This window comes from Bradyrhizobium sp. CCBAU 21365 (assembly GCF_015291305.1).
GTDB classification, from domain to species: domain Bacteria; phylum Pseudomonadota; class Alphaproteobacteria; order Rhizobiales; family Xanthobacteraceae; genus Bradyrhizobium; species Bradyrhizobium elkanii.
The window spans coordinates 6117222-6227009 of record NZ_CP030036.1 but is presented as its reverse complement, the minus strand read 5'-3'; the positions used below and the strand labels follow the sequence as shown (position 1 = coordinate 6227009).

The 109788-nt window shown below is 64.4% G+C and carries 121 protein-coding genes, 1 pseudogene and 1 riboswitch (2 of these 123 running past the window's edge); of the genes and pseudogenes, 70 read left to right on the top strand and 52 right to left on the bottom strand.

Going from position 1 to position 109788, the window contains the following annotated elements; all coding sequences use genetic code 11:
• Nucleotides 1-1518, bottom strand: partial view of an adenylate/guanylate cyclase domain-containing protein gene (locus XI02_RS29415; RefSeq protein WP_026193020.1) — the 5' portion only. It extends 243 nt beyond the left edge of the window; 1518 of the gene's 1761 nt are visible here — the first part of the coding sequence; its start codon is at nucleotides 1516-1518; its stop codon lies beyond the left edge, outside the window.
• Nucleotides 1519-1781: 263 nt separating this feature from the next.
• Between XI02_RS29415 and XI02_RS29410 the strand changes: the two genes are divergently transcribed.
• The gene (locus tag XI02_RS29410; protein ID WP_038373491.1) at nucleotides 1782-2690 is read left to right on the top strand and encodes a tripartite tricarboxylate transporter substrate binding protein; all 909 of its coding nucleotides are present in this window, start codon (nucleotides 1782-1784) and stop codon (nucleotides 2688-2690) included.
• Nucleotides 2691-2876: 186 nt separating this feature from the next.
• On the opposite strand, the gene XI02_RS29405 is transcribed toward XI02_RS29410, so the two are convergent.
• From XI02_RS29405 to XI02_RS29390, 4 genes are all read right to left on the bottom strand, one after another.
• Nucleotides 2877-3062: a hypothetical protein gene (locus tag XI02_RS29405; RefSeq protein ID WP_144444789.1), complete on the bottom strand. Its 186-nt coding sequence runs from the start codon at nucleotides 3060-3062 to the stop codon at nucleotides 2877-2879.
• Between the two features lie 197 nt (nucleotides 3063-3259).
• Complete coding sequence (locus XI02_RS29400) at nucleotides 3260-6508, bottom strand: AMP-binding protein (protein WP_075968895.1); 3249 nt, start codon at nucleotides 6506-6508, stop codon at nucleotides 3260-3262.
• A gap of 327 nt (nucleotides 6509-6835) precedes the next feature.
• Nucleotides 6836-7261, bottom strand: a complete 426-nt coding sequence (locus XI02_RS29395) for a universal stress protein (protein ID WP_016840840.1) — start codon at nucleotides 7259-7261, stop codon at nucleotides 6836-6838.
• A 156-nt stretch (nucleotides 7262-7417) separates the two neighbouring features.
• Nucleotides 7418-7960 (bottom strand): histidine phosphatase family protein, encoded by a 543-nt coding sequence (locus tag XI02_RS29390; protein WP_016840839.1) that lies wholly within the window; start codon nucleotides 7958-7960, stop codon nucleotides 7418-7420.
• Between the two features lie 94 nt (nucleotides 7961-8054).
• Between XI02_RS29390 and XI02_RS29385 the strand changes: the two genes are divergently transcribed.
• The 5 genes from XI02_RS29385 (at nucleotide 8055) to XI02_RS29365 (ending at nucleotide 15959) form a co-directional block, all read left to right on the top strand.
• Nucleotides 8055-9551 carry an FAD-binding oxidoreductase gene (locus XI02_RS29385; protein WP_172647665.1) on the top strand — a complete coding sequence of 499 codons (1497 nt, stop codon included), beginning with the start codon at nucleotides 8055-8057 and terminating at the stop codon, nucleotides 9549-9551.
• 76 nt (nucleotides 9552-9627) lie between these two features.
• Nucleotides 9628-10128: a peptide-methionine (R)-S-oxide reductase MsrB gene (gene msrB / locus XI02_RS29380; protein WP_038385500.1), complete on the top strand. Its 501-nt coding sequence runs from the start codon at nucleotides 9628-9630 to the stop codon at nucleotides 10126-10128.
• A 183-nt stretch (nucleotides 10129-10311) separates the two neighbouring features.
• Nucleotides 10312-12144, top strand: a complete 1833-nt coding sequence (locus XI02_RS29375; RefSeq protein WP_018272573.1) for a flagellar hook-basal body complex protein — start codon at nucleotides 10312-10314, stop codon at nucleotides 12142-12144.
• A gap of 46 nt (nucleotides 12145-12190) precedes the next feature.
• Nucleotides 12191-14068 (top strand): flagellar hook-associated protein FlgK, encoded by a 1878-nt coding sequence (flgK, locus tag XI02_RS29370; protein ID WP_026193019.1) that lies wholly within the window; start codon nucleotides 12191-12193, stop codon nucleotides 14066-14068.
• 7 nt (nucleotides 14069-14075) lie between these two features.
• A complete protein-coding gene (locus XI02_RS29365; RefSeq protein WP_016847774.1) occupies nucleotides 14076-15959 on the top strand; it encodes a hypothetical protein in 1884 nt (627 codons plus the stop codon).
• Between the two features lie 72 nt (nucleotides 15960-16031).
• Here the strand turns inward: XI02_RS29365 and flbT are convergent, their stop codons facing one another.
• Nucleotides 16032-16463 (bottom strand): flagellar biosynthesis repressor FlbT, encoded by a 432-nt coding sequence (gene flbT / locus XI02_RS29360; RefSeq protein ID WP_016847775.1) that lies wholly within the window; start codon nucleotides 16461-16463, stop codon nucleotides 16032-16034.
• Between the two features lie 366 nt (nucleotides 16464-16829).
• Here flbT and XI02_RS29355 point away from each other — a divergent pair, with 366 nt between their 5' ends.
• The 3 genes from XI02_RS29355 to XI02_RS29345 all read left to right on the top strand — a co-directional run bounded on the left by XI02_RS29355 (nucleotide 16830) and on the right by XI02_RS29345 (nucleotide 18966).
• A complete protein-coding gene (locus tag XI02_RS29355) occupies nucleotides 16830-17999 on the top strand; it encodes a flagellin (RefSeq protein ID WP_028337699.1) in 1170 nt (389 codons plus the stop codon).
• Between the two features lie 207 nt (nucleotides 18000-18206).
• Nucleotides 18207-18572 carry a flagellar biosynthesis regulator FlaF gene (flaF, locus tag XI02_RS29350; protein ID WP_016846762.1) on the top strand — a complete coding sequence of 122 codons (366 nt, stop codon included), beginning with the start codon at nucleotides 18207-18209 and terminating at the stop codon, nucleotides 18570-18572.
• Nucleotides 18573-18600: 28 nt separating this feature from the next.
• Nucleotides 18601-18966 carry a hypothetical protein gene (locus XI02_RS29345; protein ID WP_016846761.1) on the top strand — a complete coding sequence of 122 codons (366 nt, stop codon included), beginning with the start codon at nucleotides 18601-18603 and terminating at the stop codon, nucleotides 18964-18966.
• 146 nt (nucleotides 18967-19112) lie between these two features.
• Here XI02_RS29345 and XI02_RS29340 read toward each other — a convergent pair whose 3' ends face one another.
• The 4 genes from XI02_RS29340 to XI02_RS29325 all read right to left on the bottom strand — a co-directional run bounded on the left by XI02_RS29340 (nucleotide 19113) and on the right by XI02_RS29325 (nucleotide 21664).
• Entirely contained in the window at nucleotides 19113-19499 is a 387-nt protein-coding gene (locus XI02_RS29340) for a hypothetical protein (protein WP_026193018.1), read from the bottom strand.
• A 160-nt stretch (nucleotides 19500-19659) separates the two neighbouring features.
• Entirely contained in the window at nucleotides 19660-20163 is a 504-nt protein-coding gene (locus tag XI02_RS29335; protein WP_016846759.1) for a hypothetical protein, read from the bottom strand.
• A 20-nt stretch (nucleotides 20164-20183) separates the two neighbouring features.
• A complete protein-coding gene (gene flgJ / locus XI02_RS29330) occupies nucleotides 20184-20540 on the bottom strand; it encodes a flagellar assembly peptidoglycan hydrolase FlgJ (protein WP_018272570.1) in 357 nt (118 codons plus the stop codon).
• Nucleotides 20540-21664: a flagellar basal body P-ring protein FlgI gene (locus XI02_RS29325; protein ID WP_016846757.1), complete on the bottom strand. Its 1125-nt coding sequence runs from the start codon at nucleotides 21662-21664 to the stop codon at nucleotides 20540-20542. The genes flgJ and XI02_RS29325 overlap by 1 nt, the downstream gene beginning before the upstream one ends.
• Before the next feature lie 265 nt (nucleotides 21665-21929).
• Between XI02_RS29325 and XI02_RS29320 the strand changes: the two genes are divergently transcribed.
• Nucleotides 21930-22343 carry a flagellar assembly protein FliX gene (locus XI02_RS29320; RefSeq protein ID WP_018272569.1) on the top strand — a complete coding sequence of 138 codons (414 nt, stop codon included), beginning with the start codon at nucleotides 21930-21932 and terminating at the stop codon, nucleotides 22341-22343.
• Nucleotides 22344-22401: 58 nt separating this feature from the next.
• Here XI02_RS29320 and XI02_RS29315 read toward each other — a convergent pair whose 3' ends face one another.
• Entirely contained in the window at nucleotides 22402-22788 is a 387-nt protein-coding gene (locus tag XI02_RS29315; protein WP_016846755.1) for a helix-turn-helix domain-containing protein, read from the bottom strand.
• A 104-nt stretch (nucleotides 22789-22892) separates the two neighbouring features.
• On the opposite strand from XI02_RS29315, the gene XI02_RS29310 reads away from it, so the two are divergent.
• The 4 genes from XI02_RS29310 (at nucleotide 22893) to XI02_RS29295 (ending at nucleotide 26116) form a co-directional block, all read left to right on the top strand.
• On the top strand, nucleotides 22893-23504 hold the full coding sequence (locus tag XI02_RS29310; protein WP_075968974.1) for an NAD(P)-dependent oxidoreductase: 612 nt from the start codon (nucleotides 22893-22895) through the stop codon (nucleotides 23502-23504).
• A gap of 210 nt (nucleotides 23505-23714) precedes the next feature.
• On the top strand, nucleotides 23715-24080 hold the full coding sequence (dksA, locus tag XI02_RS29305) for an RNA polymerase-binding protein DksA (protein ID WP_170991616.1): 366 nt from the start codon (nucleotides 23715-23717) through the stop codon (nucleotides 24078-24080).
• A 238-nt stretch (nucleotides 24081-24318) separates the two neighbouring features.
• Nucleotides 24319-25125, top strand: a complete 807-nt coding sequence (locus XI02_RS29300; protein WP_016846752.1) for a hypothetical protein — start codon at nucleotides 24319-24321, stop codon at nucleotides 25123-25125.
• A gap of 205 nt (nucleotides 25126-25330) precedes the next feature.
• Entirely contained in the window at nucleotides 25331-26116 is a 786-nt protein-coding gene (locus tag XI02_RS29295) for a 2-keto-4-pentenoate hydratase (RefSeq protein ID WP_016846750.1), read from the top strand.
• 199 nt (nucleotides 26117-26315) lie between these two features.
• Here XI02_RS29295 and XI02_RS29290 read toward each other — a convergent pair whose 3' ends face one another.
• Complete coding sequence (locus tag XI02_RS29290) at nucleotides 26316-27080, bottom strand: carbonic anhydrase (protein ID WP_075968973.1); 765 nt, start codon at nucleotides 27078-27080, stop codon at nucleotides 26316-26318.
• Nucleotides 27081-27665: 585 nt separating this feature from the next.
• On the opposite strand from XI02_RS29290, the gene XI02_RS29285 reads away from it, so the two are divergent.
• The 6 genes from XI02_RS29285 to XI02_RS29260 all read left to right on the top strand — a co-directional run bounded on the left by XI02_RS29285 (nucleotide 27666) and on the right by XI02_RS29260 (nucleotide 30938).
• A complete protein-coding gene (locus tag XI02_RS29285; RefSeq protein ID WP_018271587.1) occupies nucleotides 27666-28607 on the top strand; it encodes an IS110 family transposase in 942 nt (313 codons plus the stop codon).
• Nucleotides 28608-28912: 305 nt separating this feature from the next.
• The gene (locus tag XI02_RS29280; protein ID WP_016846748.1) at nucleotides 28913-29236 is read left to right on the top strand and encodes a helix-turn-helix transcriptional regulator; all 324 of its coding nucleotides are present in this window, start codon (nucleotides 28913-28915) and stop codon (nucleotides 29234-29236) included.
• The gene (locus tag XI02_RS29275) at nucleotides 29233-29664 is read left to right on the top strand and encodes an SRPBCC domain-containing protein (protein WP_016846747.1); all 432 of its coding nucleotides are present in this window, start codon (nucleotides 29233-29235) and stop codon (nucleotides 29662-29664) included. The genes XI02_RS29280 and XI02_RS29275 overlap by 4 nt, the downstream gene beginning before the upstream one ends.
• Before the next feature lie 44 nt (nucleotides 29665-29708).
• Entirely contained in the window at nucleotides 29709-29936 is a 228-nt protein-coding gene (locus XI02_RS29270) for a hypothetical protein (RefSeq protein ID WP_016846746.1), read from the top strand.
• Nucleotides 29937-29974: 38 nt separating this feature from the next.
• On the top strand, nucleotides 29975-30406 hold the full coding sequence (locus tag XI02_RS29265) for a DUF1801 domain-containing protein (RefSeq protein ID WP_018272565.1): 432 nt from the start codon (nucleotides 29975-29977) through the stop codon (nucleotides 30404-30406).
• A gap of 34 nt (nucleotides 30407-30440) precedes the next feature.
• Nucleotides 30441-30938: a GNAT family N-acetyltransferase gene (locus XI02_RS29260; protein WP_016846744.1), complete on the top strand. Its 498-nt coding sequence runs from the start codon at nucleotides 30441-30443 to the stop codon at nucleotides 30936-30938.
• A gap of 30 nt (nucleotides 30939-30968) precedes the next feature.
• Here the strand turns inward: XI02_RS29260 and XI02_RS29255 are convergent, their stop codons facing one another.
• The 7 genes from XI02_RS29255 to flgF form a co-directional block, all read right to left on the bottom strand.
• Nucleotides 30969-31289, bottom strand: a complete 321-nt coding sequence (locus tag XI02_RS29255; protein WP_016846743.1) for a hypothetical protein — start codon at nucleotides 31287-31289, stop codon at nucleotides 30969-30971.
• Nucleotides 31290-31480: 191 nt separating this feature from the next.
• Complete coding sequence (locus XI02_RS29250) at nucleotides 31481-31774, bottom strand: hypothetical protein (RefSeq protein WP_026193017.1); 294 nt, start codon at nucleotides 31772-31774, stop codon at nucleotides 31481-31483.
• Nucleotides 31775-31870: 96 nt separating this feature from the next.
• Nucleotides 31871-32305, bottom strand: a complete 435-nt coding sequence (locus XI02_RS29245; RefSeq protein WP_038376391.1) for a hypothetical protein — start codon at nucleotides 32303-32305, stop codon at nucleotides 31871-31873.
• A gap of 327 nt (nucleotides 32306-32632) precedes the next feature.
• Nucleotides 32633-33385: a flagellar basal body L-ring protein FlgH gene (gene flgH, locus XI02_RS29240; RefSeq protein ID WP_069276080.1), complete on the bottom strand. Its 753-nt coding sequence runs from the start codon at nucleotides 33383-33385 to the stop codon at nucleotides 32633-32635.
• Nucleotides 33386-33390: 5 nt separating this feature from the next.
• A complete protein-coding gene (flgA, locus tag XI02_RS29235; protein WP_069276081.1) occupies nucleotides 33391-34446 on the bottom strand; it encodes a flagellar basal body P-ring formation chaperone FlgA in 1056 nt (351 codons plus the stop codon).
• Between the two features lie 2 nt (nucleotides 34447-34448).
• Nucleotides 34449-35237 carry a flagellar basal-body rod protein FlgG gene (gene flgG, locus XI02_RS29230; RefSeq protein ID WP_038376389.1) on the bottom strand — a complete coding sequence of 263 codons (789 nt, stop codon included), beginning with the start codon at nucleotides 35235-35237 and terminating at the stop codon, nucleotides 34449-34451.
• 16 nt (nucleotides 35238-35253) lie between these two features.
• Nucleotides 35254-36018, bottom strand: coding sequence for a flagellar basal-body rod protein FlgF (flgF, locus tag XI02_RS29225; RefSeq protein WP_016846737.1), 765 nt, complete (start codon nucleotides 36016-36018; stop codon nucleotides 35254-35256).
• Nucleotides 36019-36400: 382 nt separating this feature from the next.
• On the opposite strand from flgF, the gene fliL reads away from it, so the two are divergent.
• The 4 genes from fliL to XI02_RS29205 are packed head-to-tail and all read left to right on the top strand — an operon-like array spanning nucleotide 36401 to nucleotide 39383.
• The gene (fliL, locus tag XI02_RS29220) at nucleotides 36401-36889 is read left to right on the top strand and encodes a flagellar basal body-associated protein FliL (RefSeq protein WP_016846736.1); all 489 of its coding nucleotides are present in this window, start codon (nucleotides 36401-36403) and stop codon (nucleotides 36887-36889) included.
• 18 nt (nucleotides 36890-36907) lie between these two features.
• Nucleotides 36908-38110 carry a flagellar motor switch protein FliM gene (gene fliM / locus XI02_RS29215; RefSeq protein WP_018272489.1) on the top strand — a complete coding sequence of 401 codons (1203 nt, stop codon included), beginning with the start codon at nucleotides 36908-36910 and terminating at the stop codon, nucleotides 38108-38110.
• Nucleotides 38107-38580, top strand: a complete 474-nt coding sequence (locus tag XI02_RS29210) for a DUF6468 domain-containing protein (RefSeq protein ID WP_026193006.1) — start codon at nucleotides 38107-38109, stop codon at nucleotides 38578-38580. The genes fliM and XI02_RS29210 overlap by 4 nt, the downstream gene beginning before the upstream one ends.
• On the top strand, nucleotides 38577-39383 hold the full coding sequence (locus XI02_RS29205; RefSeq protein WP_018272488.1) for a MotE family protein: 807 nt from the start codon (nucleotides 38577-38579) through the stop codon (nucleotides 39381-39383). The genes XI02_RS29210 and XI02_RS29205 overlap by 4 nt, the downstream gene beginning before the upstream one ends.
• Nucleotides 39384-39423: 40 nt before the next feature.
• On the opposite strand, the gene XI02_RS29200 is transcribed toward XI02_RS29205, so the two are convergent.
• Nucleotides 39424-40629: a glycosyltransferase family 87 protein gene (locus XI02_RS29200; RefSeq protein ID WP_016846731.1), complete on the bottom strand. Its 1206-nt coding sequence runs from the start codon at nucleotides 40627-40629 to the stop codon at nucleotides 39424-39426.
• Nucleotides 40630-40984: 355 nt separating this feature from the next.
• On the opposite strand from XI02_RS29200, the gene XI02_RS29195 reads away from it, so the two are divergent.
• From XI02_RS29195 to XI02_RS29185, 3 genes are all read left to right on the top strand, one after another.
• A complete protein-coding gene (locus tag XI02_RS29195; RefSeq protein WP_125459381.1) occupies nucleotides 40985-42202 on the top strand; it encodes a glycosyltransferase family 87 protein in 1218 nt (405 codons plus the stop codon).
• Nucleotides 42203-42554: 352 nt separating this feature from the next.
• Nucleotides 42555-43397 (top strand): c-type cytochrome, encoded by an 843-nt coding sequence (locus XI02_RS29190; RefSeq protein ID WP_016846729.1) that lies wholly within the window; start codon nucleotides 42555-42557, stop codon nucleotides 43395-43397.
• Between the two features lie 279 nt (nucleotides 43398-43676).
• Entirely contained in the window at nucleotides 43677-47489 is a 3813-nt protein-coding gene (locus XI02_RS29185) for a tetratricopeptide repeat protein (RefSeq protein WP_172647666.1), read from the top strand.
• 12 nt (nucleotides 47490-47501) lie between these two features.
• On the opposite strand, the gene XI02_RS29180 is transcribed toward XI02_RS29185, so the two are convergent.
• Nucleotides 47502-48311 carry a glyoxalase superfamily protein gene (locus tag XI02_RS29180; RefSeq protein WP_240537261.1) on the bottom strand — a complete coding sequence of 270 codons (810 nt, stop codon included), beginning with the start codon at nucleotides 48309-48311 and terminating at the stop codon, nucleotides 47502-47504.
• Between the two features lie 300 nt (nucleotides 48312-48611).
• Here XI02_RS29180 and XI02_RS29175 point away from each other — a divergent pair, with 300 nt between their 5' ends.
• The 5 genes from XI02_RS29175 to XI02_RS29155 all read left to right on the top strand — a co-directional run bounded on the left by XI02_RS29175 (nucleotide 48612) and on the right by XI02_RS29155 (nucleotide 52288).
• A complete protein-coding gene (locus XI02_RS29175) occupies nucleotides 48612-48848 on the top strand; it encodes a hypothetical protein (protein ID WP_016848329.1) in 237 nt (78 codons plus the stop codon).
• A gap of 24 nt (nucleotides 48849-48872) precedes the next feature.
• Entirely contained in the window at nucleotides 48873-49814 is a 942-nt protein-coding gene (locus XI02_RS29170; RefSeq protein ID WP_075969165.1) for a LysR family transcriptional regulator, read from the top strand.
• A gap of 127 nt (nucleotides 49815-49941) precedes the next feature.
• A complete protein-coding gene (locus tag XI02_RS29165) occupies nucleotides 49942-50652 on the top strand; it encodes an SDR family NAD(P)-dependent oxidoreductase (RefSeq protein WP_016848333.1) in 711 nt (236 codons plus the stop codon).
• Nucleotides 50653-50672: 20 nt separating this feature from the next.
• Nucleotides 50673-50921, top strand: a complete 249-nt coding sequence (locus XI02_RS29160; RefSeq protein WP_038376877.1) for a 4-oxalocrotonate tautomerase family protein — start codon at nucleotides 50673-50675, stop codon at nucleotides 50919-50921.
• Nucleotides 50922-51043: 122 nt separating this feature from the next.
• Nucleotides 51044-52288, top strand: a complete 1245-nt coding sequence (locus XI02_RS29155; protein ID WP_244981089.1) for a YbfB/YjiJ family MFS transporter — start codon at nucleotides 51044-51046, stop codon at nucleotides 52286-52288.
• On the opposite strand, the gene XI02_RS29150 is transcribed toward XI02_RS29155, so the two are convergent.
• The 6 genes and pseudogenes from XI02_RS29150 to XI02_RS29125 form a co-directional block, all read right to left on the bottom strand.
• Nucleotides 52285-53436, bottom strand: a complete 1152-nt coding sequence (locus XI02_RS29150; protein ID WP_172647667.1) for an aminotransferase class V-fold PLP-dependent enzyme — start codon at nucleotides 53434-53436, stop codon at nucleotides 52285-52287. The two genes, XI02_RS29155 and XI02_RS29150, sit on opposite strands and share 4 nt — an antisense overlap.
• Before the next feature lie 55 nt (nucleotides 53437-53491).
• Entirely contained in the window at nucleotides 53492-54379 is an 888-nt protein-coding gene (locus XI02_RS29145; protein WP_075969302.1) for a hypothetical protein, read from the bottom strand.
• 113 nt (nucleotides 54380-54492) lie between these two features.
• Nucleotides 54493-54869 (bottom strand): annotated as a pseudogene (locus XI02_RS29140) (type II toxin-antitoxin system HigA family antitoxin).
• On the bottom strand, nucleotides 54859-55110 hold the full coding sequence (locus XI02_RS29135; RefSeq protein WP_240537262.1) for a type II toxin-antitoxin system HigB family toxin: 252 nt from the start codon (nucleotides 55108-55110) through the stop codon (nucleotides 54859-54861). The pseudogene XI02_RS29140 and the gene XI02_RS29135 overlap by 11 nt, the downstream one beginning before the upstream one ends.
• Nucleotides 55111-55169: 59 nt before the next feature.
• Nucleotides 55170-55922, bottom strand: coding sequence for a flagellar type III secretion system pore protein FliP (gene fliP / locus XI02_RS29130; RefSeq protein WP_026193003.1), 753 nt, complete (start codon nucleotides 55920-55922; stop codon nucleotides 55170-55172).
• Entirely contained in the window at nucleotides 55919-56860 is a 942-nt protein-coding gene (locus XI02_RS29125; RefSeq protein ID WP_245163962.1) for a flagellar biosynthetic protein FliO, read from the bottom strand. Before XI02_RS29125 ends, fliP begins: the two co-directional genes overlap by 4 nt.
• 358 nt (nucleotides 56861-57218) lie before the next feature.
• Between XI02_RS29125 and flgB the strand changes: the two genes are divergently transcribed.
• The 9 genes from flgB to XI02_RS29080 all read left to right on the top strand — a co-directional run bounded on the left by flgB (nucleotide 57219) and on the right by XI02_RS29080 (nucleotide 65443).
• A complete protein-coding gene (flgB, locus tag XI02_RS29120; RefSeq protein ID WP_016844763.1) occupies nucleotides 57219-57629 on the top strand; it encodes a flagellar basal body rod protein FlgB in 411 nt (136 codons plus the stop codon).
• Nucleotides 57630-57667: 38 nt separating this feature from the next.
• A complete protein-coding gene (gene flgC / locus XI02_RS29115) occupies nucleotides 57668-58093 on the top strand; it encodes a flagellar basal body rod protein FlgC (RefSeq protein WP_018272466.1) in 426 nt (141 codons plus the stop codon).
• A gap of 26 nt (nucleotides 58094-58119) precedes the next feature.
• Nucleotides 58120-58431: a flagellar hook-basal body complex protein FliE gene (fliE, locus tag XI02_RS29110; protein ID WP_016844765.1), complete on the top strand. Its 312-nt coding sequence runs from the start codon at nucleotides 58120-58122 to the stop codon at nucleotides 58429-58431.
• A 142-nt stretch (nucleotides 58432-58573) separates the two neighbouring features.
• The gene (gene fliQ, locus XI02_RS29105; RefSeq protein ID WP_016844766.1) at nucleotides 58574-58837 is read left to right on the top strand and encodes a flagellar biosynthesis protein FliQ; all 264 of its coding nucleotides are present in this window, start codon (nucleotides 58574-58576) and stop codon (nucleotides 58835-58837) included.
• Between the two features lie 18 nt (nucleotides 58838-58855).
• Nucleotides 58856-59626, top strand: coding sequence for a flagellar biosynthetic protein FliR (gene fliR, locus XI02_RS29100; RefSeq protein WP_016844767.1), 771 nt, complete (start codon nucleotides 58856-58858; stop codon nucleotides 59624-59626).
• 11 nt (nucleotides 59627-59637) lie between these two features.
• Complete coding sequence (gene flhB, locus XI02_RS29095; protein ID WP_075969169.1) at nucleotides 59638-60711, top strand: flagellar biosynthesis protein FlhB; 1074 nt, start codon at nucleotides 59638-59640, stop codon at nucleotides 60709-60711.
• A 142-nt stretch (nucleotides 60712-60853) separates the two neighbouring features.
• Nucleotides 60854-63418 carry a cell cycle histidine kinase CckA gene (gene cckA, locus XI02_RS29090; protein ID WP_075969168.1) on the top strand — a complete coding sequence of 855 codons (2565 nt, stop codon included), beginning with the start codon at nucleotides 60854-60856 and terminating at the stop codon, nucleotides 63416-63418.
• A 234-nt stretch (nucleotides 63419-63652) separates the two neighbouring features.
• Nucleotides 63653-64615, top strand: a complete 963-nt coding sequence (locus XI02_RS29085; protein WP_018272462.1) for a Tim44-like domain-containing protein — start codon at nucleotides 63653-63655, stop codon at nucleotides 64613-64615.
• Nucleotides 64616-64765: 150 nt separating this feature from the next.
• On the top strand, nucleotides 64766-65443 hold the full coding sequence (locus tag XI02_RS29080) for a hypothetical protein (RefSeq protein WP_018272461.1): 678 nt from the start codon (nucleotides 64766-64768) through the stop codon (nucleotides 65441-65443).
• Between the two features lie 118 nt (nucleotides 65444-65561).
• Here the strand turns inward: XI02_RS29080 and XI02_RS29075 are convergent, their stop codons facing one another.
• Nucleotides 65562-65957, bottom strand: coding sequence for a DUF3606 domain-containing protein (locus XI02_RS29075; RefSeq protein ID WP_038375853.1), 396 nt, complete (start codon nucleotides 65955-65957; stop codon nucleotides 65562-65564).
• Between the two features lie 152 nt (nucleotides 65958-66109).
• Here XI02_RS29075 and XI02_RS29070 point away from each other — a divergent pair, with 152 nt between their 5' ends.
• Complete coding sequence (locus tag XI02_RS29070) at nucleotides 66110-66817, top strand: glutathione S-transferase (protein ID WP_016844774.1); 708 nt, start codon at nucleotides 66110-66112, stop codon at nucleotides 66815-66817.
• 101 nt (nucleotides 66818-66918) lie between these two features.
• Here XI02_RS29070 and XI02_RS29065 read toward each other — a convergent pair whose 3' ends face one another.
• Complete coding sequence (locus XI02_RS29065; protein ID WP_016844775.1) at nucleotides 66919-67278, bottom strand: GFA family protein; 360 nt, start codon at nucleotides 67276-67278, stop codon at nucleotides 66919-66921.
• Between the two features lie 9 nt (nucleotides 67279-67287).
• Nucleotides 67288-67962 (bottom strand): isoprenylcysteine carboxylmethyltransferase family protein, encoded by a 675-nt coding sequence (locus tag XI02_RS29060; RefSeq protein WP_016844776.1) that lies wholly within the window; start codon nucleotides 67960-67962, stop codon nucleotides 67288-67290.
• A gap of 146 nt (nucleotides 67963-68108) precedes the next feature.
• Between XI02_RS29060 and XI02_RS29055 the strand changes: the two genes are divergently transcribed.
• Together XI02_RS29055 and XI02_RS29050 are read left to right on the top strand one after the other, a co-directional pair.
• Nucleotides 68109-68435 carry a helix-turn-helix transcriptional regulator gene (locus XI02_RS29055; RefSeq protein WP_016844777.1) on the top strand — a complete coding sequence of 109 codons (327 nt, stop codon included), beginning with the start codon at nucleotides 68109-68111 and terminating at the stop codon, nucleotides 68433-68435.
• On the top strand, nucleotides 68435-68875 hold the full coding sequence (locus tag XI02_RS29050) for an SRPBCC domain-containing protein (RefSeq protein ID WP_016844778.1): 441 nt from the start codon (nucleotides 68435-68437) through the stop codon (nucleotides 68873-68875). Before XI02_RS29055 ends, XI02_RS29050 begins: the two co-directional genes overlap by 1 nt.
• On the opposite strand, the gene XI02_RS29045 is transcribed toward XI02_RS29050, so the two are convergent.
• Nucleotides 68876-69337, bottom strand: a complete 462-nt coding sequence (locus XI02_RS29045) for a hypothetical protein (RefSeq protein ID WP_016844779.1) — start codon at nucleotides 69335-69337, stop codon at nucleotides 68876-68878.
• Between the two features lie 103 nt (nucleotides 69338-69440).
• Nucleotides 69441-69758 carry a Kazal-type serine protease inhibitor family protein gene (locus tag XI02_RS29040; protein WP_016844780.1) on the bottom strand — a complete coding sequence of 106 codons (318 nt, stop codon included), beginning with the start codon at nucleotides 69756-69758 and terminating at the stop codon, nucleotides 69441-69443.
• A 231-nt stretch (nucleotides 69759-69989) separates the two neighbouring features.
• Here XI02_RS29040 and XI02_RS29035 point away from each other — a divergent pair, with 231 nt between their 5' ends.
• Together XI02_RS29035 and XI02_RS29030 are read left to right on the top strand one after the other, a co-directional pair.
• Nucleotides 69990-71657 (top strand): fumarate hydratase, encoded by a 1668-nt coding sequence (locus tag XI02_RS29035; protein WP_016844781.1) that lies wholly within the window; start codon nucleotides 69990-69992, stop codon nucleotides 71655-71657.
• 9 nt (nucleotides 71658-71666) lie between these two features.
• A complete protein-coding gene (locus tag XI02_RS29030) occupies nucleotides 71667-72338 on the top strand; it encodes a DUF429 domain-containing protein (protein WP_016844782.1) in 672 nt (223 codons plus the stop codon).
• On the opposite strand, the gene XI02_RS29025 is transcribed toward XI02_RS29030, so the two are convergent.
• The 5 genes from XI02_RS29025 to XI02_RS29005 form a co-directional block, all read right to left on the bottom strand.
• Nucleotides 72335-73279 (bottom strand): hypothetical protein, encoded by a 945-nt coding sequence (locus XI02_RS29025; RefSeq protein WP_016844783.1) that lies wholly within the window; start codon nucleotides 73277-73279, stop codon nucleotides 72335-72337. The two genes, XI02_RS29030 and XI02_RS29025, sit on opposite strands and share 4 nt — an antisense overlap.
• Before the next feature lie 19 nt (nucleotides 73280-73298).
• Nucleotides 73299-73595 carry a hypothetical protein gene (locus tag XI02_RS29020; protein WP_016844784.1) on the bottom strand — a complete coding sequence of 99 codons (297 nt, stop codon included), beginning with the start codon at nucleotides 73593-73595 and terminating at the stop codon, nucleotides 73299-73301.
• A 78-nt stretch (nucleotides 73596-73673) separates the two neighbouring features.
• A complete protein-coding gene (locus tag XI02_RS29015; protein WP_018272457.1) occupies nucleotides 73674-74228 on the bottom strand; it encodes an inner membrane-spanning protein YciB in 555 nt (184 codons plus the stop codon).
• Between the two features lie 54 nt (nucleotides 74229-74282).
• Complete coding sequence (locus XI02_RS29010) at nucleotides 74283-74858, bottom strand: hypothetical protein (RefSeq protein WP_038375858.1); 576 nt, start codon at nucleotides 74856-74858, stop codon at nucleotides 74283-74285.
• Nucleotides 74859-75141: 283 nt separating this feature from the next.
• Nucleotides 75142-76545 carry a carotenoid oxygenase family protein gene (locus XI02_RS29005; RefSeq protein WP_016844787.1) on the bottom strand — a complete coding sequence of 468 codons (1404 nt, stop codon included), beginning with the start codon at nucleotides 76543-76545 and terminating at the stop codon, nucleotides 75142-75144.
• Nucleotides 76546-76658: 113 nt separating this feature from the next.
• Here XI02_RS29005 and XI02_RS29000 point away from each other — a divergent pair, with 113 nt between their 5' ends.
• The gene (locus XI02_RS29000) at nucleotides 76659-77384 is read left to right on the top strand and encodes a TetR/AcrR family transcriptional regulator (RefSeq protein WP_016844788.1); all 726 of its coding nucleotides are present in this window, start codon (nucleotides 76659-76661) and stop codon (nucleotides 77382-77384) included.
• 17 nt (nucleotides 77385-77401) lie between these two features.
• Here the strand turns inward: XI02_RS29000 and XI02_RS28995 are convergent, their stop codons facing one another.
• On the bottom strand, nucleotides 77402-77974 hold the full coding sequence (locus XI02_RS28995; protein WP_016844789.1) for a hypothetical protein: 573 nt from the start codon (nucleotides 77972-77974) through the stop codon (nucleotides 77402-77404).
• A 195-nt stretch (nucleotides 77975-78169) separates the two neighbouring features.
• On the opposite strand from XI02_RS28995, the gene XI02_RS28990 reads away from it, so the two are divergent.
• Entirely contained in the window at nucleotides 78170-78847 is a 678-nt protein-coding gene (locus XI02_RS28990) for an SET domain-containing protein (RefSeq protein WP_016844790.1), read from the top strand.
• A gap of 17 nt (nucleotides 78848-78864) precedes the next feature.
• On the opposite strand, the gene XI02_RS28985 is transcribed toward XI02_RS28990, so the two are convergent.
• Together XI02_RS28985 and XI02_RS28980 are read right to left on the bottom strand one after the other, a co-directional pair.
• Nucleotides 78865-79155, bottom strand: coding sequence for a DUF6522 family protein (locus tag XI02_RS28985; RefSeq protein ID WP_016844791.1), 291 nt, complete (start codon nucleotides 79153-79155; stop codon nucleotides 78865-78867).
• Nucleotides 79152-79586 (bottom strand): Rrf2 family transcriptional regulator, encoded by a 435-nt coding sequence (locus tag XI02_RS28980; protein ID WP_016844792.1) that lies wholly within the window; start codon nucleotides 79584-79586, stop codon nucleotides 79152-79154. The genes XI02_RS28985 and XI02_RS28980 overlap by 4 nt, the downstream gene beginning before the upstream one ends.
• Nucleotides 79587-79669: 83 nt before the next feature.
• Between XI02_RS28980 and XI02_RS28975 the strand changes: the two genes are divergently transcribed.
• A complete protein-coding gene (locus XI02_RS28975) occupies nucleotides 79670-80131 on the top strand; it encodes a group III truncated hemoglobin (protein ID WP_016844793.1) in 462 nt (153 codons plus the stop codon).
• Nucleotides 80128-80286, top strand: coding sequence for a hypothetical protein (locus XI02_RS28970; protein ID WP_016844794.1), 159 nt, complete (start codon nucleotides 80128-80130; stop codon nucleotides 80284-80286). The genes XI02_RS28975 and XI02_RS28970 overlap by 4 nt, the downstream gene beginning before the upstream one ends.
• A 55-nt stretch (nucleotides 80287-80341) precedes the next feature.
• On the opposite strand, the gene XI02_RS28965 is transcribed toward XI02_RS28970, so the two are convergent.
• Nucleotides 80342-80740, bottom strand: coding sequence for a hypothetical protein (locus XI02_RS28965; RefSeq protein ID WP_016844795.1), 399 nt, complete (start codon nucleotides 80738-80740; stop codon nucleotides 80342-80344).
• A 32-nt stretch (nucleotides 80741-80772) separates the two neighbouring features.
• Nucleotides 80773-80997 carry a hypothetical protein gene (locus tag XI02_RS28960; RefSeq protein WP_016844796.1) on the bottom strand — a complete coding sequence of 75 codons (225 nt, stop codon included), beginning with the start codon at nucleotides 80995-80997 and terminating at the stop codon, nucleotides 80773-80775.
• A gap of 93 nt (nucleotides 80998-81090) precedes the next feature.
• Between XI02_RS28960 and XI02_RS28955 the strand changes: the two genes are divergently transcribed.
• The 3 genes from XI02_RS28955 (at nucleotide 81091) to XI02_RS28945 (ending at nucleotide 83367) form a co-directional block, all read left to right on the top strand.
• Nucleotides 81091-81915: a helix-turn-helix domain-containing protein gene (locus tag XI02_RS28955; RefSeq protein WP_038375856.1), complete on the top strand. Its 825-nt coding sequence runs from the start codon at nucleotides 81091-81093 to the stop codon at nucleotides 81913-81915.
• 62 nt (nucleotides 81916-81977) lie between these two features.
• Nucleotides 81978-82643 carry a DsbA family oxidoreductase gene (locus XI02_RS28950; RefSeq protein ID WP_018272447.1) on the top strand — a complete coding sequence of 222 codons (666 nt, stop codon included), beginning with the start codon at nucleotides 81978-81980 and terminating at the stop codon, nucleotides 82641-82643.
• Between the two features lie 85 nt (nucleotides 82644-82728).
• Entirely contained in the window at nucleotides 82729-83367 is a 639-nt protein-coding gene (locus XI02_RS28945) for an NIPSNAP family protein (RefSeq protein ID WP_240537260.1), read from the top strand.
• 289 nt (nucleotides 83368-83656) lie between these two features.
• Here XI02_RS28945 and XI02_RS28940 read toward each other — a convergent pair whose 3' ends face one another.
• Together XI02_RS28940 and XI02_RS28935 are read right to left on the bottom strand one after the other, a co-directional pair.
• Nucleotides 83657-84841 (bottom strand): GNAT family N-acetyltransferase, encoded by a 1185-nt coding sequence (locus XI02_RS28940; RefSeq protein WP_018272446.1) that lies wholly within the window; start codon nucleotides 84839-84841, stop codon nucleotides 83657-83659.
• A 199-nt stretch (nucleotides 84842-85040) separates the two neighbouring features.
• On the bottom strand, nucleotides 85041-85493 hold the full coding sequence (locus XI02_RS28935) for a hypothetical protein (protein WP_016848542.1): 453 nt from the start codon (nucleotides 85491-85493) through the stop codon (nucleotides 85041-85043).
• A 159-nt stretch (nucleotides 85494-85652) separates the two neighbouring features.
• Here XI02_RS28935 and XI02_RS28930 point away from each other — a divergent pair, with 159 nt between their 5' ends.
• From XI02_RS28930 to XI02_RS28905, 9 genes are all read left to right on the top strand, one after another.
• Entirely contained in the window at nucleotides 85653-85880 is a 228-nt protein-coding gene (locus tag XI02_RS28930) for a hypothetical protein (protein WP_016848541.1), read from the top strand.
• 129 nt (nucleotides 85881-86009) lie between these two features.
• Nucleotides 86010-87455 (top strand): caspase family protein, encoded by a 1446-nt coding sequence (locus tag XI02_RS28925; RefSeq protein ID WP_026192994.1) that lies wholly within the window; start codon nucleotides 86010-86012, stop codon nucleotides 87453-87455.
• A 72-nt stretch (nucleotides 87456-87527) separates the two neighbouring features.
• A complete protein-coding gene (locus XI02_RS28920) occupies nucleotides 87528-89552 on the top strand; it encodes a pyrroloquinoline quinone-dependent dehydrogenase (protein ID WP_018272444.1) in 2025 nt (674 codons plus the stop codon).
• 768 nt (nucleotides 89553-90320) lie between these two features.
• Nucleotides 90321-90854 (top strand): hypothetical protein, encoded by a 534-nt coding sequence (locus XI02_RS28915; protein WP_016848536.1) that lies wholly within the window; start codon nucleotides 90321-90323, stop codon nucleotides 90852-90854.
• Nucleotides 90855-91043: 189 nt separating this feature from the next.
• Complete coding sequence (locus tag XI02_RS46465; RefSeq protein WP_016848535.1) at nucleotides 91044-91634, top strand: transposase; 591 nt, start codon at nucleotides 91044-91046, stop codon at nucleotides 91632-91634.
• A complete protein-coding gene (locus tag XI02_RS46460) occupies nucleotides 91631-92020 on the top strand; it encodes a transposase (RefSeq protein ID WP_016848534.1) in 390 nt (129 codons plus the stop codon). The genes XI02_RS46465 and XI02_RS46460 overlap by 4 nt, the downstream gene beginning before the upstream one ends.
• A gap of 17 nt (nucleotides 92021-92037) precedes the next feature.
• Nucleotides 92038-92244: a hypothetical protein gene (locus tag XI02_RS46455; protein ID WP_371814163.1), complete on the top strand. Its 207-nt coding sequence runs from the start codon at nucleotides 92038-92040 to the stop codon at nucleotides 92242-92244.
• A gap of 8 nt (nucleotides 92245-92252) precedes the next feature.
• The gene (locus XI02_RS46450) at nucleotides 92253-92390 is read left to right on the top strand and encodes a hypothetical protein (RefSeq protein WP_018272443.1); all 138 of its coding nucleotides are present in this window, start codon (nucleotides 92253-92255) and stop codon (nucleotides 92388-92390) included.
• A gap of 334 nt (nucleotides 92391-92724) precedes the next feature.
• Entirely contained in the window at nucleotides 92725-93018 is a 294-nt protein-coding gene (locus tag XI02_RS28905; protein WP_026192993.1) for an HdeA/HdeB family chaperone, read from the top strand.
• Nucleotides 93019-93387: 369 nt separating this feature from the next.
• Here XI02_RS28905 and XI02_RS28900 read toward each other — a convergent pair whose 3' ends face one another.
• Together XI02_RS28900 and XI02_RS28895 are read right to left on the bottom strand one after the other, a co-directional pair.
• Nucleotides 93388-93852: a PaaI family thioesterase gene (locus XI02_RS28900; protein ID WP_016848531.1), complete on the bottom strand. Its 465-nt coding sequence runs from the start codon at nucleotides 93850-93852 to the stop codon at nucleotides 93388-93390.
• 38 nt (nucleotides 93853-93890) lie between these two features.
• The gene (locus tag XI02_RS28895) at nucleotides 93891-95366 is read right to left on the bottom strand and encodes an amidase (protein ID WP_026192992.1); all 1476 of its coding nucleotides are present in this window, start codon (nucleotides 95364-95366) and stop codon (nucleotides 93891-93893) included.
• 196 nt (nucleotides 95367-95562) lie between these two features.
• Here XI02_RS28895 and XI02_RS28890 point away from each other — a divergent pair, with 196 nt between their 5' ends.
• From XI02_RS28890 to XI02_RS28880, 3 genes are all read left to right on the top strand, one after another.
• On the top strand, nucleotides 95563-95694 hold the full coding sequence (locus XI02_RS28890) for a hypothetical protein (RefSeq protein WP_016848529.1): 132 nt from the start codon (nucleotides 95563-95565) through the stop codon (nucleotides 95692-95694).
• A gap of 74 nt (nucleotides 95695-95768) precedes the next feature.
• Entirely contained in the window at nucleotides 95769-96071 is a 303-nt protein-coding gene (locus XI02_RS28885) for a hypothetical protein (protein WP_172647669.1), read from the top strand.
• Nucleotides 96072-96168: 97 nt separating this feature from the next.
• On the top strand, nucleotides 96169-96399 hold the full coding sequence (locus tag XI02_RS28880; RefSeq protein ID WP_016848527.1) for a hypothetical protein: 231 nt from the start codon (nucleotides 96169-96171) through the stop codon (nucleotides 96397-96399).
• Between the two features lie 68 nt (nucleotides 96400-96467).
• Here the strand turns inward: XI02_RS28880 and XI02_RS28875 are convergent, their stop codons facing one another.
• Nucleotides 96468-96671 (bottom strand): hypothetical protein, encoded by a 204-nt coding sequence (locus tag XI02_RS28875; RefSeq protein WP_016848526.1) that lies wholly within the window; start codon nucleotides 96669-96671, stop codon nucleotides 96468-96470.
• A gap of 862 nt (nucleotides 96672-97533) precedes the next feature.
• Here XI02_RS28875 and XI02_RS28870 point away from each other — a divergent pair.
• Nucleotides 97534-98037, top strand: a complete 504-nt coding sequence (locus XI02_RS28870; RefSeq protein ID WP_244620924.1) for a hypothetical protein — start codon at nucleotides 97534-97536, stop codon at nucleotides 98035-98037.
• Between the two features lie 186 nt (nucleotides 98038-98223).
• Here XI02_RS28870 and XI02_RS28860 read toward each other — a convergent pair whose 3' ends face one another.
• Nucleotides 98224-98700 (bottom strand): hypothetical protein, encoded by a 477-nt coding sequence (locus XI02_RS28860; RefSeq protein ID WP_174771040.1) that lies wholly within the window; start codon nucleotides 98698-98700, stop codon nucleotides 98224-98226.
• A gap of 13 nt (nucleotides 98701-98713) precedes the next feature.
• On the opposite strand from XI02_RS28860, the gene XI02_RS28855 reads away from it, so the two are divergent.
• The 3 genes from XI02_RS28855 to XI02_RS28845 all read left to right on the top strand — a co-directional run bounded on the left by XI02_RS28855 (nucleotide 98714) and on the right by XI02_RS28845 (nucleotide 101885).
• Nucleotides 98714-98935, top strand: coding sequence for a hypothetical protein (locus XI02_RS28855; protein WP_016848522.1), 222 nt, complete (start codon nucleotides 98714-98716; stop codon nucleotides 98933-98935).
• 696 nt (nucleotides 98936-99631) lie between these two features.
• Nucleotides 99632-100720 carry a recombinase RecA gene (gene recA, locus XI02_RS28850; RefSeq protein ID WP_016848520.1) on the top strand — a complete coding sequence of 363 codons (1089 nt, stop codon included), beginning with the start codon at nucleotides 99632-99634 and terminating at the stop codon, nucleotides 100718-100720.
• Between the two features lie 181 nt (nucleotides 100721-100901).
• On the top strand, nucleotides 100902-101885 hold the full coding sequence (locus XI02_RS28845) for a hypothetical protein (protein WP_210290989.1): 984 nt from the start codon (nucleotides 100902-100904) through the stop codon (nucleotides 101883-101885).
• Nucleotides 101886-101902: 17 nt separating this feature from the next.
• Here the strand turns inward: XI02_RS28845 and XI02_RS28840 are convergent, their stop codons facing one another.
• The 4 genes from XI02_RS28840 to gcvT form a co-directional block, all read right to left on the bottom strand.
• The gene (locus XI02_RS28840) at nucleotides 101903-102340 is read right to left on the bottom strand and encodes a thioesterase family protein (RefSeq protein ID WP_016848518.1); all 438 of its coding nucleotides are present in this window, start codon (nucleotides 102338-102340) and stop codon (nucleotides 101903-101905) included.
• Nucleotides 102341-102503: 163 nt separating this feature from the next.
• Nucleotides 102504-105392, bottom strand: a complete 2889-nt coding sequence (gene gcvP / locus XI02_RS28835; RefSeq protein ID WP_016848517.1) for an aminomethyl-transferring glycine dehydrogenase — start codon at nucleotides 105390-105392, stop codon at nucleotides 102504-102506.
• 22 nt (nucleotides 105393-105414) lie between these two features.
• Complete coding sequence (gene gcvH, locus XI02_RS28830) at nucleotides 105415-105780, bottom strand: glycine cleavage system protein GcvH (protein ID WP_016848516.1); 366 nt, start codon at nucleotides 105778-105780, stop codon at nucleotides 105415-105417.
• Nucleotides 105781-105800: 20 nt separating this feature from the next.
• Complete coding sequence (gene gcvT, locus XI02_RS28825; protein ID WP_016848515.1) at nucleotides 105801-106946, bottom strand: glycine cleavage system aminomethyltransferase GcvT; 1146 nt, start codon at nucleotides 106944-106946, stop codon at nucleotides 105801-105803.
• Between the two features lie 141 nt (nucleotides 106947-107087).
• Nucleotides 107088-107176, bottom strand: a riboswitch (glycine riboswitch).
• A 202-nt stretch (nucleotides 107177-107378) separates the two neighbouring features.
• Here gcvT and alaS point away from each other — a divergent pair.
• Nucleotides 107379-109788, top strand: the 5' portion of a protein-coding gene (alaS, locus tag XI02_RS28820; RefSeq protein WP_026192991.1) for an alanine--tRNA ligase. The gene runs 278 nt beyond the window's last position; 2410 of the gene's 2688 nt are visible here — the first part of the coding sequence; it begins with the start codon at nucleotides 107379-107381; its stop codon lies off the right edge, out of view.

Genomic DNA, 109788 nt, shown 5'->3' with positions numbered 1-109788 from the left:
GGCATCGTGGTATTCTTTGAGGTGGTAGTGAGCTACGCCGACCATCAACGGCGCAAAATGCGGATGGAATGGATCAAGGCGCATTTGCAACTTGGCGATGGCAATAGCTCTGGTCGGCTCTCCCACCGAGTAAAATATTTGCGCGAGGCGGTAATCCGCGAAATTGGGGTTAAGCGCCAGCGCTCTTTCGGCGGCGCCAGTCGCTGCGTCGAAGTCACGCTTCCGGATGATGTTATAGCCCAACTCGGCATAGGCTTCGGGCAGGCTCGGATTGTGGGCAATTGCCGTGCGCGCCAGTTTGATGGCCAGGTCAAGGATAGTCGGGCTCAAATATTCATCATTCAGCGGATTGAGCCAAGCCACCCGGTGAGTGCTGGCCAGCATTGTATAGCAACGGGCATATTTCGGATCGATGGCCAGCGAATCCGCGAGGTGCCCTCGTGTCCTCAATAATTCCGCCATTTGCCACGAGGACTGGAACGCTATCCACGCCGCACTTGCGCGCATGTAGTGATCGTAGGCCTGCCAAGTCTTGGGCGGCTTGAGCAAGGTGCGTTCAGCTTCCGCCATGTTCACATGCGCGACCAGAATTGCGGCGATCGTCCGCGCCACGTCGTCCTGGATCGCAAACACATCCTTCAACTTCTGGTCATAGCGCTCGGCCCAGCGGTGGACGCCATTTGCAGCATCAATCAGCTGCGCCGTGATCCGAACTCGGTCATTGCCCCGACGAACGCTACCCTCCAAAACATAGCGCACGCCGAGTTCTCGACCCACCTGACGCAAATCAACCGCTCTGCCCTTGTATCGAAAACTCGAATTGCGTGCGATCACGAACAAGTCCGAGAAGCGGGACAACTCGGTGATGATGTCTTCCGAAATTCCATCCGCAAAGTACTCCTGCTCCGGGTCGCGACTCATGTTCTCAAAAGCCAGGACGGCGACCGATGGCTTGTCGGGAAGCGCAAGCGCCGGTCGCGCCGGAGCGTTGCCGAACGACACGCGATAGACCCGCACCGGCCGTGCAATGTTCTTCAGTTGATGCTCGCCACTATCTTCGAATTCGACGTCAAGCTTATCCTGCGTATCTTCTCGTACGCGTTGCGATACACAGATGTCGCCCGGCTCACAAAGCGCCTCGAGCCGAGCCGCAACATTTACCCCGTCCCCAAAGATATCGCCGCCTTCTATGATGATGTCGCCGGCATTGATGCCAATGCGGAACTCGATCCGCTTTTCAATTCGGACATCGGTGTTTCGGGTGATCATGCCGCGCTGTATCGCAACGGCGCATCGCATCGCGCCGACCACGCTGGCAAACTCCACCAAGATTCCGTCGCCGGCGCTCCTGATGAGCCGCCCGCCGTGCTTTTCGATCTCGGGATGGAGGAGCGCGGACAGATGTTCGTTCAGCCGGGCGTGCGTACCCTCCTCATCAGCACCCATTAGGCGGCTGTAGCCAGCCACATCGGCCACGAAAATAGCACTCAGTCGCCGTTCCACACGGTCTGCGGCCATAAAAGCTCGCCCTGATCCGATCCGATCTTTAGTCAAAGACTATTGTCAGAAGCAGGAGGTGTCTATCGGGCTCCGAACACCGGTGTTGTTCAGTTAGTGCCAGCCCGCGTGCGAGCTTGGCGAGATCGACCCCGGTATCGAATTCTGCCCGCTTCGATGGCGAACCGCGTGCGAGGTACGGACGGATGGGCGCGCCCGCAGCGCGCCGGAGAGCCAAGCCGGTCAGATGACGTTCTTTCGGAGGTTGCGCCCTCGAAGGGAACGTGGTCCAGCTGTCCTTGAAAATCGCGATCCTCGTCGAAAAAGGGAATCAGCGAATGACGAGATTCACGCCGCTTCTTCTCGCCGCGCTTGTCATGCTCTCCAGTCCCGCACTTCCGAATGATGGACAGATTACATTGGTTGTGGGATTTGCGGCAGGAGGAACCTCTTCAACCGCAGCCAGAATCGTTGCTGAAGCAGCAGAGCAGATCGCGCGAACGTCGACGATCGTGGAAAATCGACCTGGCGCGGGAGGAGCAATAGCGGCGGATTGGGTACTTCGGCAAAAGGGGACCCAGACACTCTTGTTCATGTCCTCCACGTCGTCGCTCAGAACGTCTCCTCAAAGCGAGCTCGTGCCCGTCGGAGTTTTGGCGACCTTCTCATACGTTGCAGTCACGAGAAAAGACGCTGCCGCGCATCTTGCTGAATACATGCAGGAGGCCTCGCGCGAGGAGAAATATCGCACCGTGGCCACCGCAGGCGCCGGGAGCATTCCCCATCTCATAGGTACAAAGCTTTTCAGCGATTACGGAGTGCCGATGGTGCACGTACCCTATCAGGGGTCGGCGCCAGCGATCCTCAGTGTCCTTGGGGGGCATGTCGCGGCTGCGATTGTTCCTTTTCCGGACTTTCTCCCGTTTCAAGATTCGCTTCACATTCTTGCACAAACCGGCCGCGGGATTGAGACAGAAGGATGGGTCGGCATCTTCGCTCCGCCGGGAACATCAGCGGAGGAAGTCTCCCGACTCTCCGAGATTTTTCGGCAAGCATCGCAACGTTCTCAGGAGAAACTGCAGAATGTCGGATTTAAGCAAGTATGGCGATCCAGTGCAGAGGCACGAGCGATGCATGAGAAAGATTACACCCAGTGGACGCCGATGCTTAAGGTGCTCGGAATTCAACCCTGAGACGGCCGCGACGGTGGCCGGCCATGACGTGACCGGGGGCTTCACACCCTGCCGTCCGGAGCAGCGTCGATTTTGCGTGCGCTTTGGTTAGGCCCTCCGCTGTCTTTTCCGCATTCGGCGGAGCCCCTGTACGGATGAAGCGCGGAGGGCAGACTGCAGCCTTGTCGGGCGTTGACGGCCCGGGCGCTAACGGCGCTTTGATACTTTCTGGACCGTTTTGAGCGCTTGATTGACGCCCTTCAGCGATTCATTGACGCCCTTCAGCTGCGCTTGCAGAGCATCCCTGCGCTTCTGTAGGTCCTTCAGCAGTGCTTTCCTTTGCGCCGCGGTCAATTCCTCAAAGTCAATGAGATCCACTGCAAATCTACACATCGCCGCCTCCAAAGTGGCAAAACTAGATTTGATTAATCCCTCGTCCAATGCACCCCTGAATTGTCGACAATTTCTAGTGGATAATCAAGCGGGATGATACTCGGCTCCGACGAATTTTGGCGAGCTTGCGCGCGGCATGACACCGGCACAAAGCGATGCACTTTTGGCACCGGCTTGGTGCGACTGACCTGATCGTTTCAAGGATCAATCAATCGGCCAAGCTGCTCATTGGGGTTTGCGGCCGCATTGGCCAGGATTGCCGTGTAATCGGCAATCCAATTCTGGACGGTGTTTGGCTCGAACAAGTCGTCCTTGCGCCCGCATATGCCGGTCATTCCCGACGGGGTGTCCTTAAGGGTCATCGAAAGCCAAGCGCGATCGATCGGCATGGCAGACCGTTCCTCCTGGTAGCCGAACGGACGAACCGTCAGATCGGGCAGCCGGAGCGCTCGGCGGAACGCAACTTGGAGAACGAAATAAACTTGAACGAGTGATGCCGGGCACAAGCCGGTCTCTTCTGCCAGTCGGCCGGCAATGATGTCGAATGGAAGTTCTTGTCTGGCGTAAGCCTCCAGGACGGCCTTGCGCACGCGATTGAGCGCTTCGCCAAATGTCAGGTCAGCATCAAGTTGGGTACGGATGATCGTTGTGTTCGCGAACGGACCGATCACGCGTTCCGTCCTGAGTTGAGGTCGATTGGCCATCAAAGTCGCGACACAAATGTCGTTGCGTTCGCTCCGGAGCAACAGCAGGGTCTTGAAACCGGCGAGTAAACTCATGAACAGAGTTGCGCCCCGGTCACGGCTCATGGCGCTGAGCTGCGTCACGAGATTGTTGGATATTTGAAATGATTCCTGGAGAGTGCACGAAATCAATTCGCCTCCAACGCTGCTTTTCGGGGCTGCAAATGGAGGTGAGGCTTTGTCGAGGCACCGCTTCCAGTAAGCGAACTGCCTGTTTGCTTCCTCGGTGCTGGACCACAAACGCTGCCAGCGAGCGAAATCGGAAAACTGAACCGACGGTTCGGGCAGTTGCACCTTCGCACCGGAAATCGCAGCGGCATAAATCTTCAGAAGCTCTTCCATGAAGATTGCCATCGACCAGCCATCGATGATGATGTCGTGCATGACCAGAAGCAAAACATGGTCCCTGGCATCGAGCCGGAAGACATAGGCCCGGAACAGTGGCGCATTGTTCATGTCGATCGGCGCCAGGGAGCTCCGTTCGGCTTCCAACTTCGCCTTTACCAGCAGAAGTTCCTTGGCGCGGGTATCTCCGGTATGCGCCGGATCTGCATAATCCTTCACAGCCAGGATCGATCTGACATCGACGTCCGGCACGACGCGAGCGAGAGGGACATCACCCTGCCAGATAAACACCGTGCGCAGCATGTCGTGCCGACGCACGACCTCGGCAAGGCTCTGCTCGAGCACGGGAATGCTTAGTCGGCCCTGCAATCGATAAGCGAACGGCAGGTTGAACTGGGGCAACCCGGGTAATTTTCGCTCGATGCGTAGCATGCGCTCCTGCACGATGGAGATTGACTGTGCGCCGTCTGCATCGGCGCGCGAGATCTGCGATGGCGGATCGTGCGGGCGCGCCAACGAGCCTTCTTTTGATGATTCAAGGCGAAGCGCAAGCGCCGCAACGGTCGACGAATCGAAGATATCCTCGAACGACAGCATGATGCCGAAGCACTCTTCCACACGCAAAATCAACTGGGTCATGGCAAGTGAATCCACGCCGAGCGCGAAGACATCCTGATCAACGCTGATCCGATCGATGTCCAGGATGTCCTTCCAGATACCGGCCAATTGACGCTCCAACTCCGAGCTGGGCGCAACTCCTTTGCCGTCGTCCTGGATTGGTCGAATCTTTGAAAAGCCGGCCGCAAGTTCATTGCGCTTGATCTTCCCGCCGGGGCCTTTCGGAATCTCCGGTACAATCACGATGAGGCCAGGGACCTTGAACCCGGCCAGGCGTCCTCGGGCAAAGTCTCGGAGACTCTGTACGCTCACCTTTGCGTCCTGACGCAGCACGATAGCGGCGGCGACGTCCGCGCCTAGTCGCTCATGGGGAACAGGGAAGACAGCGGCGTCGATCACAGCCGGGTGGCTCAGCAAAGCGCCCTCTACCTCGGCGGGGGCAACCTTCTGGCCGCCCTTATGGATGATCTCCTTGATGCGACCGACGATAAAGAGATACCGGTCGGCGTCCAGGTATCCGAGGTCGCCGGTCCGGAACCAGCCGTCCTGAAATGCGGACGCTGTAGCGGCGGCATCATTGTCGTACCCCCTGGTTATGGTGGGACCTCGCAGCGCGATCTCTCCACGTTTGCCGGATGGCAGGCGACGGCCTGCCTTGTCCAGTATCGCGATCTTGGGACCAGCCGGCCGGCCGACTGAACCGCGCTTTGGCCGCTGCAAGGGATTAGCAGCGATCTGGGTCGAGGCCTCGGTCATGCCGTAGGTGTCGATAACGGGAACACCAAACAACGCTTCCAGTCCGTCGAGCACTTCCGACGACAGGGACGTCGAAGCCGAACGAACGAGCCGCAATGAGGACCGCTGCGCAGCCTGCCTGTAGGGATCCGCCGCCGCCAATAGCGCGCGATGGATTGCCGGTACCGCCGTGTACCAGGTTGGTCGGAACTCCGTCAGCCAGCCGAAGAACGCTGTCGCATCGAAGCCAGGCGGACAGACCGTACTGGAGCCTGCCGCAAGCGCGGCCAGAAGTCCCGAGATCAAGCCATGCCCATGAAAGAGAGGCAGTACGCTTAGCAATCGGTCGCGAGCCTCCAGCTCCAAGGCGGCGCCAACGTTGTCGGCCGACAGACAGACGCTCGCATGGGTCAGAGGGACCGTTTTGGGCCGCGACGTGCTGCCAGATGTCATCAGGATGAACGCGTCGTCAGCGCTGGATGCAAACTCGTCGTCAAACAGGAGCTGCGGTGCCCGACCGGCAACACTGAACGCGCCGGCTCCCTCGTTCGGCCGAATCGACACATCGATCACGGGCACGCCCTGGATTTGGGCGGCGCGTCGGCTGGCCGAATTCAAGTCAGCGTGCGTCAATAGCGCCGCCAGCTGCAATTCGTCGAAATAGCGCTGGTATTCATCACAGGTGAACCCCGGATTGAGAGGCACACAAACCGCGCCGGCCGCAACCGTGATCGCCGCTACTGCAGCCTCTGGTCCGTCCGGCAACACGATCGCGACCCTGTCAGTTCGGCGCACGCCGACGTTCCGCAACCCGAAAACCACTTCATTTGCCTGCGTCCATAGCGCGCCATACGTCATCGGGCGGCGCGCCGGGGCCAGAATGGCATAGCGCTCCGGCGCAGTTTCCGCATGGTCGGCGAGGAGGTCTCGAACGCACGGAAAGGGGCGTCTTCCGGCGCTCTTGCGTGCGTTACCTTTCCGCAATTCCTTGACAATATTCGACAACGCCGCCCCTCTTCGTCAATGTCGCTCCGTATACTGAACTTGTGAAGTCAATTCCCAGAACCCTCAAACACATCGAAGGCGAGAATACGCGGATAGCATCGTCGGGCAATCGACCGCGGGCGCCTCGGCTGCGCTCAGGCAAGTTGCCCGTTCTGACAGCGTGGGGAGAGGATGTATGCGCAATTTCGGAATATTAGAAGAATATCCCTGAGTTGCCCGACGTGTCAAGTTGCCTGGTCGACCCCGGCAGCGGCCGACTCCTTTGCATGGGGTTGTTTTCGATATTTTGGCAGCGCCGCCTGCGACGGCCCCATCACTCATCCCGCTTTAGTGCCGCACCACCAGCACCGAGCATTTGGCGTAGCGCACTACGTGGCCGGCGTTGGAGCCGAGGAAGTAGGTGCGCATCGCCGGGCGGTGCGAGGTCATCACGATCAGGTCGGCCTTCATGGTCGCGGCCTCTTCGAGAATCTCGTGATAGATGCCGCCCTGGCGGACCACGCCCGAGATGCGGGAGGGCGCGATGCCGGATTCGCGCGCGACGATGGCGAGCGCTTCTTCCGACGTCTCACGTTGCTGGCTGTCGAAATCCGCCGGCACATATTCGGCGAGCATCACCGGCGTCATCGGCAGCACGTTGAGCAGACGCACCGTCCCGTTCCATGTTTGCGACAATGTTGCAGCGGTTGCGATCGCCGGCTTCGCCAGATCGGTATCGGCGAGGTCGATCGGAACGAGAATGGATTTGTACATCTGCGCCTCCTGTCCGCGATTGGTCTGGAGCCGTTTGGTCCCTGTGCCCGGGACGCGCGCCTTCTTGTTCTTGAAGTCGTTCTGTATCGACGCGAACCGGTCCCCCTGTCGCGCAGACGTCAATATAGCATGGCGGAGCGGCGCTGTCCGCTTGCGTCAGCTGCGCGAAGCTTGCTTCAACAGTTTAGGGCTGACGAACAGGACGAGCTTGCCGCGCCGGAACGAGACGTCGTTCCAGTCGTCGATCGCGAAGTCGAAGACGGCGAGCCCCGAGGTCGGCAGATTGTCGCGGAGCGCGCGCTTTGCGGCCTCGTCGCCGCTGCCGGTCAGCGTCAACGCGAGCTCGTGCATGCCGGGGTTATGGCCGATCAGCATCAGCCGCTTCGGATCGGTGACCGAAGCCATCCGGATCGCGGTCAGCAAATGCACCGGATCGGCGCCGTAGAGCTCCGGCACGAATTCGACTTTCGGCGCAGGTCCGGCGCCCTTCAGCGCCTCGCGGACGATGTCCCAGGTCTGCGTGGTGCGGACTGCCGGCGAGACCAGCGCCAGATTGGGCAGGGGCGGATGACGGGCGATCCAGCCGCCGATCTCGGCCGCATCGCGGTGGCCGCGCTCGTCGAGGCGGCGGTCCTGGTCGTGCCCCGAAGGCGCGTCGTGTTCGGTTTTGGCGTGACGCAGCAGCAGCAAACGGCGCATGGACTTCCATTCTCGATTCGGTCAGGTCGAATTAATCTACAGGCTCATGCCCTGGACAAGGTGACAAGCGCCGCAGCGGTTCGTAAGAAACGCCATGAGCGAGAGTTCCACAAGTGCGGCAGACGGCCCCGATCAGGCGGACTCGCCGTTCGGCGACCGTCTGGCGTTTGACCTCGACGTCGACATTTGCGTGGTCGGGGCCGGGCTGGCCGGCCTGACCGTGGCGCGTGAGGCGGCGCGGCTCGGGGCGAGCGTCGCGGTGCTCGAGGGCCGCCAGATCGGCTGGAACGCCTCCGGTCATCATCTCGGCACCGTGATGCCGGGATTCGGCCTGCCGATGACGGAGGTGATCGAGCGCGTCGGCCTCGACGATGCCCGCGAATTGTGGGCATTGTCGAAGGAGGGCGCCGATTATGTCCGCGCCACCGCTACCGAAGATTTGATCCCCGGCATCAAGCCGAGCGATGGCGCGCTGGAGGTCTCCAATGTCGATGTCGGCGAGGCGCTGATCGGCCGTCTGCAGACCCTGGGCGAGGATTTCGCGACCGGGGTCGAGGGCTGGCAGGTCGATCGCGTGCGCAGCGTGCTCAGGACCGGCCGCTATTTCCACGGCATCTATTATCCGAAGGCGTTCCAGATCGACGGCCGCAAATATGTGCATGGCCTCGCCGCGCTGGCGATGCGGGCGGGCGTGCGGATCTTCGAGGAGACGCCGGTCGTCAGCATCGATTTTTCCGGCATCCGCAAACGCATCGTGACGCCGACGGCGCGGCTGCGCGCCAACCATATTGTCCTCGCCGGCAATATCCATCTCGGTGCGCCGTTGAAGCGCTTGTCCGATACGCTGCTGCCGGTGTGGCGCTACGCGGCGTTGACCGAGCCGCTCGGGGAGCGGCTGGCGGAGACCATCGCCTTTCCCGGCTCGGTCGTCGACAGCCACGGCATCGACCATTTCCGTGTCGTCGATGGCGATCGGCTGTTGTGGGCGAGCCCCGAAACCACCTGGGACGCACGGCCGAAGCGGCTTGGCGGGGCGGTGCAGCGCCGCATCGCCACGGTGTTTCCACAACTCGGCAAGGTTCCGATCGCGGAGATGTTCGGTGGCGCGGTCGGCGTCACCGTGCATGGCATGCCGCAGATCGGCCAGTTGCGCCGGGGCCTGTGGGTGGCGAGCGGCTTTGGCCGGCAGGGGCTCAACACCTCGGCGCTCGCCGGGCAGCTGATCGCGCGCAGCATCCTGCGGGGCGACGACCGCTGGCGGCTGTTCTCGCCGTTCGAGCTGGTCTGGGCCGGCGGCACCACCGGCCGCGTCGCCGGTCATTTCGTCAGCCTGTGGACGAGGGGCGCCGCGTCCGCGGCGGGTGTTCTGGCGCGCTACCGCGAGGGTGCACGTGCGAAGGAGCGCCTGCGCGAGGCGCGGCTCGCCGAGGCCAATCTCAGGGCGGGAACCAGGGGACCCGCAGCCCGCCGCCCGCCCCCGTCGGGGGTGCGGCCGGCGCGGCCGCCCGCGCCGAGGTCGATCGAGGAAGGCGAGGCGCCGTATCCGGACGCCTCGCAAGAAAGTGAGCGGATCTCCGACGGGCGGATGTAACGTCCGCCGGCGGGGTTCGTATTTGTTGACGAACCTCGGGCACGCCCTCCTGAGCCGTCCGCACCGGAGATGATTGATGATCGATCGCCGCATCCTGCTTGCTTCCGTCGCCGGCCTGTTCGGCCTTGCCGCCTTTCGCTGGCTGCGCGCCTCGCCGGCGCAGGCCGCCGAGAAATTCGAGATCGAGAAGACCGACGCCGAATGGCGCGCGCAGCTGACGCCGCAGCAATACGAGATCCTGCGCAACCAGGGCACCGAGCGGCCGGGATCGAGCCCGCTGCTCAAGGAGCACCGCAAGGGCACCTTCGCCTGCGCCGGCTGCGACCTGCCGCTGTTCTCGTCCGAGACCAAGTATGAGAGCGGCACCGGCTGGCCGAGCTTCTGGAAGCCGCTGGACAATGCGGTCGGCACGACCTCGGACCGCACCTTCGGCATGGTGCGCACCGAGGTGCATTGCCGCCGCTGCGGCGGCCATCTCGGCCACGTCTTCGACGACGGCCCGAAACCGACCGGACTTCGCTACTGCATGGACGGTTTTGCGCTGGTGTTTCACCCGGCGGCGCCGTCCGCGACCTGACATTCCTTCCCGGCAATTGTTGCCGCTCCCGGCAAATGTGCCCCGGTCGAACGACCGGGGCATTTTTTTCAAGCGGATGATTTTGTTACGTTTTGTTTCGTGGCACGACCTTTGCGACATGCTCCGCCGATGCGGCCATTCCTGTGATTGCCAGCCGCCGGGAATCGAATTGGAGAACATGTCATGGGTATCTTCGGCGCTCTCACGACGGCTGTCGGTGGCTTGCGCGCGGGGTCTTACGCGCTCGAAAACATCTCCGGCAACATCGCCAACTCGCAGACCACGGCCTTCAAGCGCATCGATACCTCATTCCTCGACCTCGTCCCGCAGACCGCGCTGACCGCGCAGCTCGCCGGCGGCGTCACCGCGCAGTCCCGCTCGACCAACTCGGTGCAGGGCGACGTGCAGTCGGCATCGGTCGCGACCTTCATGGCGATCAACGGCAACGGTTTCTTCGCGGTGCAGAAGCCTGGCAGCTTCACCGACGGTGCGCCGGTGTTCGACGGCGTTGACCGCTATACCCGCCGCGGCGATTTCCAGCTCAACAAGGACGGCTATCTCGTCAACGGCGCCGGCTACTATCTCGAGGGCGTGCCGATCGACCCGACCACTGGCAACCCGGCAGGCTCATCGCCGCAGGTGCTGCAATTCAAGAACGACTTCCTGCCGGCGCAGCAGACCACCAAGATCGACTATCGCGCCAACCTCGCGTCCTATCCCTTGACCACCGCGCACGACACCTCGGTTCCCGGCTCCGAGCTGATCCGGCCGGGCGCGTTCAGCAGTGGAAATAATCCGTTGGTGCTGGGCACGCCGGCTGCGCCGTATACCGATTCCGCGATCACCGGCACCGCGCAAAACAACAAGGCGACGCCGTCGGTGGCCATCACCGCCGCGACCCTGCTCTCGGGCGCAGCCGGCACCGATTCGATCAATACCAACTTCAGCGCCGGCTCTGCCGGCCCGCCCGTCGTGCCCGCCGACACGATCACGGTCAACGGGACCGTCATCACCTTCGTGGCGTCGGGGGCGACCGGCAACCAGCTCAACGTCACCGACAGCATCGGAACGCTGCTCGCGAAGATCGACGCGATTACCGGTACTACGACGCCATCGACGATCAGCGGCGGCAAGATCACCTTGCACTCCGGCAAATTGGCCGATCTCAACGTGACGAGCTCGAACTCGACCGCCTTCGCAGCGCTCGGCTTCACCGGGTCGGCGGTTGCGGTTCGCGGCGGCGGCGGCACGGTCGGCACCGGCCAGGTTATCGGCAACGACAACTCGACCTTCCTGAACGAATCCGTCTCGGGCGGCGCCGTCACCGCCTACGACGTGTCGGGCGCGCCGGTGAATCTGCAATTCCGCTGGGCCAAAACCGACAGCTCCTCGCTGGGCAGCGGACATACCGATACCTGGAACCTATTCTATCAGGTCAATCCCAATGCGACCGGCACACAGGTCTCCTGGCAGAACGTCAACGTCAACTTCACCTTCGCCTCGAACGGCCAGATGTCGCCGGCGATCTCCTCGGTGGCGCTCACCAATGCCGTCGTCAACGGCGTGTCGCTCGGCAGCCCCGTGATCAATTTCGGCTCCGGCGGCGTGACCCAGTTCGCCGACGCCAACGGCAACGTTCAGGTCAACCAGATCCAGCAGGACGGTTTCCCCGCCGGCCAGCTGCAGTCGGTCAGCGTCTCCACCAACGGCCGCATCGTCGGCAACTATACCAACGGCCGCAACATCGACCTCGCCGAAATCTCGGTGGCGACCTTCAACGGCACCAACTTCCTCAAGCGCATCGACGGCGGTGCGTTCGAGGCGACCGACGAGTCCGGCGCGGCGCTGTTCGGCAAGGCCGGCACCATCGTCGGTTCCTCGCTCGAGAGCTCGAACACCGATATTGCCGACGAGTTCACCAAGCTGATCGTGACCCAGCAGGCCTATTCGGCGAACACCAAGGTGATCACCACGACCAATTCGATGGTGCAGGATCTCCTGAACGTGGTGCGCTGATCGCGTCGTTGCTGCACGTGTGAAGAAGTAAAGGCGAGTACACATCATGGGTTTGAGCCAAGCCCTTTCCACCGCGATGTCGGGCCTGCGCGCCACGCAGGCCTCGCTCTCGCTCGTGTCGTCGAACGTCGCCAACGCGGAGACGCCCGGCTACGTCAGGAAGACGCTCAATCAGGTCACCGGCACCACCGGCCAGTACGGATCGAGCGTCCTCATCACCGGCGTCAACCGCCAGCTCGACGAATTCCTGCAGACCCAGCTCCGCACCGAGACGTCGGGAGCGGCCTATGCCGATGTCCGCTCGGATTTCCTGGCCAATCTGCAGGGCGTGTACGGCAATCCCGACTCCACCGGCACGATCGAGGACGCCTACAACAAGTTCCTGACCGCGCTGCAGGGGCTGTCGACCAGCCCGGAATCGCAGTCGGCCCGCATCGGCGTGATCAATGCCGCCCAATCGATGGCGCAGCAGCTCAATGCGACCTCGCAGGGAATCCAGACGCTGCGCGCCAACGCCGAGGCCGGCATCAGCGATTCCATCAACAGCGCGAACAATGCGTTGCAGCAGATTGCGCGCCTCAATGTCCAGCTGGCGGCCAATGGCGGCACGACCGATGCCTCGACCGCGGCATTGCTCGATCAGCGCGACCGCTACGTCACGCAGCTCTCGCAGCTGATGGACATCCGCACCGTCACCAACAGCCAGAACCAGGTGAGCGTGTTTACCAATTCCGGCGTGCAACTGGTCGGCACCGAGGCCGCGACGCTCAGCTTCAACGCCCAGGGCACGATGACGCCCAACACGTTGTACAATACCGACCCGACCAAGAGCACCGTCGGCACCATCACCATCACGTTCCCGCATGGCGGCACCTATGACATGGTGTCGACCAACTCGATTCGCTCCGGCAAGATCGCCGCCTATCTCGAGTTGCGCGACAACACGCTGGCGCAGGCCCAGACACAGATCGATCAGTTCGCCGCCGCGATGTCGAGCGCGCTGTCGGACAAGACCACCGCGGGCACCGCGGCGACGGCGGGGGCGCAGTCCGGCTTCGACCTCGACCTCTCGGGGCTGCAGAACGGCAACACCATCCACGTCTCCTACAAGGACAACACCACCGGCCTCACGCACAATCTGTCGATCATTCGCGTCGACGATCCGAGCGTGCTGCCGCTGAGCAATACCGCGACCGTCGATCCGAACGACGAGGTGCTGGGCATCGATTTCTCAGGCGGCTTGAGCTCGGTGCTGTCGCAGCTCAACGGTGCACTCGGCGGAACCGGCCTGCAATTCTCCAATCCGTCGGGGTCGACGCTGCGCGTGCTCGACGACGGCGCCGTCAACAAGGCCGATGTGACCGCGGCATCGGTCACGTCGACGGTTTCGTCGCTGACCTCGGGCGATCCGCATCTTCCGCTGTTCACCGACAATGGCGGACTCTACACCGGCGCGATCACCGCGAACGGATCGCAGACCACCGGCCTTGCCGCGCGCATCAGCGTCAACACCGGCCTGATCGGCGATCCCTCGCGCATGGTGGTGTACTCGACCAATCCGCAGACGCCGGCCGGCGACACCACGCGCGCGAACCTCGTCCTGAACCAGCTGTCGAACGCCTCATACAGCTATTCGCCGCAGACCGGCCTTGGCACGTCAGGCGCGCCGTTCACCGGCACGCTGCTGAACTTTGCCAAGCAGTTCATCAGCCAGCAGGGCGAGTCCGCGACCGCTGCCAAGCAACTGGCTGACGGCCAGGACGTCGTGCTGAACACGCTGCAGACCAAGATGGACTCGACCTCCGGCGTCAACATGGATGAGGAGATGGCGCATCTGCTTTCGCTGCAGAACGCCTATTCCGCCAATGCGCGCGTGATGTCGTCGATCAAGCAGATGTACGACGCGCTGCTGCAGCTCACGTGAGGGTAACATGTCGATCGACGGCGTAAGCGGCAGAACTTCCTATATCGGCACCACGATCCTCAACCTGCGGAATCAGCTCAATGACCTGACCACGCAGCTTGCGACCGGCAAGGTATCGACGACCTATGCGGGGCAGGGGCTCGATCGCGGGTTTGCGCTCAGCCTGCGCGCGCAGATCAGCGGCATCAACGCGTTCTCCGATACCGCCACCAACCTCAACACGCGCCTGAGTGTCGCCAACCTCACCTTGCAGGGCCTGTCCGACGTCGGGACCCAGGTGAAGAACGCCGCGACGACGGCGACGCTGACGCTCAACGACAGCGGCCAGACCTCGGGCCAGATCACGGCGCAGGCGGCCTTCGCCAACGCGGTCGCGATGCTGAACAGCCAGTCGGGCGACCGCTATCTGTTTTCCGGCCGCGCGATGGATACGCCGGCCACGGTGTCCGCCGATACCATGCTCAAGGGCACGGCAACCCAGGCCGGGCTCTCGCAGCTCATCAATGAGCGCAAGCAGGCCGATCAGGGCGCCGGCATGATGGGGCGCCTGAGCGTCTCGTCGCCGCCGGCCACCACGACGGTCACGAGTATCGCCGAGGACGGCTCGCCGTTCGGCCTGAAACTCCTGTCGGTGCAATCGTCGTTGACGGGTGGCGCCACGGTGACGCAGCCGACCGGCACGCCGAAGACCTCGTCGGTCGATCTCGGCGCCGTCAATCCGAAGGACGGCGACAAGATCAAGTTCAACTTCACGCTGCCCGACGGCACCACCGAAGCGATCGAACTCACGGCGACCACGACGAACCCGCCGCCCGCGGGCTCGTTCCTGATCGGCGCCGACACCGCGGCGACGACGGCCAACCTGCAGTCGACGCTGACCTCGTCGATCAAGACGTTGAGCGACACGTCGCTGGTCGCGGCGTCCGCGGTCGCGGCGTCGAACAATTTCTTCAATCCGGTCGCGACCGTCTCGGGCGCCGCGGTCAACAACCAGAACACGCCGCCGGCGCCGATCAGCGGCGCCACGGCGCTGTCGGGGGCGGCGGGCACCGACTCGCTGTCGACGAGCTTTGCCGCCGGTGACACCATCACGGTGAACGGCACGCCGATCACCTTCGTGACCTCGGGCGCCACCGGCAACCAGGTCAACGTCACCGACAGCGTACAGACGCTGATGGCCAAGATCGACCAGATCAGCGGCACCAAGAACCCGTCGACCATCAGCAACGGCGCGATCACGTTGCACGGCGCCGACGGCGAGAGCCTGTCGATCTCGAGCTCCAATACAGCCGCACTCGGCGCGCTCGGCATCGCCAACAACACCACCGCAGCGCCGGCGCCGCTCAGGGTAGGGGGACCGCCGTTCGACACCGCGACCAACCTGGTCGCGGGCACGCCCGGCAACACCGTCTACTGGTACACCGGCGAGAATGGCCCGGGGTCGGCGCGCGGCACCGCGGTCGCCCAGGTCGATCAGTCGATCACCGTGCAGTATGGCGCGCGCGCCAACGAGCAAGCCTTCCGCTATTTGCTGCAGAACGTCGCGGTGTATGCGGCCGTCACCACCAATGCCAGCAACCCGAATGCGAGTGCGCAGGTGACGGCGCTCGCGCAGCGCGTGAGCGCCAACCTCGCCCCGCAAAACGGTCAGCAGCAGATCCAGGACGTGCAGGCCGAATTCGCCGGTGCCCAGACCGCGACCAAGGCGGCCACCGATCGGCAGACCCAGCTCAAGGGGATGGCGGAAACGATGCTCGACTCGGTCGAGGGCGTCAATCAGGACGAGGTCGCGACCAAGATCCTGGCGCTGCAAACCAGCTTGCAGGCGTCGTACCAGACCACGTCGATGCTGTATCAGACGACGCTGCTGAAATATCTGCCGATCAGCTGATCGCGCGCCCTTTAACGCCAGACAGCAAAAAGGCCTCCGCGAGGAGGCCTTTTTCGTTCAGGCGAGGGGCGCCTACGCGCTCTTGCGTGCGTCGTCGCGATCGGCGTTTTGCTGGTCGCGAGCGGTCTCCAGCAACTTCTCTTCGTGCGCGATCAGCTTCTTGGACTCCTTCAGCGCGTGATAGAGGTCGCCGTTGAGGATGAAGTTGTTGACGCTTTCGATGAACGGCCAGGCGCTCGGCATCGCGGTGATGATGTCGCGCACCAGACTGAAATAGGTCGGGTGGTGCGCCATCGGGTCCGGCGACAGATACATCAGCTGCACGGCGAGATAGATCAGCTTCGCCGGCGTGTCCGCCGTCTCGGGCGTCAGGATATCCTTCTCGCGCAGGATCGGGATGCGGTCACCGTCGATCAGCAGGCGGGCGCGCTGGTCGGTGTTGGTGATCACGCAATTGCCGACGATGATGCGCTCGTTCGGTTTGAGTTCGACCTTCAGGGCCATGACCGTTCTCCTTTGCCGGCAGTCGCGCGATGTCTTCGCTGGCGGAGCGAAGTGGTTCGGCACTGCTTAGCAGCCGCCGCTGCGGGCAGGGGCCGATGCGACAGCGATCCTTTCCCATGATGGTTAATGCTTGGTGAACGAGGGGCGGGCGCTGGCGTCGTTATCTGGCCGGAATTGTCAGTCGCCTCAGTAGTTTTCGGGACGAACCTCGCCCAATGGCGACAATTTTATTCTTCGGCCTTTGTCTCAAATGCCGTGCTGGAGATTTCTTTTTCCTTCGCGGCTTGACCGCAGGATCGGCCATCCGCCCGATCAGAAAGGATTGGAGCGGCTTTTTTCTCAGTTTCACACCAGAAAGGTATGAAAATGTCCGATATCATTCTCTCCTCCTCGGTTCGCCAGAACCTCCTCTCCCTCCAGTCCACCGCCGATCTGCTCTCCACGACGCAGAACCGCCTTGCCACCGGCAAGAAGGTCAACACGGCGCTCGACAACCCGACCAACTTCTTCACCGCGCAGTCGCTCGACAACCGCGCCAGCGACATCAACAATCTCTTGGACGGCATCGGCAACGGCGTGCAGGTGCTGCAGGCCGCCAACACCGGCATCACCTCGCTGCAGAAGCTGGTCGATACCGCGAAGTCGATCGCCAACCAGGTGCTGCAGAGCCCGACCGGCTATACCACCAGGTCGCAGGTCACCTCGACTGCGGCGCTCGGCGGCACGTCTGCCAACCTCGTCGACGGCACCACGATCAAGAGCGGCGACGTGCTGGCGATCGCGGCTTCGGCGGGCCAACCCGCCTTCAGCTTCACCTTCGGGGCCAGCACGTCGCTGGCGCAGCTGAACACGTCGCTGGCGGCCAGCAACCTGACGGCGAGCCTCGACAGCTCCAACAAGCTCGTCATCACCACGACCAATGACGCGGCGTCCTCGACGATCGGTGCGGTGACCTTCACCAACACCGGCGGCGGCACCGCGACGTTCAGCGCGGCCGGCACGGCCCCGGTTGCCGACCAGGCCTCGCAGTCGGCGCGCGCCGCTCTGGTGACGCAGTATAACAACACTATCGCGCAGATCACGACCACGGCGCAGGACGCGTCTTTCAACGGCATCAACCTGTTGAACGGCGACAGCCTGAAGCTGACTTTCAACGAGACCGGCAAGTCGACGCTCAGCATCACCGGCGTCACCTTCAATGCCAGCGGCCTCGGTCTGAAGGCGCTGACCGCCGGCACCGACTTCCTCGACAACAACTCGGCGAACAGCGTCATCTCGTCGCTGAGCTCGGCGAGCTCCGCGTTGCGCAGCGAAGCCTCGACGCTGGGTTCGAACCTGTCGATCGTGCAGATCCGTCAGGACTTCTCGAAGAACCTGATCAACGTGCTGCAGACCGGTTCGTCCAACCTGACGCTGGCCGACACCAACGAGGAAGCGGCCAACAGCCAGGCGCTGTCGACCCGCCAGTCGATCGCGGTCTCCGCGCTGGCGCTCGCCAACCAGAGCCAGCAGAGCGTGCTGCAACTGCTCCGCTAAGCGCGCCGGCAAGTGCTTCGAGAACGGCGGGGGAAACCCCGCCGTTTTCATTTGTCTCCGGGATATTACGGTGTCTGTCCATGCCGTCAGAACGACGCATTTCGTAACGGCTGCTAACCATATTTAAAGGCGCCGGATGCATAAATATCGGGCGCTAGAATTGCGTCTTCGCGGCTCGAGAAATCCGCATCCCATCGAGGTCATTGAATGTCGAATGCAGCCCAGGCCTACGCTCGTACCTCCACGACGACGGCGTCCCCACGTGAAATCGAAGCGCAGGCGCTGTTGAAGGCCGCGCGGCAGCTGCAGGAAGTCCAGACGAACTGGAACGGTCCCGACAAGGCGCTCGATCACGCGTTGCTGTTCAACCGCCGGCTGTGGTCGATCTTTCTCAGCGCCGCGCAGGGCGACGACAATCCGCAGCCGCTCGAGATTCGCCAGAACATCGCCAATATCGGCGTGTTCGTGATGAAGCAGACCGTCGACATCCAGATGAATCCGGATCCGGCGAAACTGAAGTCGCTGATCGATATCAACTGCAATATCGCCGCCGGCCTCTCGGGTCGCGGCTGATCGATCGATTCCTGACGGAGCCCTCGGCATGGCCGACGTGTTGAGCATCCTGTCGGCCAACTACAAGGCCGCCGGCCTGACGGTCCCGTCGAAGACGCCCTATGTGGCTGTCGATCCGAACCTCTATGAGGGCAGCTGGAGCGGCAAGTACGCCAACAACAAGTCGTTCAACATCTCGGTGTCGAACGTCGACGGCTTCCGCGCCAAGGTTCACTACCAGAGCGACGGCACCAGCAAGTATCAGGATGTGCTGATCAAGGATGGCGGGTTCCGGATCGGCGACACCAAGTTTGCGCTGGTGCAGCAGGGGACGGCGTTGATCGCCAATGTCGTCACCGATCCGGCCACCGGGGCGACCTATCTCGACAAGGCCTACGCCACGCAGAAGACCTGAACGGTCGTTGCTCCGCGCCTAAAGCATGATCCGGAAAAGTGCGAAGCGGTTTTCCCTCGCGACAAACGCGGGACGCGTTTGCGCGGAGATCATGCTCAAACAAGGAGCCAAAGCGCGATGATGATTCAACCTAATCTCATCGCGCTTTAAGCGCGGCGATCGGTGGCTCGCACCCGCGTCGGCGCGTCCTTGCTGAGATCGAGCGCGTGGAAATAGGCGCGGCGGCGCAATACGGCTTCTTCCGGAAACTGCCTCACCACCAAATTGGTGCGATTATCGACCACCTGATAGACCACGGCGCGCGCGTCGCGGTCGATGATGACCTGGTCGCTGACCGACGGAGCCTGATTTGAAATCGATGCGTTGACGGCGTTGGGATCGATGGTGACGCGCACGCTCGGCTCCGGAGCGGTGACGCTCTGGCTCGCCGGCAGTTCAGTCTTGACCGCCTTCTGCGCCGTATCGCTCGTGGGAGAGATCATCGGCGCTGCGACCGGTGCCCCCACCGGCTTGATGTTGAAATCTGTACTCATGGCAGCCTCGTAGTGCACAGGCACTAGTTTGCTTGAGTCAAATCCCAACCCCTCACGATCCGCAACTCTACGGGGAACCTCTCAATAGGCTGTTAGAAAACACGCTGAATGCCCCGCTGCCGGGGCTGCGTCGAATTGAGCTAAATTGTCGGCGTTTGCGTCAGAGCGTGCGGCTGACCGCGATCGGCGTCATGTTGCGCGGGCCCGGCGTGGCGCGCTGTCCGCTTGCGGTGTAGGTGTTCGGAATGTTGCGGCGCTGCACCTCGGCATTGACGCCGCGCACGATGCCTTCGGAGACGGCGTGCGCGGTCGCAAGCACGGTCAGATTGACCTGCAGAATGGCGCGGAACGTCTCGTGATGCCGGCGCAACGTCGCGAGCAGCTCGGGATCGGTCTGCGACAGCATCTTCTGCATCGATTTCAGGTGCTCGACCGCGAGCATATAGCGCCGCGACAGCTCCGACTTCTGCGGCTCGAGCTGCATGCCCTCGCGGATCTTGCCCGCGCGGACGAACTCGGTCTCCTGCTCGATCACGGCGAGCAGGCCGCTCATCACTTCGGTCAGTTCGTTGGCGAGACGCGCGACGTCCGGCGGCGTCGACGTCGCGGACCGCGCGGCGGAGGCGGATGCTACTGGCCGCGGCTGCTGTGGACGCTGGTTCATCGCGCTGCTCCTTTGAAATCCTAGCTCTTGTTCGCCTGCTGCAGGATCAGCGAGCGGAACACTTCGTTGGAAATGCCGACGCCGCCGGCCTTGGCAAAATTCTTCGAGTATTCGTCGGTCAGCATCGACCGCCATGCGCCGGTGCCGACGGTGTCGCCGTACGGGCCGTCACCCTTCAGGCCGGTCGTCATCTGCGAGAACATCGAGTTGAGGAACATCGATTCGAAATCGGTCGCGGTCGCCTTCGCCTTGACGGCTTGCTGCGGCGTCACCTTCTTCAGCGCGTCCTGCAGCACGGGATCGGGGCGGCCGTTGAACATCGGCATCAACGCCTTGTTCGGCATGCTGCCGGTGGTGCTGTTGATCAGGCTCGCCATCACATCACCTCGATGTCGGCTTCGATCGCGCCGGCGGCCTTGATCGCCTGTAGGATGCTGATGAGGTCGCGCGGTCCGATGCCGAGGCCGTTGAGGCCGTCGACCAGCTGCTGCAGCGAGACGCCGTCCTTGACCACGGCGAACTTCTTGCCGTCCTCGCTGACGCCGACGCTGGTGCGCGGTGTCACGACCGTTCGGCCGCGCGACAGCGGATTGGGCTGGCTGACCTGCGGACTCTCGGAGATCGAGACGGTGAGATTGCCCTGCGCGACGGCGACGGTGGCGACGCGAACGTCGCGGCCCATCACGATGATGCCGGAGCGCTCGTCGATCACGATCTTGGCCACGAGATCGGGATCGACCTGCAGCTGTTCGATCTCGGTCAGGAAGGCGACGACGTTGCCCTTGAACTCCGTCGGGATCGCAAGCTGCACCGTGGAGGGATCGATCGGCTCGGCGGTCTTGACGCCGAGATAGTCGTTGACCGCGGCGGCGATCCGCTTGGCGGTGGTGAAGTCGGCGTTGCGCAGCGCGAGGCGCACATTGGGCAGGCGGTTGAGCGCGAACTCGATCTCGCGCTCGATGATGGCGCCGTTGGCGATCCGGCCGACGGTCGGCACGCCGCGCACGACGCTGGCGGCGGCGCCTTCGGCCGCGAAGCCGGCGACCGCCACCGATCCCTGCGCCACCGCGTAGACATTGCCGTCGGCGCCGAGCAGGGGGGTGACGAGCAGGGTGCCGCCCTGCAGGTTCTTGGCATCGCCGAGCGCGGAGACGGTGACGTCCATGCGCGTGCCCTGGGTGCCGAACGCCGGCAGATTGCCGGTCACCATCACGGCAGCGACGTTGCCGGTGCGGATGGTGGCGCCGCGGATGTTGACGCCCATGCGCTCGAGCATCGCCTGCAGCGATTGCTTGGTGAAGGGGATGTTGTTCAGCGTGTCGCCGGTGCCGTTGAGGCCGACCACGAGGCCGTAGCCGATCAGCTGGTTCTGGCGCACGCCTTCGATATTGGCGAGATCCTTGATCCGCGACGTCGCGGCAGCCGGCATGACGGAGGCCGCCAGCGCCAGCAGCGCGGCGCAGGTCACTCCGAACAGATTTGCGATGCGGATGCCGGGCATCCCGATGCTCCCCTCGAACTGAACTCGCGGAGCGCGCGACACTCCCATGACGGCGATCCGCCATTAACCATGCGAGCTGCGTGCCACTTCGCTTCGCTTAAGCAATGTCTTGATATATTTATCGAAATTGTCGGGTCGTCATTTTCCTCGGGTTCGCCAGGGAGCGCGAAACTGCCGCGCGGCGGCAGAAATTGCCGGGTCGTTTACGCGCCGTTAACCATAAAACGGCGATGCTCGGCCCATTCAGGCCTGCGGGATCACGACGATGCGCATCTACGGACCGAACGGCACCACGCTTGGCACGTCCACCGGCGCCACGCGCCGCACCTCGTCGAGCGGCTTCTCGTTGCCGGATGCGACGACCGCTCAGGAGGAAGTTCGCTCCACCGCGGCGCCGAAGGCCGCCGCCAGCCTCGATGCGCTGCTCGCGCTGCAAGGCGTCGAGGACCCGACCGAACGCCGCAAGCGCTCAGTCGCCCGCGGCAAGGGCGCGCTCGACGTGCTCGATGCGCTCAAGCTCGGACTGCTGTCCGGCAATTTCGATTCCTCCACGGTGAACCGGCTGCGTGACGCCGCGGCGAGCCTGAAGGAATCCTCCGGCGACCCCGGCCTCGATGCCGTGCTCGGCGAGATCGAACTGCGCGTCGAGGTCGAACTCGCCAAGGCCGGGCAATACTAGGCTCCTCTCGATCAACTCACCTGTCCCACGCCGCCAGTGCCTTCAGGCCGCCGGTGCCTCAGGCCGCCAGCGCCTTGCGCTGCGCGTCGTAGCGGCGTTGTGCAGCCAGCACATCCTTCAGATTCTGTTCGGCCCAGTCGCGCAGCGGATCGACCGCTTCGGCGAGCGTCGATCCGAGCGGCGTGATTGAATACTCCACCGTCACCGGCACCGTTGCGATCGCCCGGCGGCGCAGCAGCCCGTCGCGCTCCAGGCTCTTCAGCACCTGCGACAGCATCTTCTGCGAGATGCCTTCGATGGCGCGTCGAAGCTGGTTGAAGCGCATCGGCTCGCCGCGCAGCAGCAGCAGGATCAGCACCGCCCATTTGTCGCCGACCCGGTCGAGGATCTGGCGCGTCGGGCAATTGGCGGCATAGGCGTCCGGCTTGAGGCTCGTGGCTTTCATCGCGGTTACTCCGGCGTGATCAGGTGAGGCAAGAGTGCCTTCTTCACACCTACATCCATTTCGCTATCTAGTCACCATTGGAAACTATCAATCGGAGACTTGAGATGAAGATCGCCATCGCCGGCGCGTCCGGCCAGGCCGGCTCGCGCATCACGGCGGAACTCGCCCGCCGTGGCCACGCCGTCACCGCCATCGCCCGCAACCCGGAGAAGATCGCCAGCGTGCCCAATGTCACTGCCTGCAAGGGGGACGCGAACGACCAGGCCGCCCTGGCCGCGTTGTGGGTCGGCCACGATGCCGCGATCAGTTCGATCCATTTCCTGGTCAGCGATCCCGCCAAGCTGATCGGGGCTGCCAAGGCGTCCGGGGTCGGCCGCTATCTCGTGGTCGGCGGCGCCGGCAGCCTCGAGGTGGCGCCGGGGGTCCGCCTGGTGACCACCTCCAACTTTCCGCCCCAATACAGGGCCGAGGCCTCCAAGGGGGCTGAGTTCCTCGACCTGCTGCGCCAGGAGAAGGACCTGAACTGGACCTTTTTGTCGCCCTCGGTGCTGTTTGTGGCCGGCGAGCGGACCGGCAAGTTCCGCCTCGGGACCGACCAGCTTCTGACCGCCCCAGACGGCAAAAGCTCGATCTCGTTCGAGGATTTCGCAGTTGCACTCGCCGACGAAATCGAGCGTCCGGCCCATATCCGCCGGCGTTTCACGGTCGGTTATTGAGGGGGCAGGGCCGTCCCCGGGCAGGGCGGATAAGTTTGCCTGTGCAAGGCCTTGGGGGCGGCCCGCCTTTCGCGGTGGCAGATATTGTCTGTCACATGACGTGGCTATATAAGGCGCCGCGCGGAGGGGTTGTGTTCCCTCCGCCTGACAGGGACATGGCTGCCTTTGGAAAAGCTGAAGAACTACCGGCCGACTGAAAAAGAGCCTTTCATGAATGAGCGGCAGCGCGATTATTTCCGCGCCAAGCTGCTGGCCTGGAAGGATGAGATCCTCCGCGAATCGAAGGTCACGTTGCAGACGTTGCAGGAAGAGAACGTCAATCATCCCGACCTCGCGGACCGAGCGTCCTCGGAAACCGACCGCGCGATCGAACTTCGTGCCCGCGACCGTCAGCGCAAGCTGATCTCCAAGATCGACGCGGCACTCCAGCGCATCGAAGACAACACCTACGGCTATTGCGAAGAGACCGGTGAACCGATCTCGCTGAAGCGGCTCGAAGCCCGCCCGATCGCAACGCTGTCGGTGGAGGCGCAGGAACGCCACGAGAAGCGCGAGAAGGTCTATCGCGACGAATAGTGGTGACGGATCGCCACGGATTGCTACCGGCGCGTACCGGTTGTACGTTCGCGCCGCCATGATGACACGCACTCTCAACATCGCTTCGGTGTTTTTCCTGGGCTGATCCCGCTTCCTTATGGAAGCGCTGAGCGGCCCCACGAGCTTTCGCTCCTGGGATTCCAGTGAAACCGAATGAGCCGGTCAGGTTCCGCGCATCGCGGAGCAGCGATGGCCGGCGACAGTTTGAGAGACAATCATGACCCCTCGAAACGACCCGCGTGCGCTTGACGGCGCGCAGATCGAGCAATTCATCCAACAGGGCTTTGTCCGGATCGACAGCGCCTTTCCCCGGGAACTCGCCGACCTGGGACGCGCCATCATGTGGCGTGATCTGCCGTGCAGCGAGCACGACCCTTTGACCTGGACCCAACCGGTGATCCGGCTGCCGGGCTACGGCGGTACGCCGTTTCGCGAAGCGATCAACACGCCGCTGCTGCACCGGGCGTTCGATCAGATCGCCGGTCCCGGCCGCTGGCGCCCGCGCGACGACATCGGAACCTTTCCGGTGCGCTTCCCGCATCCGGACGATCCCGGCGATGCCGGCTGGCACATCGACGTCAGCTTCCCCGGCCAGGATTGCGACCCGAACGAGCGCAGCGACTTCTCCGCCTGGCGGGCCAACGTCGTCTCGCGCGGCCGGGCGCTGTTGCTGCTGTTCCTGTTCTCCGACGTCGGCGAGAACGACGCGCCGACCCGGATCAGGGTCGGCTCGCACCTTCCGATGGCCCGCTACCTCGCGCCGGCGGGCGAAGCCGGGCGCGCACGCATGGTGCTCGACGATGTCGGCGCCGACTGCGAGGTCGCGCTCGCGACCGGTGAGGCCGGCACGGTCTATCTGTGTCATCCGTTGCTGGTGCATGCCGCGCAGAAGCATCGCGGCACGACGCCGCGCTTCATGGCCCAGCCGTCGCTCGTTGCCGGCGAGCCGTACCGGCTGGAACGTGCGGATGGTGCGTATTCGCCGGTCGAGATCGCGATCCGGCAGGCGCTTGGCATGGGGTGAGGCGCAGCACCTGCTCGGCTGGCGCCCGCGCGGCAATGAGGAGATGATCGTCGCGACCGCGAAGAGCCTGATCCGGCTCGGCCTCGTCAAGGCCTGACGGCAGCTCCCGTCCAGCGTGCTTGCCAGACGCGTCGGCGAGTGCTGAATTGCAGCGAGCAGACGGAGGCGCCACCGCGCCGCCGAGAACACCAGGGAGGCTGCGCAGATGGATCGGGTCCTCGCGGCCGCAAAGGCGATCGCCAGCGCGCGTCGCAGCCGGGCGCCGCTCAAGGCGCTTCCGAAGGACGTCGTGCCGCGCGACGAGGCCGAAGGCTATCAGGTGCAGTACGCGCTGCACGCTCTGATGCAGCCACACGTGGGCAGCCTCGTCGGCTACAAGATCGGCTGCACCAGCGCGGTGATGCAGGAATATATCAACATCCCGCACCCCTGCGGTGGTGGTGTGTTCGAGAAGGTCGTGCATGACAGCGGCGTGCAGCTGCCGGCGGCCGAGTTCGTCCATGTCGGCGTCGAGTGCGAGATCGCGGTGCGGCTCGCCCGCGATCTCGCTCCCAGCGAGGCGCCGTTCACCGCCGAATGGGTCGCGGAAGCGATCGATGCCTACTATCCCGCGATCGAGATCGTTGACGACCGCTACGTCAAATGGGAGACGCTGGGTGCGCCGACGCTCATTGCCGACGACTTCTTCGCCGCGGGCTGCGTGCTCGGGGAGGCGGTGCCTCGCATCAACATGCCCGATCTGCGCGCGGTCGCGGGACGCGCGATCGTCAACGGCAAGGAAGAAGGCCGCGGCACCGGCGCCGACGTGCTCGGGCATCCCCACAACGCGCTCGCCTGGCTCGCCAATCATCTCGCCACTGAAGGCCGTGGCCTGCACGCCGGCCAGATCGTGCTGACCGGCAGCCTGGTCAAGACGGTGTGGCTGAAGGCGGGCGACACGGTCGTGATGGAGCTCGACGGTCTCGGCAAGGTGGAAGCGACCTTCACCTGAGGCGACGTTGGGCGAGCTTGCCGCCACATAAAGATGTCGTTCCTGCCTAGTGCGCAATTGCGCACGGGAGCAGGGACCCATAACCACGAGTGCTGATTGTTGCACGGCGCCGGAACGACGAGCGCGGTTCACGACGGCCGCCGCGGAGTATGGGTCCGGCTTTCGCCTGCTTTCGCAGGGACGACACCGAGTGCGATGTTCACCTGACTTTCACATCGCCGGCCGTTTTGGCGTCGGTGACCAGCTCGACCTTGCCGTCGGTCAGCCGATAGACCGCGCCGACCACCCTGAGCTTGCCCTGATCGACCGCGGCGCTGAGGATCGGCGTCGCCGATTTCAGCTTCGCGACGTTGTCGATGACGTTCTGCCTGATGGCGTTGGCGAGCCGGTCGCCTCCCTTGCCCTCGGTCGCCTTCACCGCCGGTGCGATCGCATTGACCAGCGAGGGCAGATGGCCGGGCAGGGTGGTGTTGTCCTTTAGCGACTTGATGGCGGCGTCGACCGCCCCGCAGCTGTCGTGGCCGAGCACCATGAACAGCGGCACGTTGAGCACGGCCGATGCATATTCCAGGCTCGCGATGGTCTCGTCGCTGGCGAAATTGCCGGCGACGCGGCAGACGAACAGATCGCCGCGGCCGGTGTCGAACGCGTATTCCGGTGCGATGCGGGAGTCCGCGCAACTCAGGATGCCGGCGAACGGATTCTGTCCGCCGGCCAGCGCCTCGCGCTCGTGCTTGAAATCATGCCGCCGCGAGACGCCTTCGACATAGCGGAGATTGCCCTTGACCAGCCGGTCCAGCGCCGCGTCCGGCGCCAGCACATTCTGCGGCTTCGGCGGCGATTTGGTTTCCTTGGCGGAAACCGGCGGCGCGAGGGCGAGGCTGGCGGCGGTGCAGGCCGCGGCAGCGAGGAAGCGGCGCCGGGAGGTCTGGGTGGGAGCTGCGATTTCGCAAAGCTGGCACATCAAAAATCTCCGTAAAATTATCCGGGAATAGCAATCGCGTCCGTGCAAAGGTTGTAGATCATGCGCTGTGCCACCGCAACGATGTGGTTTCGCGCGCTCGGAGCCATCAAGTTCGCTGTCGTCTCTGCGAAACCAGCAGAACCGTCATCCTGAGGCGCGCCAACGTTTCCGCGCGAAGCGCGGCCCGATGACAGGCTCCGCGCAACTTGAAGGATCGACGCCATCCTTCGAGGCTCGCTGCGCTCGCATCTCCAGCGGCAAAGGCGAAGCCCTTGCGCCGGCATGACGGTATTCGCGTTGTGCGTTGCGGCTCTCTGCATGCGTCGTCCCGGCGAAGGCCGGACCCATACGCCGCGGCGGACATCGTAGGCGGGACTCGTCATTGCAACAGCGCTTAACAATTTGCTTCGGTGGTTATGGGTCCCTGTGTCTTGGAAGTGTGTCAGGATGAGGGTGGGCGGGAAGCCGTTGGGTCCTTGGCGCTTGACGCCGTGAGCCGGCTCGGTCTCCCGCCCGTTCCATCTATCAACCTGAACAGTTGCACGAGGCTGCACCAACAGACCTCGCATCACAGGGACAGGCACCGTGATCATAGCTCTTCGTTACGTCGGAATCGACATCTCCAAGAAACACCTCGATATCTTTGATGAGGCTGACGGCGTGCCGAGGCGCATTGCCAACGCGACACAGGCCATCACACAGCAGGTGGCGCGTTGGCAATGCGATGCGCTGGTGGTCTTCGAGGCGACGGGTATCTATGACCTCGCGCTTCGCGAGGCGCTGCGTCAGGCCGGGATCCAGTTCGCACGGATCAACCCGGCCCGTGCCCGCGACTTTGCACGGGCCAGCGGCCTACTCGCCAAGACCGATCCGATCGATGCGCGGATGCTGGCGGCCTTTGCGCGGGCCATGCAGCCCGCCCCCGAGCAGGTCGCCGATCCTGCACGGGGCGCCTTGGCGAGGCTTGCAAAACGGCGGGATCAGCTGGTCCTCATGCGCGCCCAGGAGAAGAACCGGCGCAGCGAGGCCGACGATCGCGCCATGGCCGAACGCATCGGCCGCCTCATCGAGGTCCTCGACAGCGAGATCGCCGAGATCGAGGCCGACATCAGCGCATTGATTAAAGCCGAAGCGCAGATCGCGGACGATGCGAAGTTAATGCGTTCGCTGCCCGGCGTGGGTCCCGTGGCCTGCATGCAGCTCATCGCGCAGATGCCGGAACTCGGGCGGGTCGGACCGAAACAACTCGCAGCGCTCGCTGGCCTTGCTCCCTTCAACGTCGACAGCGGCACCTTCCGCGGCAAGCGCAAGATTGCGGGCGGCCGAAAGCGCGTTCGTGACGCCCTCTATATGGCGGCCCTCAACGCAGTTCGCAGAGCTGATCCGTTCAAGGCCTTCTATGCACGACTGCGACAGGCCGGAAAACCAGCCAAGCTCGCCCTCATCGCCGTCGCCAGGAAGCTGCTCACGGTCCTCAATGCCATGATGCGAGACCGAAAGCCGTACCTGCAGACCAAACCAACATAACAGTTGCCGGCCTGCGCCGGGACGACACTGAGTGTGTTGCGCTGTCGGTGCTCAAAGCTTCGCATTCTCGCGAGATGATTTGCCCGAGCTTTGCTCTTCGTGCCGCCCTGAGTTGCCCGACGGGCCGACATCGGCGCCACCGGATAACCCGCGGGTTATGAGAGGCCCGGGTGGTCTTGTTGTACGATTGAGCCGAAGAAACCCCAGCTAGCGCGGCCACGGCCGCACCGCCGAAGTTTCCGGTTGACTCATCCATAGCTGGCTGGTTATACGTTAAATCATAACCAACGGGTTATTGATCGCAAATGCCAGACGCTCACGACATCCTGTTTCGAACCCTTGCAGACCCGACCCGCCGGGCCATCTTCGAGCGCCTGTGCCGCGAGGGCGAGCAGACCGTCGGCGCCCTGACGGCCCGCGCCAGGATTTCGCAGCCGGCGGTGTCGAAGCATCTCGGTGTGCTGAAGCAGGCCGGGCTGGTGCGCGACCGCCATGAAGGCAGGCAGACCCATTACAGCGCGCAACTCGGCGCGCTGGCGCCGCTGATCGACTGGACTAGCCAGATGGCGGGCTTCTGGCAGAACCGGTTCGACCACCTCGAAGATCTCCTCAAAAGGATGGACCAATGAACAAGACCACCGCTGAAACGCGTTCCGCGATCGTCGAGCGTGAGTTTCCTCATCCGCCGGAAAAGCTCTGGCGCGCGCTGACCCAACCGCATCTGATGGAGGAGTGGCTGATGAAAAACGATTTCAAGCCCGAGGTCGGGCACAGCTTCAACCTGCGCGGCGAGTGGGGCGGCGTGCTGGACTGCAAGGTGCTCACCGTGGAGCCGTACAAGACGCTGTCCTACACATGGAATTTCGCGCATGCGGATGCCGCCTACAATCTCGAGAGCGTCGTGGTCTTCACGCTGACGCCGACGGCCACCGGCACCCATTTGCGCGTCGAGCAGTCCGGCTTCCAGCCGCATCAGAAGCAGGCCTATGGCGGCGCCCATGCCGGATGGAAGCAGTTCCTCGAGAATCTCGATCAGCTGATGGCGCGGCCGGAGTGAGGCGCGCTCGCGAACTCACAACATTCATCCAACAGGAGGTCACATTGAACTGGAACAACTGGATCCGGCAATCGCACCGCTGGCTCTCGATCGCCTTCACGGTCGCCGTCATCATCAACATCGTCGCGATGGTCCTGCAGCAGCAGGCGGTCTGGATCGGCTTGCTGGCGCTGTTCCCGCTGATCTTGATGCTGCTTAGCGGCCTTTATCTGTTCGCGTTGCCTTATCTGTCGCCGCGGCGGATCGCGAAAGGCTCGACCTCGGCGTCCTGAGTGTGGTTGCATGGAGGTCGGAACGCGAGGCGAGAATAATGACGGCATCGGAACGTATCGACCGGATGATCGAGGATCTCACCGACTGGCGCGGCAAGACGCTCGCCAGCCTGCGCAAGAGCATCCTCGCCGCCGATCCTGAGATCATCGAGGAGTGGAAGTGGATGGGCAGCCCGGTGTGGTCGCGCGACGGGATCATCGCGGTCGGCAACGCCCACAAGGGCAAGGTCAAGCTGACCTTCATGTATGGCGCGCAGCTGCCGGACCCCGACAAACTGTTCAACACCGGCTTCGAGGGCAATGCGCGGCGCGCGATCGATCTGTTCGAGGGCGACAAGGTCAACGCCCCTGCGCTGAAGACGCTCATTCGTGCCGCGATCGAGCTCAACCACGCCAAATCCAGGAAATCCGCGAAGAAGCCTGCGAAGAAGGCCGCCGGTACCCGCGCGACCGCGAAGAAGAAGGCGTGAGCTGCCCCGCCATGGTGCTCGCGATCCGTCCGAGATGATCAAGACCAGGCTCGCCACATCGCCGGACGCGGACTCCATCTCCGCGCTGCTGACGGCCAACGGCGGCGACCGCGGCGGCATGCTGCTCGGGCAATGGCCGCGCGAGGCGATCGAGACGCGCATTGCAAACGGGCAGCCGATCGTCGTCGCGACCGATGATGAGGGCAGGTTGCTCGGCGCGCTCCTGACGTCGGAGAAGGGATATGACGAGGCGCCGCCGGTGCAGGCCATGCTGAAGGCCTGGCCAGGGCAGGCAGATGCGTATGTCTATGGTCCGGTGTGCGTCTCGCGGGACGCGCGCGGCCTTGGCGTTCTGGAGGCGTTATACGCCAAGCTTCAGGCGACGTTCCCCGGCCGCGAGGCAATCCTCTTCATCAGGGAAGACAACCCGCGCTCGCTCAAGGCGCATCTGCGACTCGGCATGCGCGAGGTTGCGCGATACGACTTCGGCGGCAAGGTCTTGATTGTCCTGAGCGACAGGCCCGACGCGTGAATGCGGCCGTCGCCCTCGCGCGCAGCCAGGCTAGGCCGAGATGTCGACCGCCTGACCGGCCTTGCCGGCGTTCTTCTGGAACGCCTGCTCGATCAGCTCCTTGATCTTCTGCTCGACCGCGGCGCGCTGATCCGGCGTCATGTTCTTGAGGTCTTCTTCCGACATGCCCATGCTTTTGAGGATGTTCGCACGCATCCGGTCCATCGGGCTCATCTGCGCATATTTGAGAAACTTCTGCTCGGCGGTGTCGCCGAGCGAGCTGCCGCCGGTGGCGTCGGCGGTCAGCGGCTTCTTCAATGTGCCAGTCGTCATGCTGGCGGTGACCGATCCAAGGGCCGAGATCGACGTCATCTGCGCGCGCAGTCCCCATTGCAATGCTGCAATCGCGGAGCAAATGGCGTGCCATCCGTTGCAGCTGTGATTTCAAAGGGATCGCGGCGCCGCCATGCGCGCGCCCGACGCGCCGCGGGCAGCTTCTGCCGGGTGAAGTTTGCCGGGCGTGGTGTGCACGATCACCGGGCCCGCCACCGCGGTTGCGGCCTTCAGGCTATGGTGTGCACGATCACGGGACCGGCGACTGCCGTGGCCTGGCCGACCAGCAATGGACCGAGATTGTCGTCGATCCAGGCCAGTGCACGGCGGTTGGCCTCTTCGGCGCCGGCATGGTTGTTGAAGACGCTGATCGCGGTGACCGTATCGTCGCCGGCATAGACCACGTAATAGGCCATGAAGCCTTCGACGTCGCTGATGATCGGGATTGCGCCTTCCTTGATCCGGCGCGCGAGTTCCTCGGCGCTACCAGTCTTCGCCTTGGCGTGACGGATGGCGGCATACATGCGTTCCTCCTTCCGGCTGCATCGATCGGGCTGCGCTTCGCGCATGCGCGATCGTACGCCGGACCGGGTGGCGACGCCATCGGGATTGCGGACGGATTAGCTGAAGCGCCTGCTCACGACCGTCGTGCGCCGGTCGGGCAGCTTCGGCAGCCTCGCCACACCCGCGCGCGTTGTCGTGGTCCTTGGGCCGGGGGCGGGCTCCGGCTCCTGCTGCTGCAGAAACAGCGTGGCTTCGAACAGCACGCCGGGGGCCTGCTTGGCCGTGCCCGAGCACACCGCCCGGTTGCCGTTGAACGAGCCGGTCAGCTGCGCCTCGACCTCGTCGCATCCGAACACGGTGGTGAACGGACCGTCGGCATAGCGGTGCGTCGTCAGGGTCGCCGTGAAGCGGTCCTGATCGAGCTGATAGGTGCCGCCATAGGTGAACATGGCGTCGCCGCCCGAGATCCTGCCATTTGCGAGCTGGACTATTCCGGTGCCTTCGCCCCGCGGCGTCCGGAACCACGCCGCATATTTTCCGTCTCTTTGCATGACCGTCATACAAACAGAAAACCCTGCGTTGTCGTCTCCCTACGTTGCAAGCGCCGGGACTTCCACTGTGCGCTGCTGCGAGGGTTAACGAACCGACAAGGCGATGGCGCGACTTTCGTGAAGCGGTATCGGACTGCGCGCGGCGACCGCGCCGGCGCACGCCACCGGTCACAAAAAGCCACGGCCCTCGCCAGGGGAGCTAGCGAGGGCCGTGTTGGTACACCGCGCCGCGCCTAGGTTCGCGACGAGATGTGGGAGCTCGTAAAAAGTCCTACTCAGGCATGATCCGTTTCCGAAAACCGGTTTCCACGTTGCGGGATCACGCCGTTAGAAGGGCAGCAGCACGTCGAGAACCTGCTGGCCGTAGCGCGGCTGTTGCACGTCGGTGATCTGGCCGCGGCCGCCATAGGCGATGCGGGCCTGGGCGATCTTCGAGGAATCGATGGTGTTGTCGCTCTGGATGTCCTCCGGGCGCACGATGCCGGCCACGATCAGCTCGCGGATTTCGAAATTGACCCGGATCTCCTGCTTGCCCTCGACCACGAGGTTGCCGTTCGGCAGCACCTGGGTGACGACCGCGGCGACGTTGGTCTGCAACGCTTCCTGGCGGTTGACCGAGCCCTTGCCGTCGCTGGAGGCCGTGGAGTCGGCGGTCAGGATGCGGCCGGGCAGGATCTTGTTCGGCTGGGTGATGGTCTGCGAGCCCAGGAAATTGGTGATGCCCGAGTCTTCCGAATTGGTGCGGCTGCGCTGGGTCTCGTTGGCGATCGCGGCCTTGTCGGTGAAGTTCACCGTGATGGTCAGGATGTCGCCGACGCGCGCGGCGCGCTGGTCCTTGAAGAAGGCGCGGGAGCCGCTGCGCCACAGCGAGTTCGGGCTGTAGGAGGCGATCTCGGGCTTCGGCATCGGCATCTGCACCGGCTTGTAGCCGGGCTGGGTGGTCGGATTGTCGATCGACGACAGCTTCGGCTGCTCGCCGATCTGGGAGAGACGGTCGATCGACGAGCAACCGCTGGCGATCGTTCCGAGTGCGAACAGCGCGCCGGTCAGGACGAGGCGGTTGATGCGGTACTGGGACATGAACTTTACTCGGCGTTTGGTGCGACTGAACTCAGCTTGACGGATGCGGAATTGGACTCGGTGGCGTCGGCGGTCGGCGCCGGGCGCGGAGGCGCGACCGAGATCGAGACCTCGCCGCGGCCGGTGACGACGCCGGAGACGGCGCGCTTGGACTGCAGATTCATGACGCTGACGGTGTCGCCCTCGGCGCCGCCATCCATCGCCTTGCCGCGGATCGTCAGGTAGAGGCCGGCGGTGCGATAGATCAGCGTGACATTCTGGTCGCGGGTGACGAGATCGGGCTTCGCGAGGTCGGCGACGCGCAGCGCCTGGCCGGGGCGGAGCTGGCGGCGGACCTGCATGCCGACGGCGCTGTCGCGCACCGCCGCGTCGTTGCCGATTTCGGCTTTCGGACGGCGCTCGACGATCACGTCGGAGGCCTTCAGCACGTCGCCGCGCTCGACATTGCGCGTCAGCACGGCGGCCTCGATGGTTTCGATCGCGGTTCCGGTGAAGCGCAGCTTCGACGGCGCGGCGCCGGCGTCGTTGCCGATCTCGAAGGTCAGGTCGAAACGCGTCGAGCGCGGGTCGTAGCGCACGGCGATCGGCTGCATCACGCCGGTGTTGGTGGCCTCGAGGCGGATGTCGCCGGGATCGCGGTCGAAGGTTAGCGCGATGTTGCCGGCCCTGCCGAGCCCGTGGCGGCCCTCCAGCGCGCGCGACACCTGCTGCTCGATCTCCTTGCTGTCGATGGTGCGCGCCAGCCGGGTGACGGTGATCTCCTTCAGCTCGCGGGTATCGACGCCGATCACCTGGTGCGAGCGCAACACATTCAGCACCTGCGCGACCGGCAGCGTGCCTGTGGTGCCGAGGTCGGGCGCGCGGTAGACCGCGACACTGCCGGCGCTGCCGGCATTGTCGATGAGGTCGCCGACCCGCACGATGTCGTCGGCGACCGTGATGCTGGCGCGCAGCGTCGGCACCGCGATGGCCTCGCGGCGGCCTTGCGCGGCAGCCGAAGTCATCGAGGCTGCAAGAAGCGCGGCTGCGATCAGGAGTGAGCGGGCGATCATCGACATCATCCTCAGCGGAACAGGTTGGAGGTCGACTGCATCATCTGGTCGGCGGCGGAGACCACCTTCGAGTTCATCTCATAGGCGCGTTGCGCGGCGATCAGGTCGGAGATTTCCGAGACCACCTCGACATTGGCCTGTTCGAGGTTGCTCTGCTGCATGTCGCCATAGCCGTCGGTGTTGGCGGTGCCGTCCTGCGGCTGGCCGGAGGCCGGCGTTTCCACGAACAGGTTGTCGCCGATCGGCATCAGGCCGGCCTTGTTGATGAAGCGGGTCAGGCCGATCTGGCCGATGTTGGTCGATGCGGTCTGGCCCGGCAGCGTCACCGAGACCTGGCCCTGCGCGTTGATGGTGAGGCCGGACGCGTTCTGCGGGATCGTGATCGTCGGCTGCAGCAAATTGCCCTGCGCGTTGACGATGCGGCCCTGGTTGTCCATCTGGAACGAGCCGTCGCGGGTGTAGGTGAAGGTGCCGTCCGGCATCAGGATCTTGAAGAAGCCTTCGCCGCGGATCGCGATGTCGAGATCGTTGCCGGTCGGCGACAGCGTGCCCTGGGTCATCATGCGCGGCGTGCCGACGGTCTTCACGCCGCCGCCGAGGTCGATACCCATCGGCATGATGGTGTTCTGGTCCGAGGCCTGCGCGCCGACCCGGCGCACATGGTCGTAGATCAGGTCCTGGAACGCGGCGCGCTGCTTCTTGTAGCCGGTGGTGCGCAGGTTCGCGATATTGTTGGAGATCACCTGAACGCTGAGTTCCTGTGCCGCCATTCCGGTCGCAGCTGTATAAAGTGCGCGCATCGGTCAATCCCCCGGATCAGTTCGGCACGTCGGCGAGCTTCTCGATCGCCGATTTGTGCAGGTCGCTCTGCTGCTGCAGCAGCGAGGCGATTTGGGTGTAGGTCCGCGTGATCTCGATCATTCGGCTCATCTCGACGACGGAATTGACGTTCGACTTCTCGATGAAGCCCTGGCGGATCTGGGCCTTGGTGTCCGGCAGCGCCTGTGTGCCTTCGCCCGGCGCGTAGAGGTTGGAGCCTTCCTTCAGCAGGCGCTGGGCCTGCGCGAACGAGACGAGGCGCAGCTTGCCGCGAATCGAGTCGAGGCGCGAGGTGCCCTCGAGCACGGTGATGTTGCCGTCGGCGGCGATCGAGACGTCGTGGTCGGTCTGCTGGAAAGTGATCGGGCCGGCGGTGCCGAGCACCTGGTAGCCCGAGGCGGTGACCAGTTGGCCGCGATTGTTGATCTGCAGGCTGCCTTCGCGGGTGTAGCGCTCGCCACCCGGCGTCTGCACAACCAGGAAGGCATTGCCGTCGATCGCGACGTCGAGCGGGTTCTTGGTCTCTTCGGTCGGGCCCTGTGAGAAATCGTGGAAGGTCGCGCGGTCCTGCACGAAGGAGACGCGGCGGTCGGAGGACGCGAAATTGTCCTCATGCGCGTTCGAGGACAGATATTCCTGGAACAGCGACCGGTCGGCCTTGTAGCCGTTGGTGTTCATGTTCGCGATGTTGTTGGAGACGACATCCATCTGCCGTTCCAGCACCATCTGCTTCGATAGGCCGACCAGAAGGGTATTCTGCATCGGTGGTTCTCCCCTGTGAGGCGATCCGAATGCAGGTTCTCCCAAACCTTCACGCCGGACCCGTCGGTAACCATTGGGTTCTCCCAAACCCTCAGGTCACGCCGTGCTCTCAGCGAAAGCCGTGCCAACTTGAAATAGTGATTTATTTGAATGGCTTAGGTGTTTGGTCGGGGTCTGCAAGGGGCGGCAGAAAGGTCTTGTTGACCATGTTTGCCCGGCAGTTTTTTCCTAGTGGAAGGTAAATCCTAAGCTTCCGTTAACCATTATGGCCCCAGTGTTGCCGGCATTGGGGCGCGTCTGCGCCGGCGGCATTTGTATCGCGTCTTCAGGCCAAGGCTGGGGCAAATCGCGTTCGCATCCTTCAGGGTGAAGCGAGCGGACGATGGCGGACGAGGAAAAGACGGACAGCGGCGAGGGCGCGGCCGCTCCGAAGAAGGGCAAGCTCAGGCTGATCATTGCCGTCGTCGGCATCCTCGTCGTGCTCGGCGCGGGCGCCGGCGGCTGGTTCTTCTTCATGCGCGGTCACGGCGAGGAGCAGCACGCCGAAGCGCCGCCGCCGAAGCCGCCGAGCTTCGTCGACGTGCCTGACATGCTGGTCAATCTGGTCGGCGCGCCCGGCGAGCGCGTGCAATATCTCAAGCTGAAGCTCGTGCTCGAGGTCAAGGAAGAGAAGCAGGTCGAGGCGATCAAGCCGGCGCTGCCGCGCGTCACCGACCTGTTCCAGACCTACATGCGCGAGCTGCGCCCGAGCGACCTCAACGGCTCGGCCGGCCTGTTCCGCCTCAAGGAAGAACTGACCAAGCGCGTCAATCTCGCGCTGGCACCCAACCAGGTCAACGCGGTGCTGTTCAAGGAAGTCGTGATCCAGTGACGGGGTGGATGTAAAGCCATGGCCGGCAACGACCAGATGGACCAGGACGCCATTGCGGCCCAATGGGAAGCCTCGCTCGATTCCGAGGATCCCGAGGCGGCCGCGGCGGAAGCCGCCAAGAACGAGCTCACCGAGAACATGGCGCTGCAATGGGCCGCCATGGTCGAGGACGGCAGCCGCGACTTCGGTGGCAAGAACACCAACGGCGAGCGCGTGCTGTCGCAGGAGGAGATCGACAATCTCCTCGGCTTCACGGTCGGCGACGTCAGCCTCGACGACCATTCCGGCATCCGCGCCATCATCGATTCCGCGATGGTGTCCTACGAGCGTCTGCCGATGCTCGAAATCGTGTTCGACCGCCTGGTGCGGTTGATGACGACCAGCTTGCGCAATTTCACCTCCGACAATGTCGAGGTCTCGCTCGACCGCATCACCTCGGTGCGCTTCGGCGACTACATGAACTCGATCCCGCTGCCGGCGGTGCTCTCGGTGTTCAAGGCGGAGGAGTGGGAGAATTTCGGTCTCGCCACCGTCGATTCCAGCCTGATCTATTCGATGATCGACGTGCTGCTCGGCGGCCGCCGCGGCCAGACCCAGCTGCGCATCGAGGGCCGGCCCTACACCACGATCGAGACCAATCTCGTCAAGCGGCTGGTCGAGGTGGTGCTGTCGGATGCCGAGCAGGCGTTCCGGCCGCTGTCGCCGGTGACCTTCACGATCGACCGGCTCGAGACCAACCCGCGCTTTGCCGCGATCAGCCGCCCGGCCAATGCCGCGATCCTGGTGCGCCTGCGCATCGACATGGAAGACCGCGGCGGCAATGTCGAATTGCTGCTGCCCTACGCCACCATCGAACCGATCCGCAACGTGCTGTTGCAGATGTTCATGGGCGAAAAATTCGGCCGCGACCCGATCTGGGAAGGCCATTTCGCCACCGAAGTGGCGCAGGCCGAGATCTCGGTCGACGCTGTGCTCTATGAAGCCGATATCCCGCTGAAGGAGCTGATGAAGCTCAAGGTCGGCGACACCCTGCCGCTGGATATCCGCTCCGACGCGCTGGTCTCGGTGCGCTGCGGCAACGTAACCCTGACGGAAGGGCGCATGGGCCGGGTCGGCGACCGCGTCGCGATCCGCGTCACCAAGAATTTGCGTAAACCCCAAACCACCTTCGCGATGTTCGAGAAGGCGGACGAGCGGACCAAGATGATGGAGGCACCATGAGTCATGTGCTTGGACTAGCAATCGAGAGTCTGGTAGCCGTGCTGCTGATGCTGACGATCGGCTATTGCTGGCTGCTCAACAAGCGCCTGCAGCGGCTGAAGGCCGACGAGCATTCGCTGAAGGCGACGATCGCCGAACTGATCACCGCGACCGAGATCGCGGAGCGGGCGATCGGCGGGTTGAAGCACGCGGTGCGCGACGTCAACGAGAACCTCGGCAACCAGCTCGATGCGGCGACGCAGATGTCGGCGCTGCTGAAGAACCAGCTGGCGGAGGGCGACCACGTGGTGCGCCGGCTGTCCAAGATCGCGCTGGCCGCGCGGCCGTCCGAGCCCGCGCATGCGCCGGCACAGGCAGTTGCGCCCGCCGCGCCCGTGGCGCCGGCGCCCAGGGTCTCGGCCGCGCACGCGGTTGCCGCGGCGGCTGAAGCCTTCACCGAGCGCAGGAGGGCCGGCGGCCTCGCTGCATGAAGTTGCTTCGTGACATCAGAGTGATGCCTGTGGTGCTGGTCGCGATCTTCGGCCTGATGGTGCTGAAGGTCGCCGGCCTCGTGCTCGATGGCGGTTACGTGTTTGCCGACGATACGCCGCCGGCCGGCCAGTCCTGGGCGCAGCAGAACTTCAACTTCCCCGGCGCCGGCAAGGCTGCGGTTGTTGACAGCAAGATCAAGGGCGATCCCGGCGACATCACGGGATCGGTCGAGCACAAGGAGGCCAAGAAGGACGAGGCGCCGAAGGCGGCCGCACCGGCCGCGGAGCCGTCCAAGCCCGATGGCGTTGTCGTCAATCTGGATGCACCCGCGCCGGTGTCGGCATCGGAGCGCGCGATCCTGGAACGGTTGCAGTCGCGCCGCCAGGAGCTCGAGACGCGCGCGCGCGAGGTCGAGATCCGCGAAAGCCTGTTGAAGGCCGCCGAGAAGCGCATCGAGGCCAAGGTCGAGGAGGCCAAGGCCAATGATGCCAAGGCGAATGCCGATGCCGCGGCCAAGGCGGAAGCCGAGGCCGCGCGTTTCAAGGGCATCGTCACCATGTACGAGAACATGAAGCCGAAGGACGCCGCAAAAGTGTTCGATCGTCTGGAAATGAACGTGCTCTACCAGATCGCCTCGCAGATCCAGCCGCGCAAGATGTCCGACATCCTCGGCCTGATGCAGCCGGAAGCCGCCGAACGGCTCACGGTCGAACTCGCCCGCCGTGCCGGCGGCGACAAGTCGGCCTCAACCGACGATCTTCCCAAGATCGAAGGCAAGATGCTCACGCCGAAGACGAATTGACGGGTGCTATCGGCAGGTCCGTCAATTGGCGGTGGACTCCTCAGCCGTAAGCCAGATCCGACTTAACACCGGGTTGCCTGCATCGCATCCAGATCATCGCGATGAGGGTCGCGCACATGAACGGACCGACGGGCACGAGTGCGACCGGGTAGGTGAACCCCGCCAGGACAAGCACGCCGAACCCGATCCGGAGTTCGGAGCGGTTCGAGAGCAGCGAGCCATGTTCGGCCATGGGCGCGTTCATGAGAAAGATGAGCGCGAGAGCCAGGAGCGCCGTATCGTAGATCGCGAAGTACGGAGAGACGAGCAATGTCGCGACGAGCAGGCTCGCGGCCTTGACGGCGAAGCTGACGTTGCGGCGCCATATGATCAGCATCCACAAAGCGGCTGCCGCAGCAACGGCGACGTGCAATGCGATGGCCGATCCGTAGCCAAAACCGGCAAACCGAAGCACACCGTACACGCTCTGCAGCTTGTACCAAGCCAGCGTGCCGGTGAGATGGAACTGCGTCGTCGCGAAGATGGCTGCCTCACGGAACCCCTCAAAAGTGTCCCAGCCGAAGGTAAGCCCGGTGAGCAGCATGAACAGCGGTATCACCAAACTGGCCGTGATGAAGACGGTCCAGCGTCCAGTAGCGATCAGAACGAGGGGAAGCAGGACGCCATATTGCGGCTTGAAGATCAGCAGCGCGATCAGGAAGCCGCTGACGATCGGACGTTTGTCCAGCGTCAGCAGAATGGCGCCGAGCAGCGATGCCGCGAGCAGGGAGCTCTGGCCGACAATGAAATCGTACAGGACGGCCGGCACGGCGAATGCCAGCAGCAGTACGGCGAAGCGCGGCCGGATGGCGGAAACAACGAGCCCCCAGCACAGCAGCTTTATGGTGCTCCAGATCCAGAACGCGGTCGGAAACGGCAGCAGTGCCAGCAGTGTCGCCGCAAAGAAAAAAAACGGCGGGTAGAAAAACGGTATCGGCACCTCGTAAACGGGGAACGGAGCATCGTTCAGGCTGGGATGGATGTGAAGGATCGCTTGCCGCAACCGCGGCCAATCGTAGGCGGTGGCGGCATGGCCATCGAGAGCCATCTGCCCCGCGCTCCAAAAGCATGAAAAGTCGAGCCCGGTCGCGCCGGTACCGTCAACGACTTTCGGTAGCACGCAGTAAAGGGTAAAGCCCAACACGATGAGGCAGGCAATGGCCAACGCACGGTCGTATCCGCTGCGCTCCACACGGGCGCGCGCCATTCCAAATCCGTTCATGAAACTGCCAGAAACTAAGAATTGCTTGAAATGTAAGCGGTTGTATACCGCAACTGGCGGTGGCGCAAGCGAGTGGCCGATCTCCATGCGGCGTTGGGTTAATCACCGGGAGTTCCGCGGATGCCCGGTGGACCGGTGGTAATCCTCTCGATGCAGACGCGGATGTTCGCCGCCTCCGATGGTGTGGGCTCGACGAGGTCTCCGCGAAGCCAAACGCCTATCGACGCCGAGAATTGTACCCCAGTTATGGTAGCCTTAACCGGTAGCGTTAAGTTGCAACCGATTTGTGATTCTGGAATTGAAGTCGCTATGTCTCAAGGTGGTGTTTCAGGAATTGCCGATGCTGAAAGACATGCCATGGCTCACCGCGCCGCGCGCCCGATTGTACGTGAGTGGCGTCGCTATTGTGCTGGTGCTGACCCTTGCGAGGTCGCTTTTGCTATTTTACCGCGATGGCGGCTATGGCGCGAATAACTTTCTGCTCGGCTCGGACTTCCTGACGTTCTGGGCGGCCTCGCTCCAAGTGTTGGCCGGGCATCCCGCCGAGGTTTATCTGCCCGAATTGCATCTGCTCGCGGAAGCTCCATACCTGCGAGAGGGCTACGAGGCGTTCTTCTATCCGCCGACGATGCTGCTCTTGTGCGTGCCGCTGGCGCTCGCGCCGTATTTCGCCTCGCTGTTCGTGTTCATCAGTGTAACGGCGGCGTCGTTCGCCGCGGTGATCTGGCGTATCTTGCGAACGCCTTGGTGCCTGGTCGCGATCCTCGCCTATGCGCCGGTCTATCTTAATGCCGTGGCAGGGCAGAACGCCTTTCTGACGGCATCGATCCTCGGCTGCGGTCTCAACATCATGGACCGGAGGCCAAAGCTCGCGGGCGCGATCCTCGGGCTGATGGTGATCAAGCCGCACCTGGCGCTGGCCGTGCCGATCGCCCTGATCGTCACAGGTCGCTGGCGCACGCTGATCTGGGCAGGCATGTCGTCGATTTCGCTCGTCGTACTGTCCGCGCTACTGTTCGGCCTGGATACATGGCTCAACTTCCTCGACGTCTCTCATTCGGCCCGTCAGGCTCTGGAGAACGGCGACGTTGAATTTTCATTGCTGCAGAGCGTGTACGCGACAGCGCGCCTGCTCGGCGCCGGCGTCAACACGGCCTTTATCATTCACGGCCTCGTGGCGCTGGGCATGACGTGTGTGCTGGTCTGGATGTTGCGTCAGAAGATCAGTGCTGCCACCGAACGCTCGATCATCGTGCTCGCCTGCCTTCTGATTACGCCGTTCTGCCTGTTCTACGACATGCTCATCATGGCGCTGCCGCTGGCCTGGATGCTCCGCGAATGGTTGAGGGTCGGCTTTCCGGCCTGGTCGAAAATGGTGCTTGGCGTGACGTTTCTCGCGCCGATGGTCTTCTACCTACCTGTCCTCTATCAACTGTCGGTCGTGAAGCCGCTGCCTTTTGGTTCTCCGGTCATCATCCTGTTCTGTTGGTTGCTGGTCCGGGAGAGCACGCAGACGCGGCAAGCGGCGCATGGCGGGCGAGAGGTCGCGGCGGTCTGAATTCGGCGCACCTCACGCGAACCTCCGTAGTATTGCGGGAGTGTCCAGTGCTGGGCTTCCACCGCCGCGATGAATCAGGCGCGTTGCCATTGGCGCGGAGCCAACCGTAACGCTGGTCGCGCCAAGGCCATTGCAACCGAGCCATCGTGGACATTGCCAAAGTGCTTGATGCGAGTCTAGCATTGGCGTGAGGAAGGCGAGCGCGACTTCGCTATTTTAGAGCCTTCCGCGATTGCGGTCGCATGGACCGCCGCTTGAGTTGATTGATTGAATTGCTCTTGTGCCGGGCGCGAAGCTGCGCCCGATCAGAAATTGAATTTTTGATCACCAAGAAAATTTCGAGGAAACCAATATGCGTAGCCTGTTCATGATGCTTGTCGTCATCGCCACAACCAATCTGGCATGGGCCCAATCCGAACTGGTCAAACGGGGCGATTACCTTGTCAACGGCATTCTGGCTTGCGGCAATTGCCACACGCCGAAGGGACCGAACGGCGATGTTTTGGAGAAGGCGTTCTCGGGCGGAGGATACTGGGACGAGCCTCCCTTCACGGTGCATGCCGCCAACATCACGCAAGACAAGGAAACAGGCATCGGAAACTGGAGCGATGCCGATATCAAGAAACTGCTGCGCACCGGGCAAACCCCAAAGGGTGTGCATACCGCGATGGTCATGCCGACCAGCTTCTATCACATCCTGACGGAAAATGATCTCGACGCGGTCGTCGCATATTTGCGTACGATCACGCCGGTCCACAACAAGGTGCCCGATCCGATCTACAAGGTGCCTCAAGTCGAGAGCGTTCCGCCGGGCGGCGAGAACCCGTTCGCCGAACCGATGATGAGCGACAAGGTGCAGAAGGGATTCTATCTCGTCACGATCGCGCATTGCATGGCGTGCCATACGCCGATTGGACCGAGGGGACGAGAATACAAGAACAGTCTTGGCGCGGGTGGCGTCAAATTTTCCGGGCCGTGGGGAATCTCGGTTTCACGCAACATCACGCAGAACAAGACCAATGGGATCGGCACGTGGAGCGACGACGAGATCAAACGTGCGATCACCGAAGGTGTCAGCCGAGATGGCAGCCGTCTCGGTCGACCGATGGGATACCACTACTATGCCCGGATCAGTCCCGATGACCTTGATGCCATCGTGGCGTATTTGCGCACGTTACCTGGCAGCGCGGGGTAAGCCTCGTTGCACGGACAAATCCTGTCCGGTCACGGCCGCGCAGCGGGCCCCTGGCTGACTTCAAAGGATAGGCGTCCCGCCAGCTGTGCAGCCTGGCGGCGCTCGGAACAAGCTTCAGCTTCAAACCGAGCGTTTTGGTCGCCATTCCTTGCCGGCGGTCGGTCCGAAACAATCCGTTGACGTTAACAGCTCCTTAACGCCGCCCGATCCAAGATCGGGAGGCGTGGGCGAGGGCGCTTCGCGCTTGGTATGGCTGGGGTCCCGAGAAGACGTTTCGAGATGGCGCGAACCGCTGCCGCTGGAACATGGTCGCTAGGCCGCGCCTGGGCGCGGACCGCGCGTCTGTGCCTGCTTGCCGCCGCCGTTGCGCTCACAACCCTTGCATATCCGACCGCGGTGCGCGCCGAAGACCCGGTGCCCGGTGAGGCGACATTCTCTGCCGCGAACGGCTATGCCCGGCTGGTGCTGAAGTTGAAGGAGGATGTCGAGTCCGAGGTTACGACCGCCGGCTCGATCATCGTGATCCGCTTCAGCCGACCGGTCGACATCCCCGTCGAGAAACTGCAGGATGCGGTGCCCGATTATGTCGGCGCCGCGCGCCGCGATCCCGACGGCTCGGCGATCCGCCTGTCGCTGGCGCGCCGCGTCTCCATCAACACCATGACCGCCGGCGAGCGCATCTTGATCGACTTCCTGCCCGACAGCTGGACCGGCCCGCCGCCGTCGCTGCCGCAGGAGGTGATCCGCGAGCTTGCCGAGCGCGCCCGCGCCGCCGAGCGCCTGCTGCGCAAGCAGCGTGCCGCCGACGCCGCCAGGAAGAAGCCACCGGTGCGCGTTCGCGCGCTGGTTCAGCCCACCTTCGTCCGCTTCGTGTTCGAGGTGCCCGACGGGGTCAGCGTCTCCTCGGTGCTGAACGAGCAGAAGTTGACGCTGTCGTTCAATTCGGTCCTGACCTTCGACCTTGCCGATGCCAAGGTCGCCGCACCGCCGAACGTCGCGTCGATCAGCGCGCGCGCCGATACGGACACGTCGGCAGTTGACGTGTCGCTGATTGGCGATGTCGACGTGCATTCGTTCCGCGACGAGAAGAACTACATCGTCGACGTCGCCTTCCAGCAAAACGAGCAGCAGGCGGCAAAGCCCTCGCTAAGCTCATTGTTGCCGACGCCGCGCCCCAAATCGAAAGGCGCCGCGGCGATCGCGCCGGTGACATCGGAAAGCATCGCCCAGCAGGCCAGGATCGAGATCAAGCCTGAACAGTCCAAAGCCGAGCCGGCCAAATCCGAACCTGCCAAGTCCGAGCCGCAGCGCTCCGAGCCGCTTAAATCCGAGCAAGCCACGGGCGAGCAGCCGGCGGTCGCGCCCGCCAAAACGGAGCAGCCCCGATCGGAACTGCCCGATCCGGAGCTGCCGAAAGTCGCGGCCGCACCTGCGGCCAACGCCGAGAACGCTGCCGCGCCGATCCCGCCGCACGAGGGTGGTGCCGGCTCTGTGGCGGAACAGAACACGGCGCCGGTGACCGACGCACCAAAGCCAGTGCCCGCTGTCGCCGACGCGCCGGCGATGGAAGCGCCGAAGGCGGCTGCGGCGCCATCGCCGCCTGCTGCCGAGGCCCGTGCCGGCGGCAAGCCTGCGGTCGAAGCCCAGCGCGACAGCGACGGCTTGCGCGTGACGTTCTCATTCCCCGGCGCGACGCCGGCAGCGCTGTTCCGCCGCGCCGACACGGTTTGGATGGTGTTCGACACGGCTGAGGCAATCGACGTCGATCCGGTCCGCGCCAAGGCCGGCTCGTTGATATCAGATGTCAGCCGGATCGCGCTGGAAAAGGGCCAGGCAGTGCGCTTCCGCCTCAACCGGCCGCAGATGCCGTCGCTTGAAAGCGACGACCGCTCGCGCGGCGTGAGCTGGACGCTGACCTTTGCCGACCGCGTGCAGAAGCCGCCATTGCCGCTCACCGTGGTGCGCAACATCTCGGAGCCCTCGCTCGCCAATGTCAGCGTACCGCTCGCCAATCCCGGCCAGCTGCACAGACTGGTCGATCCCGACGCCGGCGATACGCTCTGGGTGGTGACCGCGCCGCCGCCCACCCGCGGCATCATCAAGCGGCAGGATTTCGTCGAGCTGTCGCTGCTGGAATCGATCCACGGCGTCGTGGTTCATCCGAATGCGGACGACGTCAAGGCCGAGGTCGGCGCCGACAAGGTGATGCTGGGCCGGCCCGGCGGCCTGACGCTGTCATCGGCCGACGTTGCCGCCGAGCGCGCGACCGCGGCGGTGAAGCCGTTGTTCGATCCGGACGAGTGGCGCAAGAACCAGTCCGAGACGTTCCTCAAGCAGCTCGACGGCCTGATTGCGGCGGCCGCGTCGGCCAATGCCGAACAGCTGCCGCAGGCACGGCTCGATCTCGCCGACTTCTACATGGCGCGCGGCATGTACCAGGAAGCCCATGGTGTCGCCAATCTGATCCTGTCCGAGAGCAAGCGCGGCAGCGAGACGGCGTCGGTGGTGATGGTGCACGCGGTCGCCAGCATCCTGATCGGACACCCGGCGCAGGGCCTGAAGGATCTCGCCAATCCGGTGATCGGCAACGGCTACGATTCCCAATTGTGGAAGGGGCTCGCTTTCGCCCGCGAGGGCAAATGGGCCGAGGCGCGCGAGAAGTTCAAGAACGCCGAATTCGCGGTGGCGACGCTGCCGCCCGATTTGCAGCGCATCGTCACCATGGACTCGATGAAGGCCTCGCTCGAGGTCAAGGATTATGCCGGCGCTGCGCGACGCAAGAGCGATCTCGACGTGGTCGGCGTTCCCGGCGAGCTGAAGCCCGCGGTTGCGGTGCTGCGCGGCCGGCTCGCCGAGGCCCTCGGCCAGGAGAAGGATGCGCTCGACGCCTATCGCTTCGCCGCCAATTCGGCCGATCGCCAAGCTGCCGCCGAAGGCAGGTTGCTGGAGACGCTGCTCAAGCAGAAGCGCGGCGAGATCGGCCGCGACGACGTGCTGAAGGAGCTCGAACTGTTGTCGATGCTGTGGCGCGGCGACAATATCGAGCTGAAGACGCTGTATGTGCTGTCGAAGATCTACGCCGAGACGGCGCGCTATGCCGACGCCTTCGCGGTGACGCGTGCCGCGACCCGGCTGCAGCCGAATGCGCCGGAATCGCGCCAGGCGCAGGATGCCGCCTCGGCCTTGTTCGTGCAGCTCTACCTCGGCCCCAGGGGCGACGAGATGTCGCCGATCGATGCGCTCGGCACCTTCTACGAATATCGCGAACTGACGCCGATCGGCCGCCGCGGCGACGAGATGATCCGCCGTCTTGCCGACCGCCTGGTCGGTGTCGATCTGCTCGACCAGGCTGCCGATCTCTTGCAATATCAGGTCGACAAGCGGCTCGAAGGCGCGGCGCGCGCCCAGGTCGCGGCGCGCCTTGCGATGGTCTATCTGATGAATCGCAAGCCCGACCGTGCCATTGCCGCGTTGCGCTCGACGCGGATCGCGGATCTCTCCGGCGAGCTGCGCCAGCAGCGGCTGCTGCTCGAGGCGCGCGCGCAGAGCGACGTCGGCCGGCACGATCTCGCGCTCGACATCATCTCGAACATCACCGGCCGCGAGGCAATCCGGCTGCGCTCCGACATCTATTGGGCGTCGCGGCACTGGCGCGAGGCGTCCGAGCAGATCGAGCTCTATTACGGCGACCGCTGGCGCGACTTCACCCCGCTCAACCCGGGCGAGAAGGCCGACATCATCCGCGCCGTGGTCGGCTACGCGCTTGCTGAGGACGCCATCGGGCTGTCCCGGTTCCGCGAGAAATACGCGCCGCTGATGTCCGGCGATGCCGACAAGCTCGCCTTCGACTCGGCCAGCAAGCCGGTCGCGACCTCCAGCGCCGAATTCGCCCAGATCGCGCGAATGGCCGCCAGCGTCGACACGCTCGACGGCTTCATCCGCGAGATGAAGACCCGCTTCCCCGACGCCACCGCCCGCGCGCCATTGCCCGATCCGGTCGCGACCGGATCGGTGACTGACAAGCCAATGGCCGCGCCGGTGAGCGCGCTGCCGGCGATCAAGGGCGAGCGCCGTGCCAGCGCGGCGCAGTAGCAGCGCAGAGTCTCACGGCCCGGCAGACACCCACGCGGTCGAAATGGTCCCGGTGGCGTCGAGCGCGATCCGCCAATGCGAGGCGCCGTTGGCATGTCGCACACTGTAGACATCCTCGCCCTGTGCGCCGACGCCGAGGAAACGTGTGGACTCGATCGCGCCGAGGTCGGCGAGGAAAGGCTGCAGGTGTGGCAATTGCTCGCGGGTCGCCGCGGCGAGGGCGGGGGTCATGTCCACATAGTCGGGCTGTCCCGATGCGACCCCCTCGATCAGGCGGCGGAGTGCGGCCTCGGTTCCGGAAGCCGGCGACTGGTTCTTCACACGTTCCGCGGTGCGATCCGCAATCTGCTTCGCGCTTGCAGCGTCGATGCGCGGCATCGGCTTGTCGCCATTTTGATGCAGGATCAGCGACGTCGCCTGACCGTCAGCCGCGATGACAAAGCTGATCTGCGCGTCGACCTCCCTGGCGAAAAACTCAGTCTGGCTCTCCGCAAAGAACGCTACGGCACGCTGCCCGGTGAGCTGTACAGCCAGGTGGTGATCCTCGCGCATCACACCGAGGACGGCCTGCTCGCTGAGCTGGTAGAAGCCGGCATAGCGGTCGAGCACCGCTGTCGCGACTGCGATTTCTTGCCGCACCGCGCCCGGCGGCGATTGCTGAGCGGAAGCCGGCACGTCGGCAGATCCGCCGGCGGCCTGTATCCGCGCCGCCAGCGTGTTCCAGTCGCGCTGGCCGAACAGTTTGGCGATCAGCTCCAGGCTGTCGCTATGGGTGAGGGGGATCGATTTGGCGCCGAGCGCTTCGCGCAGCGTCTGCGCCATGGTCTTGGCATCACGAAAGTCGCGCATGGGATCAACCTTTGCATCGACGAACGGAAGGCGTCAGGGGCTTGCGTTGCTGACCCGTTCGTGCGGGCAAAGGAAGCCTGAAACATGGCTTGATACATTCACCGTCCCCGGGTGGGGTGCAAGCGGCGGGTGGTATCGACCCTGCCAAATGTTCGCCGGGGACGAGCATTTTGTCAATTGCAACTGGTTGTGATCGCACGCGCGCTCTCGACATCCTGCCGTCAAATCGGCAACCATGGCGTCCGTTGCAAAGCGCCGGGAGGACGTCGTTACATGAGCAAGCCGATCAAGACCGAAGCCGAACTCATCGAGATGGCGCGGGCCGAGTTGAAGGCCCATGCCGACTGCCCCGACGGCATCGACATCTCGGTGCCGCGCGGCGGCGACAGCTGGGAGTTTCGCGCCAGCGCCGATGACGCCACGGTGGCGAGGCCCGGCTATCCCGAATGCGTCGCGATGCTGGTGCAGATCGGCGACCACCTCAGCAAGCAGTATGACGTGACGGAGTAACGGCGGCCGCGAAGCGGGGGATCGATGGACCGCATCGACGCCATGAAAGTCTTCGTCGCGGCGGTCGACGAGGGCAGCCTTGCCGGTGCCGGGCGGAAGTTGCGGCGATCGCCGGCGGCGGTCAGCCGGGCGATCGCTTTCCTTGAGCATCATGTCGGCGCCGAGCTGTTACATCGCACGACGCGCTCGCTGAAGCTGAGCGACGCCGGCCAGCGCTATGCGGCCGCATGCCGTCGCATTCTCACCGAGCTCGAGGAAGCCGACATCTCGGCGGGCGGCGAGCGGTCGGTGCCGCGCGGCACGCTGACCGTCACCGCGCCTGTCGTCGTCGGCGAGGACGTGCTGCGGCCGGTGCTCGATGCTTTCATGGCGGACTATCCGGCGGTGTCGGTGCGGCTCGTGATGCTCGATCGTACCGTCAATCTGATCGACGAGGGGATCGACGTCGCGTTGCGCATCGCCCATCTCACCGATTCCAATTTCATCGCGATCAAGCTCGGCGAGGTGCGCCGCGTGGTCGCGGCATCGCCCGGCTATCTCGCGCAGCATCCGCTGATCAGCGAGCCGGCGGATCTGGCGAAGCACCAGATCATCGCCATGACGCATTTCGGGCTCGACTCCTGGAGCTTCCCGCCGGCCGCGAAGTCGAAGATCGCGCGCGCGGTCCAGTTCACGCCGCGGCTGGTCGTCAACACGGTGCGCGCGGCGGTGGCCTCGGCCAGCGAAGGACACGGCGTCACCCGGCTGTTCTCGTATCATATCGCCGATGAAATCCGCGACGGGCGGCTGCGGATATTGCTTGTTAAGGACGAGCATCCGCCGTTGCCGGTGCATCTTTTGGCGCCGCAGGGCCGCTTCGACGTGCCCAAGGTGCGCGCCTTCGTCGATTTCGCGACGCCGCGGCTGAAGCGCTATTTCGAGCGGCTGTCGCGCGAGGCCAGCAAGGCCGGCGCGAAAGCCCGATGACGTCAGTCGTTCGCGCCGCGGAAGAGTGTCTGCCGAATAGCGGGCATTCGCGCGCAAAGCGGATGTATCTAGCTTCCCCTCCATCGAAGCGGCGCTGGGTCGCTTCAGCAACAGGTGGAGAGAGATCATGGGTGCAGAGCAGAAGGTTGCCATCATCACCGGTGCGTCGCAGGGCCTCGGCGAGGCCATCGTCAAGGGCTATCGCGACCGCAACTGGCGCGTCGTCGCCAATTCCCGCAGCATCAAGCCGTCGACCGACAGCGACGTTCTGACCGTCGCCGGCGACATCGGCGATCCCGAAGTCGCCGACCGCATCGTCAAGCAGGCGCTCGGGCGCTTCGGCCGCATCGACACGCTGGTCAACAACGCCGGCATCTTCCTGGCGAAGCCCTTCACCGACTATACCGACCAGGACTATGCGCAGGTGCTGGCGACCAATCTCAACGGCTTCTTCTACATCACCCGGCGCGTTGCCAGGGAGATGGAGAAGCAGGGATCCGGGCACATCGTGCAGATCACGACCAGCCTGGTCGATCACGCCAACAGCAACGTTCCCTCGGTGCTGGCCTCACTGACCAAGGGCGGCCTGAACGCCGCCACCAAGTCGCTCGCCATCGAATATGCCGCCAAGGGCATTCGCGTGAACGCGGTCTCGCCCGGTGTGATCAGGACACCGATGCACGCGCCCGCGACGCACGACTTCCTTGCCAGGCAGCATCCGGTTGGACGCATGGGTGAAGCCAAGGACATCGTCGATGCCGTGCTGTTCCTGGAGAATTCGGGCTTCGTCACCGGCGAGATCCTGCATGTCGACGGCGGCCAGAGCGCCGGCCACTAGCGAACACGATGGAGCGTGCCATGCCGATCGTCACCATCCAGGTCACGCGTGAGGGGACGGCGCCGGGTGCGTCGTCCACCACGCCGGAGCAGAAAGCCGCACTCATCAAGGGCGCCAGCGAGCTGCTGCGCGACGTGCTCGGCAAGCCCATGGAATCGACCTTCGTCGTCATTGAGGAAGTCGACACCGACAATTGGGGCTGGGGCGGGCTGCCCGCGCTCGACTATCGCAAGAAGCTCGCTGCTTTTGCGGCGGCATCGTCCCGCTGACGGCCTTCATCACATCGAACCGAGCACCTCTCCCGATCGGGAGAGGTGCGCTGCGATCGCCATGAACGATTGCTGCGATCGCAACTAATCATTTTTCACGAACGGCCGGAGCGCCTACTGCGATGTCCATGTCAGCCAATGTCGATCATCACAGCCGCCATCATCACGCCGAGCGGCACCGGGATGCAGGCGGGCCGCTGTGGCTGTCCGCGGCCGCGGGGCTGTGCGCCTCGCTGGTCGGACTCGGACTGGCGCGCTTCGCGTATACGCCGCTGATCCCGGCTTTGATCGCCGCAAGGTGGTTCACGCCGGCGGAGGCGGTCTATCTCGGTTCTGCCAACCTTGCCGGCTATCTCGCCGGCGCGTTGATCGCCCGCGATCTCGGCGCGCGCATCGGCTCGGTGCGGGCGCTGCGCGGCACGATGGTGCTGGCCGCCATCACCTGCTTTGCCTGCGCGGTGCCGATCTCCTTCATCTGGTTCTTCGGCTTCCGCTTTCTCGCCGGCGTCAGCGGCGGCGTGATCATGGTGCTGGCGGCGACGGCAATCCTGCCGCATACCGCGCCCAGCAAGCGCGGCCTGGTCGGCGGCGTGATCTTTGCCGGCGTTGGCCTCGGCGTCGCCGCATCAGGAACGCTGGTGCCGCTGTTGCTGCAGCAGGGCGTCAAGCAGGCCTGGTACGGCCTTGGCGTGCTGTCGGCGGTGCTGACACTGATCAGCTGGAAGGCGTGGCCCGCCGAAGCTCCTGCCGCGCGTAACGTGGCGGAGCAGCCCGTCGCGTCGCATGGCGTGCGTTCGCCGCTGGTGATTGCGCTGTGCCTGGAATACGGCCTCAACGCGCTGGCGCTGGTGCCGCACATGGTGTTCCTGGTCGATTTCGTCGCGCGCGGGCTCGGGCAGGGGATCGCGGCGGGATCCCAATACTGGGTGCTGTACGGTATCGGCGCCGTGGTCGGACCGTTGCTCACGGGACATCTCGCCGATCGCGCCAGCTTCGCCGCGGCGCTGCGCGCGGCGTTCCTGATCGAGGCCGTTGCGGTCGCGCTGCCCGCCGTGACGAATTCGCCCGCCGCACTGATCATTTCGAGCCTGATCGTCGGCGGCTTCACGCCCGGCATCGTGCCGCTGGTGATCGGCCGCATCCACGAGCTGATCCCGCATTCGGCCGCCAGCCAGCGCTCGGCCTGGGCGCAGGCCACCACGACCTTCGCGCTGTTCCAGGCGGCGGGCGCCTACGGCCTGTCGTATCTGTTCGCGCACAGCGGCGGCGACTATGCGCTGCTGTTCGTGATCGGCGCAGCCGGGGTGGCTGCCGCGCTGGCGATTGAATTGCTTGGCGTCGTCGGACGGCGGCACAGGTCCGGCTAGCCGCGCAGCGATTTCGTGAGCACGGCGACGAGGCGGTCGAGATCGGCCTCGTCGTTGAAGACGTGCGGCGAGATCCGCATCCGGCCGAGCCGCAGCGCGACATGGATGTTCTCGGCGGCGAGGCGCGCGATCAGCTCCTTCGGGATGCCGCCTGCCATGCCGAGGCTCAGGATATGCGGCGCGCGCACGCTGCGCGCCGGCACGTCGAGGCCGAGGTCACGCACGCCGCCCGCGATCCGCTCGTTGAGCATCGCGAGCCGCGCGCTGACGGCAGCGGCGCCCCATTCCGCCATCATCTCCATGCCGATCGAGGCCATCTCCAGCGTGATGAAATGATCGCGCTCGCCCATGTCGTAACGCGTGGCGTTGTCGACATAGGCGAGATCGCCGAAATAGACCGGGTTCTCGGAATTCACGTTGCGGCGGCCGCTGGAGGTCTGCTCCAGCGGCACGCCGTTCTGGTGGCGTTTTGCAATGTAGAGGAAGGCGCGCCCGTAGGGGCCGATCAGCCATTTGTAGGTCGGAAACATCACGGCGTCGGGGTCGAGGCTTGTCACGTCCATCGCCACGACACCCGCGCTCTGCGTCGCGTCGATGACGAACATTGCGCCGTGCCGCCGCAGCGCGGCCTGCACCTTGTCGACGTCGATCATGCCGCCGTCCGACCAGTGCACCGAGGAGATCGAGGCGAGGCCGACAGGCGGCGCGCCAGGCCGCTCGATCGTTGCTGATACCGCCGACGTCCAGTCGCCGTCGGCGGGCTGGGGCACGGTGTCGACGATGAAGCCCTGCGCCTCGGCACGGGCGTGCCATTCCAGCACCGGCGAGGAATGGTCGTTCTCCAGCACGATGACGCGGGTGCCGCGCGGAATGCTCAGCGCCTTCGCCACCGTCGCGACGCCGTAGCTGATCGCGGGGATCAGCGCGACATCGTCCGGTGCGGCATTGATCAGGCGGGCCGCCGCGCTACGGGCGCGCTCATGCTGGCGGCTAGCGAAGCCGGGATCGATCGTCCAGGGCTGGCCCTTGCGTCCCACCGCCGCGCGGCCGGCGTCGAGCGTCTTGAGCGGCAGCGGGCTGTAGGACGCCGAATTCAGGTAGCAGACCTCGCGTGGAATCTCGAACAGATGGCGCTGGGAGGGAAGCATGTCGTCTCGTTTGCTGGAATTTGCGGATCATGACGTGACGCGGAAGAGCGCGCGCTCAGCCGTCATACTGGTCCGGCCCCATCGCCCATGGCGCCTGGTCGTAGCCGTTGGCGAAGGTGCGGTTGGTCTGCGCCGGGTTGCGGTTGACCAGCGGCCGCAGATACATCGGGTGGGTGGCGCTGCGCACCTCGTGCTCGACGGTGAACAGATGCCGGCCGTCGGCCGGATCGACGATGTCGCAGAAGCGGTACTGGTATTGATTGTCCTCGCGGGAGATCAGATTGCGTTCGCGCAGCCGCTGGTAGGGGCCCGAGAAATCCGTGATGTAGATCTGGATGTGATGACCGTCGAATCCGCCCGGCGCCGCGTCGCTCTCGCGGAATTGCAGATACTGATCCTTGCCGACTTTTGCGCGCGCGAGCGTGCCGTCGCCGTTCACAACGCTGGCGGGGATGCCCATGATCTCCGGATAGAACCGGCTGATCGCCTCAGCCGTGCCGCGCGGCACCTCGAACTCGACATAGGGCATGCCGAGCGCGATGCGCCCGAACCGTCCGGCGTCCGGTTCAAAGCAGCGCAGGCGGTTGCCCCAGGGGCAGACGGCCTCGACGTGATCATTGCGCTCGCGATAGCTGAACGCGGTGCCTTCGAGCTTGGGCGCGACCGCGGCGAGCCGCTGCAGCAGGGCCTGCCGCCCGGCGATCACGATGCCGCTGTGGCCGCGCAGCACCTGCGGCCGGCCGCTCGGCAGATGGAACTGGCTGCGGCCGACATTCACCCACATGTTGCTGTCGGAGACCATCAGATAGGGATCGCGGGTCAGCCCGATGCCGGCGACGTAGAACAGCGTGGCGAGGCGCTGGTCGGGCACCTGCACATTGACATGTTCGAGATGAATGGCGTTGCCAAGGTCTTCTGCGGCGCGGTCGAATGGCTGCTGCACGGCGCGGCTCCCTGGATGCGGTGCCGGGCATGATAGTGCAACGGTGTGGCCGATCCAGCCGACCGGCCATGAATGTTTCGCAGGGCGCTACCCCCCGTAACTCTGCACCCGGCTCAGGCCGCGTTCTTCCGACTCGGTCGGATCAGCACTTCCGCCGAGATACCGAGATGCTCGTGCAAGCGTCGAATCATCCCCACCGAGAGGGCGCGCTTTCTATTCAAAACTTCGGCGATGCGGGTTCGCGTCCCGATGATCCCCTCCAGATCCCGCCGGGTCAGTCCCTGCTGCTCCATCCGGAACTGATTGCTTCGATGGGATCAGGAGGATCCATCGGGTAGTGTTGAGCTTCATAGGCATCGATCAGCGTTGCGAGCACGTCCAGCCTGTCGCCATCGCGCGTTCCCGCTTTTGCGCCCCAGAGGCGTTCCACCTCCTTTAGCGCAAGCTCATAATCCTGTTCCGTCCGGATTGGCTTGACCTCAGTCGCCATGTCGCACCTCTTTCACGTCAATCTTGTCGTAGTCCTTGTGCGTACCGATCCATTTGATCCATACGATACCCTTCTCGAAGTCGGCGGCGATAACCAACCGATATTCGTTTCCCTTGATGTTGAAGACGATCCGATCCGCTGAAACGATGCTGGCGGTTGAGTAGCTGCGTCGTACATCCGCAGAGTTGGCCCATTGCGCCTTCTTGACTTCGTCGAACCACGCATCGAGGGCAGCCTTCAGCGCGGCGTAGTCTTTGTGTCGCCGCCGCCCCTCTACAAATGGCGCAAGCCGTTGGGAAGCTACCCCCCGTAACTCTGCACCAGGCTGCCGGCGACCAGGGCCCAGCCGTCGACCAGCACGAAGAAGATCAGCTTGAACGGCAGCGAGACCACCACCGGCGGCAGCATCATCATGCCCATCGACATCAGGACCGAGGCGACCACGAGGTCGATGATCAAAAACGGCAGGAACAGCAGGAAGCCGATCTCGAAGGCGCGTTTCAGCTCGGAGATCATGAAGGCCGGCACCAGGATGCGCAGCGACATCTCCTCCGGCGTCGCCGGCGGCGGCTCGCCGGAGAGGTCCATGAACAGCTTCAGATCCTTCTCGCGGACGTTCTTCTGCATGAAGCCGCGCAGCGGCACCGAGGCGCGCTGCAGCGCGTCCTCGACGCCGATCTGGTTGGCGACCAGCGGCTTGATGCCGTCGTCATAGGATTTCTGCAGCACGGGGCCCATCACGAAGGCGGTGAGGAACATCGCGAGCGCGATCATCACCGAGTTCGGCGGCGCGGTGGCGGTGCCGAGCGCAGTGCGCAGCAGCGACAGCACGACCACGATGCGCGTGAACGACGTCATCATGATCAGGATCGACGGCGCGATCGACAGCACCGTGAGCAGCGCAATCAGCTGGATCGCGCGCTCGGTGACGCCGCCATTGCCGCCGCCGAGATTGATGCTGATATCCTGCGCCATCGCCGGATCAGCGAGGGATCCGGCGGCGATCAGGACAGCGATGAAAAAAACTCTACGCGGGACGGCCGCTGGCCTCACGAAGGATTCTTCGGTCGGCCGAGCAGCGAGGCCATCTCGTCCTCGAGATTCTCGAACCCGCTCTTCTGTCCGCCGGCGGGCGGGGCGGGCGGCTCGCTTCGCTGCGGGCGCGCCGGCGGCGCCTCAGGCGCAACCGGCGGCGCGACGGTCTCGCCGGCGCCGGTCGGGCGGCGCAGCGCCGCTTCGAGCCGTTGCGCCATCTCGGCGAGATTGGCGTCGGCGTTCGATGGAGGCGGCGCTGCCGAAGGCGCCTGCGTCGCGGCCGGCGGCGGTGTCTGGGGAGGCGGTGGCGGCGGCGTCACGGCGCGCTCGGTTGTGCGCAGCGGTGGCGGCGCCTTCGGCGGCTCGGCGGCGCGCGGCGGGCGCGGGACCACCGGCTCGGAGCGCGGCGGCAGGCGTGGCGGCATCGGATCGGGCCGCGGCTCGCCGCGTTCGGGCGTGAAGCCCGCGAGCGGATCGCTGCGACGCTCGGCGAGCGGCGGCGGGGGCCGGCGCAGCTCGTCGGCGAAGGAGGGCCGCGCCTGACGCGGCGGCAGCTCCGGCTCGGGAAGCTCGAAATTCTCGGAGCGGGCGGCTTCGCTCTCGTTCCAGGCTGCATCCGGAAGCGGCGCCACGCGCGGCGGCGCGGCATCGGCTGCGACCGCGGGGCGGGTCGACATTTGATCGCGCGCGGGCATCGCGCGGACGATATTCGGCTCGACGACGATATCGGTGGGGCCGCCGATCATCAGGAGATGCTCGATGTTGTCGCGGCGGACCAGCACCAGGCGGCGCCGCCCGTCGACCGCGGCAGCGTCGATCACCGCCAGGCGCGGCATGCGTCCTCGGTTGGCGTTGGCCCCGAGGCGGTTTCCGGCGAAGCGGCGGACGAGCCATGCGGTCACGCCGATGAGCGCCAGCACGACAACGAATGCCAAGACGAATGTAATGACCTGCATATTGGAGTCCCCGGCCATCTTGGCCATCCTCAGCTTTCGCCATCAACGGGCGCGGATTGACAGGTGCGGTTTGCGCAGCGAATCGCGCCCGAGATTCGCCTTATTTCTTAATTCCCAGCGGCTTGCAGCCCACTGTTCTATTAATAAACCAAGAATCGCTTGTCCCAAAACGACTTCTCAGCGCCCCGCACTGTCTTGGTTTATGCTGGTTAACGCAGCATTCGTGGCGAAAATGCGCTCGCAGGCCGCAGTTGCGGCGTTCTCCACGGATCCGTCCGGCATTTTAACCACCCGTTAACCATACACCGGGCAAATTCTGCCTACCTCGGAAGAGCCAGAGGTTAACGGAGCCGCGGCGATGGCCATGAATGATCTCCCGATCCTGTCGGCGTTGCGCACCAAGATGCAGTGGCACCAGGAGCGCCAGCGGGTGCTCGCCGAGAACATTTCCAATTCCGACACGCCGAGCTTCCGGCCGCGCGACCTGGTCGAGCCGAAGTTCGACCGGGCCGGCGCCACGGTCGGCGGCGGCGTGGGCACGCTGCCGATGATGCAGACCAGCGCCACCCACATGGCGGCGTCCGGCGCGCCCGACAGCTTCGACAACGATCGCGGCAAGAGCGGGTTCCAGACCCGTCCGGCCGGCAACGCGGTCAATCTCGAGGAGCAGATGCTGAAAGTGTCGGCCAACCAGATGGACTATGCGGCCGTCACCTCGCTCTACAGCCGCAGCCTGCATCTGCTGAAGACTGCGATCGGCAAGGGCTAGAGCAAGGGTAGCCCGCCTGACGGCGGCAGGAGGATCCCATGGCAGATGGAACAAGCGATTTCGCCCGCTCGATGAGCATCGCGACCTCAGGCCTGCGGGCGCAGGCGGGGCGCATGCGGGTGATCTCGGAAAATATCGCCAATGCCGATTCGACGGCGCAGACCGCGGGCGGCGATCCTTACCGCCGCAAGGTGCCGACCTTCTCCTCCACGCTCGATCGCACGCTCGACGCCCAGGTCGTGGCGCTGGGCCGGATCCGCCCTGACCAGTCTTCGTTCCGTGTCAAGCACGAGCCGGGCAATCCGGCGGCGGACGCCTCGGGCAACGTCAAATATCCGAACGTCAATGCGATGGTCGAAATGACCGACATGCGCGACGCCCAGCGCTCCTACGAGGCCAACCTCAACATCATCAGCGCGACGCGGCGGATGATCCAGCGCACGCTCGACATCCTCAAGTCCTGACGCAACAAGAACAGGGAACGTAAATCATGGCTTCACCGACAGTCGCCGCCAACGCCTATGCCAACCTCGCCAAGATGATGGAGCGCGGCGGCGCCGAGAAGGCCGGGCAGGCCGTCGCCGGCCCATCCTTCAGCGCGCTGCTGAAGGACTCCGTCGGCAGCGTCCTGGAGGCGGGCAAGAAGTCCGACGCGCAGACCATGGCGATGGCCTCGGGCAAGGCGAACGTGATGGACGTGGTGACGGCGGTCGCCGACACCGACGTTGCGGTGTCGACGCTGGTCTCGGTGCGCGACCGCGTGATCCAGGCCTACGAAGACATCATGAAGATGCCGATCTGACGTGGCCTGCGACGTCATCCCGGGGCGATGCGCAGCATCGAGCCTCAGATGTGCAATTGCACATCAAAGATCTCGAGGTTCCGGGTTCGATGCGTTGCATCGCCCCGGAACGACGGTGCAAACACTAGCAAGCGAGAACCCAATGACCGGCCCCGAAACCCTCGACGTGGCGCGCGATGCGATCTGGACCATCGTGGTGGTGTCGTCGCCCCTGATGGTGGTCGGCCTCGTGGTCGGCGTCGTGGTGTCGCTGTTCCAGGCGCTGACGCAGATCCAGGAACAGACCCTGATTTTCGTGCCGAAGATCCTCGCGATCTTCGTCACATTGCTGCTGGCGCTGCCGTTCATGGCGGACTCGCTCAGTAGCCACATGATGCGGATTTCATCGCGAATCATCGGCGGTTGATGCACTAATGCCGCGGTCATGCGCATCGATGTCTCCCTGCTGCCGGCGCTGGCCGCGATCTTCGTGCTGGTCTTCGCGCGCGTGGGCGCGATGGTGATGCTGCTGCCCGGTTTCGGCGAGAGCAACATCCCGGCGCGGGTCAAGCTGTCGATCGCGTTGTTGCTGACGCTGATCATCCTTCCCCTGCATCGCAACGCCTATCATGTCGACCTGACGTCGATCTCCTCGCTCGGCGTCCTGATGGTGCATGAGCTCATCATCGGCATCGTGCTCGGCGCGACCGCGCGGGTGACGCTGTCGGCGCTCAACGTCGCGGGCTCCGTGATCGCGCAGCAGCTCGGCCTCGGCTTCGTCACCGCTGTCGATCCGACCCAGGGGCAGCAGGGCCAGATCATCGGCAACTTCCTCACCATCCTCGGCCTCACGCTGCTGTTTGCGACCGACAGCCACTATCTCGTCATTGCGGCGCTGAGCGAGAGCTACCGCATCTTCTCGCCGGGCGAGATCATGCCGACCGGCGATGTCGCCGCGCTTGCGACCTCGGCCTTCTCCGCCGCCTTCAAGATCGGCCTGCAGCTGTCCGCGCCGTTCCTGGTGTTCGGCCTGGTCTTCAACATCGGGCTTGGCGTGCTGGCGCGGCTGATGCCGCAGATGCAGGTCTATTTCGTCGGCGTGCCGCTCTCGATCATGGTCGGGTTCCTGATCTTCGGCGTCGTGCTCGCCGCGATGATGAACACCTATCTCGACTATTTCCTCGGCGTCATGCGCCAGCTCGCTCCGATGAATTAGGAGGAGAAGAAGTGGCGGACGATACCGAAGACAAAACAGAAGACCCTACGCAAAAACGTCTCGATGAAGCCCTCGAGAAAGGTGATGTCGTCAAGAGCCAGGAGGTCAACACCTGGTTCGTGATCGCCGGCGGCACTTTGGTGCTGTCGACCTTCTCGGGTTCGATCGGCAGCGGCATCTTGATGCCGCTGCGCAACCTGATCGCCAATTCATGGATGATCCGCACCGACGGCGCCGGCCTGCTGGCGCTGACCCAGTCGCTCGGCTACGCGGTGGTCGCCGCGATCGGCGTGCCGTTCCTGTTGCTGGCGCTGGCCGCGATCGCGGGCAACATGGTGCAGCATCAGCTGGTGTGGTCGGGCGAGCAGCTGAAGCCGAAATTCTCCAAGATCTCGCCGGCTGCCGGCTTCAAGCGGCTGTTCGGCAAGCAGGCGGTGGCGAATTTCCTGAAAGGCCTGTTCAAGCTGATCGCGCTCGGCGCCGTGATGGTCGCGGTGCTGTGGCCCGATCGGATGCGGATGGAATCCTTCCTGCGGGTCGATCCGGCCGAACTGCTGCCCGCCATCACCGGCATGACGGTGCACCTGTTGGCGGCGGTGGTGGCCATCCTCGCTGCGGTCGCGATCGCCGACTACTTCTTCCAGTACCGGACCTGGTACGAGCGTCACAAGATGTCGCTGCAGGAGATGAAGGAGGAGTTCAAGCAGTCGGAAGGCGACCCGCACGTCAAGGGCAGGATCAAGCAATTGCGGGTCCAGCGCGCCAAGAAGCGTATGATGGCTCAGGTTCCGAAGGCCTCGGTGATCATCACCAACCCGACCCACTATTCGGTGGCGCTGGCCTACGACCGCAGCATGTCGGCGCCGATCTGCGTCGCCAAGGGCGTCGACATCATCGCGTTCAAGATCCGCGAGGTCGCCAAGGAGCACGACATTCCGATCGTGGAGAACGTGCCGCTGGCCCGGGCGCTCTATGCGACGGTCGAGATCGACCGGGAGATCCCGGTCGAGCACTATCACGCGGTTGCCGAAATCATCGGCTACGTGATGCGGCTGAGGCGCGGCCTGTCCGGCCTGCGTCAGTAAGGGGCGGAAAACCCGCTTGAAATGCGCGTAACTTGCGAAATTGCCGCCTGTTGGACTTGCGTTTTCGGGTCCGATTCAGGCACTCAGGGGCGAGGTGGCCGGCCGGTCGCCTTCGTGATGCAGACGAGCCATGTCTCTCCAGATGACCGCCGATAGCAACGATCCTTCCGTGACCGAGCCGTTCGTGGCCCACGGGCCAGCGCGGCGGAACGGCAGCATCCTGCTGGTGGTCCTGATCGCCGCCGGCATCGTCGCGGTGGCGGTCTGGCTGATGACCATCGGCCGCACCGAGGCGCAGCCCTATATCCTCGGCGTGCTGGCGCTGCTCGCCACCGTCGGGCTGTTCAACCTGTTCGCCCTTGCCGCCGGCATCATCCGCTTCTCCGACCGTGCCACCGATGATCCGGTGATGGCGCGGATCGCCGACCAGGCCCAGGAAGGGCTCGTCGTCACCGACTCCCGCGGCCACGTGGTCTATTCCAACGCCGCCTATCTCACGCTGACCGGCGCGGCCGGGCCGCAGGAGGTCCGTCCGGTCGAGCGGGTCTTCATCGGCAACCCCGACGTCTCCGAGGCCGTGTTCCGCCTTTTGAAGGCTGCCCGCGAGGGCAAGCGGCAGCAGGAGGAGGTCCGCGTCGCCGGCCACGAGGCCGGGCAGGGTCGCTGGCTGCGGCTGCGGGTACGCCCGCTCGGCGAAGGCAAGCGCGATGCGAAATATGCGGTTTGGTCGATCGCCGACGTCACCCGCGACCGCGAGCGCCAGGAAGACGTGTTCCAGGAGCTGCGGCACGCGATCGAATATCTCGATCACGCGCCATGCGGCTTCTTCTCGGTCAATCCGGCCGGCGAGATCGCCTATGTCAACGCCACGCTGGCCAACTGGCTGGACTACGATCTGGCCGAGATCGGCTCGGGCGGCCTGAAACTGACCGACATCGTCTCGGGCGACGGCGCGGCGCTGTTGACCTCGATTGCGGCGGTGCCGGGCGAGGTCAAGACCGAGGTGTTCGACATCGACCTGCGGATGCGCGGCGGCAAGACCGTGCCGGTGCGGCTCTATCACAAGCTCGCCTTCGGCGCCGACGGCGCGGCGGGCGCCTCGCGCACGCTGGTGATCAGCCGCGCCCGCGACGAGCATTCCGATCCGGAGCGCGCCGCCGAGGTGCGTTTCATGCGCTTCTTCGACCATACGCCGATGGCGATCGCGACCGTCGATCGCGGCGGCAATGTGGTGGGCGCCAATGCGCGCTATGCCAAGCTGGCGCAGGGCCTGAACGGCGACGGCGGCGCCGCCAAGTCGATCTTCCGCGCCGTCAATCCGCGCGACCGCGGCCTCTTGATCGCCGCGATCAACCAGGCGGCCGAGGGCCAGGGCGACATCGCGCCGGTCGAGGTGATGCTCGACGGGCCCAAGGAGCGCTTTGCCCAGTTCTTCGTCACCACCGTCGAGAAGGACGAGCGCGACGCCGAGACCGCGATCGTCTACATGCTCGAGACCACCGAGCGGCGCGCGCTGGAAAACCAGATCAACCAATCGCAGAAGATGGAGATGGTCGGCCAGCTCGCCGGCGGCATCGCGCACGACTTCAACAACGTGCTGTCGGCCATCATGATGGCCAACGACTTCCTGCTGAACGCACACAAGCCGACCGACCCGTCGTTCCAGGACATCATGCAGATCAAGCAGAACGCCACCCGCGCCGCGACGCTGGTGCGGCAGCTGCTTGCATTCTCGCGCCGCCAGACGCTGCGGCCGCAGGTGCTCGATCTCGGCGATGCATTGAGCGACCTCACCATGCTGCTGCGCCGGCTGATCGGCGAGAAGGTCAAGCTCGACCTCGTGCATGGCCGCGACCTGTGGCCGGTGAAGGTCGACGTCTCGCAGTTCGAGCAGGTGGTGGTCAATCTCGCGGTCAACGCGCGCGATGCGATGCCCGACGGCGGCAAGCTGATCATCCGCACCGCCAATGTGCCGACCGAGGAGGCCGCCCAGCTCGCCAACAAGGGCATGCCGGCGGCGGACTATGTGAAGATCGAGATCGCCGACACCGGCACCGGCATTCCGGCCGAGATCATCGACAAGATCTTCGAGCCGTTCTTCTCGACCAAGGACGTCGGCAAGGGAACCGGCCTCGGCCTGTCCACGGTCTACGGCATCGTCAAGCAGACCGGCGGCTTCGTCTATGTCGATTCCGTGCCGGGCGGCGGCACCACGTTCCGGATCTATCTGCCGCGGCATCGCCAGGAGCAGGAGGTCGCGCCCGAGGCCCAGGTCGGCAACGGTGCGGCCAAGGAAACCGCCGTGGAAGCCGCCAAGCCGAAGCCCGATCTCACCGGGCAGGGCACCATCCTGCTGGTGGAGGACGAGGACGGCCTGCGCTCGCTCAATGCGCGCGGCCTGCGCTCGCGCGGCTACAGCGTGATCGAGGCGGCGAACGGCGTCGAGGCGCTGGAGGCGTTCGAGGAGAAGAACGGCGCCGTCGATCTCGTCGTCTCCGACGTCGTGATGCCGGAGATGGACGGCCCGACGCTGCTGAAGGAAATGCGCAGCCGCAACGCGGAGCTGAAGATCATCTTCGTCTCAGGCTATGCCGAGGACGCGTTCGAGAAGAGCCTGCCGGAGAACCAGCAGTTCGCGTTCCTGCCGAAGCCCTTCACATTGACGCAGCTGGTCGCCGCGGTGAAGGAAACCATGACGGCGAATTAGCCGCGCGGCGATGCGGGTTGCGGATTCACCTGTTCCAGGGGGCGGGTGCTGTTCCGGTTGAACCTCGGCGGCATCTCGGGGTAGGACGCGGCGTCGCATCCACAAGGACCATAGTGTCACATCTCCGCGACCGAGGGCCGCAGCCGCGGTTCCCGTTTCCCGCTTCACTTTTAACCGGCCCTGCCCATCTTAGGGGCGTTTCCCCATGCCGGGGAATCCTTTGAGGAAACCAACATGAATTTCTCGCAACGCACGCGTGGAATTGTTCGGGCGATCGCCGTCGCGATGGCGCTGGCGCTGCCCGTGATGATGACCGTTTCGGCGGCCGACGCCCGCGTTGGCGGCGGCGGCTCGCGCGGCTCGCGGACATTCTCCGCGCCGCCTTCGACCAACACGGCGCCGGGCTCGGTTGCGCCGATGAACCGCACCTTCAGCCAGCCTGGTAGCCCGAACATGGGCGCGCCGGCGGCGGCGAATTCCGGCGGCCTGTTCGGTCGCGGCGGAATGGGCCGCGGCCTGCTCGGCGGCCTCGCCGCGGGCTTCCTTGGCGCCGGCCTGTTCGGCATGCTGTTCGGCGGCGGGCTGTTCTCGGGTCTCGGCGGCCTGTCGTCGATGCTCGGCCTCCTGCTGCAGATCGGCCTGATCGTGCTCGTGGTTCGCCTTGCGATGTCGTGGTGGCAGCGCCGCAACACGCCGGCGGCGGCCTACGCGGGTGGCCCCGACGTCGGCCCCGGTCCGCAGGCGAACGCCCGCTCGGGCTTCGGCTTCGGCCTCGGCGGCGGATCGAATGCGCCGGTGGAGATCGCGCCTGGCGACTATGAGACGTTCGAACGGCTGCTCGGCGACATCCAGACCGCGTGGTCGAACGAGGACATTGCGAAGCTGCACACGCTCGCGACGCCGGAGATGGTGTCGTACTTCTCGAAGGATCTCGAGGAGAACAAGGCGCGCAACGTCACCAACAAGGTGACCAACGTGAAGCTGCTGCAGGGCGATCTGGCGGAAGCCTGGCGCGAAGGCGACAGCGAGTATGCGACGGTCGCGATGCGCTACTCGCTGGTCGACACCGTGCTCGAACGCGGCACCGGCCGTCAGGTCGGCGGCAGCACGCAGCCGGAGGAGGTCACGGAGGTCTGGACCTTCGTGCGCCAGCGTGGCGGCAATTGGGAGCTTTCGGCGATCCAGCAGACCAACTGATCGATTGCCGGAGATGACAGATACAAGGCGCCGCGGCTTGGTCCGCGGCGCCTTTGTGTTGTGCCTTCATTCACATGTCGCGGCGCCGGAATATCCGGAGGGCCTGCGGGTTGATCTCAGCGGACCATAACAACCATCGGGAGGATTGAGATGAAGATCGTTGCGCAGATCGCGGTTCCGGCCTGTCTTGCGTTTGTCGTCGTGGCGGCGCCGCCGGCGGCGGCGCAGACCGCCGACACCAGCTTCTTCCTCACCAGCAACGGCATCGGCAACGGCGGCAATCTCGGCGGGCTCGCCGGCGCCGACAATCATTGCCAGACGCTGGCGCAGGCCGCCGGCTTCGGTGCGCCGAAGACCTGGCGCGCCTATCTCTCGACCCAGGCGGCCGACGGCAAGGCAGCGGAGAATGCGCGCGACCGCATCGGCAAGGGACCTTGGAAGAATGTGAAGGGCGTCGTGGTCGCCAAGGACGTCGCCGACCTGCACAGCGCCGGCAACAATCTCACCAAGCAGACCGCGCTGTCCGAGAAGGGCGAGGTCGTCAACGGTGCCGGCGACACGCCGAACCGCCACGACGTGCTGACGGGATCGCAGGCCGACGGTACGGCGTTTGCGGCCGGCGAGGACCGCACCTGCAAGAACTGGACAAGCAGCACGCAAGGCGCCGCCATGCTTGGGCATTTCGACCGCAAGGGCCTGCGCGACGACGAGCCGTCGAAATCCTGGAACACGTCGCATCCCTCGCGCGGCCCGGACGGCGGCTGCTCGCAGGCCGACCTGAAGAGCACCGGCGGCGACGGCTTGCTGTACTGCTTCGCGGCGAATTGAGGGGGAGCGCATCTGCTTCGTCATTGCGAGCGCAGCGAAGCAATCCATCCTGCCATACGCGCGGAGCGATGGATTGCTTCGTCGCTCCGCTCCTCGCAATGGGATAGTGCGATCGCGCTCAGCTCTTCTTGCGCCTGACGGTCTTCTTCGCAGCCTTCTTTTTCTTCGCGGTTTTCTTCTTCGCCGCGAAGTAGGCTTCGACCTTCTTCGAGGAATGTCCGACGGCTGCGACCGCGGTCTTGAGCCGGGCAGGGGTCACCTTGAACTTCTTCGACCAGTAGCGGACCTCGTAGGGCTCGCTGATCGCGATCCGCGCACGGTCGGCGGCCTTGTGGCGCTGCTCCTTGAAATGGGCTTCCACCTTCTTGGCGGAATGCCCGACCTTCTTCACCGCGGCTTTCAGCTTCGCCGGCGTGACCTTGAACTTCTTGGACCAGTACGCAACTTCGTAGGACTCGCTCAACGCGATCAGAGCGCGATCCGCCGCGCCCCGCTTCTTCTTGCTGTCCGCCATAAGATGATCCTTCATCGAAGATTCGACGTTGGAACCTTAGCAGTCTCCGCGCGGTTCGCACAGGCGGCCGCGCGCGGTGGACGATCTGACCGCGACATGGCTACGATCGAGCTGAAGCGAGGCGATGCGGCGAAGTTTTCGGAGGTAAGTGCATGCACTATCAGCTTTACTACTGGCCGATGATCCAGGGCCGCGGCGAATATGTCCGCCTCGCGCTCGAGGATGCGGGCGCCGGCTACACCGATGTCGCGCGCGCCAAGGGCGGCATGGGTGCCATGACGAAGATGATGGAGACACACAAGGGCACGCCACCCTTCGCGCCACCGTTCCTCAAGGCCGGCAGTCTCGTGATCGGGCAGACCGCCAACATTCTGCTCTATCTCGGCGCGCGCCACGGCCTCGCGCCGAAGGCGGAGGGTGGAAAGCTCTGGGTGCACCAGCTGCAGCTGACCATCGCGGACTTCGTGCTGGAGATCCACGACACCCATCATCCGCTCGGGCCGTCGCTGTATTACGAGGACCAGAAGGCGCCGGCGAAGAAGCGCACCGAGGAGTTCTGGGATTCGCGGGTGCCGAAATATCTCGGCTATTTCGAGGATCTCGTGCAAGCCAACCGCGGTGCGTTCGTCACCGGCCGCCGGCTGACCTACGCCGACCTGTCGCTGTTCCAGATCGTGGACGGCCTGCGCTACGCGTTTCCGAAGCGGATGGCAGCGTTCGAGAAGAGGGTCCCGCGGCTGATCGCGCTGCGCGATCGCGTCGCCGAGCGGCCGAACATCAAGGCGTATCTGGCCAGCGAGCGGCGGATTCCTTTTAACGAAGAGGGCATTTTCCGGCGCTACAAGGCGCTGGATTTGTAGGCACCGTCATTCCGGGGCGCGAAGTGAACCCGGAATCTCGCGCCACAATCCCTGGATTCCGGGTTCACGCTCCGCGTGCCCCGGAATGACGGCGTGGAAGGCTACCGGCTCCGCCCATCCACCGGCGTCATCGCGATCTTTGACAGATCGATGCCATCGATGCAGCTGACATTCAGCGCCACGATGTCGGTGCCATCGGGCTTCTTGCCACGCGCGAACACGTCGACGCCGCAATCGACGCAGAGCTGATGGCGGATCGCATGGCGGTTGAAGAGATATTCCTTGAGGTTCTCGGCGCCGGCGCGAAGCTGGAAGCTCGACGGTGGCATGAACACGAAGTGCAGGCCCTTCTTGGTGCAGATCGAGCAGTTGCAGGCCGTCACCATAGCCATATCGGTGGTGCATTCGAAGCGGACCTGTCCGCAATGACAACCGCCGGTGTAGGTCTTGCTCTCTGCCATGATGATCCCTCACCACAGCCCGGGCACGAGGCGGTAGCGCACCCGTGCCGCATAATCGGCGTAGCCTGACAACCCCGTCACCAGCGTGCGCTCCTCGATCCGGGTGCGGATCGCAAACATCACGAAGAACACCGGCACGAAGGCGAGGCCCCACCAGGAGCCGAGCGTCAGCGGCACGCCGATGAAGAACAGCATCACACTAGTATACATCGGATGGCGGACCAGCGCGTAGGGACCGGTCGAGATGACGTGATGGTCGCGCTCGGTCTGCACCTTCACGACCGGCGCGGCGAACGAGTTGGTGCGGAACACCCACAGGATCGCCACGGTCGAGACCAGATACAGCACAAGGCCGAGCACGATCAGCGGCACGCCGTCATTGACGCCGTCAAAGCGCCGGTCGAGCCCCATCGCGACGAACCACAGCACGGCAACGACCAGGAACACCAGCATGAACCGTTTGTCCTCGGTGGGCTGGCCTTCACGCGCGGTGAGGCGCATGCGCTCGGCCAGCAGCCCGGGATCGACCTTGGCAAGCCACAGCCCGCAGGCCGGGCCGATCACGGCCGAGGCGATCAGATAGGCCCATGCGCCGGGCCAGTGCAGCGTACCTGCGAAGGCAAACAGCAGCACGGCCATGGCGATGACGAAGAAGGTATTCTGCAGAAGGAGCTTTGCGATCATGAGCGGCTCCGCGCGATTCCAGTCGATATTATCGCACCCTTTTCCCGGCAAACATGCGACCGCAGCGATCAACTTTCGGAGCAGGCGGGACGTTCCTGCGTCGCGACTGTATTGACAATCATATAAGCAATTGCTTATATAATTTCATGCCCGCCGCCACGCAGCTGACCGATGTGTTGAAGACCCTCGCGGACCCGACGCGGCGGGCGGTGTTTGAGCGGATTGCGCGGGAAGGCGAGATCGCCGCGACCGGCCTGGTGCAGGGTTCAAAGGTGTCGCAGCCGGCGGTGTCGCAACATCTGCGCGCGCTGCGCGATGCCGGGCTGGTCGCCGAGCGGCGCGAGGGCCGACACATCCATTATCGCGTCGCGCCGAAGGGGCTCGGCCCGCTGATCGACTGGCTCGGCCACTACGAGACGTTCTGGACCGAGCGCTTCGCAAATCTGGAACGGCTGTTGAAGGAGAGTGAGTGATGGGTGAGACGCACGCGATCACGGTCGAGAAGGTGCTGCCCTACACGGCCGAGAAGATCTGGCGGACGCTGACGACGAGCGACCGGATCACGAAATGGCTGATGCCGAACGATTTCGCGCCGGCCGTTGGCCATCGCTTCAATTTCCATACCAAGCCGATGGGCGACTGGGACGGTGTCGTGCATTGCGAGGTGCTGGATTGCGATCCGCCGCGCCAGTTGCGCTACTCCTGGAAGGGCGGCGCTGATACCAATCCGGAATACGGCTCGAAGCTTGATACGATCGTCACCTGGACGCTGACGCCGGTCGAAGGCGGCACCCATCTGCGGATGGTGCATGACGGCTTCGTGCTGCCGGGCAACCGCTTCGCCTTCGACATGATGAGCCCGGGATGGGGCAGGGTGCTCGACGCCATCGCGCGCATCACCAGCGAAGGCTGATCACTCGTTGTTGCCGCGGCGAACCGTGATCGAGGCGTCGGTCTTGTTGCGAGTGCATTCGAGATTGAGGCGGCGATAGCGCATCGTGATGGTGTTGCCGCGCAGGATGCCCATGCGCTTCAGGCAGCGCGAGGTGCCGGTGACGGCGTCGTCCTTCGGCACGGTGAAGATCAGCGCCGTGGCGGAGCCGACCAGGTTGAAGAACTCCGGCTTCATCTTGCGATCGGTCTTGGCGTAGAGCTCGATCGAATAATCCTTGCCGCGGCAGCCGAGCGACAATTCCTTCGCCGCCGGGTGCGTGAGATATGTGATGTTGGCGGCGCTGAAATTGACCTTCAGCCCGTCGATCTGGCCGGCGAGCTGCTTGGCGATGTCAACGCAGGGATCGGCATGCGCAGGCGCCGCGACGAAAACCGTCGCCAGCGCGATCAGCGCGGCCGGCAGAGTGGAGCGGATGCTCAAAGGCAAGCGTCGGCGCAACGATGCTGTCACGAAATACCCCCCGCGGTATGAAAATACGCGAAGCTACATGCAGGCTCCCGCGGAGCGCGTCAATATGGCTGCGTCAGGACGAGCACTTGCCGTCCTGCGCCTTGGAAGCCCCGGCGGCCCGGCGCTCGCAATCATTGCCATAGGTCTTGCCGTCGCAGCCGCATACTGGCTTGAAGATCTTGTTGCAGATCGTCGGGCGGAACGCGCAGGTGCCGGTCTGGTCGAAGCGGCCGCAGGTCCCGGGCTTGAACTGGCAGAACTGGCCGCGACCGCTGCATTGCAGTCCGGCAAGGCCGCCGCACGGTCTGCCGAGGCGGGCGGCATCGGCGCCGGTCGGGATCGCGATCAACAAGGCCAGCGCCGCGAACCAGACGAAAAGCGCTGTCTTCATGAAGGTCTCCTGATGATTTCCGGATGGTTTCCTTGGCCGTTCCGCGGCTTGCCGGCGTTGTGGCAACCTGGGATTACGATGGCATGAAACATAGCACGTGGATTGCCAGTCCCGCGCATGGCTGGAAGGCGGCCCGCTTCCCTTTCCTTTGTCGGAAAAAGGCTTAGAACGGCTCTACATTGCCGGCGGCCCCGCGGCCGGCACCGGCCTTTCGAAACCGACGAGCAGCTCATGAACGCCCCCTCCGCCTTTCCCGACCAGCAGAAGCCCGTTCCGCCCTACAAGCACACGCCGCTGTTCCCGCTTGGTGCCGACACCACGCCCTACAAGAAGGTGACGAGCGAGGGCGTCCGGGTCGAGAAGGTGTTGGGCAAGGACATGCTGGTGGTGTCGCGGGAAGCGCTGCGCGCGCTCTCCGAGGCCGCCTTCGGCGACATCAACCACTATCTGCGGCCGGGCCACCTGAAGCAGCTGCGCTCGATCCTCGAGGACAAGGAAGCCAGCGATAACGACAAGTTTGTCGCCTTCGACTTCCTGAAGAATGCCAACATCGCGGCCGGCGGCGTGCTGCCGATGTGCCAGGACACCGGCACCGCGATCATCATGGGCAAGAAGGGATGCAACGTCATCACCGACGGTGACGACGAGGCCGCGCTGTCCGAAGGCGCGCGCGATGCCTATCTGCGCCGCAATCTGCGCTACTCGCAGGTAGCTCCCTTGTCGATGTATGAGGAGAAGAACACCGCCAACAACATGCCGGCGCAGTGCGAGATCTACGCCGAGGGCCAAGGGGATTCTGCGGGCGCCTACAAGTTCATGTTCATGGCCAAAGGCGGCGGCTCGGCCAACAAGAGCTTCCTGTTCCAGGCAACGCCGTCGGTGCTGACCAGGGACCGGCTGCTCGCCTTCCTGAAGGAGAAGGTGCTGACGCTCGGCACCGCGGCATGTCCCCCGTACCACCTTGCGATCGTGATCGGCGGCACCTCGGCCGAGCTCTGCATGAAGACCGTGAAGCTTGCCTCGGCGCGCTATCTCGACGCGCTGCCGACCCACGGCTCGGCCGACGGCAATGCGTTCCGCGATCTCGAGATGGAACAGGAAATCCTCAAAATGACGCAGAGCTTGGGGGTGGGCGCGCAGTTCGGCGGCAAATATTTCTGCCACGATGTGCGCGTGATCCGGATGCCGCGCCACGGCGCATCGCTGCCGATCGGGCTCGGCGTGTCGTGCTCGGCGGACCGCCAGGTGCTCGGCAAGATCACCAGGGATGGCGTCTATCTCGAGGAGCTCGAGCACAACCCGGCGCAGTATCTGCCCGCGGTCGAGCAGTCGCTCGGCGGCGAGGTCGTCAAGATCGACCTCAACAAGCCGATGAAGGAGATCCTGGCGACGCTGTCGCAATATCCGATCAAGACCCGCGTCTCGATGACCGGCACCATGATCGTGGCGCGCGATTCCGCGCATGCCAAGCTGCGCGAGCGGCTGGAGAAGGGTGAGCCGCTGCCGGACTACTTCAAGAACCATCCGGTGTATTACGCGGGTCCCGCCAAGACGCCCGATGGCTACGCCTCCGGCGCGTTCGGCCCGACCACGGCGGGACGCATGGACTCCTTCGTCGACCAGTTCCAGGCCGCCGGCGGATCGATGGTGATGGTCGCCAAGGGCAACCGCGCGGTCGCGGTACGCGAGGCCTGCAAGAAGCACGGCGGCTTCTATCTCGGCTCGATCGGCGGCGCCGCGGCGAACCTCGCCGAGCACTGCATCAAGAAGGTCGAGGTTGTCGAGTATCCCGAGCTCGGCATGGAAGCGATCTGGCGCATCGAGGTGGTCGACTTCCCGGCCTTCATCATCATCGACGACAAGGGCAACGACTTCTTCAAGGAATTGAACCTCGGTTGAGGATCGGGGTTGATTGCGGTCGGCCTCGACGGATTCTCCAGGGGCTGGGTCGCCGTCACGGTTGACGGCGACCGGCGCAGCATTTCCTTTCACACCGATATTACGGACGCGCTGTCGCGTCCGTTCGACCGCGCCGGGATCGATATCCCGATCGGCATGACCGATGACGGCGAGCGCGATTGCGACCTGCTTGCCCGCGCGCGTTTGCGTCCGCACAACTCGCGGGTCTTCACCGGCGCGCGGCGCTGGCTGTGGCAGCAGTTTGATGATCCCGATCTCGCGAATGCGGAAGCGGTGCGCTGCGGCCAGAGCCGCGTGTCGCGCCAGCTCTGGCATCTCGGCAAGAAGATCATGGAGGTCGACGCGTTCGTGCGCGCGAACGCCACGCGCGACATCCGCGAGGTGCATCCCGAACTGGTGTTCCTGCGGCTGAACCGCGGCGAGCCTTTGCCGCGCAAGAAGTCGGAGGAGGGCGATGCGCTCCGCCGCAGGCTGCTGAAGCAATCAGGCTTCCGCGAGATCGATCGCTGGCTCACCCAGATGCGGATCGGCACCGGCGCGAAGCGCGACGATGTGCTGGATGCGTGTGCGGTGGCGCTGGCTGCGCGCGAACCTTGCGGAAGCGTTCCCGAGGCAGCGTCGCGAGACGCCCATGGTTTGCCGATGCAGATCTGGTTCTAGCTGCAGTTCGTCACTTGGTTGGAGCACAGGCTGCGCCACCAGCCGCGCACGCCGTCATGGCTCTCCACCAGCGCCCAGTGGCCGCTGCAGGCGAGGATGCGTTTCGGACCGTCGTCGGTGTCGAACTCACCGCCGAGCTTGCGCAGCGCCGGCGTCCACTTGGCATCGACGAAGGGTGCCTGGAACAGCCCGCCCATGCGGGTGTAGCCGTTGGCGTAGCTTGCGCCGACCTTGTTGGCGGCAACCCATCCGCGCCCGGCATACGGCTTTGGCGCGTTGCGCGGATAGCGCTTGTCATCCTCATAGGCCTTGCCCGGCGGCATCGCGCCCTCGATCAGAAACCAGCCGTCCTTGAAACCGATGATACGAAACTCGGTGAGCCAACCGCCCTCCGGCGTGTTCTCGGCCCCGCCCATCTTGAGATGGTAGGGCGGCGGCAGCTTGCCGAGCACGCGTGCCTTCGCCGACGGCTCCGCGCGTACGTTGAGGCCTGCGAGGTCCTTGTCCTCCGACCAGGCGCCGAGGTCGCATGGTTCGGTGCCACCGGGCAGTGCGCTTCGCTTCACGTCAAGTTCGGCCTGGCGCGCGGCAAAATCATTGTCCGTCCCGTCGGCGTTTCCGGTCGCGATGTCGCTGGGACCGCGCGGCTTCAATTCGGCCGACAGCGCACGAGTGCCATCCTTGCTTAGCGTCACGACCATCATCTGACGTGGCGCGAAGACGCTTGTCGGCGTCTTCGGGTCGTCTGCGCTCGCAGCATAGACCGCAAGGTAGCCGGTGGTGCCGGCGGCATCCGTGCTGGAAGAGGTGCCCGCAACATATCCGGCCGGCACCAGCGCGACCGCGCTTGCGCGCCACGCCGGTTCGGCTTCGCTTGCTTGCTGCGCGGAAGCCGTCGTGGCCAGCAACGCCATGACGGCAACGGATCTCAGGACGCGCATGCGTGCGCGCGTGCTGCGGTTACGCTCGCGTGCCGGTGAACGGGAAGCTGCCCATCGGGCCGATGCCCATCTCGCCGGAGATGCCGTCGCCGGAGACCTTGCCGGTGAATTCGAGCGTCAGCGGCATCGGGTTGGTGATGGAAACCTTCCAGGCGACGTCGTCGCCGTTCACGGTGCCGTCGAAGATTTCGGTGGAGTTGCCCTCGGCGCTCTGCGTGCCGGTGAGCGTGCTGCCGGAGCTTGCCAGCGACAGCGTCGCCTTGCGCTCGCCCATCGGCGTCGTCATCGTGAGATTCCAGTTTCCGTCCACCGCCATTGATGTCTCCCCTCGAGATGTAAGCGTGCGCGGGTATAGCCCATCTTGCCGCGCGCGCCTAGTTCGCGGCTGCGGCGATCAGGCGCGGGCGGCGGCGCGCAGCCGGCTTCCGACCAGGAAGCGGAAGGCGACATACTGGATCGCGAAGGCGGCGACCTTGGTGCCGACCAGCACCACCGACACATAGAACGCCCACAGCTTCATGTCGCCGGTCGCTGCGATTGCGATGGTGCCGGCGGCGAGGATGAACATCAGCCCGGCCCAGGCGTAGCCGGCGAGGGTGGCGTATTCCGGAATCGTCTCGGTCACGATCGGCGGCAAATAACGCAGCATCCAGCCGCGCTTGAGCATGATCGCGCCGATCGCGATGTGGCCGATCGCGGGCTTCGCCAGCACGAAGCGCGGATCGTTGGTGAAAAGCGTCGCGCCGCCGAGCACGATCACCAGCCCAAGGCTCGCCCAGGTCATGTAGCCGAGCGCCTGTCCCTTGACGCGCGCATAGACCACTTGGGCAATCGCGCCCGCGATCGCAACACCGGTGGCGATCAGGACATTGTCGGTGGCAAAATAGACCACCAGGAAGACGATGGTGGAGAGGAAGTCGCTCGCAAGCCTGGCAAATACGCTCTTCATCGTCGTGGTTTCCGTTTCCTCGGGATGATCGTAGTGATGTTGTTATGGCAGCGCTTAGCGGGACGGCAGCGCGCCGGCCGGCGGCGCCGCGTCCTTGGCCGCACGATAGTGCGGATACCAGTGGGTGAAGCCGACCGCGGCATTACGTGCGGCTAAGGCGACCAAGAGGCCGGTCCACAGCGGCAGCGCCGGCACGTAAAGCACCGCAATGTTGCCGATCAGCATGAGCAGCATCGCAACGGTCCAGGCGCCGGTGATCAGGTAATTGGCGTGGAGGAAGCCGGGCAGCTTCGCAGTCTCGGCATCGACCTGCTCCAGCGCATATTGCCGCGTGAAGGGATGGCCGACCATGATCGAGCCGAGCGACACCAGCAGCATGCCGGCATCGACCGCGATCTTCACCGCGATGCTGCTCGACGTCGCGTCGACGAAGACGAGGTAGAGGCCGATCGCGGCGAACACGACGACCGAACCGACGCCGAGGATCTTGATGCTGCGGCCGCGTGCGACATCGAACGCGATCACGGCAAGGCAGATCAGGGCGGCACAGAGCAGGCTCACCGTGGCTGAGGTCACCAGCATCAGCATGGCGAAGGCGCCGTAGGGAGCGAGGATCAGGAAGATCGTCATGGTGAGCCTCATCGGCTGATCTTTACATCGTAAAGATACCCTAGGGGCGAGCAATGAAAGCGTCAAGCAAAATCTTTACAGTGTCAAAATTGTGAGCTGAATGAGAAAAATCAAGGCTTGGCAATGACATAGAGTGGTCTCCGCACTTGGCGTTCGCCGTTCCCGTTGTCATGGCCGGGCTTGTCCCGGACAGTCTTTCCGGTGAACAAAGACGTGGATGCCCGGGACAAGCCCGGGCATGACGAATGGAGAGATTGGCGCTCTGATCCGGAGCGATCGTTCGCTACTCCGCCCCCACCCAATTGCCGTGGAATCCATCCGGCACGCGGTGACCGAGATGGACCAGCGCGGTCGGGCCCGCTTCGACATCTTGCGCGTTGAACACGGCGAGGTCGCTGCGGTTTTCGCGGGCGCGCCAGACCACCGCGAGCAGCCAGCCGTCGCCTTCCGCGGCGTCAGCGCCGCGCTCGACGAACACAGGCTCGGAGATCGTATCGCCGGCGGGCAGCAGATAATGGCCGAGCCGCTTGCCACGCCCGTCGACATGCACGACGCCCGACAGCGCACCGAACATCGGCAGATCGGGGTTGGCGCAGGCGTACCAGCCGTGATTGCTGGCAAATCCGGCGCGGCGATCGTCGACGCGGGGGAATTCTCCGGTAAGGTCGTCGAGATAGGTTTGCGTGAAGCGGTCGGTGTTGCCGGAGAGGTCGAAGGTCCAGCGGCAATAGCGCGCGCGGTTCTTCCGCGGGTCGGTCGGCGAGCCGTCGGGATGATTGAACAGCGGCGCTTCCTCGAACTGCATCACGTCGGCGATGATGCGGTTGCCGTCCTCCCACGCGTTCATCACGTGGAAAACGTAGCAGGTCTCGGCGCGGAACCAGACGATGTCCTTTGACGCGCCGCTGCGCTTCATCACGCCGACATAGGCGCCTTTCTCCGGCTCCCAGGCATAGGGCGCCTGTCCGCGCATCGCGCGCTGCATGCTGCCGGTGATCGGCAGGATCGGAAACAGCACATGATTCTCGGTGACGATGAAGTCGTGCACCATGCTGGCATAGGGCGCCTCGAAGCGCTCGAACCGCGTCACCACGCCGGACGAACTGACCGCGCCGAACGACAGTGCCGGCGTCAGCGGGCCTGCGGCGTTGTAGCCGAAGAACACCATCTCGCCGGTGACCGGATCGATCTTGGGATGCGCGGTGAAGGGACCGGAGATCGCACCCTTGTAGTCGCAATAGCCGAGGCGATTGAGCGTGCCGGGCTCGATCTCGGTCGGCAGATGGCCTTCCTCCAGCGCGAGCAGGCGGCCGCCATGGAAGATGATGTTGGTGTTGGCGACGCCGCCGTCGGTCGTGGTCGTTGCCGGCGCATCCGGCAGCTTGCGGCCGAAGCCGCCGAACAGCGCGCGGCCGGCGTCGTGCTCGGCCTGCCATTTCGGCGTGCGGACCCAGCGGTTGCGATAGCTGGCGCGGCCGTTCTCGAGATGGAAGGCGTGCAGCATGCCGTCGCCGACGAACCAGTGCGCACCCGGCGCCTCGAACTGCGGATTGGGACCGTTGCGATAGAGCGTGCCGTTCAGGTCGCGCGGCAATTCGCCCGAGATCTTCAGGAACGGCGCGTCGGCTTCGAATGGGATCGGCGCCAGATTGGTGCGCGCCGCATTGGATGTGACCTGGTCGAGCATTCCGCATCTCCCTGTATTATGATCTTTACATCGTAAAGATATCAGTAGGGTTGACGCCGCTGATCGTCAAGCAAAATCTTTACAGTGTAAAAATTGCGACATATAACGGCCGCATGGCAAGAATCTCCAAAGAAAACAAGGCGACTCGCGCGGCACGCGCCCCGACCCGCCGGGTTGCCCGGACCGCGGCAACTCGTCCGGCCCAACGGCGCCGCGCCAACGACACGCCGTATCATCACGGCGATCTGCATGAGGCATTATTGAAGGCCGCCGAGCGCGTGCTCGAGCGTGATGGATTGGCGGGACTGACATTGCGTGCGGTGGCGCGCGAGGCCGGCGTGTCGCACGCCGCACCCACGCATCATTTCGGCGATCTCACCGGCTTGCTCAGTGAACTCGCGGCGATCGGTTTCCGGCAATTTGGCCTCGCGATGGCGGCTGCGGACGCTTCGGCGGCCACGACGCCCGAGAAGGGCGTGGCGAGCGCCAAGGCTTATGTTGCCTATGCCCAGGCACATCCCGGCATGTACGGGCTGATGTTCCGCAGTGAGCGGCTCGATCATTCGCGGCCGTCGCTGCACGAGGCATCCGAGGCTTCGTTCGCAGGGCTGACCCGCGGCGTCGGCGCCAGCCGGCATGAGCAGATTTCCAAGGAGCAGCTTACGCTGGACCAGGCCGCCGCGATCGCGTCCGCCTGGTCGCTGGTGCATGGTTTCACCATGCTGCTGCTCGACGGACGCCTCAAGGCGATTCTGGATCGGTCGCCCGAGGGCACATCCGCGGAAACGCTGTTGACCGCGATGCTGCGATTGTCCGCGGGCCGCTCCGCGCGGCAATAACCAGTGCTGCCCGTGGGCTAGCGCCTCACAAGCGACGTGGTCCGGCCGCTCTGTCCGATCGTCTTCACCGTATCCGTGCCGCATTTGAAATCGCGGGCGAAATCGTCGGCGGCCTGCCGCGCCAGCGCGTTGGCGTCGGGATTGGCCGCGACGTCGACATAGGCGACATGACAGACATCGCCCGGCGGCAGCCGGGTCACGGCGAGCATTGCCCGCGAGACCGGGCCGCCGCGCTTGTCCTGCTCGCTGTTGTCGGCGATCTGCCAGCGCTGGATGATCGCGAACGGCTTGCCGCTGGCTGCACGCCACTCGACCGTATCGCCGGTCGAGCTGAACGGGCCGAACCAGGCCTGCGCCGCCGGTTCCCTGGCTGCCGCCTCGCGGTTTCGGCCCACCGAGACCACTTCGCGCAGATCGCCCTCGTTGATCAGCACCACAAGTCCGGATTTTCCCGGACAGACCCTGGTGGTGCTGCCGTCCTCTTCGCTGGGCTTGCCGATCATGCGGCAGGCCTTCGGCGCGGTCGATGTGTAGCTGCTGCTGATCGTCTCAGCGCCGGCCTGACCAGGATTTGCACCGGCAAGCGCCATAACGACTGTTGCAAAAGCAAGGTATTTCATCGGGGGAAACCTGCGATCCGGACGTTACTTTGTGTCTGACATATGCAATCTGGGGAAGGTTCAATAGACACGCGGGAAACACCTGACAGGCGCGCGGAATCGTCCTAGAAGGGCGGCTTCGCAACTTCTGTCGCGTGCACCCAACGTGCCGTAATCTCGATCGTCATGCCCACGATATCATCCAACAAGCCCTATCGCGTCGGCCGTTCCCGGACCGGTCTTGGCCTTTTCGCCACCAAGCCGATCAAGAAAGGCACCAAGATCATCCGCTATTTCGGGCCGTTGCTCGACTCGAAGAAGAAGGATGAGGACGCGATCGAGAACAAATATCTGTTCGAGCTCACCAACCGTTGGACCATCGACGGCTCGGTCCGCGAGAACGTCGCTCGCTATATCAACCACGCCTGCAGGCCGAACGCGGAATCCGACGTTCGCCCACGCAAGCGCAAGGTGTTCATCCGCGCCATCAAGGACATCGAGCCGGGCGACGAAATCAATTACGACTACGGAACCGACTATTTCAAAGCCTATCTGAAGCCGATCGGCTGCAAGTGCGATGCCTGCGAGAAGAAGCGCAAGAAGAAGCGCGCGGAGGCGAGGGCGGAGCGGGTGCGGCTGAAGGAAAGGGCCGAGCGGAAGGCACAGCGCAAGGCCGAGAAGCTCGCCGAGGAGCGGGCCAGGCAGCGGAAAGCGAAGGCGAAGAAGGCTGCCCAAGCAAACGGCAAGCTCGCCAACGGCACGGCGCTGAACGGCAAACACCTCAATGGCCACAGCCTGATCAACACGGCGGGCAAGAAGGTTGCCTCGTCGAAGCGCGGCACCGCTCGGGCGCTGAACGCCTGATACCCAGGACGAAGTCCCTAGCCGCTCGGCCGGTGCGCCGCGCGTGGCAACGGGGCATTGCCGAAATCCAGCGTCGAGCGCTGGATGATCGTGCCGTGCTCGTCGATGACGAGACGGAAACGCTTGCTCCCCGAGAAGAATGTGAGGCGATGGCGCCCCTGATCGGCGTCGAGCCCGCGCTCCGAGCGCGTCGTGATCGCGCCCGAGCGCATCCCGGCCTGCAGCAGCGGAACTGCGATACCGAGGCCTTCGGCGACGATATTGGCGTCAACCTCGAACGCGCCGTCCGCGAATGCGATCGTCGTCATGATGCCCTCGCGGGATGGCGGACGGGACGCGGCAGGTAGGCGCATTCGGCGAGCGTCGTCCCGTCGAGCTCGCGCATGAAGGCCTCGCGCGCCGCCGCAAGCTTCGCCTTCAGCCGGCAGCGCGGCAGCAGCAGGCAGTCTCCGCCATCATCCCTGAAACATTCGACCAGCGCGCTGCCGCCCTCCAGCGCGCGGACCACCTCGCCGAGGGTGATGGTCTCCGCCGGCCGCGCCAGCGAGAAGCCGCCGCCAGCGCCGCGCTGGGTGGCAATGAAGCCGGCCTCGGCGAGGTCGCGCACCACCTTGGCAAGATGATTGCGGGAAATCTCGAATTCGGCCGCGATCTCGCTGGTGGCGAACGACCGGTCCGGCTCGCCGGCCAGCCGCATCAGGGCGCGGAGCGCAAAATCCGTGAACGATGTCAGGCGCATGGAAGCCCTTCGAAATCTGCATTTGGCGGATCAGCTATAGCAGGCTAAATAGGCATTTGAAATACCTATTTAGGATGTGAGCCATGACAGCAGCAGAGCGCCGCGAGCAGATCACCGCCGGGATTGTCGCGCGGACCGGGATCTCCGAGGCCATGATCGAGCAGCTGGTGCATGCCTTCTACGCCAAGGTCCGCAAGGACCCGATGATCGGGCCGGTGTTCGGGAGCAGGATCAGCAATTGGGAGCCGCATCTGGCCCAGATGTGCGCGTTCTGGTCCTCGGTTGCGCTGATGACCGGGCGATATCACGGCACGCCGATGGTCAAGCATATGCCGCTGCCGATCGACGCCGCGCATTTCGACCGCTGGCTCGAACTGTTCGAGGCGACCGCGGCCGAGCTGTGCCCGCCTGAGGCGGCGGCGCATTTCATCGATCGCGCGCGGCGCATCGCCTCGAGCCTCGAGATGGGCGTCGCGAGCGGACAGGGCGTGATGCTTGGGGTTGGCGAGAGATACAGGCGAAGCGAAGCAGGAGCAGTGCAATGAGGAACAGGGCCAAGGCAATCGCGCGCGCCATCGACGGCGCATGGTTTCATCAGGATCAGGCCGATCCGTTTTCCGGCAGCAGCCTGGTGCCGATGCTGATCATCGGCCTGGCGCTGACCTTTGCCGGCATGATCGTCGCGGTCGTGCTGAGCTGACAGAAACGGCCGCCGCGTTTGCCGCGACGGCCGCTCGTCACGTCCGGCATTCGGTTTACGCCGCGACTGTCTCACCGCTGCGGCGCAGGCCGACATATTGCAGCTCGGCGAACACGCCGGTGGCGACCGCCTGGGCGAGAATCACGATGGTCCCGAAGAGGTTCGGCGACACTGCGCCCGACAGCAGCAGCGCGATGCTGGCGAGCGTCCAGGCCGCATTGCCGACGACCACCAGCATCACCAGCGGTTTCGGCACCGACATGCGCGTGCCGAGCCAGCCGACCAGCGCCGTATAGGCGATCAGAAACAGCCCGGTCTCGCGCAGCAGCGCTTCCGGCAGGCCGAGCAGCGATGCCAGCGCGCCGGCGCCGAGCACCATGGCTATGGCGGATACGCCGCTGAACACGGCGTCGGCAAGCAAAGCGCGGCGCAGCAGCTGGGACGAATGGATCATGGCAGGGTCTCCTCTGGTTGGGATTGGGGTGGTCAGCGGAACATGGACTGCAGCTGACGCCACAGCCGGAGCGGACACAGCGCCTTGCCGACCCTCATCTCGACCGCATAGACCTGCGCAAACACGAACACGCCGGTCGCGTGCACGAGCGGCTGCGGCATGTTGAGCGAGCGCGCCAGCAGCCAGGTGGCCAGATGCACCAGCCAAGGGAGCAGGACGGCGAGGGCGCGGACAAGGGACAGCATCAGCATGGTCATCTCCTGTGCCGTCGAAGATGAGCCGGCCGGCGCGCCAATTCGATTACCTCAGGCGTAATGGAACGGGCGAATTCCGCATGGTAGGTTTGCACCATGAACGCACACGCATCCATGGCGCGGGCCGAGCCCGCAAAACCTGTCCCGATCGGCGAGCACCTGCGCGAGTGGCGGCAGCGCCGCCATCTCAGCCAGCTCGACCTTGCCGTCGATGCCGAGATCTCGGCGCGGCATTTGAGCTTCGTCGAGACCGGCCGCTCGGCGCCGTCGCGCGACATGGTCCTCAAACTGGCGGAGCGCCTCGACGTGCCCCTACGCGAACGCAACGTGCTGCTGGTCGCCGCGGGTTTCGCGCCCGCATTCCCGCAACGCTCGCTCGATGATCCCGCGCTGAAATCGGCGCGCGAGGCCATCAACCTGGTGCTGAAGGCGCACGAGCCCAATCCGGCGCTGGCCTATGACCGGCACTGGAATCTGGTCTCGGCCAACCGCATGGTGGCGCCGCTGCTCGAGGGCGTGCCGCAGCGGCTGCTCGGCCAGCCCTTCAACATCCTGCGGCTTGCGTTCCATCCCGAGGGCCTCGCGCCGCGCACCGTGAATTTCGCGGAATGGGCCGCGCATCTTCTGGAACGGCTGCATCGGCAATGCGAGGCAACGGCCGATCCGGAGCTGCTCAAGCTCTATCAGGACCTGAAGTCCTATCCGATCCCGGCGCGGTCGGCCCCGATTACCACCGACAACAACGTCGCGCTTCCCTTCAAGCTCCGCCTCAATGGCGAGATCCTGAGCTTCATCTCGACCACCATGGTGTTCGGCACGCCGGTCGACATCACGCTGCAGGAACTGGCGCTGGAGACCTTCTTCCCGGCCGATGAGCTGACCGCCGAGCGGATGCGGCAGATGGCAGCCAGTATGAAATAGCGGCTTGTCTCGGGACGCTTTCGGCCTACTTTTGGGGTCCCATTTCCGCCGGGAACCCCGCCATGAGCGATCTGAAGCCGCTTCGCCTCGACATCGTCTCCGACGTCGTTTGCCCCTGGTGCTATATCGGCAAGCATCGCATCGAGGACGCGCTCAAGCTGGTGCCCGATGTGCCGGTCGAGGTCCATTGGCGGCCGTTCTTCCTCAACAATTGGGTGCCGCGCGAGGGCATCAGCCGCGAGGAATATCTCACCGCCAAGTTCGGCTCGGTCGATGCCTACAAGGGCATTGCCGGCCGCGTGGTCGCCGCCGCCAATGAGGAGGGGCTCACCTACCATCCCGAGCTCGTCAAGCGGCAGCCCAACACGATCGACTGCCATCGCCTGATCCACTGGGCCGAGGCCAAGGGCAAGGCGGCCGAGATGAAGCAGCGGCTGATGGAGCTGTATTTCCGCGACGGCGGCGATCTCACCGACAGCAACGTGCTGGTACAGGCAGCGGCCGATGTCGGGCTCGATGCCGACGACGTCCGCAAGCGTCTTGCCACCGACGAGGATGTCGCTCTGGTCTCGGCGCAGGCCCAGGAAGCCGCCGAGAAGGGGATTTCGGGCGTGCCGACCTTCGTGTTTGCGCAGAAATACGCGGTGTCCGGCGCCCAGCCGGCCGAGCAGCTCGCCCGCGCCATCCGCCAGGTCTCGGCCGAGATCAACGCGCAGGCGGCGCAGTAGTCCGCAATCCACATCGAAAGCCCGGCTCATGCCGGGCTTTTTCGTTTGCCCACATCATCCATCGGAAACAATCAAGGAGACCATCATGATCTATGAGCTGCGCACCTACACGGTACGTCCAGGCACCGTCGGCGAGATGGTGAAGGCTGCGAGCACGATCTCGCGCGATATCCGCGCCGACAATTTCGGCAAGCTGGAGGGCTACTGGATCACCGAGATCGGTCCACTCAATCAGGTCATGCACATGTGGAGCTACGCCGATCTCAACGAGCGGGCGCGGCTGCGCGCCGAGCTCGCCAGGAACCCGCGCTGGACCGGCGAGTATATTCCGGTGATCCGTCCGCTGCTGGTGCGCCAGGAGGTGCGGCTGCTCAATGCAATCATCCCGCCGGTGGCGCCGGCGACATCAGGCAACATCTACGAATTCCGCAACTATCGCGCCAAGCCGGTCGGCGGCGCCAAGCAATGGCTCGATCTGATCACCGGCGTGATGCCGGAGCGCGAGAAATACTCCAAGATCGTCGGTCTCTGGACCACCGAAGCCGGGCAGCCCAACGAGGTCTGCCACATCTGGGCCTATCCCGATCTCAACGCCCGCGCTGCCGCACGCGGCAACGCGATGAAGGATCCAGCCTGGCTGGAATTTTTGAGCAAGGGCACGCAGGTGCTCGAGGAGATGCACTCGACCATCATGCTGCCGGCGCCGCATTCGCCATTGCAGTAAGGCAGGTGCTGGTCGCGCCGCGGCGTGCCACCTTCCCCAATGGTTCGCCGAGCGCAAGACAGGGAGGCCGCCGGTTGAGGCGGCCTTTTCGTTTTCGGCGTCAGGACGTCGCGAGCGCCGGCAAAAAGCCCCATCCGATGTTTCCATCAGATGAGGCTTTCGAAGCAAGGGCGCGCGCCGTCTGAGAACCAGCGCGCCGCAACGCTAGTCGGGCCAGCTGACATCAACCTGACGGCAGCAGCCACTTGTTTCCCGATGTGTCTGCATGCCTACGAAAGGGTAAACCGCATTATCCGGGCTTGCCGCGCCGGCTGCGGATGAAGCGGACGGCGCCGCGCGCGGCTTCGTAGGCAAATTTGTTCAGGGTCAGCGCGGCGTGAATGGCCGGCACCAGCGGATCGCGGCGCCGCAATGGAATGAGTACGTCGCCGATCGCGAAGCGGCCGCGCCAGATCGGGTCGATCATGGGGTGGCCTGGCGCCGCGGTGGAATCGGCCGACTTGATCGCGGGATCGGCGCAGAGATGGCGCGTCAGCTCGAGCGTCAACTGCGTACCGGGCGAATATTTCGCAAAACGCTCGTCGACGCCGATCTTGAAGAAGAAGGCGCGGTCCTGGTGGCGCACCACGATGCCGCCCGCGACCGGCGTGTCGCCGGCATGCAGCGTGATGATCTCGCAGCGGCCGGCTTCGGCCATTGTCGACGTCGCGCGGCGGATGAAGGCCGCATCGCCGGCATGCTGGCTGAGCGCCGTGCCGCGCTCTCCCTTCCAGCCACCGGCTTCGAGGACAAGGAAAGTCTCGAGCGCCGTCGCAACCTCGTGCGGCGTTCGGGCGACATCGAAGCGCACCGTGCCATGGTCGGACAGGCGATGGTGCTGGCGGCGCAGCTCCTTCAGCTTCTTAGGCCCAAGCGCGTCGCGCAACAATTCGTCGGCATCGCGCGTCGCATCCAGCTGGGCGCGCTGGTAGGCGCTCAGTATCTGCGGCTGCAACCCGTCTCGCGCCAGCACGGCGCGGATCGCCGCCATGGCCGGGCCCTCGAGCGACATGTTGCGCAGGATCAGCGCATGCGCGCCCGCATTGCGCGCCTGCCGCAGCATCTTGCCCGCCGCTTCCTCGGCGGCGGCGCGGTCGAGCAGCGGCGTGCACAGCGTGCCATAGGGTTCGGCGCCGACCAGCGCGGGCAGGGGAATGCGGTAGATCCGCCGCATCGGAACGACCGGCAACAACCCGATCAATTGCCCGCCATCGCCGGCAGCGCTGAGCAGCGAGGCGCCGGTGCGGCCGCGCGCGGAGGCATCGACCGCCAATTCCCAGTCCGCCTGATAGTAGCCATTGGCCTCGATCGCGCGCGCGGCAAGCGCGCGCCATGCATTGAGCGGCGCGGCCGACAGCGGCGGCAACGTGCGATCGTCCGTGGCATCCCTGCGCGATGCACGGTGGATCATTGCCTGGTCAGCAATATCGGCCACGTCCCTGTTTCCCCAGTCCGCGAGGCCGATCGGCCTTGCGTTCGTCAGGGCAACGCTAGCGGAAAGAAATGGAAAATGCCGTTGAGGCCAGCAGGCAATTTGAGCGGTCATGTTAACCGGCCGTTCAGCATACCGGTGCGCGCCGGCCTGGCCGGCTCGCCGGCTCAGACGTCAAGGCTGGGGCTTCAAGGCTTGGGCTTCAAGGTTTGGGGCTTCGCTGCGCTTCCAGCTGAACGGAACTCTCGATCGGCTCGTAATTCTGCGTCACGCAATTGTCGTCGGCTTCCACCTGCCGGCGATCGAAGATCGCGCCGTCGTTGATGAAGACGCGATAGGTCTGCGTCCCCAGCGGCTTGCCGATCACCGATGTCAGCTCGGCGCGGACGCAGGCGGTCCAGCCGGTGCCGCGCGGGTCGTGCAGCGGGGCGGAGACCCGCACATGGGTCGGCTGTGAACCGGTCGTGAACACCGAATCCAGCTTGCCCGCGACCAGCCGTTTGACGTCCGGAGGCGTCTCGAGCGGCGCGGGCTCCGTAGCCTTGACCTTCAAGGCCTCCGGCCATACCGCGTGGCTGTCCGCCAGCCCGCAGCCACTCAATATGAAGGCGGCGCCGGCCAGCAGCGCCGCCAGATGTACTTGTCCCTGTCCCATTGAACGAATTTAATGTGCCGCCGCCAAGATTGCGCCCCCTGGTGGCGCTGAATTCGCATCATGCGGCGCTTTGTCGATCAACAAATGTCGAGCGACAAGTTATCGTTGGGGTAAAGGTATTACCGGATGTTGCTGCAGCGGCGGGGGAGACAGACTGACATGAAACGCTTCACGGTTGCTGCCGTCATTCTGGCGCTGCTCGCGACGCCCACGCTGGCCCAGGGCCGGCGCGGGGGCGGTGGGGGCGATACGAAGACGGAGCAGAAGCCCAAGGTCGACGAGAAGGCCTACAAGGCTGCGCTCGATCGGATCCCGGAGCCCAAGGAGAAATACGATCCCTGGGGCGTCACCAAGCCGGCAGCGGATCCGGCCAAGAAGCCGAAATAGCCGGGCTCGCTAGGTCTCTGCGGCCATTCGACATCCGAACCGGCGTCGCTCGGCAGCACATTGCCGCACGGCATGAACCTTGGCCTGACGGCCTCCGACCCATCTTCGATGTCATTGTCGGAGGCCGCCATGCTTCGCCGTTCGCTCCTCAGCCTGATCGTTCCGGCAGCGATCCTGCTCGGCGCCGTGCCGGCGTCGGCGGAAAACCGGCTGGCGCTGGTGATCGGGCAGTCGGCCTACAAGTCGGTGCCCGCGCTGCCGAATCCGGCCAACGACGCCAGGGCTGTGTCGCAGATGCTGACCGATGCCGGATTTGCGGTGACGGCCGCATCGGACCTGTCGCAGGACGAGATGCGCGCACGGCTCAGCGATTTCGCCGGCCAGGTGGCGGCGAAGGGCGCCGACACCGTGGCGCTGGTGTTCTATGCCGGGCATGGCCTGCAGATCGACGGCGAGAACTATCTGGTGCCGGTCGATGTCGATCCGAAGCGCGAGGCTGATATCCCGATCCAGGCGGTTCGGCTCAACGACATCCTGAACACGCTGACCTCGGTGCCAAGCCGGATGCGCATCGTGCTGCTCGATGCCTGCCGCAACAATCCTTTCCCGGAGCTCAGCAAGACCGCGGGGCACGGGCTCGCCATCGTCGATGCCAAGGTGGGCGCGCCCGGCACGTTCGTCTCGTTCTCGACCTCGCCGGGCGCGGAAGCCGAGGACGGCAGCGGCGCCAACAGCCCCTACACGACCGCGTTGCTGGCCTCGGCGAAGGAGCCGGGCATCCCGATCGAGGACACCTTCAAGCGCGTTCGCCTGGCGGTGAACAAGGCAACCGACGGCCGCCAGACGCCGTGGGACTCGTCCTCGCTCACCGACGACTTCCGTTTCATGGCGGGTGCTGCGGCGTCGCCCGCACCGACGCCGCCGCCGGCCGCCGCCAAACGCACCGTCGACGAATGGAAGCGCGAGCTGCAGGGCAAGCCGATTGAGGCCGCGAATGAGCTGACGGTGATCGATGGCTCCGACGAATCCTACGAAGCCTTCGCCGCGATCTTCGCCGGCACGCCGCGCGGCCTGCAGGCGCGCGACTGGCTCGACCGGCATCGCCGCATGATGGCGTGGAGTAACGCTGTTCTCGCCAACACGGCGGCGGCCTATCGCGGTTTCCTTGCGCAATATCCTGACACCGACCTGACAGCCACCGCGCGCAAGATGATCGAACGGCTGCGCTACCGTCCCGATCCGGCACCCGCCGTCGCGCTCAGTGTGCCCGCGACCAACGTTGGGCTGGCGGCACCGACCTGTCCCTGCAACGCCGCGCCGCCCCAACAGCCGCTGCAGCAGAGGGCCAACGTGCCGGCGAAAAAGCGTGCCGATCCCGATCCGCCGCGGCGCGCGGGCAAGCGCCCGCCGCGCGTCGTCGTCGAGGACGACGTCGTGGTGGCGCGCCGTCCGCCTCCAGCCGTGGTCTATGAGCCTGCCGGACCGCCGATCGGAATCGGGATCGGCATCGGCATCGGTGGCGGCGGTGGTTATCGCGGCAACTACGGCGGCGGCTATCGCCGGGGTGGATACTGACGCGCCGATCGCGTAAATGCTTTCCCCGCATGAGATGCGGTGCCTGGTGATCGCATCCTGGGGGAGGACGCGATGCGGTCGCTGTTTTGCCTGCTTGCCGCGCTGCTGCTGTGTGCGCAGCCGGCGCGCGCCTGGGAGTATTGGGGCGGCGACCGCGGCGGACAGCGCTTCTCGCCGCTGACGCAGATCACATCAGACAATGTCGGCACGCTGCTGCGCGGCTGGGAATTCCGCACCGGCGATCTCGATACCCGCCCGCCCGAGGTGATGAAGCGCACCAAGTTCGAGGTGACGCCGCTGTTCGTCGAGGACAGCCTGATCTTCTGCACGCCGTTCAACGAAGTGATCGCGCTCGATCCCGGCACCGGTGCGCAGAAATGGCGTTTCGATCCGAAGATCAGCATGGCGCAGCGGCCGGCCAATCGTTTTGTCTGCCGCGGCGTCGCGCACTGGACGGATGATCGTGCGGCGGAAGGCGCTGCCTGCAAGTCACGCATCTTCACCGGCACCAACGACCGGCGCCTGATCGCGCTCGATGCCCGAACCGGCAAGCCCTGTGCCGATTTCGGCAACGCTGGCGAGATCAGGATCGACGCTGGCATGAAGCTGGAATGGCCGGGCGAGTTTCAGATCACGTCGGCGCCGGTGACGGGACGCGGCGTGGTCGTGGTCGGGTCCGCGATCGGCGACAACCGGCGGGTCGACGCGCCGCTCGGCGCGGTGCGCGCGTTCGATGCGCGGACCGGCCAGCCGCGCTGGAGCTTCGATCCGCTCGTGCACAATGGCGTCGAGGCCGGCCACAGCAATGTCTGGGCGCCGATGTCGGTGGACGAGGAGCGCGGCCTGGTGTTCCTGCCGACGACATCGCCCAGTCCGGACTTCTGGGGCGGCAAGCGCCCCGGCAATGACGAGCACGCCAATTCCGTCGTCGCGCTGCGCATCGAGACCGGCGAGCTCGCATGGGCATTCCAGACCGTGCATCACGACGTCTGGGACTACGACCTGCCGGCGCAGCCGACGCTGGCGCGGATCGACACCGGCGATGGTCGGCGCGACGTCGTGATCCAGCCGACCAAGCAGGGCTTTGTGTTCGTGCTCGATCGCGGCACCGGCAAGCCGGTGTGGCCGGTGGAAGAGCGCGCGGTGCCGCAGAACGGTGCGGAGGGCGAGAGGCTTTCGCCGACGCAGCCGTTCCCGACCCATGTGCCGCCGCTGCTGACGCAGCGGATGACGGCCGATGATGTCGCCGGCCTGCTGCCGGGCACCGGGAGCTCGGCCTGCGAGACGCTGCTCGCGCAATCCCGCAACGAGGGCCTTTACACGCCGCCGTCGACGCAAGGCACTGTGATCTATCCGATGACCGGCGGCGGTGTGAACTGGGGCGGCGCGGCGTTCGATCCGGTCAACCAGATCCTCTATGCCAATGTCAGTCATGCTGCGCACATCGTCACGCTGATTCCGCGCGACCAGGCCAAGGGCTTCAATCCGCCGCCCGGTCATGAATTCGGCCAGCAGGAAGGGGCGCCGTTCGCGATGTCGCGGGCGCTGGCGAAATCGGCGGTCGGGTCGCCCTGCAACAAGCCGCCATGGGGCGAGACGGTGGCGGTCGATCTCAAGGCCGGCAAGATCCTCTGGCATGCGTCGGTCGGCACCAGCGAGGATCTCGCGCCGCTCGGCATCGCGCTCAATACCGGCACGCCGCTGGTCAATGGCGTCGCGATCACCGCGGGCGGCCTGGTGTTCACCGGCGCGATGGATGCCTATCTGCGCGCGTTCGATGCCAGGTCGGGCAAACAGCTTTGGCTCGGCCGGCTTCCGGTGCCCGGCGTCGCCAATCCGATGACCTATCTCTGGAAGGGCGAGCAGTACGTCGCGATCGGCGCCGGCGGCCATTCCGAGGCCGGCACATCGATCGGCGATAGCGTGGTGGCATTTCGCCTGCCGCGCCAGGGCGAGGGGGCATCGTTGTGGACCCGCCTGATCGACTGGCCCGGCGGGCGGTTCACCGCCAAGGCTGTGGCCGCCGGACTCGTGCTCGTGGCCCTCATTGCGCTGTTGTGGCGCTGGCGGCACAGCCGTCGCTCGCGATCCGCTTAGGTGCTCGCTCCCGTGGGGGTGCGCCGCCAAAATATCGAAAACAACCCCATGCAAAGGAGCCGGCGGCTGCCGGCGTTCGAAAAGCAACTTGACACGTCGGGCAACTCAGGGGTACTTTTCTACTATTCCGAAATTGTGCGGGCGTCGCCTCGTTCCTCTAAAGCGCGATGAATTCAGGTTGAATCGGCCTGGCGGCATGCGCCGGCATCTCCCCCCGCAACCGGCAGGGCAATCGCATATAAAAAAATCTGTCGGGCAGCGTACTCGCGGCCATCCTTCGAGACGCCCGCCTTCGGCAGGCTCCTCCAGCGACAAAGGCGAAGCCTTTGCGCGGGGATGACGGGTCTTGTTTTGCGGCACAGTAGTAGACCCTCATGGTGAGGAGCGCCGCTTGCGGCGCGTCTCGAACCACGAGGCCGAGTTACCTCCGTAGCCGCTGAAGGGTCATATGCGATTGCCTAACGCAACCAGAGAGGAGCGCAGGTTGTTCGCGGATGCAATTGAACCTAGGGCGTGGACCCATCTGGGATATCGCTTCCGGGAGGAAATCCGGGCGCGCGGCGCAGACCGCGGGGATGTCGCCCTGTGGACCAACTTCGCCGCCTCCGACTGGTGCGGTGTTGGGTGCAGTCCGGACTTCTCACCAACGATCCGCGACCGCCGCATTTGACCCAAAGCGGATAATCCTTGTCGTCCCTCGGCGGATTTCTTAGGGATTGGCAAATAATCCTGACCGACGAGCCTGAGCCGGTATCAGGAGATTGATGGATGCAAAACGCGACAGTGGCCGCGCTCGTATACGAGCTTCTTTTCGAGGTCTATCGAAAGATGGAGCTCGATAGAAAGGGAGGGCGGCTCCGATCTTTTCCTGATGAAAATGGCACGCCACGCGAGGCATTCTTCCATGAATTTATGAGCTGTTGGGAGTGGCCCGCCGGCACGTTGGAGCAAATCGGAATTCTAAAAATTCTCCAACCAACTCCCGGTCTCTGGGGACCGAATTTCTACCCAGTGATTGGCTTGGACGAATGTGCGGTGGCGGACTTTTCAAGGTTCGAGACCTTCGACAATTATTGTGTCGCGATGTCCTCCTTTGAAATGCTGAATTTTGAATTTTGCGGGCAAGTCGATCTCAGCATTCAGTCGCCACGTTTCCTCGAAGCCGTTGCGTCCCAAGATGATATTTTTCTGGTCGAGGATGACGGCGAAGTCGGGTTTGATCGGGCGCGCTTCAGCACGAAAGTCATGACGCGGTGGGAAGAACTAGAGGTTCGCCGCATCCATCCCAAAAGCGGCGCTTAGTTCGAAGTGAGGGCGTCCTGGAATAGCGAGCACACCGAAGAAATGTCGGCTACTGGCCCAGGCCGTGTGAAAACTCCGCCTCTGCTATTAGTATTCTCCGATGAATCGGCGGGGACGAGCGATGGCGGGATTCGTGGAAGGGGTTGATCGCGCACAGGGCACGTTGTTCCTGCACTGCTCGACGACGACGTGGCCGAGGACAATCCGGTGCGTGCGGTTGATGTGTTCGTCGACGGGCTCGATCTGGATAAGCTCGGCTTCGTTGGCGTCCAGTCACTCGACACGGGGCGACCCGGCTACCATCCCGGCATGATGCTCAAGCTCTACATCTACGGCTACCTCAATCGCGTGCCGTCGAGCCGACGCCTGGAGCGAGAATGCCAGCGCAATATCGAGATGATCTGGCTGACCGGGCAGTTGGCGCCGGACTTCAAGACCATCGCGGATATCCGCAAGGACAATGGCAAGGCCATTTGTGAGGTCTGCCGCGAGTTTGTCGCGCTGTGCCGCAAGCTTGATTCGCTTGTTGCAGCGAGCGTCGCCATCGATGGATCGAAGTTCAAGGCCGTCAATGCGCGGGACAAGAACTTCACTGAGGCGAAGATGAAGCGGCGCCTTGAGCGGATCGACGAGAGCATCGCCCGCTATCTCTCGCAGCTCGAGACCGCCGATCGGCACGGCGATGCGGTGCCAGAGGCGAAGGTTGAGCGGTTGAAAGGTAAAATCGAGAAGCTCAAAGAGGAGACCGTCCGGCTCAATGCGATCAATGCGGAGATATGAAGAGCGAGGACAAGCAGATCTCGCTGACCGATCCTGACGCGCGCTCGATGGCGACAAGTGGTAAGGACACCGGGATCGTTGGCTATAACGTGCAGATTGCAGTTGATACGCAGCATCATCTCATCGTGGCTCACGAGGTGACCAACGTGGGCACCGATCGCCATCAACTCGGCAACATGGCCAGGCAGGCGCGCGACGAGATGGCCGTCGAGACGCTCGAAGTCGTGGCAGACCGCGGCTATTACGATGGAGAGGAGATCTGGGCCTGCGAGGAAGCCGACATCACGGTGACGTTGCCGAAGCCGATGACTTCGGGCGCCAAAGCTGCTGGCCGCTTCGGCAAACAGGACTTCGTCTATGTCGCTGTCCCGCCGGCGAGCGATTAACTTATCACTACACGAACATAGAGGACGGAAAGACACTGACCCGCTATTGGACAAGCACCTGCAAAACCTGCACGCTCAGAGTTCAGTGCACGACAGGCCCCGAGCGCCGCATCTCACGCTGGGAGCATGAGGCCGTCTGGAAAACGTTCAGGATCGGCTCGACCACAACCCCAATGCAATGGGTGTCCGCCGTCAGACAGCGGAGCATCCGTTCGGCACAATGAAGTGTTGGATGGGAGCAACACACTTTCTCACGAAAAATCTGCCAAAGGTGGCCACCGAGATGGCGCTCAACGTCCTCGCCTACAATATGAAGCGCGTGATGATGATCGTGGGCGTGGGCGGATTGCTGGAGGCGATGCGGGCGTGAGGCCGGCCCTCTGAGCGACCAAATCAGCGCCCCGAGTTGCGCGATTTTCACACGGCCTGGGCCCTGAGCGGACATTCACCACGGCATCGCCGAGGTCGGTTTCTGAGAGCGACATGGACCTCGCTAGTACGCTCCCTGTTCTCATCACGCTCTAGCGCGACCCGTCACAAATCACGAACACGAATTCTCAATCCGTGCACTGAAGCGACGTGCAGGCAAAGTTGCGCGATGTCTCGCTTGCGTTCGCCGCGACGCTTCGCTTACGAGGTCGCGAGCGGAGCCGCCTGGCTTCCGGCGACCTGTTCATTTCAGATCATTGCCCATGGAGATTGCGATGAAGATCACTGCCTCGATCATGCTTGCCGCCGCGCTCGCGCTGTCGTCGGCACCGGCCAGCGCCACCGTCCTCGATCTCTCGACCATGACCTGCAAGCAGTTCGTCGACGGCGGCGACGACACCATCAAGATGGTGCTGGTGTGGATGGACGGCTGGTACAAGGGCGATTCCGACGAGGCGATCATCGACACCGACGTGTTTACCGAGAACGCCAGGAAGTTCGGCACCTATTGCGGAAAGAATCCGACGATCAGCATCGTCAACGCGGCCGAGGCCGTGCTCGGGAAGTAAACCTGCCACGCAAGCTCCTCGTGGAGCGCGAGCCTCGAAGGATCGACGGCCACCAGCCGGGCCGATTCATCCTTCGAGACGCGCGCGAGAGCGCGCTCCTCCAGCGACAAAGGCGAGGCCTTTGCGCGGGGATGACGGTGATGGGTGTTGCGGCTGTCTGATTCAATTGTCAAACAGCTGACTCAGTGTCATCACCCGCGCATGCGGGTGATCCAGTATTCCAGAGACGTCCGTGGCTTGAGCCGATAGGCCGCGGCGTACTGGGTCGCCCGGTCCATGTGCGCAATTGCGCACAGGCCGGGCGACGACAGTTGCGTAGGATGGGTGGAGCTCAGGATGAGGAGATGCACCGTCTATGATGCAACAGTCCTATCCCGGCAGCATCGCGAAGGCGCTCGACACCATCGCCACCGGCTTGTTGTCGGTGGCGGAGGATAGCGTGACGCGACCGAAGCTCATGGTGCGGCCGAGCCGGACCACGCGGGCGTCGGCCAGCACGTCGGAGGCGGTCACCGCGCGCATGAAATGCGTGGTCTGGTCGACCGTCGTCATCGGGCGATAGCCCTTGTTGGCCGCGAGATTGGCGAGCACCATCGCGGTGTCGGCGAACGCCATCAGCGCCTGGCCGCAGACGATGCCGCCATTGCGGCACAGGCGTTCGGAAAACGGCATGCGCAGGATCGCGCCGGGCTGCCAGTCGGGATCGCCGCCGGCGGGCGGCGCAATGTCGAACTGCTCGACCGCCAGATTGAGGTCCTGCACCCAGGGCGCAAAGACGTCGCCGAGCACGCGTTTCGCGTCGTCGATCCCGAATTCCCCGGCTTGCTGCTGCATGACGTCCCGTTCCCTCTGTTGATGCTATCTATCTTGTTCTAGTTGCGCGTGACATGCACGGCCGGCGTCTTGCCGTCATTCCACTTGCCGCCGATGGCGCGTTCGATCTGGGCGGCGAGCTGCAGGAGCAACCCGTCATCGGCCTGCTTTCCGATCGCCTGGATGCCGAGCGGCAGGCCGTGCTCGTTGGTCGCGAGCGGCAGCGAGATCGCGGGGATGCCGCAGAGATTGGCGAGCGGCGTGAAGGCGAAGTTGCGCCAGAGATTGCCGAACCAGTCCAGCACCGACGGGTTATCGCTGATGGTGAGATATTCCGTGGTGCCGACCTTCGGCGTCGGCAGCGCCGTGATCGGCGTCAGGATGATGTCCCAGTCCTCGAAGAAGGCGCCGAAGCCGCGTGCCGTGGTGTTGAAGACGGCCTGCATGCGGGCGCGGTCGGCGAAGCTGAAGTCGCGGCCATGCTCCCAGATGCGGATGTTGATCGGCTCGATCAGCTCCGCCGGCGGCCGCTCGAGGCCGCGCGCGGCGAGCATGTTGCCGATCACGACGGCGAAATTGCTGATGTAGCAGGCGGTCTGCGCCGCGAAGGCTTCCCGATAGTCGATCGCCGGCAGCGCGTAATCGACCTGATGGCCGAGGCCTTCGAGGAAGCGTCCGACCCGCTCGAGCTCGGCTGCGATGTGCGGCGTCGCGCGATAGTCCCCCCACGTGTGCGACAGCGCGATCCTGAGCCGGCCGGGGTCGCGCGCGATCATCGCGGCATATGGCTCGGGCGAGGTCCAGAACGGCATGAACTCGCCGGGCGCAGGTCCCCGGCAGGCATCGACGAAGCCAGCGGTGTCGCGCACCGTGCGCGACTGGCAGCCCTGGATCGAGACCAGCCCGGTGAGATCGGACAGATGCGGCGAGAGCGAGAACACGCCGCGCGAGACTTTGAGGCCGATATTGCCGTTGACCCCGGCGGGAATGCGGATCGAGCCGCCGCCATCGGTCGCATGCGCGATCGGCACAGCACCGGCGGCGACCATCGCCGCGCTGCCGGCCGACGAGCCGCAGGTGGTGTAGTCGGTGTTCCAGGGATTGCGCGTGACATAGACCGCGGGATTTTCCGCCGAACTGCAGACCCCGAACTCCGGCGTCGTGGTGCGGCCGATCAAATTGAGGCCGGCCTTGCGCATCTTCGCGGTCAGGAAGGTATCCGCCGCGGCGCGATTGCCGCGCATCATCAGCGAGCCCATCTCCTGCAGCCGCCCCTTCAAGGTCGGGCCGAGGTCCTTCATCAGGAAGGGCAGGCCGGCGAACGGGCCATCGAGGTCGGCGCCGTCGCGCGCGGGATCGGCGATCACGTCGTCGAACAGCTCGACGACGCCGCAGAGCGCGGGATCGACCTTGGCGACGGCGCTGGCTGCCTGCGACGCCAGCTCACGGGGCGTCAGCTCGCCGCTCCGGACGCGTCCTGCGAGCGCCGTCCCGTCGTGCTGCGTCCACTCGTCCCAGCTCATCGCCAAAGTCATTTGATCGATTCCTTTTCTGCTTTGTTGCGCAGTGTAATTTGCGCGGCAGCCCGGTCAAACCAGTGCGCGCCGACAGCCCGTCCGACGCGCGCTTGCGCTCCGACGCGCGCTGCGCTGCGTTGCAAGCGCCGTGCCCGGCTTGAAATTGCCCCAGTTTCGGCGCCCAGTCGCCTCCTCGCGAGTGGTGGGGGCGTACATGTTCCGCAAATTGGTGGTGCTCGGCGGCGTGGTTGCGATCGGGCTTGCGCTCAGCGGTTGCACGCGCTGCGGTCCAGTCTGGGACGACTGGATGCAGTCGCCGAAATCCTGCAAGTCAGACCATCTCTAGGGCCGGGGCAGGCGCGCTTGGCGGCGGCTTTCTTGCGGTGATATACCGGCGACGAAAATGCAAGGAGCGTACTCATGAGAGTTTTGTGCGCAGTCGCGGTTGTGGTGCTGCTGTCGGCGCCGGCCTATGCGCAGATGCCGAACGTCAACCTGATGCCTGAGGTCAAGACCAAGACCCAGGAGGAGAAGGAGCAGGACGCGGTCAGGGACAAGGCCTACAAGGACTCACTCAGCAAGATTCCCGACGCCAAGGGATCGTCCGATCCCTGGGGCGTCGTGCGCAGCGATCCGCCGAAGGCGGCCGCCCATCCCGCCAAGCCGAAGACCAAGACCGGAAGCTCGGCGCAGCCCGGAAGCGCCGCGCCGCGCAGCCAGTAACGCCCATTCGGGACGACCTCATCCGTCTCCCGCAGACTCGGATTCTCCCGCCGCCGCCCCTATATTGGGGTGTCGTCAGTTGGTCCGGAGTTGCGGCATGGTGTCTCGTCCGCGCGATCTCGCCAGCCGGATGGCCGAGCGGCGAAAGCCGGACGACGGCTATCTGCGCGAGACCTTCAGTCTGCCACGCGATCAGGCCCGCGTGAGGGCGCGTGACTTTCTCAAGCGCTACCCGAAGGCGGCCTATATGAGCGCCGTCGAGAGCTGGCGCGAGCTTCCCGGCGGCGACATCGAGTTCACGATGCGGCGGCTGGCAAGCGCGGACTGAAACGTTTTCGAGCGAAGCGCGAGGGCCAGCCGGTCAGGGGCACCGGGGCGTGCACGATAGACCGTGCCTCAGTCCCCATTGCTGCCGCGGGTCCGTTCCCGCTCCAGATTGTTCAGTTCGCGATCGATCCGCAGTTGCACGCGGCGGATCGCCAGAAGATCGAGCTTTGCTTCGGTCTTGCCCGTGAAGACGCGATCGCCGATCTGGAAGCGCCATTTCCAGACGCCCGCCATCAGCTGGGTGACGCTGAACTCGATGCCCCTGTGGATCATCTGTAACGGTTCCGCGAATGAAGGCGGTCGTCGATATTTAAACCAATAGTTGCAGTAATGATTGGCACCCGTAAACAGATCGTGTGAAAAAGCCGCGCCCGTTCGAGCCGTCGTTGTGGATTAAGGGGTTCGTCCGCCGGCAGCGTCGCCAGGGAATTGTCGCCAGCCGTGTTGCCTGCCCAGCGCCGCGCAATCCGCGTTGGATGAGCAGGCCAATGTTATGAACACTGGCGGAACCCGAGTCTTCCGTCGAACGCTACGGAGTTTTTCCAGGGCTCAGGAGGGGTACGAAGGTAGTATGCAGATTGTGCCAGCCGTTATCTGACGCGGTCGAGCCTGTCAGGTTAACTTGTTGATTGTCAGGGGAACTTCGGGCGCGAGGCGTGTCGTACGGCCCGGAACTTTGTTCTTGGCCGGAGAACTACGGAATTTTAAACGGCCCCAACAGGGGGCCGCCAACCCGTCCCGGAGGCGGGTTTTCCTCCAGCAGTCGGGGGGCTACCTGTCTGGCTGGAAGCTCTCAATTAGAGGCATTGCTGGATCGATTGTTCCAGTAAACATTCCGCGAGAACAGATCGCGACCCGCAGGAAGTTATGGGGCCAGAACATCTGAGAGCCTCCTCAGTAGTCCTGCCGAGAACATCGGCTAACCCTTGGTTGCGACGGGGTTAAACCCAAACCAGGCCACTCCAAAAATCAAAGCAGGCCGTTGTGGATGGAAGCGGGCCGGCACCTCCTTGCCGGTACTGGCCGAAATAGGCCATTCGCAGATGCGAAATAGGCCACCCGTGTTTGACCGATCTGGATCAGACCGGCCCTTGTCTGCCACAACTAGCCGCAGAGGGTTGTGGGGGACTAGCGGATGGGAGAGACGATTCGGTTTTGGCGCCGCTGCGCAGCACATGCGCTTAAGGGCACGGTCGCATTTGCGAACAACTGGTCGTGGTTTTTTGGCGTCCCGCCGGTTGCCGCCATGCTGCAATTTATTGCATCGGGTTCAGGCGCCTCGATGACCGGGAGCGCCTATCTCGACGCGCTGGTGACTGGCTTCTTCGCCTTTGTCGTCACATGGTTTGCGATTTTTGCGATAAGACTGATCAAGGCGCCGGCCGATCTCTATAAGCTCGCAGGGGCCGAAATAACTAGTGAGCCAACAAAGCTTGCGCGTCCATTGCCGATTTCGCTTAGCGTCGAATCCGTTGGCTCATACATGCGAACTAGTGAGCGGGTTGATCGACTCGATAAAGCCATCGCGAAAATGGCGCGCACCCACATTAGACCCGGTGAGACACTCGCATACGGCATGTTCAAGGAGCTAAAAACTCTCGGCGTCGCAAACATTGCTGAGCTGGATGCGCTTCTTTGAGGAGAAAGAGGAATTGGTCCTCCACTCTGCGGCTCATTGGATGTTCAAAGACGGCGTTTGGATAGGATCATGTGTCTGGGAATTAGAGAAAGTGATGAAGGCGGAGCGAGGTAAAGATCAATATACAAAGAAAATTATTGACGACTACTTGGCAGCCAAAGAAGCTGCCAAGTAGCTGCGCAGCAACTATGACCGACCGCCCTGAATTACCGTGAACTTCCGACGCCGATCCGGAGGCGTCTCGGTGGGGAGCACGGGGGTCACAGAGAGTGCAGCGTCCACAAGCTGCGCAACGCTCCATGCCTTCTCCGTCACGCCCAGCGCCTTCGCTGGCGTCGTGCGCAGGGCTTCGTGGGTGCGGCAGAGATTGTAGTGGCAGACGTACAGCGCGACGGCTGCAATATGGTTTTCCAGCTTCTTTGAAAAGCCGTTGGTGAGGCGAGTGAAGCGGCGCGACGACATGCGCAGCGAAAGGTTCTGCCGCTCAACGTAGCTGGTCGAAACGTACTGATCCGGATCACCGGATACTACCTCACGATCTACAGCTACTACGGCGGCCGGGGAGTAACGGCCCTGCGCTTCCTTTACGAGGTGCGTTACCGAGTAGGTCTTTACGATCACGCCATGCGAGGCGCTGTCGCCAAAGGCGTCGCGGATCGCCATGCGATAGGGTAGCATGGAAACTGCGCAAGAGGTGCCGCAGCCTGACCGGTTTCTAGGGGACATGCTGCGCACGCTGGCCCCTAAGCCCGCGCCCTCTGAGCCGTTTAAGGTTGCGTTCGGCCAAGGTCGAATTACTGGCACGTTCGACATCACGTCACAGGAAGATGCCGACGAGATGATCAACATGATCAATGCTGTCAAAACGTTCCTGAAAAAGAAAGAGGCCGCCAACTGAGGCGGCCTCCGTTTTCACATCAATAGGGCGATAGCCATTATTGCGATGGGGCTCAGCCCGAGCGCCACGATGAGCGCCCTAAAAGGTAGGTCACTGCTCATGACACAACCCCTGCGTTTGGGGTTGAAATCCTATTCCTGAATGTTGGATGGCCGCTAGTGCAATTTGTGCCACGGCAAGGCGCCGTGGGGTGGTAAATGCCTGGTTTTCGGGCATATTAGCCTTTATGAGACCGTGGCTAAAAATGGCGCTGATGGTTCTCGGCTTGTGCGCAGGCTGGATGGTCGTTGGTTTATTGACCGTCGATGATGACGACGAATTCCGCCAAGTCATCTCGGCATACAAGCCGCGCTAACTAGGAACGAACTGCAGAAATCGCTTAGCTGATTTGGGTCAAGAACAAATGGCGTCCCATGGGAACTGATGGGGCTAGAACATCCAATAACAGCCTCAGTAGTCCTACCGAGAACATCGGCCAACCCTTGGTTGCCGCAGGGTTAAATCCAAACTAGGCCACTCGAAATTTCAAAGCAGGCCACTAGGGATGGAAACAGGCCAGTACCTCCTTGCCTGAAAGAACATATTGCGAACATGGAACAAACGTGGTACAAAGGTTCCTATCAACAACGCATTCCGCCTGATCTGATCGCCCCGTTTTCCCGCTAGCGAATCCCCGCCATAAGGAGCACATCCCAAATGTCCGCCACCGCACTGCGTATCGTCGAAGGATCCTCCATGGACAAGTCCAAGGCCCTCTCAGCCGCGCTCTCCCAGATCGAGCGCCAGTTCGGCAAGGGCTCGGTGATGAAGCTCGGCAAGAACGACCGTTCGATGGATGTCGAGACGGTGTCGTCGGGATCGCTCGGGCTCGATATCGCCCTTGGCGTCGGTGGCCTGCCGAAGGGGCGCGTCGTCGAAATCTACGGGCCGGAATCGTCGGGCAAGACCACGCTGGCGCTGCACACGGTGGCGGAAGGTCAGAAGAAGGGCGGCATTTGTGCCTTCATCGACGCTGAACACGCGCTCGACCCGGTCTATGCGCGCAAGCTCGGCGTCAACATCGACGAGCTCCTGATCTCGCAGCCGGACACCGGCGAGCAGGCGCTGGAGATCTGCGACACGCTGGTGCGCTCCGGCGCGGTCGACGTGCTGGTGGTCGATTCGGTCGCGGCGCTGGTGCCGAAGGCCGAGCTCGAGGGCGAGATGGGCGATGCGCTGCCGGGCCTGCAGGCGCGCCTGATGAGCCAGGCGCTGCGCAAGCTCACCGCCTCGATCAACAAGTCCCACACCATGGTGATCTTCATCAACCAGATCCGCATGAAGATCGGCGTGATGTACGGTTCGCCGGAGACCACCACCGGCGGCAACGCGCTGAAATTCTACGCCTCGGTCCGCCTCGACATCCGCCGCATCGGCGCGATCAAGGAGCGCGACGAGGTGGTCGGCAACACCACCCGCGTCAAGGTGGTGAAGAACAAGCTGGCGCCGCCCTTCAAGCAGGTCGAGTTCGACATCATGTACGGCGAGGGCGTTTCCAAGATGGGCGAGATCCTCGACCTCGGCGTCAAGGCCGGCATCGTCGAGAAGTCCGGCGCCTGGTTCTCCTATGACAGCCAGCGGCTCGGCCAGGGCCGCGAGAATTCCAAGGCGTTCCTGAAGGCGAATCCCGACATCACCGCCAAGATCGAGGCCGCGATCCGGCAGAACTCCGGCCTGATCTCCGAGCAGATCCTCGCCGGCACGCCCGAGCGCGACGCCGAAGGCGAGGAGCCGACGGAGGAGTAAGGCTCAAGCATGATCCGGAAAAGTGCGAAGCGGTTTTCCCTCGCGACAAACGCGAAGCGTTTGCGCGGAGATCATGCTCAAACGATCACATGACTTCGCTGCAAGCGGGCGCTGAGGACGTTGAGTTGCCGACGTCCTCGGCGCCCGTTTGGTTTTGTGTGTCGTCGAGAGAGTTAGGCCGATGAAACGCCTGATCCTGACCAGTCCGTCCGGCCTCACCCTGGCACGTTCGGGGTTTGCCGAAGTCGCTGTTACATCTGCCTTTCGCTTTGTCGGTGGACCGCTGCCGTCGCCAGGAGAACTCGAGGCGTATTTCGGGTCGCGGTCGGACAAGAATCCAGTCGGACACTGGTCGCACTGGAGCGCGTGGGGCCAGGGATCTCAGGATGCCAGGGCGCGCAGGGATCTTGCACTGATCGAATTTTGCGACCCTTACGAAGTGATCGAGCTTTGGTTCGATCCGGGCCCGGATGATCAGCTGCAGCTGATCTGGATGCTCGATCATTTCCGGGCTTACCCGGCGATGGTCGACAAGTTGAAATTGCGGCTTGTCGCATTCGATCTGTTGACGATGCACGAGACGTGGCGTGGCTGGGACCAGGTGCCGCTTGTCAATGTCCGATCTGCGGACCTCGAGATCGCGAGCGCGTGTTGGCAGGCGTACCAGGCGACAACGCCGGAGGCGTGTTTCGATGTGGTGCATCGCGACCTGAGCGGGTTTCCCTTGCTGAGGCCGGCGCTGCTTGATCTGCTTCGTGATCTACCATCGAGCCGATCCGGACTGGGCGCGACCGAGATGCGGTTGCTTGAACTGGTCGCCGCCGGGTTCATGGGGACGAACGCGCTGTTCTACCTCCGCGGCTTTCGCCAGCGTGGCGTCTTTAACGACATGGAAATCGGCAGGCTGCTCGAAGGCCTTGCGCATGGTCCGCGACCGGCGATTGCCGGGCTCGACGATGGCTTGCGCTCCATCGACCCGGATAATGCGCGACGTCGCCTGGAGGCCTTCCAGCGAAGCCGCTTGTCGGTGACGGAGTTTGGCAAGGCGGTGCTTGCTCACAAGGCGGACTTCACCGACCACAATCCGATCAATCGCTGGTGGGGCGGCACGCACCTCACCAACGACAACCTTTGGCGCTGGAACCAGTCGCTGCGGAAGCTGTAGCGCTGGCTCTTACCCGCCTATTGCCGCGCCAGCGCCTTTTCGCGGCTCGCGATCAGTGCCCGCAAATCCTCGGTCACCGCGACCGACTGATGGGTCTTCTGATCGGTCGCGACCCAGATGATCTCGCCAGTGGCGCGCAGGTCATCGGAGCCCTTGGCAAAGATCGCGAGCGCAAGGTTGATCGAGGAACGGCCGATCCGCGCGACCCGTACGCAGACCTCGATGTCCTCGTCGAACCGGATCGGCGCCTTGTATTCGACGACCGACTTCACGGTGTGAAAGTCGATCCCGGTCCGCGCCACTTCGCCGAGATAGTCATAGCCGAGCGCGCGAAAATATTCCGTGATCGCGGTGTCGAAATAGGTCAGGTAGTGGGCGTTGAACACCACGGCCTGCGCGTCGACCTCGGAATAGCGGACGCGGAACGGGAAATGAAACCAGAATTCCTCGCGCATGTTTCCTCCTGCCGCGGGCGGCCCTCGCTATCGTTCGTCCCGCGGCCCGCTTCGACCGATGCAGGTCGCGGGCAAGCGAAGCGACGAGCTCTTTTCTTTGAAATGGTGGGTTGAGCCGCAGGGCTCAACCCATGCTTCGATGTCCGGATGAGGCGCGCCCCGGCTACTCCGCCGCCTGCGCGTAGTCCTCGACCGGCGGGCATGAGCACACCAGGTTGCGGTCGCCATAGACGTTGTCGACGCGGCCGACCGGGCTCCAGTATTTGTCGGAACGCGACACGCCGGCCGGGAAGCAGCCCTCGGCGCGGGTGTAGGCCCGGTTCCAGGCATCGTCGGCGATGTCGTGGACGGTGTGCGGCGCGTGGCGCAGCGGCGAGGCCTCGACCTTCCAGCGGCCCTTCTCGATCTCCGCGATTTCGTCGCGGATCGCGATCATGGCGTCGCAGAAGCGGTCGATCTCGAACTTCGATTCCGATTCCGTCGGTTCGATCATCAGCGTGCCCGCCACCGGGAAGCTCATGGTCGGCGCGTGGAAGCCGTAATCGATCAGGCGTTTCGCGATGTCGTCGACGGTGACGCCGCTGGTCGTCTTGAGCGGCCGCGGATCGACGATGCACTCATGCGCAACGCGGCCGCGCTCGTTGCGGTACAGCACCGGGAAGTGCGGCTGCAGCCGTGCGGCGATGTAGTTGGCATTGAGGATCGCGATCTCGGTCGCCCGCGTGAGGCCTTCGCCGCCCATCATCAGGATGTAGATGTAGGAGATGGTCAGGATCGACGCCGAGCCGAACGGCGCGGCCGACACCGGGCCGATGGCGTGCGCCGTCGTGCCGTCGGTTGCGGGATGGCGATTCTCAGGATGACTTGGCAGATAAGGCGCAAGATGCGCCTTCACGCCGATCGGGCCCATGCCCGGGCCGCCGCCGCCATGCGGGATGCAGAAGGTCTTGTGCAAATTGAGATGGCTGACATCGGCGCCGTAATCGCCGGGCCGCGAGAGTCCGACCTGCGCGTTCATGTTGGCGCCGTCGAGATAGACCTGGCCGCCATGCGCATGCACGACGTCGCAGATCTCGCGGATATGCTCCTCGAACACGCCGTGGGTCGACGGATAGGTGATCATGACCGCCGCAAGGTTGGCGGAGTGCTTCTCGGCCTTGGCGCGGAGATCATTGACGTCGACGTCGCCGCGCGCATCGCACGCCACAACCACGACCTCCATGCCGACCATCGCGGCCGAGGCCGGGTTGGTGCCGTGCGCAGAGGAGGGGATCAGGCACACCTTGCGGTGCGGCTCGCCGCGCGCCAAGTGATAGCCCCGGATCGCCAGCAGTCCGGCATATTCGCCCTGTGCGCCGGAATTCGGCTGCAGCGAGACCGCGTCATAGCCGGTGATGTCGCACAGCCACTGCTCCAGCCGCTTGAACAGCGCGTGATAGCCTTTGGCCTGATCCGGGGGCGCGAACGGATGCAGATTGCCGAACGCCGGCCAGGTCAGCGGGATCATCTCGGTGGTGGCGTTGAGCTTCATCGTGCAGGAGCCGAGCGGGATCATCGCGCGGTCGAGCGCGAGGTCGCGATCGCTGAGCTTGCGCATGTAGCGCAGCAGCTCGGTCTCGGAACGATGCGTATTGAACACCGGATGGGTGAGGAAGGCGCTCGAGCGCCGCAGATCCTTCGGCAGCGCCTCGTGCGCGCCGGCCTCGATCTCGGCATAGCTGAGCTTGCCGCCGAACACGCGCCACACCGCCTCGACCGTCTCCGGCGTCGAGGTCTCGTCGAGCGCGATGCCGAGCGTGGTCGCGCCGATGCGCAGATTGATCCGCTCCGCCAGCGCGCGGGTGACGAGCTCGATCTGCCTGGCGCCGGCCTCGACGGTCACGGTGTCGAAGAACGCTTCGCTGGTCGGCGCAAAGCCGAGCTTGCGCAGGCCGGCGGCAAGCACGGTGGCGCGGCGATGCACGCTGCGTGCGATATGGGTCAGGCCCTCGGGACCGTGATAGACCGCATACATCGAGGCGATCACGGCGAGCAGCACCTGCGCGGTGCAGATGTTCGAGGTCGCCTTCTCGCGGCGGATATGCTGCTCGCGGGTCTGCAGCGCGAGGCGATAGGCGGGCTGCCCGCGCGAATCCACCGAGAGGCCGACGATGCGGCCGGGCAGCGAGCGCTTCAGCGTGTCGCGCACCGCCATATAGGCGGCGTGCGGTCCGCCGTAACCCATCGGCACGCCGAACCGCTGCGCCGAGCCGATCGCGATGTCGGCGCCGAGCTCGCCGGGCGAGGTGAGCAGCGTCAGCGACAGCAGGTCCGCCGCGACGATCGCAAGCGCGCCCTTGGCGCGCAGCGACGCAATGGCAGGCTTGAGGTCGCGCACCGCACCCGATGTTCCCGGATACTGCAGCAGCGCGCCGAGCACATCGGCGTTGTCGAGCTCGGTCAGGGGATCGCCGACGACCAGCGCCCAGCCCAGCGGCGCGGCGCGCGTGCGCATCACCGCCAGCGTCTGCGGATGCACCTCCTTGTCGACGAAGAACACCTTTGCCTTGACCTGCGAGTGGCGCTCGGCGAGCGCCATCGCCTCCGCCGCTGCGGTCGCCTCGTCGAGCAGCGAGGCGTTGGCGACGTCGAGCCCGGTGAGGTCGCAGATCATGGTCTGGAAGTTGAACAGCGCTTCGAGCCGGCCCTGGCTGATCTCCGGCTGGTACGGCGTATAGGCAGTGTACCAGGCCGGGTTCTCCAAAATGTTGCGCTGGATCACCGCGGGCAAAATGGTGCCGGAATAGCCTTGGCCGATCAGCGAGGTGAACACCTGGTTCTGCGCGGCGAGCTCGCTCATATGCGCGAGCGCCTCGGTCTCGCTCAGCGCCCGGCCGAGATCGAGCGGCGCCTTCTGCCGGATCGAGGCCGGCAGCGTCTCATTCATCAGCGCCTGCAGGCTCGCGGCGCCGACCGTCTCGAGCATCGCGTTGATGTCGCGCGGCGACGGTCCGATGTGGCGGCGGACGAAATCGGTGGCGGCTTCGTTGATCGGCTTGAAGGGCGCGTTCATGGGTGATCCTCGGGGTGATCCTTTAGGCGGTGTGCGCGGCGTAGGCGGCCTCATCCATCAGGCCGCCGAGCTCGCCCTTGTCGGCAATCTTCATCTTGAAGAACCAGGCCTTGCCGCCTGCGTCCGAATTGACCAGCGCGGGCTCGGCGGCGAGCGCGTCGTTGACCTCGACCACCTCGCCGGTGATCGGCGCGTAGACGTCGGAGGCGGCCTTGACGGATTCGACGACCGCGGCGGCCTCGGCCTTCTTCAGGCTGCGGCCGACCTTGGGCAGTTCGACGAACACGACGTCGCCGAGCTGCGACTGCGCATAGTCGGTGATGCCGATCGTGGCGACGTCGCCCTCGATGCGGAGCCATTCGTGGTCGGACGTGTACAGCGTCGTCATGGGGATCGATCCTTTGGCGTTTAGCGTTTGTAGGTATTGGGGACGAAGGGCGTTGCCGCGACCTTCAGGGGCAGCCGCTGGCCTCGCACTTCGGCGAAAACGGTGGTGCCGGCCGTGGAAAGGGCGGTAGGCAGATAGCCCATCGCGACCGGCGCATTGAGGCTCGGGCCGAAGCCGCCCGAGGTCACCTTGCCGATCTGCTCGGTCGAGGCGGCATCGGCGAACAATGCCGCGCCTTCGCGCACCGGGGCGCGGCCGTCGGGCTTCAGGCCGACCCGCCGGCGCCCGGCGCCATCTGCGAATTGCGCGAGAATCTTGTCGGCGCCCGGGAAGCCGCCGGCGCGGGCGCCGCCGCTGCGGCGAACCTTCTGCACCGACCATTCCAGCGCGCCTTCGACCGGCGTCGTCGTGGTGTCGATGTCATGGCCATAGAGGCACAGCCCGGCTTCGAGCCGCAGGCTGTCGCGCGCGCCGAGGCCGATCGGCAACACGTCGGGATTGTCGAGCAGCGCGGTGACCAGGGCTTCCGCCTTGTCCGCGGGCACCGAGATCTCGAAGCCGTCCTCGCCGGTATAGCCGGAGCGCGAGACGAAGCAGTCGATGTCGGCGACGCGGCGCGGACCGGCGTCCATGAATTTCATCGAACTGACATCTGGACAAAGTTTCGCCAGCGCCGATTCGGCTTTCGGCCCCTGCAGCGCGATCAGCGCGCGGTCGGCCAGCGCCACGATCTCGCAGCTATCGGAGAGATGCGCGCGCAGATGCGCCTCGTCCTCTTCCTTGCAGGCGGCGTTGACCACCAGGAACAGGTGATCGCCGAAATTCGCCACCATCAGGTCGTCGAGCAGGCCGCCCTCGTTGTTGGTGAACTGAGCGTAGCGCTGCCGTCCCGGCGCGATGCCAACGATGTCCTGCGGCACCAGTTTCTCCAGCGCGAGCGCCGCGTCGGCGACCTTGCCGGATTTGGCCTTCAGCACCAGCTGGCCCATGTGCGACACGTCGAACAGGCCGGCTTCCTTGCGGGTGTGCAGATGCTCCTTCAACACGCCGGCCGCATATTGCACCGGCATGTCGTAGCCGGCGAACGGCACCATCTTGGCGCCGCGCGCAAGGTGCAGCGCGTGCAGCGGGGTCTGTTTCAGCGGGGAAGTTTCGCTTGCAAGCATCACAGGGCCCTCGCGGTTCCCGTCGGGGACCTATTTCCCCTTGAGAAACCTGCAGAAAGCCCCATCTGTCGCTGTGCCTGAGAGTATTATCCCGTCGGCGGACGCATCGGGGCGAACCCCAGCGTCTCTTTCCAGATGTCAGACGTCACGCGGTCCTTTTGCCTGAGAGTTTCCGGGGCGGTTGCTCCTTCGGCGCCGGCGGTAAGGCCGGTCTCTCCCGACGTGACTAGGTATAGGTAGGTAGAAAACACGGCGCCACCAAGACTGTCAACGCAGCTGCAGCAACTATCCAATGGGCTTTGTGCTGCCGCGGCAAGCCCATGATCCGCCTGCACAGTTTCTGGACACCGCAGCTGGCAATGTCTAAAAGCGTTCGGCCGGAAAATGACGCCTTTTTGCGGCTGGCCGGCCCCTTTTTCCGATTGGATGAACATGAGCAGCGTCAACGACATCAGGTCGACATTTCTGAACTTCTTCAAGGAGAACGGGCACGAGATCGTGGCCTCGTCGCCGCTGGTTCCGCGCAACGACCCGACCTTGATGTTCACCAATGCCGGCATGGTGCAGTTCAAGAACGTCTTCACCGGCGTCGAGAAGCGCTCCTATCAGCGCGCCACGACGTCGCAGAAGTGCGTGCGCGCCGGCGGCAAGCATAACGACCTCGACAATGTCGGCTACACCGCGCGCCATCTCACCTTCTTCGAGATGCTCGGCAACTTCTCGTTCGGCGATTACTTCAAGGAGCGCGCGATCGAGCTCGCCTGGAATCTAATCACCAAGGATTTCGGGCTGAAGAAGGACAAGCTGCTGGTCACCGTCTACCACACCGACGACGAGGCGGCCGGCTACTGGAAGAAGATCGCGGGCTTCTCGGACGACCGCATCATCCGCATCCCGACCTCGGACAATTTCTGGGCGATGGGCGACACCGGCCCGTGCGGTCCGTGCTCCGAGATCTTCATCGACCGTGGCGAGCACATCTGGGGCGGCCCTCCGGGCAGCCCGGAGGAGGATGGCGATCGCTTCCTCGAATTCTGGAACCTCGTGTTCATGCAGTACGAGCAGGTGACGAAGGAGGAGCGCGTGGCGCTGCCGCGTCCCTCGATCGACACCGGCATGGGGCTGGAGCGCATGGCCTGCATCCTGCAGGGCGTCGAGAGCGTGTTCGAGACCGATCTGTTCCGTAACCTGATCGATGCGGCGGCGTCGGCCCTCGGCCACGGGCCGAGCGAGCAGAACCTGGCCTCGTACCGCGTGATTGCGGATCATCTGCGCTCGTCGGCGTTCCTGATCACCGACGGCGTGCTGCCGTCGAACGAGGGCCGCGGCTACGTGCTGCGCCGGATCATGCGCCGTGCGATGCGCCATGCGCAGCTCTTGGGCGCGAGCGAGCCGCTGATGCATCGCCTGGTCTGGGCGCTGGTCCGCGAGATGGGCCAGGCCTATCCGGATCTGGTCCGCGCCGAGAAGCTGATCGAGGAGACGCTGCGGCTGGAGGAGACGCGCTTCCGCAAGACGCTGGCGCGCGGCCTGTCGATCCTCGACGAGAAGAGCGCCGGCCTCAAGAAGGGCGACATGTTCGACGGCGACACCGCGTTCACGCTGTACGACACCTACGGCTTCCCGCTCGATCTGACGCAGGACGCGCTGAAGTCGCGCGGCATCAGCGTCGACCAGGCGTCGTTCACCGACGCGATGGAGCGGCAGCGCGTGAAGGCGCGCGCCTCCTGGGCAGGTTCGGGCGAGGCGGCGAGCGAGGCGATCTGGTTCCCGCTGCGCGAGAAGCTCGGCGCGACCGAATTCCTCGGCTACGAGACCGAGAGCGCGGAAGGCGCGGTGACGGCGCTGATCAAGGACGGCGCCGAGGTCGAGAGCCTGAACGCCGGCGAGAGCGGCGCGATCGTGCTGAACCAGACCCCGTTCTACGGCGAGTCCGGCGGCCAGGTCGGCGATACCGGCGTGCTGACCGGCGAGGGCGTCAAGTTCCGCGTCTCCGACACGCAGAAGAAGGCCGGCGATCTGTTCGTGCATCTTGGCACGGTGGAGCAGGGCACGCTCGGCGTCGGCACCGCACTGCAGCTCGAGGTCGATCACAGCAGGCGCTCATCGATCCGCGCCAACCATTCGGCGACGCATCTGTTGCACGAGGCGCTGCGCCAGGTCCTCGGCGATCACATCGCCCAGCGCGGCTCGCTGGTCACGCCGGACCGGCTGCGCTTCGACTTCGTGCATCCGAAGCAGATCACACCGGAAGAACTAGCCCGGATCGAGGACATCGCCAACGATGTCGTGCTGGAGAATGACGAGGTCACGACCCGGGTCATGGGCGTCGACGATGCCCGTGAGGCCGGCGCCCGCGCGCTGTTCGGCGAGAAGTACGGCGATGAGGTTCGCGTCGTGTCGATGGGCAAGGGTGCCCGCGATCACGGCCAGAACGCGCTTGGCTGGTCGGTCGAGCTCTGCGGCGGCACCCATGTCCGCCGCACCGGCGACATCGGCATGATCTCGGTGACCAGCGAGGGCGCGGTCGCGTCCGGCGTGCGCCGCATCGAGGCGCTGACCGGACATCACGCGCGCAAGCATGCCAACGACACCATCGCGCTGGCCAAGACCGCGGCGCTGGAGCTGCGCACCACGATCGACGACGTGCCGGCGCGCATCGCCGCGCTGATGGAGGAGCGCAAGAAGCTCGAGCGCGATCTGTCTGACGCCCGCAAGAAGCTCGCGATGGGTGGCGGCGGTGCGTCCAACGGCGCCGCCTCAGCCGTTCGCGAGGTCGGCAACGTCAAGCTGCTGGCACGCGCGGTCGAGGGCGTCGAGACCAAGGATCTCAAGAGTCTCG

Coding starts and splice junctions, on each gene's coding strand:
- XI02_RS29405 (WP_144444789.1), bottom strand. CDS start 3,062: ATGTGTAGATTTGCAGTGGATCTCATTGACTTTGAGGAATTGACCGCG.
- XI02_RS29395 (WP_016840840.1), bottom strand. CDS start 7,261: ATGTACAAATCCATTCTCGTTCCGATCGACCTCGCCGATACCGATCTG.
- XI02_RS29390 (WP_016840839.1), bottom strand. CDS start 7,960: ATGCGCCGTTTGCTGCTGCTGCGTCACGCCAAAACCGAACACGACGCG.
- XI02_RS29385 (WP_172647665.1), top strand. CDS start 8,055: ATGAGCGAGAGTTCCACAAGTGCGGCAGACGGCCCCGATCAGGCGGAC.
- msrB (WP_038385500.1), top strand. CDS start 9,628: ATGATCGATCGCCGCATCCTGCTTGCTTCCGTCGCCGGCCTGTTCGGC.
- XI02_RS29375 (WP_018272573.1), top strand. CDS start 10,312: ATGGGTATCTTCGGCGCTCTCACGACGGCTGTCGGTGGCTTGCGCGCG.
- flgK (WP_026193019.1), top strand. CDS start 12,191: ATGGGTTTGAGCCAAGCCCTTTCCACCGCGATGTCGGGCCTGCGCGCC.
- XI02_RS29365 (WP_016847774.1), top strand. CDS start 14,076: ATGTCGATCGACGGCGTAAGCGGCAGAACTTCCTATATCGGCACCACG.
- flbT (WP_016847775.1), bottom strand. CDS start 16,463: ATGGCCCTGAAGGTCGAACTCAAACCGAACGAGCGCATCATCGTCGGC.
- XI02_RS29355 (WP_028337699.1), top strand. CDS start 16,830: ATGTCCGATATCATTCTCTCCTCCTCGGTTCGCCAGAACCTCCTCTCC.
- flaF (WP_016846762.1), top strand. CDS start 18,207: ATGTCGAATGCAGCCCAGGCCTACGCTCGTACCTCCACGACGACGGCG.
- XI02_RS29345 (WP_016846761.1), top strand. CDS start 18,601: ATGGCCGACGTGTTGAGCATCCTGTCGGCCAACTACAAGGCCGCCGGC.
- XI02_RS29340 (WP_026193018.1), bottom strand. CDS start 19,499: ATGAGTACAGATTTCAACATCAAGCCGGTGGGGGCACCGGTCGCAGCG.
- XI02_RS29335 (WP_016846759.1), bottom strand. CDS start 20,163: ATGAACCAGCGTCCACAGCAGCCGCGGCCAGTAGCATCCGCCTCCGCC.
- flgJ (WP_018272570.1), bottom strand. CDS start 20,540: ATGGCGAGCCTGATCAACAGCACCACCGGCAGCATGCCGAACAAGGCG.
- XI02_RS29325 (WP_016846757.1), bottom strand. CDS start 21,664: ATGCCCGGCATCCGCATCGCAAATCTGTTCGGAGTGACCTGCGCCGCG.
- XI02_RS29320 (WP_018272569.1), top strand. CDS start 21,930: ATGCGCATCTACGGACCGAACGGCACCACGCTTGGCACGTCCACCGGC.
- XI02_RS29315 (WP_016846755.1), bottom strand. CDS start 22,788: ATGAAAGCCACGAGCCTCAAGCCGGACGCCTATGCCGCCAATTGCCCG.
- XI02_RS29310 (WP_075968974.1), top strand. CDS start 22,893: ATGAAGATCGCCATCGCCGGCGCGTCCGGCCAGGCCGGCTCGCGCATC.
- dksA (WP_170991616.1), top strand. CDS start 23,715: ATGAATGAGCGGCAGCGCGATTATTTCCGCGCCAAGCTGCTGGCCTGG.
- XI02_RS29300 (WP_016846752.1), top strand. CDS start 24,319: ATGACCCCTCGAAACGACCCGCGTGCGCTTGACGGCGCGCAGATCGAG.
- XI02_RS29295 (WP_016846750.1), top strand. CDS start 25,331: ATGGATCGGGTCCTCGCGGCCGCAAAGGCGATCGCCAGCGCGCGTCGC.
- XI02_RS29290 (WP_075968973.1), bottom strand. CDS start 27,080: ATGTGCCAGCTTTGCGAAATCGCAGCTCCCACCCAGACCTCCCGGCGC.
- XI02_RS29280 (WP_016846748.1), top strand. CDS start 28,913: ATGCCAGACGCTCACGACATCCTGTTTCGAACCCTTGCAGACCCGACC.
- XI02_RS29275 (WP_016846747.1), top strand. CDS start 29,233: ATGAACAAGACCACCGCTGAAACGCGTTCCGCGATCGTCGAGCGTGAG.
- XI02_RS29265 (WP_018272565.1), top strand. CDS start 29,975: ATGACGGCATCGGAACGTATCGACCGGATGATCGAGGATCTCACCGAC.
- XI02_RS29260 (WP_016846744.1), top strand. CDS start 30,441: ATGATCAAGACCAGGCTCGCCACATCGCCGGACGCGGACTCCATCTCC.
- XI02_RS29255 (WP_016846743.1), bottom strand. CDS start 31,289: ATGACGTCGATCTCGGCCCTTGGATCGGTCACCGCCAGCATGACGACT.
- XI02_RS29250 (WP_026193017.1), bottom strand. CDS start 31,774: ATGTATGCCGCCATCCGTCACGCCAAGGCGAAGACTGGTAGCGCCGAG.
- XI02_RS29245 (WP_038376391.1), bottom strand. CDS start 32,305: ATGCAAAGAGACGGAAAATATGCGGCGTGGTTCCGGACGCCGCGGGGC.
- flgH (WP_069276080.1), bottom strand. CDS start 33,385: ATGTCCCAGTACCGCATCAACCGCCTCGTCCTGACCGGCGCGCTGTTC.
- flgA (WP_069276081.1), bottom strand. CDS start 34,446: ATGATGTCGATGATCGCCCGCTCACTCCTGATCGCAGCCGCGCTTCTT.
- flgG (WP_038376389.1), bottom strand. CDS start 35,237: ATGCGCGCACTTTATACAGCTGCGACCGGAATGGCGGCACAGGAACTC.
- flgF (WP_016846737.1), bottom strand. CDS start 36,018: ATGCAGAATACCCTTCTGGTCGGCCTATCGAAGCAGATGGTGCTGGAA.
- fliL (WP_016846736.1), top strand. CDS start 36,401: ATGGCGGACGAGGAAAAGACGGACAGCGGCGAGGGCGCGGCCGCTCCG.
- fliM (WP_018272489.1), top strand. CDS start 36,908: ATGGCCGGCAACGACCAGATGGACCAGGACGCCATTGCGGCCCAATGG.
- XI02_RS29210 (WP_026193006.1), top strand. CDS start 38,107: ATGAGTCATGTGCTTGGACTAGCAATCGAGAGTCTGGTAGCCGTGCTG.
- XI02_RS29205 (WP_018272488.1), top strand. CDS start 38,577: ATGAAGTTGCTTCGTGACATCAGAGTGATGCCTGTGGTGCTGGTCGCG.
- XI02_RS29200 (WP_016846731.1), bottom strand. CDS start 40,629: ATGGCGCGCGCCCGTGTGGAGCGCAGCGGATACGACCGTGCGTTGGCC.
- XI02_RS29195 (WP_125459381.1), top strand. CDS start 40,985: ATGCTGAAAGACATGCCATGGCTCACCGCGCCGCGCGCCCGATTGTAC.
- XI02_RS29190 (WP_016846729.1), top strand. CDS start 42,555: ATGCGTAGCCTGTTCATGATGCTTGTCGTCATCGCCACAACCAATCTG.
- XI02_RS29185 (WP_172647666.1), top strand. CDS start 43,677: ATGGCGCGAACCGCTGCCGCTGGAACATGGTCGCTAGGCCGCGCCTGG.
- XI02_RS29180 (WP_240537261.1), bottom strand. CDS start 48,311: ATGGCGCAGACGCTGCGCGAAGCGCTCGGCGCCAAATCGATCCCCCTC.
- XI02_RS29175 (WP_016848329.1), top strand. CDS start 48,612: ATGAGCAAGCCGATCAAGACCGAAGCCGAACTCATCGAGATGGCGCGG.
- XI02_RS29170 (WP_075969165.1), top strand. CDS start 48,873: ATGGACCGCATCGACGCCATGAAAGTCTTCGTCGCGGCGGTCGACGAG.
- XI02_RS29165 (WP_016848333.1), top strand. CDS start 49,942: ATGGGTGCAGAGCAGAAGGTTGCCATCATCACCGGTGCGTCGCAGGGC.
- XI02_RS29160 (WP_038376877.1), top strand. CDS start 50,673: ATGCCGATCGTCACCATCCAGGTCACGCGTGAGGGGACGGCGCCGGGT.
- XI02_RS29155 (WP_244981089.1), top strand. CDS start 51,044: ATGTCCATGTCAGCCAATGTCGATCATCACAGCCGCCATCATCACGCC.
- XI02_RS29150 (WP_172647667.1), bottom strand. CDS start 53,436: ATGCTTCCCTCCCAGCGCCATCTGTTCGAGATTCCACGCGAGGTCTGC.
- XI02_RS29125 (WP_245163962.1), bottom strand. CDS start 56,860: ATGCAGGTCATTACATTCGTCTTGGCATTCGTTGTCGTGCTGGCGCTC.
- flgB (WP_016844763.1), top strand. CDS start 57,219: ATGGCCATGAATGATCTCCCGATCCTGTCGGCGTTGCGCACCAAGATG.
- flgC (WP_018272466.1), top strand. CDS start 57,668: ATGGCAGATGGAACAAGCGATTTCGCCCGCTCGATGAGCATCGCGACC.
- fliE (WP_016844765.1), top strand. CDS start 58,120: ATGGCTTCACCGACAGTCGCCGCCAACGCCTATGCCAACCTCGCCAAG.
- fliQ (WP_016844766.1), top strand. CDS start 58,574: ATGACCGGCCCCGAAACCCTCGACGTGGCGCGCGATGCGATCTGGACC.
- fliR (WP_016844767.1), top strand. CDS start 58,856: ATGCGCATCGATGTCTCCCTGCTGCCGGCGCTGGCCGCGATCTTCGTG.
- cckA (WP_075969168.1), top strand. CDS start 60,854: ATGACCGCCGATAGCAACGATCCTTCCGTGACCGAGCCGTTCGTGGCC.
- XI02_RS29085 (WP_018272462.1), top strand. CDS start 63,653: ATGAATTTCTCGCAACGCACGCGTGGAATTGTTCGGGCGATCGCCGTC.
- XI02_RS29080 (WP_018272461.1), top strand. CDS start 64,766: ATGAAGATCGTTGCGCAGATCGCGGTTCCGGCCTGTCTTGCGTTTGTC.
- XI02_RS29075 (WP_038375853.1), bottom strand. CDS start 65,957: ATGGCGGACAGCAAGAAGAAGCGGGGCGCGGCGGATCGCGCTCTGATC.
- XI02_RS29070 (WP_016844774.1), top strand. CDS start 66,110: ATGCACTATCAGCTTTACTACTGGCCGATGATCCAGGGCCGCGGCGAA.
- XI02_RS29065 (WP_016844775.1), bottom strand. CDS start 67,278: ATGGCAGAGAGCAAGACCTACACCGGCGGTTGTCATTGCGGACAGGTC.
- XI02_RS29060 (WP_016844776.1), bottom strand. CDS start 67,962: ATGATCGCAAAGCTCCTTCTGCAGAATACCTTCTTCGTCATCGCCATG.
- XI02_RS29055 (WP_016844777.1), top strand. CDS start 68,109: ATGCCCGCCGCCACGCAGCTGACCGATGTGTTGAAGACCCTCGCGGAC.
- XI02_RS29050 (WP_016844778.1), top strand. CDS start 68,435: ATGGGTGAGACGCACGCGATCACGGTCGAGAAGGTGCTGCCCTACACG.
- XI02_RS29040 (WP_016844780.1), bottom strand. CDS start 69,758: ATGAAGACAGCGCTTTTCGTCTGGTTCGCGGCGCTGGCCTTGTTGATC.
- XI02_RS29035 (WP_016844781.1), top strand. CDS start 69,990: ATGAACGCCCCCTCCGCCTTTCCCGACCAGCAGAAGCCCGTTCCGCCC.
- XI02_RS29025 (WP_016844783.1), bottom strand. CDS start 73,279: ATGCGCGTCCTGAGATCCGTTGCCGTCATGGCGTTGCTGGCCACGACG.
- XI02_RS29020 (WP_016844784.1), bottom strand. CDS start 73,595: ATGGCGGTGGACGGAAACTGGAATCTCACGATGACGACGCCGATGGGC.
- XI02_RS29015 (WP_018272457.1), bottom strand. CDS start 74,228: ATGAAGAGCGTATTTGCCAGGCTTGCGAGCGACTTCCTCTCCACCATC.
- XI02_RS29010 (WP_038375858.1), bottom strand. CDS start 74,858: ATGACGATCTTCCTGATCCTCGCTCCCTACGGCGCCTTCGCCATGCTG.
- XI02_RS29005 (WP_016844787.1), bottom strand. CDS start 76,545: ATGCTCGACCAGGTCACATCCAATGCGGCGCGCACCAATCTGGCGCCG.
- XI02_RS29000 (WP_016844788.1), top strand. CDS start 76,659: ATGGCAAGAATCTCCAAAGAAAACAAGGCGACTCGCGCGGCACGCGCC.
- XI02_RS28995 (WP_016844789.1), bottom strand. CDS start 77,974: ATGGCGCTTGCCGGTGCAAATCCTGGTCAGGCCGGCGCTGAGACGATC.
- XI02_RS28990 (WP_016844790.1), top strand. CDS start 78,170: ATGCCCACGATATCATCCAACAAGCCCTATCGCGTCGGCCGTTCCCGG.
- XI02_RS28985 (WP_016844791.1), bottom strand. CDS start 79,155: ATGACGACGATCGCATTCGCGGACGGCGCGTTCGAGGTTGACGCCAAT.
- XI02_RS28980 (WP_016844792.1), bottom strand. CDS start 79,586: ATGCGCCTGACATCGTTCACGGATTTTGCGCTCCGCGCCCTGATGCGG.
- XI02_RS28975 (WP_016844793.1), top strand. CDS start 79,670: ATGACAGCAGCAGAGCGCCGCGAGCAGATCACCGCCGGGATTGTCGCG.
- XI02_RS28970 (WP_016844794.1), top strand. CDS start 80,128: ATGAGGAACAGGGCCAAGGCAATCGCGCGCGCCATCGACGGCGCATGG.
- XI02_RS28965 (WP_016844795.1), bottom strand. CDS start 80,740: ATGATCCATTCGTCCCAGCTGCTGCGCCGCGCTTTGCTTGCCGACGCC.
- XI02_RS28960 (WP_016844796.1), bottom strand. CDS start 80,997: ATGACCATGCTGATGCTGTCCCTTGTCCGCGCCCTCGCCGTCCTGCTC.
- XI02_RS28955 (WP_038375856.1), top strand. CDS start 81,091: ATGAACGCACACGCATCCATGGCGCGGGCCGAGCCCGCAAAACCTGTC.
- XI02_RS28950 (WP_018272447.1), top strand. CDS start 81,978: ATGAGCGATCTGAAGCCGCTTCGCCTCGACATCGTCTCCGACGTCGTT.
- XI02_RS28945 (WP_240537260.1), top strand. CDS start 82,729: ATGATCTATGAGCTGCGCACCTACACGGTACGTCCAGGCACCGTCGGC.
- XI02_RS28935 (WP_016848542.1), bottom strand. CDS start 85,493: ATGGGACAGGGACAAGTACATCTGGCGGCGCTGCTGGCCGGCGCCGCC.
- XI02_RS28930 (WP_016848541.1), top strand. CDS start 85,653: ATGAAACGCTTCACGGTTGCTGCCGTCATTCTGGCGCTGCTCGCGACG.
- XI02_RS28925 (WP_026192994.1), top strand. CDS start 86,010: ATGCTTCGCCGTTCGCTCCTCAGCCTGATCGTTCCGGCAGCGATCCTG.
- XI02_RS28920 (WP_018272444.1), top strand. CDS start 87,528: ATGCGGTCGCTGTTTTGCCTGCTTGCCGCGCTGCTGCTGTGTGCGCAG.
- XI02_RS28915 (WP_016848536.1), top strand. CDS start 90,321: ATGCAAAACGCGACAGTGGCCGCGCTCGTATACGAGCTTCTTTTCGAG.
- XI02_RS46460 (WP_016848534.1), top strand. CDS start 91,631: ATGAAGAGCGAGGACAAGCAGATCTCGCTGACCGATCCTGACGCGCGC.
- XI02_RS46450 (WP_018272443.1), top strand. CDS start 92,253: ATGGGAGCAACACACTTTCTCACGAAAAATCTGCCAAAGGTGGCCACC.
- XI02_RS28905 (WP_026192993.1), top strand. CDS start 92,725: ATGAAGATCACTGCCTCGATCATGCTTGCCGCCGCGCTCGCGCTGTCG.
- XI02_RS28900 (WP_016848531.1), bottom strand. CDS start 93,852: ATGCAGCAGCAAGCCGGGGAATTCGGGATCGACGACGCGAAACGCGTG.
- XI02_RS28895 (WP_026192992.1), bottom strand. CDS start 95,366: ATGACTTTGGCGATGAGCTGGGACGAGTGGACGCAGCACGACGGGACG.
- XI02_RS28890 (WP_016848529.1), top strand. CDS start 95,563: ATGTTCCGCAAATTGGTGGTGCTCGGCGGCGTGGTTGCGATCGGGCTT.
- XI02_RS28885 (WP_172647669.1), top strand. CDS start 95,769: ATGAGAGTTTTGTGCGCAGTCGCGGTTGTGGTGCTGCTGTCGGCGCCG.
- XI02_RS28880 (WP_016848527.1), top strand. CDS start 96,169: ATGGTGTCTCGTCCGCGCGATCTCGCCAGCCGGATGGCCGAGCGGCGA.
- XI02_RS28875 (WP_016848526.1), bottom strand. CDS start 96,671: ATGATCCACAGGGGCATCGAGTTCAGCGTCACCCAGCTGATGGCGGGC.
- XI02_RS28870 (WP_244620924.1), top strand. CDS start 97,534: ATGGGAGAGACGATTCGGTTTTGGCGCCGCTGCGCAGCACATGCGCTT.
- XI02_RS28860 (WP_174771040.1), bottom strand. CDS start 98,700: ATGGCGATCCGCGACGCCTTTGGCGACAGCGCCTCGCATGGCGTGATC.
- XI02_RS28855 (WP_016848522.1), top strand. CDS start 98,714: ATGGAAACTGCGCAAGAGGTGCCGCAGCCTGACCGGTTTCTAGGGGAC.
- recA (WP_016848520.1), top strand. CDS start 99,632: ATGTCCGCCACCGCACTGCGTATCGTCGAAGGATCCTCCATGGACAAG.
- XI02_RS28845 (WP_210290989.1), top strand. CDS start 100,902: ATGAAACGCCTGATCCTGACCAGTCCGTCCGGCCTCACCCTGGCACGT.
- XI02_RS28840 (WP_016848518.1), bottom strand. CDS start 102,340: ATGCGCGAGGAATTCTGGTTTCATTTCCCGTTCCGCGTCCGCTATTCC.
- gcvP (WP_016848517.1), bottom strand. CDS start 105,392: ATGAACGCGCCCTTCAAGCCGATCAACGAAGCCGCCACCGATTTCGTC.
- gcvH (WP_016848516.1), bottom strand. CDS start 105,780: ATGACGACGCTGTACACGTCCGACCACGAATGGCTCCGCATCGAGGGC.
- gcvT (WP_016848515.1), bottom strand. CDS start 106,946: ATGCTTGCAAGCGAAACTTCCCCGCTGAAACAGACCCCGCTGCACGCG.